Source organism: Acidovorax sp. Leaf73 (assembly GCF_916855635.1).
Taxonomy (GTDB): domain Bacteria; phylum Pseudomonadota; class Gammaproteobacteria; order Burkholderiales; family Burkholderiaceae_C; genus Acidovorax; species Acidovorax facilis.
In genome coordinates this window covers 285,864-401,206 of record NZ_CAKASI010000002.1, presented here as the reverse complement: position 1 = coordinate 401,206, position 115,343 = coordinate 285,864, and the positions used below count along the sequence as shown (strand labels likewise).

At 64.7% G+C, this 115,343-nt stretch carries 100 protein-coding genes and 1 tRNA gene (1 of these 101 only partly in view); 48 read left to right on the top strand and 53 right to left on the bottom strand.

Annotated elements, in window-relative coordinates:
- Window positions 1–59: 59 nt before the first annotated feature.
- Entirely contained in the window at window positions 60–494 is a 435-nt protein-coding gene (locus LPA35_RS08175; RefSeq protein ID WP_010459392.1) for a DUF1841 family protein, read from the top strand.
- Between the two features lie 26 nt (window positions 495–520).
- On the opposite strand, the gene LPA35_RS08170 is transcribed toward LPA35_RS08175, so the two are convergent.
- Complete coding sequence (locus LPA35_RS08170) at window positions 521–1,783, bottom strand: putative Na+/H+ antiporter (RefSeq protein ID WP_228896401.1); 1,263 nt, start codon at window positions 1,781–1,783, stop codon at window positions 521–523.
- 240 nt (window positions 1,784–2,023) lie between these two features.
- Here LPA35_RS08170 and LPA35_RS08165 point away from each other — a divergent pair, with 240 nt between their 5' ends.
- Window positions 2,024–2,479 (top strand): DUF3429 domain-containing protein, encoded by a 456-nt coding sequence (locus LPA35_RS08165; RefSeq protein ID WP_228896399.1) that lies wholly within the window; start codon window positions 2,024–2,026, stop codon window positions 2,477–2,479.
- Between the two features lie 61 nt (window positions 2,480–2,540).
- Here LPA35_RS08165 and LPA35_RS08160 read toward each other — a convergent pair whose 3' ends face one another.
- Window positions 2,541–3,203 carry a cytochrome c gene (locus LPA35_RS08160; protein ID WP_228896398.1) on the bottom strand — a complete coding sequence of 221 codons (663 nt, stop codon included), beginning with the start codon at window positions 3,201–3,203 and terminating at the stop codon, window positions 2,541–2,543.
- 106 nt (window positions 3,204–3,309) lie between these two features.
- Here LPA35_RS08160 and LPA35_RS08155 point away from each other — a divergent pair, with 106 nt between their 5' ends.
- The 21 genes from LPA35_RS08155 (at window position 3,310) to LPA35_RS08055 (ending at window position 26,758) form a co-directional block, all read left to right on the top strand.
- Window positions 3,310–4,164 carry a MoxR family ATPase gene (locus LPA35_RS08155; protein ID WP_055401588.1) on the top strand — a complete coding sequence of 285 codons (855 nt, stop codon included), beginning with the start codon at window positions 3,310–3,312 and terminating at the stop codon, window positions 4,162–4,164.
- A 10-nt stretch (window positions 4,165–4,174) separates the two neighbouring features.
- Window positions 4,175–4,411 carry a hypothetical protein gene (locus LPA35_RS08150; RefSeq protein WP_055401590.1) on the top strand — a complete coding sequence of 79 codons (237 nt, stop codon included), beginning with the start codon at window positions 4,175–4,177 and terminating at the stop codon, window positions 4,409–4,411.
- Between the two features lie 16 nt (window positions 4,412–4,427).
- A complete protein-coding gene (locus LPA35_RS08145; RefSeq protein WP_121420978.1) occupies window positions 4,428–5,030 on the top strand; it encodes a GNAT family N-acetyltransferase in 603 nt (200 codons plus the stop codon).
- Window positions 5,031–5,048: 18 nt separating this feature from the next.
- Entirely contained in the window at window positions 5,049–6,236 is a 1,188-nt protein-coding gene (locus tag LPA35_RS08140; RefSeq protein WP_055401594.1) for a VWA domain-containing protein, read from the top strand.
- A 133-nt stretch (window positions 6,237–6,369) separates the two neighbouring features.
- Window positions 6,370–8,325 carry an autotransporter assembly complex family protein gene (locus LPA35_RS08135; protein ID WP_228896397.1) on the top strand — a complete coding sequence of 652 codons (1,956 nt, stop codon included), beginning with the start codon at window positions 6,370–6,372 and terminating at the stop codon, window positions 8,323–8,325.
- A gap of 14 nt (window positions 8,326–8,339) precedes the next feature.
- Window positions 8,340–12,752, top strand: a complete 4,413-nt coding sequence (locus tag LPA35_RS08130) for a translocation/assembly module TamB domain-containing protein (RefSeq protein ID WP_228896395.1) — start codon at window positions 8,340–8,342, stop codon at window positions 12,750–12,752.
- Between the two features lie 55 nt (window positions 12,753–12,807).
- Window positions 12,808–12,882, top strand: a tRNA-Arg gene (locus LPA35_RS08125).
- Between the two features lie 681 nt (window positions 12,883–13,563).
- Window positions 13,564–13,884 carry an AlpA family phage regulatory protein gene (locus LPA35_RS08120; RefSeq protein ID WP_255669577.1) on the top strand — a complete coding sequence of 107 codons (321 nt, stop codon included), beginning with the start codon at window positions 13,564–13,566 and terminating at the stop codon, window positions 13,882–13,884.
- Complete coding sequence (locus LPA35_RS08115; protein WP_228896392.1) at window positions 13,881–14,219, top strand: ogr/Delta-like zinc finger family protein; 339 nt, start codon at window positions 13,881–13,883, stop codon at window positions 14,217–14,219. Before LPA35_RS08120 ends, LPA35_RS08115 begins: the two co-directional genes overlap by 4 nt.
- 504 nt (window positions 14,220–14,723) lie before the next feature.
- Window positions 14,724–15,077: a hypothetical protein gene (locus LPA35_RS08110; protein ID WP_228896390.1), complete on the top strand. Its 354-nt coding sequence runs from the start codon at window positions 14,724–14,726 to the stop codon at window positions 15,075–15,077.
- Window positions 15,074–15,220, top strand: a complete 147-nt coding sequence (locus LPA35_RS08105; RefSeq protein WP_228896387.1) for a hypothetical protein — start codon at window positions 15,074–15,076, stop codon at window positions 15,218–15,220. Before LPA35_RS08110 ends, LPA35_RS08105 begins: the two co-directional genes overlap by 4 nt.
- Complete coding sequence (locus LPA35_RS08100; RefSeq protein WP_228896385.1) at window positions 15,217–15,912, top strand: hypothetical protein; 696 nt, start codon at window positions 15,217–15,219, stop codon at window positions 15,910–15,912. The genes LPA35_RS08105 and LPA35_RS08100 overlap by 4 nt, the downstream gene beginning before the upstream one ends.
- A gap of 10 nt (window positions 15,913–15,922) precedes the next feature.
- Window positions 15,923–19,003 (top strand): hypothetical protein, encoded by a 3,081-nt coding sequence (locus LPA35_RS08095; protein WP_228896383.1) that lies wholly within the window; start codon window positions 15,923–15,925, stop codon window positions 19,001–19,003.
- On the top strand, window positions 19,003–19,749 hold the full coding sequence (locus LPA35_RS08090; protein ID WP_228896382.1) for a hypothetical protein: 747 nt from the start codon (window positions 19,003–19,005) through the stop codon (window positions 19,747–19,749). Before LPA35_RS08095 ends, LPA35_RS08090 begins: the two co-directional genes overlap by 1 nt.
- Window positions 19,746–20,174 carry a hypothetical protein gene (locus LPA35_RS08085; RefSeq protein WP_228896380.1) on the top strand — a complete coding sequence of 143 codons (429 nt, stop codon included), beginning with the start codon at window positions 19,746–19,748 and terminating at the stop codon, window positions 20,172–20,174. The genes LPA35_RS08090 and LPA35_RS08085 overlap by 4 nt, the downstream gene beginning before the upstream one ends.
- 96 nt (window positions 20,175–20,270) lie before the next feature.
- Entirely contained in the window at window positions 20,271–20,477 is a 207-nt protein-coding gene (locus LPA35_RS08080) for a hypothetical protein (protein WP_228896377.1), read from the top strand.
- Between the two features lie 14 nt (window positions 20,478–20,491).
- Window positions 20,492–21,217 carry a hypothetical protein gene (locus LPA35_RS08075; protein WP_228896376.1) on the top strand — a complete coding sequence of 242 codons (726 nt, stop codon included), beginning with the start codon at window positions 20,492–20,494 and terminating at the stop codon, window positions 21,215–21,217.
- A gap of 271 nt (window positions 21,218–21,488) precedes the next feature.
- The gene (locus LPA35_RS08070) at window positions 21,489–22,310 is read left to right on the top strand and encodes a hypothetical protein (protein ID WP_228896374.1); all 822 of its coding nucleotides are present in this window, start codon (window positions 21,489–21,491) and stop codon (window positions 22,308–22,310) included.
- Window positions 22,311–23,456: 1,146 nt separating this feature from the next.
- Window positions 23,457–24,110, top strand: a complete 654-nt coding sequence (locus LPA35_RS08065) for a hypothetical protein (RefSeq protein ID WP_228896372.1) — start codon at window positions 23,457–23,459, stop codon at window positions 24,108–24,110.
- 632 nt (window positions 24,111–24,742) lie between these two features.
- Window positions 24,743–25,990, top strand: coding sequence for an ATP-binding protein (locus LPA35_RS08060; RefSeq protein ID WP_228896370.1), 1,248 nt, complete (start codon window positions 24,743–24,745; stop codon window positions 25,988–25,990).
- A gap of 111 nt (window positions 25,991–26,101) precedes the next feature.
- Window positions 26,102–26,758, top strand: a complete 657-nt coding sequence (locus tag LPA35_RS08055) for a competence protein CoiA (RefSeq protein WP_228896368.1) — start codon at window positions 26,102–26,104, stop codon at window positions 26,756–26,758.
- Between the two features lie 192 nt (window positions 26,759–26,950).
- On the opposite strand, the gene LPA35_RS08050 is transcribed toward LPA35_RS08055, so the two are convergent.
- Both LPA35_RS08050 and LPA35_RS08045 read right to left on the bottom strand, forming a co-directional pair.
- Window positions 26,951–28,132, bottom strand: a complete 1,182-nt coding sequence (locus tag LPA35_RS08050; protein WP_228896367.1) for an integrase arm-type DNA-binding domain-containing protein — start codon at window positions 28,130–28,132, stop codon at window positions 26,951–26,953.
- A 244-nt stretch (window positions 28,133–28,376) separates the two neighbouring features.
- A complete protein-coding gene (locus LPA35_RS08045) occupies window positions 28,377–28,754 on the bottom strand; it encodes a hypothetical protein (protein WP_121420981.1) in 378 nt (125 codons plus the stop codon).
- Between the two features lie 179 nt (window positions 28,755–28,933).
- Here LPA35_RS08045 and LPA35_RS08040 point away from each other — a divergent pair, with 179 nt between their 5' ends.
- A complete protein-coding gene (locus tag LPA35_RS08040; protein WP_228896365.1) occupies window positions 28,934–29,755 on the top strand; it encodes a hypothetical protein in 822 nt (273 codons plus the stop codon).
- A 38-nt stretch (window positions 29,756–29,793) separates the two neighbouring features.
- On the opposite strand, the gene LPA35_RS08035 is transcribed toward LPA35_RS08040, so the two are convergent.
- Entirely contained in the window at window positions 29,794–30,015 is a 222-nt protein-coding gene (locus LPA35_RS08035) for a hypothetical protein (RefSeq protein WP_228896363.1), read from the bottom strand.
- 130 nt (window positions 30,016–30,145) lie between these two features.
- Window positions 30,146–31,036, bottom strand: coding sequence for an EamA family transporter (locus LPA35_RS08030; RefSeq protein ID WP_121420984.1), 891 nt, complete (start codon window positions 31,034–31,036; stop codon window positions 30,146–30,148).
- Between the two features lie 89 nt (window positions 31,037–31,125).
- On the opposite strand from LPA35_RS08030, the gene LPA35_RS08025 reads away from it, so the two are divergent.
- Complete coding sequence (locus LPA35_RS08025; protein ID WP_228896361.1) at window positions 31,126–31,617, top strand: Lrp/AsnC family transcriptional regulator; 492 nt, start codon at window positions 31,126–31,128, stop codon at window positions 31,615–31,617.
- Here the strand turns inward: LPA35_RS08025 and LPA35_RS08020 are convergent, their stop codons facing one another.
- The 5 genes from LPA35_RS08020 to LPA35_RS08000 form a co-directional block, all read right to left on the bottom strand.
- A complete protein-coding gene (locus LPA35_RS08020) occupies window positions 31,618–32,610 on the bottom strand; it encodes a 2-dehydropantoate 2-reductase (RefSeq protein WP_228896360.1) in 993 nt (330 codons plus the stop codon). It abuts the gene before it with no gap.
- A 241-nt stretch (window positions 32,611–32,851) separates the two neighbouring features.
- Entirely contained in the window at window positions 32,852–34,216 is a 1,365-nt protein-coding gene (locus tag LPA35_RS08015; RefSeq protein WP_228896358.1) for an ATP-binding protein, read from the bottom strand.
- 124 nt (window positions 34,217–34,340) lie between these two features.
- Window positions 34,341–35,000: a response regulator transcription factor gene (locus LPA35_RS08010; protein ID WP_055394326.1), complete on the bottom strand. Its 660-nt coding sequence runs from the start codon at window positions 34,998–35,000 to the stop codon at window positions 34,341–34,343.
- A 344-nt stretch (window positions 35,001–35,344) separates the two neighbouring features.
- Window positions 35,345–36,865, bottom strand: a complete 1,521-nt coding sequence (locus LPA35_RS08005; RefSeq protein ID WP_228896356.1) for a DegQ family serine endoprotease — start codon at window positions 36,863–36,865, stop codon at window positions 35,345–35,347.
- A 285-nt stretch (window positions 36,866–37,150) separates the two neighbouring features.
- Window positions 37,151–37,936, bottom strand: coding sequence for an SDR family NAD(P)-dependent oxidoreductase (locus tag LPA35_RS08000; RefSeq protein ID WP_228896354.1), 786 nt, complete (start codon window positions 37,934–37,936; stop codon window positions 37,151–37,153).
- Window positions 37,937–38,063: 127 nt separating this feature from the next.
- Here LPA35_RS08000 and LPA35_RS07995 point away from each other — a divergent pair, with 127 nt between their 5' ends.
- Window positions 38,064–38,999 carry a LysR family transcriptional regulator gene (locus LPA35_RS07995; protein ID WP_228896351.1) on the top strand — a complete coding sequence of 312 codons (936 nt, stop codon included), beginning with the start codon at window positions 38,064–38,066 and terminating at the stop codon, window positions 38,997–38,999.
- Between the two features lie 176 nt (window positions 39,000–39,175).
- Here LPA35_RS07995 and LPA35_RS07990 read toward each other — a convergent pair whose 3' ends face one another.
- The 8 genes from LPA35_RS07990 to LPA35_RS07955 form a co-directional block, all read right to left on the bottom strand.
- Entirely contained in the window at window positions 39,176–40,303 is a 1,128-nt protein-coding gene (locus tag LPA35_RS07990) for an aldose epimerase family protein (protein WP_228896349.1), read from the bottom strand.
- A gap of 10 nt (window positions 40,304–40,313) precedes the next feature.
- Window positions 40,314–41,249, bottom strand: coding sequence for a DMT family transporter (locus tag LPA35_RS07985; RefSeq protein ID WP_228896347.1), 936 nt, complete (start codon window positions 41,247–41,249; stop codon window positions 40,314–40,316).
- Between the two features lie 286 nt (window positions 41,250–41,535).
- A complete protein-coding gene (garD, locus tag LPA35_RS07980) occupies window positions 41,536–43,110 on the bottom strand; it encodes a galactarate dehydratase (RefSeq protein ID WP_228896345.1) in 1,575 nt (524 codons plus the stop codon).
- Window positions 43,111–43,276: 166 nt separating this feature from the next.
- On the bottom strand, window positions 43,277–44,560 hold the full coding sequence (locus LPA35_RS07975; RefSeq protein ID WP_228896343.1) for a TRAP transporter large permease: 1,284 nt from the start codon (window positions 44,558–44,560) through the stop codon (window positions 43,277–43,279).
- Between the two features lie 216 nt (window positions 44,561–44,776).
- Window positions 44,777–45,265: a TRAP transporter small permease gene (locus LPA35_RS07970; protein WP_121505528.1), complete on the bottom strand. Its 489-nt coding sequence runs from the start codon at window positions 45,263–45,265 to the stop codon at window positions 44,777–44,779.
- A gap of 71 nt (window positions 45,266–45,336) precedes the next feature.
- A complete protein-coding gene (locus LPA35_RS07965; RefSeq protein ID WP_228896341.1) occupies window positions 45,337–46,314 on the bottom strand; it encodes a TRAP transporter substrate-binding protein in 978 nt (325 codons plus the stop codon).
- Between the two features lie 57 nt (window positions 46,315–46,371).
- Window positions 46,372–47,268: an SMP-30/gluconolactonase/LRE family protein gene (locus LPA35_RS07960; RefSeq protein WP_228896339.1), complete on the bottom strand. Its 897-nt coding sequence runs from the start codon at window positions 47,266–47,268 to the stop codon at window positions 46,372–46,374.
- An 8-nt stretch (window positions 47,269–47,276) separates the two neighbouring features.
- Window positions 47,277–48,095, bottom strand: coding sequence for an NAD(P)-dependent oxidoreductase (locus LPA35_RS07955; RefSeq protein ID WP_228896336.1), 819 nt, complete (start codon window positions 48,093–48,095; stop codon window positions 47,277–47,279).
- Between the two features lie 127 nt (window positions 48,096–48,222).
- Between LPA35_RS07955 and LPA35_RS07950 the strand changes: the two genes are divergently transcribed.
- From LPA35_RS07950 to LPA35_RS07880, 15 genes are all read left to right on the top strand, one after another.
- A complete protein-coding gene (locus LPA35_RS07950; protein WP_121505524.1) occupies window positions 48,223–48,951 on the top strand; it encodes a FadR/GntR family transcriptional regulator in 729 nt (242 codons plus the stop codon).
- Between the two features lie 319 nt (window positions 48,952–49,270).
- Window positions 49,271–50,710, top strand: a complete 1,440-nt coding sequence (locus LPA35_RS07945) for an aldehyde dehydrogenase family protein (protein ID WP_228896334.1) — start codon at window positions 49,271–49,273, stop codon at window positions 50,708–50,710.
- A 174-nt stretch (window positions 50,711–50,884) separates the two neighbouring features.
- The gene (locus LPA35_RS07940) at window positions 50,885–51,247 is read left to right on the top strand and encodes a DUF2946 family protein (RefSeq protein ID WP_121422557.1); all 363 of its coding nucleotides are present in this window, start codon (window positions 50,885–50,887) and stop codon (window positions 51,245–51,247) included.
- A gap of 135 nt (window positions 51,248–51,382) precedes the next feature.
- Window positions 51,383–53,593 (top strand): TonB-dependent siderophore receptor, encoded by a 2,211-nt coding sequence (locus LPA35_RS07935; RefSeq protein ID WP_228896333.1) that lies wholly within the window; start codon window positions 51,383–51,385, stop codon window positions 53,591–53,593.
- Between the two features lie 19 nt (window positions 53,594–53,612).
- The gene (locus tag LPA35_RS07930) at window positions 53,613–55,223 is read left to right on the top strand and encodes a PepSY-associated TM helix domain-containing protein (protein WP_228896330.1); all 1,611 of its coding nucleotides are present in this window, start codon (window positions 53,613–53,615) and stop codon (window positions 55,221–55,223) included.
- Between the two features lie 111 nt (window positions 55,224–55,334).
- On the top strand, window positions 55,335–55,652 hold the full coding sequence (locus tag LPA35_RS07925) for a hypothetical protein (protein ID WP_055402051.1): 318 nt from the start codon (window positions 55,335–55,337) through the stop codon (window positions 55,650–55,652).
- Window positions 55,653–56,120: 468 nt separating this feature from the next.
- Window positions 56,121–59,396: a ribonuclease domain-containing protein gene (locus LPA35_RS07920; RefSeq protein ID WP_228896327.1), complete on the top strand. Its 3,276-nt coding sequence runs from the start codon at window positions 56,121–56,123 to the stop codon at window positions 59,394–59,396.
- Window positions 59,397–59,404: 8 nt separating this feature from the next.
- The gene (locus LPA35_RS07915; protein ID WP_218301775.1) at window positions 59,405–59,692 is read left to right on the top strand and encodes a barstar family protein; all 288 of its coding nucleotides are present in this window, start codon (window positions 59,405–59,407) and stop codon (window positions 59,690–59,692) included.
- A 725-nt stretch (window positions 59,693–60,417) separates the two neighbouring features.
- Window positions 60,418–60,909 carry a transposase gene (locus LPA35_RS07910; protein WP_218301774.1) on the top strand — a complete coding sequence of 164 codons (492 nt, stop codon included), beginning with the start codon at window positions 60,418–60,420 and terminating at the stop codon, window positions 60,907–60,909.
- 593 nt (window positions 60,910–61,502) lie between these two features.
- Window positions 61,503–62,522 carry a porin gene (locus LPA35_RS07905; protein WP_218301773.1) on the top strand — a complete coding sequence of 340 codons (1,020 nt, stop codon included), beginning with the start codon at window positions 61,503–61,505 and terminating at the stop codon, window positions 62,520–62,522.
- Between the two features lie 1,164 nt (window positions 62,523–63,686).
- Window positions 63,687–64,838 (top strand): hypothetical protein, encoded by a 1,152-nt coding sequence (locus LPA35_RS07900; RefSeq protein WP_218301772.1) that lies wholly within the window; start codon window positions 63,687–63,689, stop codon window positions 64,836–64,838.
- Complete coding sequence (locus tag LPA35_RS07895) at window positions 64,819–66,123, top strand: sensor histidine kinase (protein WP_218301771.1); 1,305 nt, start codon at window positions 64,819–64,821, stop codon at window positions 66,121–66,123. The genes LPA35_RS07900 and LPA35_RS07895 overlap by 20 nt, the downstream gene beginning before the upstream one ends.
- A gap of 97 nt (window positions 66,124–66,220) precedes the next feature.
- Window positions 66,221–66,886, top strand: a complete 666-nt coding sequence (locus LPA35_RS07890; protein WP_218301770.1) for a response regulator transcription factor — start codon at window positions 66,221–66,223, stop codon at window positions 66,884–66,886.
- 540 nt (window positions 66,887–67,426) lie between these two features.
- Window positions 67,427–68,155, top strand: coding sequence for a hypothetical protein (locus LPA35_RS07885; protein ID WP_218301769.1), 729 nt, complete (start codon window positions 67,427–67,429; stop codon window positions 68,153–68,155).
- Between the two features lie 244 nt (window positions 68,156–68,399).
- Complete coding sequence (locus LPA35_RS07880) at window positions 68,400–69,101, top strand: DUF6683 family protein (RefSeq protein ID WP_228896325.1); 702 nt, start codon at window positions 68,400–68,402, stop codon at window positions 69,099–69,101.
- 112 nt (window positions 69,102–69,213) lie between these two features.
- On the opposite strand, the gene LPA35_RS07875 is transcribed toward LPA35_RS07880, so the two are convergent.
- From LPA35_RS07875 to LPA35_RS07785, 19 genes are all read right to left on the bottom strand, one after another.
- Window positions 69,214–69,900, bottom strand: a complete 687-nt coding sequence (locus LPA35_RS07875) for a GNAT family N-acetyltransferase (RefSeq protein ID WP_228896324.1) — start codon at window positions 69,898–69,900, stop codon at window positions 69,214–69,216.
- Window positions 69,890–71,293: a hypothetical protein gene (locus LPA35_RS07870; protein WP_228896323.1), complete on the bottom strand. Its 1,404-nt coding sequence runs from the start codon at window positions 71,291–71,293 to the stop codon at window positions 69,890–69,892. The genes LPA35_RS07875 and LPA35_RS07870 overlap by 11 nt, the downstream gene beginning before the upstream one ends.
- Before the next feature lie 63 nt (window positions 71,294–71,356).
- Entirely contained in the window at window positions 71,357–72,058 is a 702-nt protein-coding gene (locus LPA35_RS07865; RefSeq protein ID WP_228896322.1) for a hypothetical protein, read from the bottom strand.
- 404 nt (window positions 72,059–72,462) lie between these two features.
- Entirely contained in the window at window positions 72,463–73,263 is an 801-nt protein-coding gene (gene sctT, locus LPA35_RS07860) for a type III secretion system export apparatus subunit SctT (RefSeq protein ID WP_228896321.1), read from the bottom strand.
- A 12-nt stretch (window positions 73,264–73,275) separates the two neighbouring features.
- Window positions 73,276–73,548, bottom strand: coding sequence for a type III secretion system export apparatus subunit SctS (sctS, locus tag LPA35_RS07855; protein ID WP_142143659.1), 273 nt, complete (start codon window positions 73,546–73,548; stop codon window positions 73,276–73,278).
- A 50-nt stretch (window positions 73,549–73,598) separates the two neighbouring features.
- Window positions 73,599–74,252 carry a type III secretion system export apparatus subunit SctR gene (gene sctR, locus LPA35_RS07850; RefSeq protein ID WP_218301763.1) on the bottom strand — a complete coding sequence of 218 codons (654 nt, stop codon included), beginning with the start codon at window positions 74,250–74,252 and terminating at the stop codon, window positions 73,599–73,601.
- Complete coding sequence (locus LPA35_RS07845) at window positions 74,243–75,109, bottom strand: hypothetical protein (RefSeq protein WP_228896320.1); 867 nt, start codon at window positions 75,107–75,109, stop codon at window positions 74,243–74,245. Before LPA35_RS07845 ends, sctR begins: the two co-directional genes overlap by 10 nt.
- Before the next feature lie 274 nt (window positions 75,110–75,383).
- Window positions 75,384–75,983, bottom strand: coding sequence for a hypothetical protein (locus LPA35_RS07840; RefSeq protein WP_228896318.1), 600 nt, complete (start codon window positions 75,981–75,983; stop codon window positions 75,384–75,386).
- A 10-nt stretch (window positions 75,984–75,993) separates the two neighbouring features.
- On the bottom strand, window positions 75,994–76,476 hold the full coding sequence (locus LPA35_RS07835; protein ID WP_228896316.1) for a hypothetical protein: 483 nt from the start codon (window positions 76,474–76,476) through the stop codon (window positions 75,994–75,996).
- Between the two features lie 37 nt (window positions 76,477–76,513).
- Entirely contained in the window at window positions 76,514–77,851 is a 1,338-nt protein-coding gene (locus LPA35_RS07830) for a FliI/YscN family ATPase (RefSeq protein WP_228896314.1), read from the bottom strand.
- Window positions 77,852–77,871: 20 nt separating this feature from the next.
- Window positions 77,872–78,531 (bottom strand): FliH/SctL family protein, encoded by a 660-nt coding sequence (locus LPA35_RS07825; protein WP_228896312.1) that lies wholly within the window; start codon window positions 78,529–78,531, stop codon window positions 77,872–77,874.
- Window positions 78,528–79,124, bottom strand: a complete 597-nt coding sequence (locus LPA35_RS07820) for a hypothetical protein (RefSeq protein WP_142143642.1) — start codon at window positions 79,122–79,124, stop codon at window positions 78,528–78,530. The genes LPA35_RS07825 and LPA35_RS07820 overlap by 4 nt, the downstream gene beginning before the upstream one ends.
- 1 nt (window position 79,125) lies before the next feature.
- On the bottom strand, window positions 79,126–80,046 hold the full coding sequence (gene sctJ, locus LPA35_RS07815) for a type III secretion system inner membrane ring lipoprotein SctJ (RefSeq protein ID WP_218301756.1): 921 nt from the start codon (window positions 80,044–80,046) through the stop codon (window positions 79,126–79,128).
- A gap of 25 nt (window positions 80,047–80,071) precedes the next feature.
- A complete protein-coding gene (locus LPA35_RS07810; protein WP_228896311.1) occupies window positions 80,072–80,491 on the bottom strand; it encodes a hypothetical protein in 420 nt (139 codons plus the stop codon).
- Between the two features lie 15 nt (window positions 80,492–80,506).
- Window positions 80,507–80,809 (bottom strand): hypothetical protein, encoded by a 303-nt coding sequence (locus LPA35_RS07805; protein ID WP_121421082.1) that lies wholly within the window; start codon window positions 80,807–80,809, stop codon window positions 80,507–80,509.
- Window positions 80,810–80,987: 178 nt separating this feature from the next.
- Window positions 80,988–82,193 (bottom strand): hypothetical protein, encoded by a 1,206-nt coding sequence (locus tag LPA35_RS07800; RefSeq protein WP_228896309.1) that lies wholly within the window; start codon window positions 82,191–82,193, stop codon window positions 80,988–80,990.
- A 50-nt stretch (window positions 82,194–82,243) separates the two neighbouring features.
- A complete protein-coding gene (sctC, locus tag LPA35_RS07795; RefSeq protein ID WP_228896306.1) occupies window positions 82,244–84,010 on the bottom strand; it encodes a type III secretion system outer membrane ring subunit SctC in 1,767 nt (588 codons plus the stop codon).
- Between the two features lie 266 nt (window positions 84,011–84,276).
- The gene (locus LPA35_RS07790) at window positions 84,277–86,319 is read right to left on the bottom strand and encodes an FHIPEP family type III secretion protein (protein ID WP_304505253.1); all 2,043 of its coding nucleotides are present in this window, start codon (window positions 86,317–86,319) and stop codon (window positions 84,277–84,279) included.
- Window positions 86,316–86,837, bottom strand: coding sequence for a lytic transglycosylase domain-containing protein (locus LPA35_RS07785; protein WP_228896305.1), 522 nt, complete (start codon window positions 86,835–86,837; stop codon window positions 86,316–86,318). The genes LPA35_RS07790 and LPA35_RS07785 overlap by 4 nt, the downstream gene beginning before the upstream one ends.
- Window positions 86,838–87,522: 685 nt before the next feature.
- Between LPA35_RS07785 and sctU the strand changes: the two genes are divergently transcribed.
- Both sctU and fliO read left to right on the top strand, forming a co-directional pair.
- The gene (gene sctU / locus LPA35_RS07780; RefSeq protein ID WP_228896304.1) at window positions 87,523–88,803 is read left to right on the top strand and encodes a type III secretion system export apparatus subunit SctU; all 1,281 of its coding nucleotides are present in this window, start codon (window positions 87,523–87,525) and stop codon (window positions 88,801–88,803) included.
- Window positions 88,800–89,225: a flagellar biosynthetic protein FliO gene (fliO, locus tag LPA35_RS07775; protein ID WP_228896303.1), complete on the top strand. Its 426-nt coding sequence runs from the start codon at window positions 88,800–88,802 to the stop codon at window positions 89,223–89,225. The genes sctU and fliO overlap by 4 nt, the downstream gene beginning before the upstream one ends.
- Before the next feature lie 213 nt (window positions 89,226–89,438).
- On the opposite strand, the gene LPA35_RS07770 is transcribed toward fliO, so the two are convergent.
- Entirely contained in the window at window positions 89,439–91,067 is a 1,629-nt protein-coding gene (locus LPA35_RS07770; RefSeq protein WP_228896302.1) for an iron ABC transporter permease, read from the bottom strand.
- Window positions 91,068–91,185: 118 nt separating this feature from the next.
- Between LPA35_RS07770 and LPA35_RS07765 the strand changes: the two genes are divergently transcribed.
- The gene (locus tag LPA35_RS07765; protein ID WP_055402047.1) at window positions 91,186–92,265 is read left to right on the top strand and encodes an ABC transporter ATP-binding protein; all 1,080 of its coding nucleotides are present in this window, start codon (window positions 91,186–91,188) and stop codon (window positions 92,263–92,265) included.
- 85 nt (window positions 92,266–92,350) lie between these two features.
- Here LPA35_RS07765 and LPA35_RS07760 read toward each other — a convergent pair whose 3' ends face one another.
- From LPA35_RS07760 to LPA35_RS07730, 7 genes are all read right to left on the bottom strand, one after another.
- A complete protein-coding gene (locus tag LPA35_RS07760) occupies window positions 92,351–93,583 on the bottom strand; it encodes a Yip1 family protein (RefSeq protein WP_228896301.1) in 1,233 nt (410 codons plus the stop codon).
- A 181-nt stretch (window positions 93,584–93,764) separates the two neighbouring features.
- The gene (locus tag LPA35_RS07755; protein WP_121505518.1) at window positions 93,765–94,502 is read right to left on the bottom strand and encodes a 1-acyl-sn-glycerol-3-phosphate acyltransferase; all 738 of its coding nucleotides are present in this window, start codon (window positions 94,500–94,502) and stop codon (window positions 93,765–93,767) included.
- A 27-nt stretch (window positions 94,503–94,529) separates the two neighbouring features.
- Complete coding sequence (locus LPA35_RS07750) at window positions 94,530–95,825, bottom strand: dihydroorotase (protein ID WP_228896300.1); 1,296 nt, start codon at window positions 95,823–95,825, stop codon at window positions 94,530–94,532.
- Window positions 95,826–95,904: 79 nt separating this feature from the next.
- Window positions 95,905–96,867 (bottom strand): aspartate carbamoyltransferase catalytic subunit, encoded by a 963-nt coding sequence (locus LPA35_RS07745; RefSeq protein ID WP_008903259.1) that lies wholly within the window; start codon window positions 96,865–96,867, stop codon window positions 95,905–95,907.
- Between the two features lie 2 nt (window positions 96,868–96,869).
- A complete protein-coding gene (pyrR, locus tag LPA35_RS07740) occupies window positions 96,870–97,391 on the bottom strand; it encodes a bifunctional pyr operon transcriptional regulator/uracil phosphoribosyltransferase PyrR (protein ID WP_228896299.1) in 522 nt (173 codons plus the stop codon).
- The gene (ruvX, locus tag LPA35_RS07735; protein WP_121505516.1) at window positions 97,388–97,807 is read right to left on the bottom strand and encodes a Holliday junction resolvase RuvX; all 420 of its coding nucleotides are present in this window, start codon (window positions 97,805–97,807) and stop codon (window positions 97,388–97,390) included. Before ruvX ends, pyrR begins: the two co-directional genes overlap by 4 nt.
- Window positions 97,804–98,403: a YqgE/AlgH family protein gene (locus LPA35_RS07730; protein WP_055393353.1), complete on the bottom strand. Its 600-nt coding sequence runs from the start codon at window positions 98,401–98,403 to the stop codon at window positions 97,804–97,806. The genes ruvX and LPA35_RS07730 overlap by 4 nt, the downstream gene beginning before the upstream one ends.
- Before the next feature lie 21 nt (window positions 98,404–98,424).
- On the opposite strand from LPA35_RS07730, the gene LPA35_RS07725 reads away from it, so the two are divergent.
- Complete coding sequence (locus LPA35_RS07725; protein ID WP_228896298.1) at window positions 98,425–99,909, top strand: deoxyribodipyrimidine photo-lyase; 1,485 nt, start codon at window positions 98,425–98,427, stop codon at window positions 99,907–99,909.
- Window positions 99,910–99,918: 9 nt separating this feature from the next.
- On the opposite strand, the gene LPA35_RS07720 is transcribed toward LPA35_RS07725, so the two are convergent.
- The 7 genes from LPA35_RS07720 to LPA35_RS07690 form a co-directional block, all read right to left on the bottom strand.
- On the bottom strand, window positions 99,919–101,097 hold the full coding sequence (locus LPA35_RS07720; protein ID WP_255669576.1) for a PilT/PilU family type 4a pilus ATPase: 1,179 nt from the start codon (window positions 101,095–101,097) through the stop codon (window positions 99,919–99,921).
- 112 nt (window positions 101,098–101,209) lie between these two features.
- The gene (locus LPA35_RS07715) at window positions 101,210–107,395 is read right to left on the bottom strand and encodes an Hpt domain-containing protein (RefSeq protein WP_228896296.1); all 6,186 of its coding nucleotides are present in this window, start codon (window positions 107,393–107,395) and stop codon (window positions 101,210–101,212) included.
- 47 nt (window positions 107,396–107,442) lie between these two features.
- Window positions 107,443–109,731 (bottom strand): methyl-accepting chemotaxis protein, encoded by a 2,289-nt coding sequence (locus LPA35_RS07710; protein WP_055393361.1) that lies wholly within the window; start codon window positions 109,729–109,731, stop codon window positions 107,443–107,445.
- A gap of 21 nt (window positions 109,732–109,752) precedes the next feature.
- Window positions 109,753–110,280 (bottom strand): chemotaxis protein CheW, encoded by a 528-nt coding sequence (locus LPA35_RS07705; protein ID WP_055393363.1) that lies wholly within the window; start codon window positions 110,278–110,280, stop codon window positions 109,753–109,755.
- Window positions 110,281–110,295: 15 nt separating this feature from the next.
- Window positions 110,296–110,661: a PleD family two-component system response regulator gene (locus LPA35_RS07700; protein ID WP_010459520.1), complete on the bottom strand. Its 366-nt coding sequence runs from the start codon at window positions 110,659–110,661 to the stop codon at window positions 110,296–110,298.
- Window positions 110,661–111,059, bottom strand: coding sequence for a PleD family two-component system response regulator (locus LPA35_RS07695; RefSeq protein ID WP_034692846.1), 399 nt, complete (start codon window positions 111,057–111,059; stop codon window positions 110,661–110,663). The genes LPA35_RS07700 and LPA35_RS07695 overlap by 1 nt, the downstream gene beginning before the upstream one ends.
- 58 nt (window positions 111,060–111,117) lie before the next feature.
- A complete protein-coding gene (locus tag LPA35_RS07690) occupies window positions 111,118–111,291 on the bottom strand; it encodes a rubredoxin (RefSeq protein ID WP_008903269.1) in 174 nt (57 codons plus the stop codon).
- 94 nt (window positions 111,292–111,385) lie between these two features.
- Here LPA35_RS07690 and LPA35_RS07685 point away from each other — a divergent pair, with 94 nt between their 5' ends.
- The 3 genes from LPA35_RS07685 to LPA35_RS07675 form a co-directional block, all read left to right on the top strand.
- Window positions 111,386–112,345, top strand: a complete 960-nt coding sequence (locus LPA35_RS07685; RefSeq protein WP_218301742.1) for a bifunctional hydroxymethylpyrimidine kinase/phosphomethylpyrimidine kinase — start codon at window positions 111,386–111,388, stop codon at window positions 112,343–112,345.
- Window positions 112,329–113,639 (top strand): glutamate-1-semialdehyde 2,1-aminomutase, encoded by a 1,311-nt coding sequence (gene hemL / locus LPA35_RS07680; RefSeq protein ID WP_228896295.1) that lies wholly within the window; start codon window positions 112,329–112,331, stop codon window positions 113,637–113,639. The genes LPA35_RS07685 and hemL overlap by 17 nt, the downstream gene beginning before the upstream one ends.
- Window positions 113,640–113,781: 142 nt before the next feature.
- On the top strand, window positions 113,782–115,343 hold the 5' portion of the coding sequence (locus LPA35_RS07675; RefSeq protein ID WP_228896294.1) for an alkaline phosphatase. Its footprint extends 193 nt past the window's final position; 1,562 of the gene's 1,755 nt are visible here — the first part of the coding sequence; it begins with the start codon at window positions 113,782–113,784; its stop codon lies beyond the right edge, outside the window.

Genomic DNA, 115,343 nt, shown 5'->3' with positions numbered 1-115,343 from the left:
CCGAACCGCCTTCCCCTGTGCGCTCCGGGCTCTTACCCTGCGTGCTACCCTCACGCCCCATGTTCAGCCCCTCCCAAGCCGATGTGCGCCGCTTTCTGTGCGGTGTGCACGCCAAGACCCAGAGCGGCGCCCCCATGGAAGCCATCGAGACGCTGGCAAGCCTGTGGATCGCCGAGCACCCCGAGTACCACGCCGACCTGTCCGACGCCGATGCGGCCGTGGCACGCAACTACGACGAAACACCAGGGCAAACAAATCCCTTCCTGCACCTCTCGATGCACCTGTCCATCAGCGAGCAGTGCAGCATCGACCAGCCGCGCGGCATCCGCCAGGCAGTGGAGCTGCTGACGGCACGGCTCGACTCCTTGCACGACGCGCACCATGCCGCCATGGACTGCCTGGGCGAGATGCTGTGGGAGAGCCAGCGCGCAGGCCGTCCGCCCGATGGCGACGCCTACATCGCCTGCGTGCAGCGGCGCGCCACACGGGACTGACCACCCACGCTACGTCCGCTGGCCGGTCACAACAACTTGAACGCCAGCACCGCCACCATGGTAGGTGGCAAGGCACCCAGCAGCAGCCCCAAGGGGTGGATGGCGTTGTCAGCGAACTTCTCTTTCAGGATCGCCGCGCCTGCAGGGTTGGGTGCATTGGCAATCACAGTCAGCCCCCCACCCGTTACTGCACCCGCCACCAAGGCGACCTTGAACTCGTCGCTCAGGCCTTCGACCAACGAGCCCAGGTAGGTCAGCGCGGCGTTGTCCGTGAAGGCCGTGAGCGCCGCCGCCCCAAAGAACACGGCATTGGCGTCCATCTTCATGAGCACCGGCTGCAGCCACCACTGCTGCAAACCACCCAGCACCACCAGCCCGGCCAGGAAGAAAGCCACCAGCAAGGCCTCGCGCAGGATCAGCGGGTTTTGGTGGCGCTGGTAGGCCGTGGTGAACCCCATGAAAAACAGGAACAGGCCCATGAAGACTGCTGGGTGGTGCGCAAACAGCACGACAAGCCCCAGGAATACCAGATGCACCAGCATCACGGACACAGGCACGGGCGCCTCGTCCGTCGTGATCTTGCGTCCCATGTGCCCCACCTGTTGGCGAAACAGCAGCGTGGCGATACCGGCGTTGACCACCACCGCGACGGCCGCCTTCCAGCCAAAGTTGGACACCATGAACCACAGGTCCCAGTTCCACTGCGCCGCCACCATGAGCACCGGCGGCGCGGCGAACGGCGTGAGGGTGCCGCCGATCGAGATGTTGACGAACAGCACGCCAATGGTCGAATACTTGAGCTTGTCCGACAAAGGCTGCGAAAACAGGATGTCACGCAGCATCAGTGCCGCCAGCGTCATCGCAGCAGGCTCGGTGATGAAGGAGCCCAGCAGCGGAACGGCCGACAACACCACAAAGTACATCGCCACACCGCGCTGAAAAGGCATGCACCTTGCCAACACCCGCACCGCGGAGCCAGCCATCTGAAGAATCGGCCGCGTAGCCGCAATCACCATGATCGCGAACACAAACAGCGGTTCGGTGAAATTGCGCGAGTCCAGGTAGGCCGTGGCCTCCTGCTTGCCGCTGATGGAGAACATGAACAGCATGAGCACCAGCGCCCAGAAGCCGAATACCACCTCGACCTCGCCCAGCAAATGCCAGATGCCCGCATGCTTGGGCTGCGTATGCGCCAGGCGTTCGAAATACTTGGTGGAGAAGGTGTGGAGGATGGCCAGGCCGAACAGGACGGCACCGATCACCTGGATCAGGGTGGGAGAGGAGTTCATGGGTCGCAGAAAAACCGCGTGGCGGCCCGACCAGCGCATGAACCTGCCAGGCCACCATGGCGCCGACACCCAGCTTCCATTTTACCGTTGCACAACGGCGGCTCCGTGTAGGCGCAGCGCGCTTGGAACGCCTCTCACGGCATACACACAACCATGCACCGCACTCGGGAGTCGCGCTTTCCAGACAATGCGGGCACCGTACCCGGAGGCACCATGCACAGTCACCCATCCGCACAACCCTTGACTTCACCACCCCCTGCGCCGATCCCTGGTCCCGTGGCCTGGCTGGGCTATGGTGGCCTGCTGCCGTTTGTGACACTGGCGGCTGGGGGCCTGTGGGCACCCAGCACGCCCTGGTGGAGCGCGGCGCTACTGGCCTATGGCGCGGTGATTCTGAGCTTTGTGGGAGCGCTGCACTGGGGCTTCGCCATGGCGCTGAGCGGCCTCAGCACCGCCGAGCGCACACGCTGCTTTGTGTGGAGTGTGGTGCCATCGCTGATGGCCTGGCCTGCGACGCTGTTACCCCCAGCGGGAGGGGCAGCGCTGCTGGTGACAGGCTTTGTGGCGCACCTGGTGCAAGACCATCGGCTGGCCGCACGCACATCGCTGCCAGCGTGGTACCTGCCGCTGCGCTGGCGCCTGACAACCACGGCCTGCGTGTGCCTGGCCGTGGGCGCCATGGCTACCAGCCGCTGACGATTCGATAGCCCAGCAAAAAGCCCGCCGAAGCGGGCTTTTATCAACGGTGGTCTGTCGTTTAACGGAAACGCGACTGGGGCACCGTGTGCAGATCGCCGTCGAGGCCGCTGATGTAGTTGGAAAGCGCCTTCAGCTCAGCGTTGGTGAACTGCTTGGCCACACCGCCCATGATGGCGTTGCCACGGCCCACATTGGCGTTCTTCTCGACCTTGTAGGACTTGAGGGCCACGAAGAGGTAGTCGGCATGCTGGCCGGCGATCTTGGGGTACGAGGGATCAATGGGCTTGGCGAAGTTGTCGCCGTGGCAGGACACGCAGGCGCCCTTCTTCAACAGCTCGGCCACCTGCACACTGGGTTCGCGGCCGGGCTTGGCGGGCAGCTCGGTCTCAGTCTTGCCGTGCTGTTCGTAGTAGGCCGACACGTCTGCGATGTCCTTCTCGGACAACGACTCGGCGATGCCGCGCATGGTGGGGTGCTTGCGCTCGCCCTTCTGGTAGGCGACCAGCGCTGCCGCAATGTACTTGGCGCTCTGGCCCGAGATCATGGGTACCTTGTGGATCTCAGGAAAGCTGGCCTGGTAGCCAACAATGCCGTGGCAGCCAATGCACATGGCAATCTTTTGCTTGCCGGCTTCCACGTCGCCTTTGGCTTCCTGGGCATGGGACAAGGCGGTCACGGAAGCGACAGCCAGGGCAAATAGCGTGGTCAGCGTTTTGTTCATTTTGCGCGCACAATCTCGTGGAAGTTCAGCTCTGGGCTCTGATCAGCCGCCGATTATAGCCAGCGCCCTGTCAAGCCCATTCATCAACGATCCGGTGTTTTCCCCCATGAAATTCCAAGGCTCCCAGAACTACGTCGCCACCCAAGACCTGATGCTCGCCGTCAATGCCGCCATCACGCTGCAACGGCCGCTGCTGATCAAGGGCGAGCCCGGCACGGGCAAGACGATGCTGGCCGAGGAAGTGGCCCAGGCGCTGGACATGCCGCTGTTGCAGTGGCACATCAAGTCCACCACCAAGGCCCAGCAGGGCCTGTATGAATATGACGCCGTGAGTCGCTTGCGGGACAGCCAGCTCAACGATGGCGACAGCGCAGAGCGCGTGAAGAACATCCGCAACTACATCATCCAGGGCGTGCTGTGGCAGGCCTTCACGGCCGACCGGCCCGTGGCACTGCTGATCGACGAGATCGACAAGGCCGACATTGAATTCCCGAACGACCTGCTGCGCGAAATCGACCGCATGGAGTTCTACTGCTACGAAACACGCGAACTCATCAAGGCCAAGCACCGCCCGCTGGTGTTCATCACGTCGAACAACGAAAAGGAACTGCCCGACGCCTTCCTGCGCCGCTGCTTCTTCCACTTCATCAAGTTCCCCGAAGCCGACACCATGCGGCAGATCATCAACGTGCACTTCCCCACGCTCAAGAGCGAGCTGCTCAGCGTGGCGATGAAGACGTTTTATGACGTGCGCAACCTGCCCGGCCTCAAGAAGAAGCCATCGACCAGCGAACTGATCGACTGGCTCAAGCTGCTGGTGGCTGAAGACATTCCGCTCACCGCCTTGCAAAGCGCCGATAACAAGGTGGCGGTACCCCCGCTGGTGGGGGCGCTGCTCAAGAATGAACAGGACGTGAGCCTGTTCGAAAAGCTGGTGTTCATGAATCAGCGCAACCGCTGACTCCCCGGCAATGTCCCAACACCCTACCCCTTCGCTGGCAGACGGCATTGCCGACGCCATTGGTTTTGTTGGCGGCGCACTCGCCGGTTTCTGGCTGGGTCAGTGGCTGGGCATGGACATCTTTGCGCCAGGCTACGGCACCCCGGCCCTGGTGGGCATTGCCCTGGTGGGACTGGGCGGCGGCCTGGGCCTGCACGCTGCGCGGCGCTGGCAGACCAGTCGGCGCAACAAGCCCTCCAAGGATTGACGAAGAGAAAAGACCCATGGCTTTTGTAGAACCAGTCACCCTGCGCGACCGAGGCATCCGCCTGGAGCCCCTGGCGCTCTCCCACGAACACGGCTTGGCCGCCGCTGCGGCCGATGGCGAGCTGTGGAAGCTGCGCATCACCTCGGTACCCGAGCCCCAGGACACCCGCGCGTACATCGAAGCCGCCTTGAAGATGCGCGAAGACGGGAACCGCTTTGCCTTTGCCGTGGTGGATGACGCGACGGGCAAGGTGCTCGGCTCCACCAGCTACCACGACATCGTGCCCGCTGTGAAACGCGTGGAGATCGGCTGGACCTGGTACTGCCAAAGTGTGCAGCGCACCCACGTCAACACCACCGCCAAGCTCTTGATGATGGGTCACGCCTTCGACACGCTGGGCTGCCATGTGGTGGGCTGGCGCACCGACAACTACAACTTTGCATCGCAAAAAGCCATAGAACGCCTGGGCGCCAAGAAGGACGGCGTGCTGCGCGGCCACGCGCTGCGCCGCGACGGCACCATTCGCGACACGGTGATGTACAGCATGCGCTCAGGCGAGTGGCCTGAGGCCAAGGCGCAGTTGCTATATCTTTTAGAGCGTCGAACGCTTACCAAATAAGCGCTGGAGGCCAAAATCATGCTGATCGACTTCTTCTACACCCTGCGCTCGGCCAAGTTGCCCGTGTCAGTCAAGGAATACCTCACCCTGCTCGAAGCCCTGCAGGCCGGTGTGGTGGGCCCCAAGTCGGATGACGCATGGAGCCTGGACGACTTCTACAACCTCTCGCGCCTCACGCTGGTCAAGGACGAGAAGCACTACGACAAGTTCGACCGGGCCTTCGGCGCCTACTTCAAGGGCGTGGAGATGGTGGCCGACTTCACCAAGGAGATCCCGGCCGACTGGCTGCGCAAGATCCTGGAGAACGAGCTCACGCCCGAGCAGAAAGCCGCCATCGAGAAGATGGGCTGGGACGAGCTGATGGAGACGCTGAAGAAGCGCCTCGAAGAACAGAAAGAACGCCACGAAGGCGGCAACAAGTGGATCGGCACCGGTGGCACCAGCCCGTTCGGCCACGGCGGCTACAACCCGCAGGGCGTGCGCATTGGCGGCGCGGGCAAGAACAAGAGCGCCGTGAAGGTGTGGGAGCAGCGCGCCTACAAGGACTACGACGACCAGCAGGAGCTGGGCACGCGCAACATCAAGGTGGCCCTGCGCCGCCTGCGCAAGTTTGCGCGCGAAGGGCATGAGCTGGAGCTGGACCTGCCCGACACCATCCGCAGCACGGCCGCCAACGCGGGTTACCTGGACATCAAGATGGTGCCCGAGCGGCACAACAACGTGAAGGTGCTGCTGCTGATGGACGTGGGTGGCACGATGGACGAGCACATCCAGCGGGTGGAAGAGCTGTTCAGTGCGGTCAAGAGCGAGTTCAAGCACCTGGAGTTCTATTACTTCCACAACTGCGTGTACGACTTCATGTGGAAGAACAACCGCCGCCGCTTTGCCGAGAAGTTCCCGACCCTGGACATCATCCGCAAGTACAACAAGGACTACAAGCTGATCTTTGTGGGCGACGCGACCATGAGCCCCTACGAAATTCTGCAGCCCGGCGGCAGTGTGGAATACAACAACGAGGAAGCGGGCGCCGAGTGGATTCAGCGCCTCACGCACGCCTTCCCCAAGTTTGCGTGGATCAACCCCGAGCCCCAGGGCGTATGGCAGTACCGCCAGAGCATCAGCATCATCCAGCAACTGGTGAGCAACCGCATGTACCCGCTGTCGCTCAAGGGGCTGGAAGAGACCATGCGGCTGCTGTCGAAGTAGGCGGGATGGGGCCCCAGCGCTTTGGAGCCCATCGCGCGGAACTGTCTGACACGACGGGGCTGATTTTGGGTGCATAGTGGCGGTGGGCCGGTTTTGCAGCCAGCCCCAACCACCCAAACCACCTTCTCCTGCCGTGCCTTTTCGCGTCCTGCGCCCCACTGCCCTTTTCTCAACGCCGGCCCCATGGTCGGCGTTGCTGCTTTTCAGCGCGCTGTGCCTGCAGGGCTGCAGCCTGCTGCCGCGCGGTGAGGATAGCGAGAGCACAGGCTCGGCGCCCACCCCTGCCATTGCCGAATCGGGCACGCCCTCTTTCGCCGTTCAGGTCAACGCCCCCGCCAACGTGCGCGAGACGCTGGAGCGCCACCTGGAGCTGCAGCGCTTTCGCCACCTGCCCGATCTCCACGCCAACGAGCTGCAGCGCCTGCTGGGCGCAGCCGATGCCAACGCCCGCGAACTGTTGGGCACGATGGGCTACTTTGCACCCACCATCACGGTGGAGCTGACCGAAACGCCCGACAGCAAGGCCGCCCCGCGCACGGTGGTGGTCACGGTGCAGCCCGGCCCGCAGACCCGCATTGCCAGCGCGGACATCGACTTCACTGGCAACACGGGCGGTACGGACAGCTCCAGCGCGGAGCAACCAACAGAAGAAACCGGTACCAGCGCCAGCATCCGCCAGCAGCAGCGCGTGCAGCGCAACTGGTCCCTGCAGCCGGGCCAGCCGTTCACCCAGTCTGCCTGGGACTCGGCCAAGAACGACGGCCTGCGCCAGCTGCAGGCGCGCCGCCACCCCACCGCCCGCATCGCCAGCAGCCGGGCCGAGATCGATGCCGACCAACACGCGGCAAAGCTCAGCGTGACCTACGAGCCCGGCCCGCCCTACCGCTTCGGGCCGCTACGGGTAGAGGGCAGCCAGCGCTACGACCCCGACGGCGCCCGGCGCCTGGCGCGCCTGCCCACAGGTGCGGTGTATGACGAGGCCGAACTGCTCGACGCCCAGCTGCGGCTGGCCAGCAGCGGTTACTACGATTCGGTGTTCCTCACGCTCGACACCGAGGGCACTGACCCGCAGGCCGCGCCCGTAGTGGCCCAGGTGCGTGAGGCACCGATGCAAAAGCTGGTATTCGGCCCCGGCTTCTCGACGGACAGCGGCGCGCGCCTGTCGCTGGAGCACATCCACAACCAGTTGCCCTTCATCGGTTGGCGCGCGGTGAGCAAGCTCTCGCTGGACCGCGAGACCAAACACGCCAGCAGCGAATGGACCGACCTGCCCAACAACAACGGCTGGCGCTGGTTTGCAGGCGCCCAGCTGCAGCGCGAGGCGACGGGCGACTACGACGTCAACAGCGGGCGCGTGCGCTATGGCCGCAGCAAAAGCACCAAGAACATCGACCGCAACTACTTCCTGCAGTACGACTACGCCAACAGCCAGGGGCTTGCCGCCAACGTGCAGTCGCCCTCTGACACCAGCACGGCCCTGAGCGTGAACTACGGCTGGACGGGCCGCTACTTCAACAGCGCCACCGCCCCCACGCGCGGCCATGGCATCGCCGTGGAGCTGGGGCTGGGCACCACGCTGCGGCCTGAGCGCGACCCGTTTGTGCGCACCCTGTTGCGCTGGCAGTCGTTCATCCCCGCAGGCCGCGTGCAGGACGCCGCTGGCGTGGGTCGCAGCGCCCGCGTGGCCTTGCGCGCAGAGGGCGGGGCCGTGCTGGCGCGCGATGGCGCGCAGATCCCTGTCACCCAACTCTTCCTGACCGGGGGCGACACCACCGTGCGTGGCTACGGCTACCGCAGCATCGGCGCCCGCACCGACAACGGCCAGCTCTACGGCGGCCGCTACCTGGCCGTGGGCAGCGTCGAATGGCAGCGCCCCATCGTCTACCAGGGCGCCATGACCGACTGGGAGAGCACGCTGTTCGTGGATGCTGGCGCGGTGGCCGACCGCCTGGGCGACCTGGACCCGCGCGTGGGCATTGGCGCTGGCGTGCGCTGGCGCAGCCCTGTGGGGCCGCTGCAGGCCGACCTGGCCTATGGCGTGAAAACCAAGGAGGTGCGGCTGCACCTGCGGCTGGGGTTCAGCTTCTGATGAGCGCTGCACCCATGCCCCCCCACTCCCCGACACCCCGCGCACGCTCCTCCGATTTCAGCGCAGGCGCATCGCACCACCAGGGTGGCCAGCACCCTTCGCCACGCCGTGGCCGCCCTGCGCTGCGTGCACTGGGCTGGCTGTTGGTCGCAATGATTGCGCTGCTGATCGCCGCTGCAGCCGCCGTGTGGTGGTGGGCAGGCAGCAGCACGTCGCTGGCCCTGGCGCTGGCGCGCGCGGCGCAGTACCTGCCCGCCAACCAACAACTGGAAAGCCGCGAGGTCACCGGATCACTGCGCAACGGCGGGCGCATTGGCTGGCTGCGCTGGCGCAGCCCCAGCCTGTCGGTGGAGGTGACCGACATCCGCCTGGGCTGGCAGCTGGCCCCCCTGCTGCAGCGCCGCCTGGAGCTGGGCGAAGTGCATGCCGCGCGCGTGCAGATCACGCCGCTGGGCAGCCAGCCCAATGCGGAGCCACCCACACCCCTGACCGAACTGGTGCTGCCCTTGCAGATCGGCGTGCCGTTCCGCGTAGACCAGCTGCAATGGGCGGGCGCCCCGGCCGTAGAAGCCCAGGGCCTGGCCGGCGACTACCGCTTTGACGGGAGCGAGCACCGCCTGAACATCGACAGCGTAGCGCTGGCCCAGGGTCAATACACCGCGCGGCTGACGCTGGAGGCCCAGGCCCCCATGGCGCTGAACGCCACTGTGGACGGCACGGTGAGCGCCGCCGTGCCCGGCGGCACCACCGCCCTGCAGGTGGGTGCACACGCTACCCTGCAAGGCACGCTGGCCACAGCGGCAGCGCAGCTACAGCTGCAGGCGCGCATCAGCCCCACCGCCGCCCAGGCCGGGCCCACGGAGCCACCCCCTGCCCCTGCCCCTGCCAAACCACCCACCGCCAAACCAGCAGCACCGCCACCACCCGCCGCAGAACCCATGCAGGCCGACCTGCAGTCCACGCTGGCACCCTGGTCCCCACAGCCCTTGCAATCGGCCCAGGCCACGCTGCGTGCCGTCAACCTGGCAGCTCTGTGGCCCCAGGCCCCGACCACCCGGCTGCATGGCACCGTGCAGGCCGGGCCCACCGGGAGCGGAGCAACGGCCGGCACTGGTTGGTCCCTGCAGGCACAGCTGCGCAACGAACTAGCAGGCCCGTGGGACCAGGCCCGTCTGCCCATCACCTCCCTGCAGGCCGATGCCAGCTACGACGGCACCCGCTGGACGGTGCCCGGCGCCACTGTGAATACAGGCACCGGCGCAGTCACCCTGCAGGGCAACTACACCCCCACCACCGGCGCGCTGGAGGGCCAGGCTGAACTGCGCAACCTGCGCCCAGACGCCCTGCACACCGCCTGGGCAGCCGCCCCGCTGGCGGGCCGCGTGGGCGCGCAGATGCAGGGCGACGTGGTGCGCTTTACGGCAGATATCCGCGCCACCGGCACCGCCGCCTCCGGCAAAACCCCCACCAACCGCCCCGCCTTGCTGCGCATCAACACGCTGACCACCCAAGGTAGCTGGCAACCCCCGTCACCCACCCGGCCCGGCGGCACCTTGCAGCTGGAACGCCTGCTGCTGGACGCCCTGCAGGCCCGCATTGAAGCCACCAACCTGCGTGTGGCCCCCGGCGATCTGTCGGGCCAGGGCCAGATTGCGCTGACCGTGCCCGGCGCCACAGCGCGCGCCCAGGGCAGCATGGCGCCCCAGGCGGGTGCGGGCGACCTGCAGGTCCAATGGACCGACGTGGACCAAACCCAGCGCTGGCTGGCCAGCCTGCCGCTGGTAGGCCCCCGTTTGAATGAATCCCTGCGGGGTGCCACCGCCAAAGGCGCCGTGCAGCTGAACGCGCGATGGAAAGGTGGCTGGCAGACAGCGGCCCGGCAACTGCAAGCCGCCACCGCAACCACCAGCGACAGCACATCCCCCAACGCCAGCCGTGCGGGCAACACGCCGCCATCGGACAAAGCCACCTTCGAGCTGCAAGCCAAGCTCTCCACCCCGCTGCTGGACCTGTCACTGCCTCCCGGTAAAGATGAGGGTGGCGGTTCCACAGCCGTGCAACTGCGCGCTGTGCAGGCCGGCCTCTCGGGCACCCTGGCGCAGGCCACGCTGACGCTGGATGGCGAAGCCCGGCTGAATGCATCCCAGCCCCAGCAGATGCAGCGGCTGGCCCTGCAAACCCGCGCCACGGGCGGGCTGGCCACACCCACGCAAGGGGCGCAGGTGCAGATCAGCGAACTGCGGCTGGTGGCACAAGACACCGCACGCCCCGGCCCCTGGACGCTGCAACTGGCTGAGCCCATATCCATCACCGCACGCGCCACCACCGGCCCACGCTCGCCATCAACGGGCTACACCGTGTTGGCCACTACAGGCCAGGCCCGCCTGACCGGCCCCCAGCCCGGCACCGCCGTGCTGCGGTGGCAGCCCCTGCGCGTGGCCACCGGCGCGAACCCTGTGCAATTGCAAACCCAGGGCACCGTGCAGGGCCTGCCCATGGCCTGGGTCGACGCGCTGGGCCTGGGCAACACCCCGGCCGCCGCAGGCCGCCCTGCCCAGCCGCTGCTGGCCCGCATGGGGCTGGCCACCAGCATCGTGCTGGACGGGCAATGGAAAGTGGACAACACCCAAGGCCCCCTGCGTGCCAGCGCCAGCCTGCGCCGCGCCAGTGGCGACCTGCGCATCCTGGCGGGCGACGCCACCGCCATCACCGCCGTGCAAAGCAGCGGCCAGGGCACTGGCGCAGGCGCCACGGCGGTGATCGCCACCGAGGCCTCGGCAAACCCCTCGGCATCAGCTGCTGCATCCGGTGCAGGGGCAGGCACCGCCGCCGGTGTGCGCCAGGCCGAAGTTACCGTCGAGATCGAAGGCGAGGCCCTGCGCGCCCAACTCGCCTGGGCGAGCGACCGGGCGGGCGAGGTGCAGGCCAACGTCAGCACCCGCCTCACACCCGGAGCGCCCGGCGCCTCCGCCGCTGCGGGCGCCAGCCCCTCCTCGCCCGTCACCTGGGCGCCCGATGCACCCCTGGCCGGCACCCTGCGCGCGCGCCTGCCCGACGTGGGCGTGTGGTCGGCCCTGGCCCCGCCCGGCTGGCGCGTGCGCGGCACGCTGGACGCCAGCGCCACCTTGTCAGGCACCCGCAATGCGCCGCGCTGGGCCGGCACGCTGGGCGCCGACGACATGGCCGTGCGCTCGGTGGTCGATGGTGTAGACCTGCAAGGCGGCCGCCTGCGCGCCACGCTCCAAGGCAACCAGCTCAGCATCACTGAGTTCCGCCTGCAGGGCGGGCGCGGCAGTGGCGCGCGCATTGCGGGCTTCAGCGGCAACCGCACGGCCGCCCCGCAGGACGGCGGCACGCTCACCGCTACTGGCCGCGTGAGCTGGGGCGACAGCGCCACCGCAACCACGGGCCAGTCAGGCATCACCATTTCACTGCAGGCCGAGGCCAAAGCGCTACAGGTGCTGGTGCGGGCCGACCGGCAGATCAGCGTGTCGGGCCAGCTGCAAGCACAGCTTCAGCAAGGCCAGATCAGCCTGCGCGGCAAGCTCACCACCGACCGCGCCACTATCATCCTGCCCGACGAAACCGCGCCCACGCTGGGCTCCGACGTGGTGGTGCGCTCTGCGGCCAAGGACCGCGAAGACCAGGCCAAGGCCCAGGCCGCCGCCAAGGCCAACCAGGTAGCGGCCCAGGCCGAAACCGCCAAGCCCCCCGACATCGCCATCACCCTGAACCTGGGGCGCGACTTTGCCCTGAGCGGCCAGGGCATCACCACGCGGCTGACGGGCGAGGTGGACATCCGCAGCAGCGCCGTGCCCGGCGCCCCACCGCGCGTGACCGGCGAAGTGCGCACCGACGAAGGCCGCTACCGAGCCTGGGGCCAGATGCTGGACGTGGAGACGGGGCTCATCCGCTTCAACGGCCCCTACAACAACCCCTCGCTCGACATCCTGGCGCTGCGGCCCAACATCAGCGTGCGCGCTGGGGTGCAGGTCACCGGCAGCGCCCAGGCGCCGCGCGTCAAGCTGTATTCCGACCCCGAGTTGCCCGATGCCGAAAAACTCTCGTGGGTGGTCCTGGGCCGCAACGCCTCCGCAGGCGGCGCCGAAGCCGCCGTCATGCAGCAGGCCGCCCTGGCCCTGCTGGGCCGCCGTGGCGGCGGCAACACCAGCGCCAACATCGCCAGCCGCATTGGCCTGGACGAAATCGGCTTTCGCAGCGCCACCACAGGCGAAGACGCCAGCGCAGCCGCCCTCACCTTCGGCAAACGCCTGTCCAAGGATTTGTATGTGACCTACGAACGCAGCTTGTCGGGCACGCTGGGCACGCTGTACATCTTTTACGACCTTACCCGCAGCCTCACGCTGCGCGGGCAAACGGGCGAGAAGAGCGCGGTGGACATCATCTACACGGTGAAGTACGACTGAGGCTGAACACGCCAGAGAGTGTGCGTGTGCCCACTACAATGCGCGGCTGTCTTGCCTCCTCGTAGTTCAATGGATAGAACGAGTGCCTCCTAAGCGCTAGATACAGGTTCGATTCCTGTCGAGGGGACCAGTGACCAGTCCGCAAGAGTCCAAACTCTTCCGGACTTTTTTATTTCTCCTTTGAAATCAGCATCTTAGCTGTCCGCACCCATCCAGACCAGTCCACCCCCATCCGAGAAAATTGGGGGCACATTTGGGGGCACATTTTTCAAAAGTGGGGGCACATTTTTTATGCCCCCACCCAGGCGTCAGATGCCCCCATGGCCAAGGGCGGCCCCAGGGCGGTTTTCCGCGCGCCAGCGAGCCAGAACAGCTCCCTGAAACCGACCGAACCCACCACGCGGCGGCCGGATGTGCCCCCAGCTCGGCACGGATATGCCCCCACGCCTGACCAGCCAGGCCACTGCCCCGGAGGCAATTTCGCCGCGCGCGTTTGGCGCGAAACAAACCCACGAAACCCACCAAACCCACCAACCGGCCGCCGGTTGTGCCCCCAGTTCGGCACGGATGTGCCCCCAGCCAGCCCGGTTTCTGCCCCCAGACCTGACCGGCCGCGCGATAACTCTGCGCGCCACCGTCCAGAAATAACCCCCTCAAACCCACCAAACCCACCACGCGGCGGGCTGACCACCTGCCCAAAGTCCGCCTTTCGGCGTCCGCCCCGGCCACTTCGCCCAACTTCAGCATGTGTAGAGCGCGCACACATGCAGCACTCGTTTGTCCACGGCCGTCTGTCCATGACCATAGAGGCATGCACTCATCCACCGACATCCAACACGCAAAAAACACCCCTGCCTCTGAGTTGCGCCCTGTGCGCAATCGCCTGCTACGCCTGGCTGACGTGAAGCACATGACCGGCCTTGGCCGCAGCACGATCTATGCAGCCATCCGGGCCAAGTCCTTCCCGGCCGCCGTGAACCTGACAGCGCACGCCGTCGCGTGGCGAGAGTCAGAGATCGATGCATGGATCGCAGCCAGACCGGCCGCCGCCCTCCCCGTCGAACCACCGCCGCCGCCTGCTCCGAAGCCCAAGGCCCAGCGCGCAACCGTCACGGCACGGAGGGGTGCATGAGAATGCGCTGCCCCCACTGCAAGAGCTGGGCGAACGTGCGCAACAGCGTCGAAGTAACGCCCCTGCTGCGCGAGCTGTTCCTCGTTTGCAAGAACGCCGCCTGTGGCCACACCTTCGCGGCCGCCACCGAGATCAACCGCACCTTGTCCCCATCGGCCACGCCTGATCCGTCCATCCTGCTGCCCCTGAGTCCCCACGTCCGGCGCCGTGACGTGATGGAACAGATGGCACGCCACCCTATCGCCCAGTGCGACCGCCTGCCCCCGGCTGATGCCGACCGCGCAGGCGCAGAGACCGACGAGATAGAGACCGACGCGGCCGCCCTAGCGCCGTAGGTCCACCCCCACCCCACAGCACCGCCTTGCGGAGCCGTTTTGCGGCCCTGCGGCCCGAACTCCGCCCAAACAAACCCGCTTGCCCTTTTGCGCCCTTGATTCCCATGACCACCACCCCCAGCTCCTGCAGTCCTGGCCAGCCTGTTTGCCGTCCGTGCAATACCGCACACGCCGCGAACTTGCCGCGCCAGTTCGCCCCCAAACACCCACCAAAATCAACCAAACCCACCACGCGTCGCTATACTTCGGGCGTTACGTCACAAAAAGGCGTAATCGGGATTGGCGTCCCGTGTAACCCGCTGCGACGCAAGCCGCAGCCTCTCCCGCAGAGCACCTGCGGCTTGTTTGTTCGCGCCTCCAAGTTTTGGCGGCTCGGATGGGGAGCCGCAAGGCTCGCCGGTTCGCGCAAGCGGGTTCCCGGTACGCCAACCTGTTCGAGCCGCCGCCCCCAATTGGCGTTGGGAGTGACGGTTTTTGCAAACCGAACTCGCTTGGAGGCCCCCCATGGCTGACCGTACCCCCTCGGGCGCATCCGCGTCCGGCGCAGCTGCACGCGCGCATTCCTCTCCCTCTTGCTCTTGCCCTCCCCCTCTCGCTGACCGCGCCCCGCGTTTGCTGGCCCTTGATGCCGACGACAACGCAGGCGACCTGCGCACCACGCTGCAGGCCTATGGCGCCATCGAGAAGCTCATGAGCTGCCACGGCGCGCAGGACAGCCAAACCATCGTCGCCCATCGCGACGAGCTGGGCGCCCTGCTGCGGCTGGTGAACGACCGCTTTGCCCAGGACCTGGACGCGCTGGACTCCACGCTGCGGACCCTGCACAGCGCCCTCTGCGCACGGGAGACCCTGCAATGAAGACCTACCTCATCAAGTGCATTGACGGGGCGGGCACATTCCACCGCTACACCCAGCAGGCCGCATCGCATGTGGCCATCGGCTCTAACGCTTTCGAGCGCTTTGGAGACCTGCGTTTGCTGAGCGTGCGGAGGGTGTCATGAACGCGCCCGTTCGCATCAATCTCCAACACGCCTACGAACAGAACCGCCAGCGAATCGCCCAGCTTTGGAGCGAGGCAAAGGCCATTGCGTCCGGCGATGCAGCGAGCCGCTATCTGGTGCGCCAGGGCGTGCACGCTGCGTGGCCCGACACGCTGCGCCTGCATCCCGCGCTCGACTACTGGCACACCGACAGCCAGGGCCGCGCGGCCTGCATCGGCACCTTTCCCGCGCTGCTGGCGGCGCTGGAAATCGACGTGCATCCGCATGGGTTGTTCAAGCCTGCAATCCGTCACACGGTGGCTCTGCAGCGCTTTTATCTGACCACACGCGGCACACCTGCCCCGGTGCCTTCGTTCATCAAGGCCACGGGCACCGATGGGCACATCAAGGGCGCGGCGGTGCGGCTTGCTCCGCCGCGTGCGCAGGCCGATGGCGTGGTGCTGGGTGTCGCCGTGGGCGTGGTGTCCGCGCTGCGCTTCGCCTCTGCACTGCGCATGCCGGTGTGGGCCGTGTCCGATGCGGCGGCGCTCGCGCATTTCCGCTGGCCACGCGAGGTCACGCACCTGCATGTGTTCACCGACACCAGCGAGGCCGCGCACGCCGTGCCCGCCTGCGAGCTGGCGCGCAAGGCCGCGCGCTGCGGGCTGAGCAGCTACGTCCAGACCATCACCAATCCCGCTCCCAACGTTTGAAGGAATCACCATGGCAAAGAAGAAGGCCAACGCCACAAGCACGGGCGCGGCATCGAACGACACCAGCGCACAAGCCGCAGTGCCAGCGACCGCAGCAGCTCGCGCTCCCGCGCTGCAGTTCACCGTGTTCACCTCCACCGAGCCCGAGCGGCTTACCAAGGTGCTGAGTCTGAACCGCGACGGCACGCTGAACAAACAGGCGGCCGCTTCGATGATGGCGGGCACTGCGCAGCGTGTGCGCGTCAGTGGCTTGAATGAACTCGCGCAGGCACTGGACCACCTGAACCCGGCACAGGCCGTGGGCTGGGGCATCTGCGCGCCGGAACAGGCCGCCATCGTGGCGGAGCGGGATGCGCAGGTGAACGATGGAGCGCACGGAGCCATCTCCCGCACGCGCCAACACTTCGCGTTTCCGCGTGGCCCTGGCGTGCTGATGCTCGATCACGATGGGTGCCCGAACGGCGAGCTGAACGCGGACGAGCTGCGCCAGCGTTTAATCGATGCATGCCCCGCGCTGGCCGATGCGCCCATGCTGTGGCGGCCGAGCTGTTCGGCTGGTGTGCAGGCGCCTGATGGGCGCGTGCTGTCGGGCTTGGACCGGCACCGCCTTTACATCCCGGTGCGCGATGCCTCACGCATCCCGGACGCGGGCAAGACGCTGTTCACGCTGCTGTGGGCCTTTGGCCAAGGCTGGTATGAGGTGGGCCGCGCTGGGCAAGCGCTGGAGCGGTCCCTCATTGATGCGACCGTGTGGCAACCCGAGCGGCTGGACTTCTGCGCGCCCCCGGTGCTGCTGGACGGCCTGGACCGCCCTGGCTCTGCAGCGCGCATTTATGGCGATCCTTCGGCCCTGTTCGACCTGGGCTTGATCGAATGCGACGGCGAGACCCGCAAGCAGGTGCAGAGCCTCAAGCGCGCGAAGCGCGAGGCCATCGCCGGGCAGTGTGCGGCGCAGCGTGAACGCTGGGCCAATGCCAAAGCGCCATCGCTCGCCATGCGGCGCGGCATACCGCTGGAGAAGGCGCGGGATGTGCTGGTGCGCGCGAGCGAGAAGCGGGTTCTCATGGGCCACTTCATGCTCACATCCGCCGAAGGCGAGCCGGTCTCTGTCGGGGAGATTCTGGACGCCCCGGACCGCTGGCACAACACGCAGTTCGCGGACCCGCTGGACCCGGACACAGACCGGCGTGTGGCCGTGGTGAACCTCAAGAGCGGGCAGCGGCCGTACCTCTACACGCACCGCCATGGGGGCATGCGCTTTGAGCTGATGCGGCAGTCGGCGCGCGTGCAGATTGGGCGGGGGATGCGTGTCGCAACGACCGACGCTGTTTTGTCCGTCCTCAAGAGCCGGGGCGAGCTGTTCGACTATGGCGAGGGGGCGATTGCCTACGTCAGCGAGGGCAAGGCCCGGCCCGTGTCACCCGACTGGCTCACGGACCACATGGGACGCGTGTGCGACTTCTATTCGGTGCGCAAGCGCAAGGATTCGGCGGGCGATGACCAGACCGAAGAAGGTGCAGAAGACGCGCCGCTGGGCGTGGCGCGCGCCATCCTGGCCAAGCATGGCGAGCGGGGGTTCAAGAAGCTTGTCGCCGTGGTCACAGCCCCCACGCTGCGGCTCGATGGTTCCATTCTGGACCGCCCCGGGCACGACGACGTTTCCGGGCTGCTGTTCTACAGCGAGCACCCGAACCCGCCGAAGGTGCCCAGCAGTCCCACGCCAGCCGATGCGCTGGCGGCCCTGCGCTTCCTGTGGCGCCCCCTGGCCTTGTTCCCGCTGGTGGACGATGTGGCGCGAGGTGTGGTGCTGCATGGCCTGCTGTCGGCCGCGTTGCGGGCGAGTCTGCCCACTGCCCCCGGCATTGGTTTGGATGCGCCTGCGGCGGGGAGTGGCAAGACGCTGCTTGCCCGTTGTATCGGGATTCTGGCGATGGGTGCAGACCCGGCCATCCTGCCGCCCGCAGACACCGACGAAGAAACCCGCAAGCGCCTGTTTGCCGTGCTGCGCGAGGGCCAGCGCGTGGTGCTCTGGGACAACGTGCGCGAGCCCTTAGGGTCCGCGTCGCTCGATGCGTTTCTGACCGCACCCACGTTCGCCGACCGCATCCTGGGCAGTAGTGAGACCGTGACGCTACCGAACCGGGCGCTGTTCATCGCCACGGGCAACAACCTGCGCATGACCTCGGACACCTGCCGCCGGGTGCTGACGGCGCGCATCGACACGCAGAGCGAGAAGCCCTACACGCGAGATTTTTCTTTCGACCCGGCGCAGATGATGACGAACGACCGGCTGCAGTACGTGGTGGCCGCGCTCACCATCGTGCGGGCCTACATCACGGCCGGGCGGCCCAAGGTGGCCAAAGGGCGCACGGCAAGCTTCGAGCATTGGGATGATCTGGTGCGGCAGCCGCTGTGCTGGCTGGCGGGGTTGGTGCGGCAAGCCGGGGACCCGGAACTGCCATCGTTGGGCGACCCGATGGAGGCGGCCGCCAGGGCCTTCGAGCAGGACCCGGAGACCACCAAGCTGGCCGCGATGCTGGAGGCGTGGCACGAGGCTTTCGGGGGGATGCAAACGACCGTGGCCAGTGTCATCCGGCGCGGCGATACCGACGAGCGGCTGGGCGGGGCGATGGACGAGATTGCAGGGCAGGCCGGGAAGGTCAACTCGCGCATGTTGGGCCGCTGGGTGGAACGGATGACCGGGCGCATCGTCGGGGGCAAGCAGTTCGTGCGGCAAGGGTTGAGGGCGGGTGTCCTCCATTGGTCGGTGCATTCCCTGACCTCCGCGAACGCGGTGCGTCCATCGCCGGAAATAAACCCTCCAAAACCCACCAAACCCACCAACGGCGATCTGGAGGGCGCCAATCGCGGGCCGCGAAACGTGGACGCGCCATTGACCGCTACAAACCCACCAAAAGGCACCAAACCCACCAAAACGGGGGGTCCGGACGCCTCCGATGCCCCCGGCGCGGTGGGTTTGGTGGGTTATGGGGGGTTTATTCCAGACGAAACGCGCGCGAGTTTCGGAGGGACGGCGGCGCCTGCCTGGCCAAACAGCGGCGACTCGACCGACGATGTGGAGGTGTTCTGATGACCGCCGCGCGTTCGGGCCAAGCTCCCGCCTTGGTGGGTTTGGTGGGTTTTGGGGGGTTTACTTCGGACGACCGGCGCACCGAGATTTGCGAAACCGTGCCAGAAGGCGAGCCCACCGTGGTGGGTTTGGGGGGTTTTGGTGGGTGTTTGGCGGTCAACGGCGCGCACAAAATTTCCACCGATGCCGAATCCAGCGAGTCCGACGTGGTGGGTTTGGTGCCAATTGGTGGGTTCCTGGCAGCGAATCGACCGAGCACGATTGACCCTCATGTCGATTCCAGTAACGCCGCCGTGGTGGGTTTGGTTGGCTTTGGTGGGTTCCCGCCAGCGGATGGCGCGTCCACGTTTTGCGCTGACACCGGTTTGACCGATGCCGACAAGGCCCTGGCCACGGCCGCGCGGGGCATTCTGCAGACGCTGGAATCCGCTGGGTTGACCCTGGCTGTGACGGATGCCGGAGCGCTGCAGGTCTCGCCCGCAAGTACCTTGCGTCCCGACCAGCGCGTGGCCATCCGCGACCACCGCGCGGGCCTTGTGGCCCTGCTGCGGATGCGTGGCGCGCGGTTCGTTGATGACGAGCGCCACCGCTGCAGCGACTGCGTACACCTGCAGCGCAAAGGCTATTGCGCGATGGCGCAGAAGGGCCTGATGCCGGGCGTCAATCCGTGGTTCATGCCAGCGCCCAACGTGCTGCAGCACTGTCACTTCTTCCACCCGAACGCGGTGGAACTGGGGGCGCCATGAGCAAGGCTACTTTCGCCACCGGCGACACCACACCGGCCAAGGCTCCCATGTCGAACGCAGAGCGCCAGCGCAAGCACCGCGAGAAGCGCAAGGCGGAGTTGCAGGCATTACGCGCCGGTGCTGCGGCCCCGCTGTTGTTGCGGCTGGCTCAGCCTTTGCCATCGGCTTTACCAGTTGCAGCCTCTGCGCTGCCCGATGACTCGCCATCCCTGCGCATGCAGCTCGATGCGGCCCGCAAGCGCTGCGAAGTGCAGGCGGCAGAGCTGGCGGCCCTGCGTGCTGAGCATGAGCCCTTGGTGGCCCGTTTGCTGGCCTTGCGTACGGTGCTGAGGGCCGTCATCGGCAAGTTCTCACCGGCGGCCCGGCATGTGGCGCGCAGCCACTTGCAGGAGACCGGGTTTATCGAGTGGCTGGACGCTGATTGATCGTGGCCAGGGCCTCGCCCTGCCCGGCCGCTGTGCCTGGCTTTTGTTCTTCTTTTTCTCCGTGTTCCCTTCCATTTTTTCCTCTGAAAGTTCACCATGTTTGCCAATGAAACCCAGGCCCGCGCGGCCTATGTCTCCGCCAATCGCAAGCTCGAATCCGCCCTGGCGGAATACACGCAAGCGCGCACCGAGCTGCACAAGATCACCGGCGAGTTCTCTGCCGTCGATCAGAAGCTGTCTCTTCAATTCAACACGCGCACGGGCCACGCCCAGTCCGCAGAAATCACGCTCACCGACTGCTGAAAGAAATCACAACCATGACCACCGCATCCAACACCACCACCCCGATTCAAGATGAGTTGACCCAGGCCCAGGCGGCCTACGACACCGCGCTGCAGACGTTGCTCAAGGCCTGCGCGGATTTCAACGAGGGCTCGGGCAAGCAGTACGCGGAGCTGATGCAGCGCCATGCGGACCTGCGCGGCAAGATCGCCGCCCATGAGGCTGCGGCAGAGACCGCCACGCTGGAGTTCAAGCAGTTGCTGGCGGCCGCGAATTTTGAGAAGACGAAGGCCGTGAAAGAGGCGCTGTTCAAGAAGAACGACGCCCTGGCCATTGCCGAAGAACTGCGCGAGGTGCTGGCCGATTCGGAGCGTACGACTTTGCCCCTGCGCGCCAGTGCTTCGCGCGCTGCGGAGCACTACGCCAACGCACACGAGGCGGCCTATGGGGCCTATGCGCGGCTGGAAGCCTACAAGGCCCTGGCGGAGTCCGAAGAGGCGCTCACGCGGGCCATGGCGCTGATGACGCATGCATCGGAGCCCACGGGCATCGACCGGCAAGCCGACGATCCACGGGCCTACCGGATGAAGTTCATCTGGCAGCGCCTGTCGGCCGTGGCGATGGAGCGGCCGGAGGCACAGCAGCGGCCCGAAGTGGAGGCACTGGGGCCGCTGGAGCTGGGGGCGTTTGCGGGGCGTGCGTTCCTTACGCCGGTGAAGGTGATGCAGTTGCAGCGGGCGGAGGCGGAGGCGACGGCCTGAGCGTCAACATGAACCGAGCCGGGCGCATGCCCTGGCCCTGAAACACGAAAGGCCCCGGCAGCAATGTCGGGGCCTTTTTTTGCAGGTCGGCATTCGGCGAATCGCGGTCGTTCATGACGAAGTACTGTGCCCAGACAGTTCGGCTGAAAAAATCCACCTCAGCCAGGGATGGTCGATGTCAACAAGAAAGACGAACAGTTTCATAACAATAAGCTTCGGCTAGGATTCAGCCCAACCATTGAACAGGACTTTGCTTCGTATGGAACATCACATGCTGCTTGTCGACATCGCGGGCCAGTTCCACCGCAATGGCGCCAATCTCGCTGTCACTACGGGTGGTGTTGCAATCGCGGCCGACCGTGCCGACTATGTCCGGAGTCTCCTGCCTCCCGGCCTTCCCAAGTGGGGGCAGTGCACTTTTGCACAGGCGAAGGAAGTGGGGCGGATCGTGGCACGCGAGTGCCTTGCGGTCGGCGCAGTAACCCGAGATCTCGCGACGCTAGCGTGGCAGAAATTCTGGGAAGACAGCGCGGCCCACGAACACATGTTGAACCGCCTCCAAGGCGGAAAGGCAGGCCTGCTGAAGGCCGCTAACATCGCCAGGACCATGGCCCTCCTTGATGGTGCGGTAATCGCAAGCGGCCATGCTGCATATCTGTCGAAAGCAATCGAACGTGCGCAAGCGCATGGCCCCATAACCATTAGTCAAACGCTGATTTTTGATGATGAGCTTGGCGGCGAAAGCCGAGAGTCATTCATGGAGTTATGGAATGGAGCGCGACCTCAATTCAGAACCCAGACGGTTGGCGTCACATTCAAGACTTGTGATGTCCGAATGACAACGGAAGAAGATGAGCCATTGCTCATGCTTCCCGACTATGTGGCAGGCTTGCACCATTGCGTACAGTTAGCGGATGCGGGGCCGAACACGTTTCCATTGACAGCCTCCCAAGCCAGTGAGTGCTTAGCCTCGATGAGAAGCAGAAAACTCAAGATCGTCAAGAACTCTTTCGATCTTGACTATCGCTCAATGTTTGGTGACGCCATCGCGGCCGCCGAATCTGAGATGCGCAGACGATATCCGAACGGTTGACTACTTCTACCCGACAGGAAGAAGCCCGGCGACACCCGCAACTTCGGTGCATTTCGATAAAGCCTTGTGTTTCGACCAGAAAAGCTAGGCTCCGCTTATGTGCGCCGATGTCGGCTTCGACTGTTTGAGCGGGCCACGCGAATTCGCCCGATTGGTGTCACCAGCTCCGTAGGCTGCAAAGCGTTCATTCCGATTGCCTGCGCGAAAGTAAGCATCGATCCCGAAGCCAACGGTGCATACGCCCTAAAGCTGGCAATGACTCACAGTCGGCTTGCTCGCAGTCCGAAAGTGCCATTGGAAAACTCTAGCCCTGCCCGCTGACACGCTATAGTTTGCAGAGTTGAAAATTGCCTGGTTTAGCGGAAACTTGTATTTGGACGTTTGAACAGCCCTGTGCCTCAAGACCCAGGTTGCAAGCTATTTCCAGGACAAACCAGTGTCAAAAATATCCCGCACGATCCAGTTTTATCTCGCTGGTTTTGCGACCTAAATTGCGTTAGAGCTTGCCATGCCGAATCCGCGCAGTCTGACAAAGCAAAAGCATGAACGCTACCAAGTAGGGCTGCTTGTTGGCGAGCTGAATCGGCGACATCGATCAACGTACCAAGTGGTAGCCGAACCGGATCCACCAGAGGCAATCATTCGTTCCGGACGCACCACGCGATGGGCGGAGGTCGTCACCGCCTTTTGGAATGAGGCGTACGCGAGAGATCTCAATTCCTACGCAACGCCGGGTGAAACTCACGCGTCTGTGGGGAATGGGCCGTTCATGGACATGGATCTTGAGTTCGCCTCCAAGTTCGTCACGGCACTGAAGTCGAAGATGGAGAAGAAGGGGTACGTACCGTTCCGCGAGCAGTATGGCCCTGGATATCTAGTTGCCTCCATACAGTACCCATTTCTGGACGCACACACCTTTGAGTGCATTCGAGAGGAGTGGCAACGGAGCCAAGTCAATGACCTCGGCTGCTTTCGCTCTGTCTACGTGACATTTCGCGTAAACCCGGGATATCGAGTAGTTCGATGGAGGCCGGAGTGATGATCGCTAACAGGTCGTTCGACACGGACGCCCAACGGCGGCCTCTCGCTTCGCTCCGGTCCTCTCTTTCGGTCGCCGATGAACCCCGACGATAGACAACACAACACATGGAAAGCGCACTCTCAGCCCTTGAAGCATTGATAGAACGGCATGCTGAGGTAGGCAAAGGTTTGTATGACCGATGCGAAGGTAGCCTCTACCCTGCTGATACGGTGGCCCTCGCGGTGCTAGATAGATCAATGAGCTTGATCCGAGGGTTCGTACTTCTCGCACGAAATGGCGGCTACATACCGGCTGCGGGTTTGCTGAGGATGCAGCTAGACAACGTGCTCCGGTTCTACGGCATCAAGCTATCTGGCGATCCACACGGAGTTGCCAACAAGGTAATTCAAGGCGTAGCGCTAAGAAAGATTGCCGATACCTCTGGCAAGAAGATGACAGACGCACGCCTGAAAGAACTTTTGGCGATAACCAACCCTTGGGTCAATCACGTCTATGCCTTGTCGTCTGGGTACATCCATCTGTCTGAGCAGCACGTGATGCACCTATTGCAAAGATCCGCGCGAGACGAGGACGGGGTCCGACAGCTGGCAATCGGAGATGAGGACGAATACCTCAGTGAAGAGCAACGGCTTGACCTCGCAAACACATTCCTTGTGATATCGAAGGGAGTGTCAGAGCTTGTCAAAAGTTGGTCCTCTGATCGGGAGTCTTACGGCACAAAGGCTGAAGTAGCCGCAAGATTCAAAAGTGCCGTTTAACCCTTCAATCGCGAGACCAGTCTTTAGCCGCCACGGCTGCTTTTTGGCCGAATATTGACGCGCCGTCTTTCTAGCCCGTAACGTAACCGGGCACTTGCCCTCATTCGATAGTGGCAAACAAAGTCCGTCAAATCCCGTCATCCGAAACAACTCGGAAATCGACCCCAAGGCCGCACCACGCCTTACGCAGCCCACGGTCGGCAAGGTCGGCAAAAGCGGGCTGTTTAGAGGGCAGGTGAGGCGGGGTCTCCACTGCGCGCTGGGGCCCACGTAGGACCTTGTCAAGAACCAGGCCTGTCCATAGTCCTGCAGGGAATACCATAGTGCGCTCAATTGGGTTCTGGCATTGACGGAGGGCGAATTGACAGGTTCGGTAGAAACAGCCTGGCAAGGAGGCGAGCGAGGCTGGATCCTCCCTACTCCCCATCACGCTTCGACCTGTTTTGCGCTGAGGGAGCCAGATGGATTCCGTCGGTTGATCTCTGGTGTAGTCATGTTGGAAAACGTCACCCCAAACGTTGTAACCGCTGGCCGAATATCGAGTACCTACCCCCTATGCAAGTACAAGCCCCGACAAAGCTACACGCTCACAACTGATATTCTCACTCTCGGTTACATCCGCAGAGGAAAAAATGAAACGCAGCGAAGTTTTTACGCCGACTACCCAGCCAACCGTCACATACATCGGCGAACACCTGACTGAGAAGAGACGCACCCTCAGACGTGCCCTCGAAATGGGAGGTGCGGTGGTTACGTTAGCGGGACCTTCCAAATCCGGCAAGACCGTGTTTGTTGAAACTGTGGTGGGGAAAGATAACCTTATTCAAGTCACAGGGGCCAGCGTTTCCAGTGCCGATATTCTGTGGAAGCGAGTCTTTGACAAAGTGGGAACTCCAATCCCGAGCACACAGGCGGTGGCCAACTCACAGGAGCAATCTCAAGGTGGATCAATTGAACTCGGCGCCCCCGGCTGCAAGGTGGCAGGTTCGCTTGGAGGAAAAGCACAAGCAGGCAGTACGGTCACGAGCAGCATTGCGCCCGACTATCTGAACCTCATCGTCCGAGAGTTCTCTGGAACCGACTTCATCATCTTCATAGATGATTTTCACTACATCCCCAAACCAATCCAGGACGAAATTGCGACTCTGGTAAAGGAAGCTGTGCGACAAGGGGTCATGTTCGTGTGCGCGTCCGTGCCGTACCACGCAGATGACGTCATTTTGGCTAACCCTGACCTGCGGGGGCGAATGGTAAAAATTGACTTCGACTACTGGAATCCCCTAACACTTAAAAAGATTGCAGAGAAGGGGTTCGAGGCATTAAACATTAGCGTGCCAGACGCAATCGTTGAAGCGTTTTCTCGTGAGGCAGCTGGGTCCCCTCAGCTGATGCAGTCGCTATGTCTAAACCTCTGCCACGAGTTGGAGATAAAGCAACGCAGCGAGACAAAAAAGCAAGTTCCATGCGACTTGGCGATCATCAAAAAGGTGTGTGTCATGACATCTTTGATGACGGACTACACATCGGTGATAGATAGCATGAAGGATGGTCCCAAGACTCGCGGGGAACGCAGGAAAACGTACAACCTGCGTGCTGGGGGAGAGCAACTCGATGTGTATCCACTACTCCTTCGCGCGATAGCCGCCGATCCGCCAGAGCTAACTATTCGCTATGCCAATCTCAACGGTCGGATTGAGCGACTTTGCAAGCATGGAGAAAGTCCAAGTGGGTCAAGCGTCACAGGTGCGTGTGCACATATGGCAGAAATCGCGAATGCTTCAGGCAGTGCATCAATTCTGGAATGGGACGGCGAAAGTGATGTGCTCGACATCCGCGATCCATATCTACTTTTTGCGCTGAGGTGGTCCGAGGTTGCTTGACGAACGGGCCGCGACAATTGACGCAGTACCTCCCGGTCGTACTGCTTCCCAGCTGATCGCGTGTTGCGACACATTCCGGCAAAAAATGAGATCCACACAACGAGAGGTCATATGCGATTTGCGCTGGTCAATGGTCAGAGGACTGATGCGCAGCCAAAAACACGGGGACTGTGCCCAGGTTGCAGCAAGGAAGTTACAGCGAAGTGTGGTCCTCACAAAGTCTGGCACTGGGCTCATCTGAGATGTTCCCACTGTGACCCATGGTGGGAGTCAGAGACGCAATGGCATCGCGATTGGAAAAACCGCTTTCCAGTCGAATGGCAAGAGATTCCTTTGCAAAATCCAGTCACTCGCGAACTTCATATTGCCGACGTTCGCACACCGAACGGCTTGGTGATTGAATTCCAGCGGTCAACCATTTCCCCAGAAGAAGTGAACGCGCGTGAACAGTTCTATCAAACGATCGTTTGGGTCGTCGATGGTACGAAAGGACAGTTCGATGCAACTTACTTCAACTTGAGTCGCGGGCGCGTTGTGGATGGCATGGCTTACTTCAAGTTCGTTGGTCGTAGCAAGCTGTTCCATCGCTGGCACAGACACAAGCCCGTCTTCATCGATTTCGGAGACGCAGGCTTCTGGCGTATCGCTAGCTTCGATCCCACAACCAAAGAGGGTTCAGCGCTCCTCGTATCTCGCGATAGCTTTGCTGCACATGCATCTTCAGGATTGACGGATTTCAGTGCAAACGGCGGACCAGCATCGATCTAGCATGTCCTGCGGTTCTCGCCATCCTTTGGTTGTGTCTTGCTTCGATGCCGTTCCTACTTGGTCGCTACCAATGCGCGCACAACAGTCTATGTTCGACGAACACTTGGTGCTCGGTGCCAATCCACCAACTCCCATCGCATCAAAGGTGGCGGCCCTTGCAAGAATGATTCGCCCATCAGTAGATCGCGGGTCTCACTTGTGCCTCTTTCTCATTCCTCCCAAATAGTCCGCCCACCACTGCATCAAATTGGTCCGGTCCGCCATGTACGTGGTTCGGTGGTACGCCGCCCTGATCTCGTTTTTCTCGCGGTGCGCGAGCTGCCGCTCGATCACATCCGGGTTCCAGCCGTGTTCGTTGGCCACCGTCGAAAACAACGCCCGGAATCCGTGGGCCGTGGCAATGCTCTTGTAGCCCATGCGCGCGAGTGCTGAGTTGAAGGTGTTCTCACTCAGTGGCTTGCTGGGGTAGTAGGGACTGGGGAACACCAGTTCGCGGCCTCCGCTGATGGCTTCGATCTTGTCCAGCACTTCGAGGGCCTGCTTGGACAGAGGCACGCGGTGTTCTTCCCTCATCTTCATGCGCTCTGCGGGGATGGTCCACAGGGCCGCCTTGCGGTCGAATTCCGCCCAGCGCGCGCCGCGCACTTCCCCGGGCCTGCAGGCCGTCAGCATGAGCATGCGCAGGCCCAGCACGATGCTGGGTGCGCCGTCATAGGCCGCGAGTTTGCGCGTGAACTCGGGCAGCTCTTTTTCTGCCAAGGCGGCTCGGTGCTGGACGGAGCGAGGTTTGAGGATCTCGGAGGGCACGAGATCGAGCATGGGGTTGGTGTCGATGCGCTGGTGCGTTACGGCCCAGCGGTAGATGGCTTTCACGCGCTGCAGCACGCGGCCGGCCTGATCGCTGGCGCCACGCGCCTCCACCGCCTTGACCGCTTCCATGACCTCCCTGGCCTTCAGGCTGGCCATCGGCCGTGAACCGAGGGTCGGGAACACATCCGACTCAAGAGAAGCCCGGATGCGGCCCATGGTGACGGGCTCCCACCGGGTGGACTGGTGTTCGAGCCAGTCGCGGGCCACGGCTTCGAGGGTGTTGCGGTTTTCGTGGATGACCCGAGCTTTGTGTTCCTTGCGGGCTTCTCCGGGGTCCTGGTTGTCTTGCAGCAGCTTGCGGGCCTTGCTGGCGGACTCCCGGGCGGCCTTGAGGCTGATATCGGGGTAGACGCCGAAGGCCAGGCGCTTTTCTTTTCCGGCAAAGCGGTACTTCATGCGCCAGTAGCGCCCGCCTGCCTTGGTGATTTCGAGATAAAGGCCTAAGCCGTCGGCGTGTTTGCCAGGTTCAGAGAGGGTGCGGAGCTTCGTGTCTGTGAGTTTCAAGGGGCACCAAAAAGGGCTGGGGGCACAAATGGGGGCACATTCTGCCAGCGGCTTTCTAGAAGTGAGTATTCATGCGGCCTAGCGGGCAGAATGTGAGAGCTGTCGAGGGGACCAAATTCATGGCGAAATGGCTTCTATCGCTTGATAGATAAGCGCTGAAAGCTATCAAAATAGAAGCATTTTCACGGCAGGCTCCTCGCAGTGTGTGCGGTGGAGTCTGTAGCCACACGAAGGCCCGCCGCCCTCAGCTTCTTGAACCGTCTCCGCGCACGCCGCTGTCGGAAGTAGCCTTGGTTGCCTCACCAGCTTCTTCGGTATTGACCGCCGTACCCGCTGCCGCGCCGCCCAGCGCACCCGCAATGCCGCCCAAGGTGCCTCCGACGACCACGCCGACCGGACCAGCGACTGCAACGCCCACGGCCGCACCGGCAGCCGCGCCCGCCATCATGCCGCCGCCCACCAGCACGGAATGGGCCTCGCGCTCTGCGTCTTCGGGCTCCAGGGCGGTCTGGGCGCCAGGTCGCGGGTCTTGCGACGGGATGCCGTAGCCGGGGCGGGCTTGGTCGGCCAGGTCTTCATCCACCGGTGGGGTGGCCGGATGAGGGAGTGTGGATGGATGCATGTGCGTCTCCTGGAAGGGGGTGACAAAACAAAACGGTTTCATCTCCCTCTCTTTTAGGGTCCACTCAGCGCCGTGTGCGCCATCCTGCAGACCGTGAGGCTGTCGGACAATGCCCAGTGCCCCCGGCAGATGCGCACTTTCTCAAGTCAATACGCTAGTTCCCCACCTAAGATCAGCCTATGTCGGCATCCCCTTCCATCCTTCCCTTTGCCCCACAGCCCTCCGCCAGCGCACTGGCGCAGGCGCTGGGGATTCCCGTTTTTTCCCCGCACTGGCACATGCCGCAGTACCCCGACGGGGCCGTGGGGCCGTGGCAGATGAAGCGCACTGGGGTGGGGCTGGACCGTGGTTACCACAGCGGCCCGTGTGTCACCTCGGGCTCGACAGTGCTGATGCGCCAGAGCGCTGCGGGCGGGTGGGAAACCTGGATGTCGCTGTCGCCGATGGAAGTGGAAAGCCAGGAACTGGCCTGCCGCCATGCGCGGGGCCACACGGTCGTGATGGGCCTGGGCATGGGCTGGGTGGCGGCCAACATCGCGCTGCAGCCCACGGTGGAGCGCGTGACCGTGGTGGAGCGGGATGGGGATGTGCTGGAGCTGTTTGGCCGTTGCCGCGTGCTGGAGGGGCTGCCGGAGTCTGCAGCGCGCAAGGTAGAGCTGGTGCAGGCCGACGCGCTGCAGTGGCAACCCCAGGGCGCGCCCGTTGACTTTCTGTACGCAGACATCTGGCTGTACCTGGCGGAGCCACAAACCCTGGCGGAGGTGCAGCGCATGCAGGCCAACGTGCACGCTGACCAGGTGTACTTCTGGGGGCAAGAACTGGTGTTGGGTGCCATGGCCAGCGCACAGGCGGCGCCCGGTACGCCCGCATGGACCGACGCGGTGGACCGTGCCGTGCGCGAGACAGGTTTGCCGCTGCTGGCGCAGGCCGAGGAAGGGTATGCCAACCTCATTGCGCGGGTGTTGCAGCTGCGCCAAGGTGGCCGACCCACCGCCGGTTGACCGGCTGGCAGCCCAGCCAAGGGCCTCGGGCTTTTGCGTTATTTGGTGAGCCACTTGCGCTGCGCGCGCGGCTGTACGGTGATGTCGACGCTCTGGTGCACGGCTGGCTGGCCGCTAGCGGCGTCGGTTTCCACCACGTCTTCCAAAGCGATGTCCTTGACCTCTGAATGGGTCGCTGCTTCCAGGTCGGCCAGGATGGCGCTGACCTTGCGTTCAGCCTCAGCGACCTTGGCTTGTGGCAACGGCGAAGTGCGCATCATGGGCGGCTCCTATGAGATAGACCCATTCTGACCACGGAGCGCGCTCTGTGCGTGTCATCCTTTGCCGACGGCCGGGTGTCAGCGGGACGGCCATCCCGGAAGTCTGGACATGCCCAGGCGGTGCGCGATTTCAGGCCGCCTGAGGCGCTGCGCGGTCGGCGCCAGAGGGCCGACCAGCAGTCATCGCACTGCCCATGGAAGCCGCCACGATGCAGCCAATGGCCAGCCACTGAATGGCGCTCAGGTGCTCGCCCAGCAGTAGCAAGGCGAGCACAGCAGCCACCGCAGGCTCCATGCTGATCATGATGCCGAAGGCCTCCTTGGGCAGGCGCTTCAAGGCCATCATTTCGAGCGAGATCGGAATGGCGCTGGACACCGCCGCCACCGCCAAGCCGATGAGCAGCACGGTGGGCGACAGCAGCGCAGCGCCCGCATGTACCACGCCCACCGGCACCACCACCAGCGCCGCCACCAAGAGGCCCAGCGACACCGTGTGCCCGGCGTGCAGGTGCCCGGCGCGCTTGCCGAACACGATGTACAGCGCCCAGAACACCGCCGCGCCCAAGGCATACAAAACTCCCACCGGGTCCAGCGTGCTGCCGTTCAAACCCAGCGGCAGCAGCATGCCCAACCCGGCCATGGCCAGCGCCACCCACACAAAATCCACGGCGCGCCGCGAAGACCAGATCGCCACCGCCAGCGGCCCTGAGAACTCGATGGCCACCGCCAGCCCAAACGGCAGGGTGCGCAGCGACATGTAGAACATAAGGTTCATGCCCCCCAGCGCCGCGCCGTACAACATGACGGCACGCGCATCGGCCCGCGACAGATGCCAGCGCCACGGCCGCCACAGCAACAGCACCAGCAACGCCGAAAAGCCCACGCGCACGGCAGTGGTGCCCTGCGCCCCCACCACCGGAAACAGCCAGTGCTTGGCCCAGGAGGTACCAATGCCCAACGCGGTGACGGAGCCCAGAACGGCCAGAAAGGGGAAAAAACGGTGCAGAAGGGAAGCGCTCATGGGTTGAAAATATAGTGTGACCCCTGCGTGCTTTTTGCTCGATTTTCAGGGTCCGCGCGCAACTTTCGCTCACCACCACGAGGCGCCCCATGCCCGCCACCCCAGCAATCGACCGCTTTGATATCGCCATCCTGGACATCCTGCAGGCCGACAACACCACACCCCAGCGCGTGATTGCGCAGGCGGTCAACCTGTCGGCACCCGCTGTGCAGCGACGCATCCAGCGGCTGAAAGACAGCGGCGTGATCCGCGCCAACGTGGCCGTGCTGGACCCGGTGAAAGTGGGCAAACCGCTGACCATCGTGCTGGAGGTGCACCTCGAAAACGAGCGTCCCGACCGCACCGCCCCGCTGCGCGCGCGCATTGCCGCCGAAGACGCGGTGCAGCAGTGTTACAGCGTGACGGGCGAGGCGGACTATCTGTTGGTGGTGAACGTGGCGTCGATGGCCGACTACGAGGCGCTGACGCAGCGGCTGTTTGAGGGGGATGACAACATCAAGCGGTTCAGAACGTCGGTCGCACTGGCCAGCCTGAAGACCGGGCTGCGTGTGCCGCTGGACCACGCGCTTCCAACTGCCTGACTACAGCCCCAACGCCCTGCGCATCTGCGCGCCCGTGAGGCGCTGGCGCGGGCCGCCCAGCAGCTCGCACATGCGCGCATTCAGCGGCGCCTCCATGCCCTGCTGAGCCGCCAGCCTCACCACAGCACCGCTGAGTGCATCAATCTCGGTCACACGCCCGGCTTCCAGGTCGTCCCACATCGACGAGCGCGCCTTGGCGTCGATCTGCAGCATGCGTTTTGCCAGCCGGGTGAAGAGCCAGTTGGGCAGGCGCAGCACATGGGGCAGCAGCGTGGGCGACACGGCGGTGACCTGGGCGGGTGCGATGCCTGCGCGCGCCATCACACGCAGCGCCTCAGTTTGCAGGGCAGCAAAGACGCGGCGGCAGTCGCGGTCGAGCAGCTCTTGCCGCAGAGGCAGGTCGGATAGCGCATTGACCGGGTTGTTGAGGTTGAGCAGCAGCTTGCCCCACTGCACCGCACGGATGTCGGCGGGCAACACGGTGGCTAGGCCTGCAGCGTTGAAGACCGGCGCGATGCGTTCGGTGACGGCATCACGCTGCAGTTGCAAATGGCCCGCGGTGGCACGGTGCACCTGGGCGCCGCGCAGCACCACGTTGTAAGGCACCATGCCCGCCAGAACACTCAGGCCTGGCGCCCGGGCTGTGACGCGGGCCACGTTGTCAACGCCGTTTTGCAGCGAGATGACGGGCGTTCCTGGCGCACAGGCGTCGGCCAGTTCGCGCGCAGCGGATTCGGTGGCGCCGCTTTTGACGCACAGCAGGATGATGCTGTCCGGGCCCGGCGCAGCATCGGCCAGCGTGTGGGCCAGTTGCAGTGCAGATACCGGCACGGTGCGGTCAAAGCCGTCCAGGTCGCTCACCTTCAGGCCGTGCAACGCGATGGGCTCCAGCGCATGCGGACGGCCCACCAGGCAGACCGGCTGGCCGTGCGCGGCCAGGCGCCCACCCACATAACAACCAATGGCGCCTGCGCCGAGAACGATGAAGTGCATGCGGATGCTTTCTGGATCAACGGAAGACAGTGCACCACGATGGATGCGGCGCCTGCGCATTGTGCGGCGACACGCCTACCGGGCCTGGCGCAGAGGCGACGGTATCTGCAGGCACCTGCAGCCTGCATATTTTGAGCTTTTTTGGCCCCTGGCGCTTATTCATCAAGCGCCAATAGCTATCAAAATAGAAGCATCATCAACAGACAGCACGTGCGCCCAACGGGCCTTCCAGCAGCAGACCTCAGCCAAACCGCACCGTCACCAGCAGCCCCCCCAGACGCGGCGAAGCGCTGAGTTGCACGGTGGCGCCATGGCCCTGCGCAATGGCCTGCACGATGGCCAGGCCCAGGCCGCTGCCCGGAGCGCCTTCCGAGGTTTCGCGCACAAAACGCTGCATCACGCGCTCGCGGTGCTCGGGGGCGATGCCGGGGCCGCTGTCTTCCACCGTGAGCACGGCGGCATCACCCTCGCGGCGCACCTGCAGGTCCACCTGGCCGCCGGGCGGGGTGTACTTGATGGCGTTGTCGAGCAGATTGCGCGCCAGCATGCGCAGGGCTTCGGCATCACCACGCACGGTCACGGGCACGGTGGCGGCGTCGGAGTGAAGCAGGCCTACATCCATGCTGCGCGCCTGCGCGGCTGGGGCCACGTCGGCCAGGGCCAGCTGCGCCGCGGCGTGCAGGTCCACGGGTTCGGTGGTGGCGGTGCTGGCCTCTTGCCGGGCCAGGGTGAGCAGTTGCTCCACCAGGCGCGTGGCGCGGTCGATGCCGGCCGACAGGCGTTCGATGGCGACGGCACGCGCGGCATCATCGCCCGCGCGCTGCAGGCCCTGCAGCTGCAGGCGCAGCGCGGCCAGGGGCGAGCGCAGTTCGTGCGCGGCATCGGCCACAAAATGCTCCTGCGCGTCAAAGGCGCGCTGCACGCGCTCGAACAGCAGGTTGAGTTCACTGACCAGCGGCTGCACTTCGTCGGGCAGTTGCGCATCGCTCACGGGCGAGAGGTCATCCGCCTGGCGTTGCGCCAGCTGGCGGCGCACGCGCTCCACCGGGGCCAGCGACCGGCTCACACCCCACCACACGGCCAGCACCAGCAGCGGAGCCATGATGGCCAGCGGCGCCAGCGTTCGCAACGCCAGGCTGCGGGCCATGTCGCGCCGCGCGGCCATGTTCTGCGCCACCTGGATCACCTGCGAACGCGTTTGCATCGAGAACACCCGGTAGGTACCGCCGCGCGCCTGCACGTTGGCAAAGCCCAGCACGGCGATCTGCGGCAGGGCCGCGCCCACGGCGGATTCAAAAATGCGCAGGCCTTCGTTGGTCCACACCTGCACGATGAATTCGTGGTTTTCGTCCTCGGGGTCCAGGCCCGGTCCCAGCCCTTGCGCATCCACCGGCAGGCCCGAACGCAAGGCCAGCGCGGTTTGCTGCATGTGGTAGTCGAACAGCGCATCCGCCTCGTCCAGCGCACCCCGGTAGGCCAGTGCGCCCTGCACTGCGCCGGCCAGCACGATGGCGGCCAGCAGGAACACCAGCAGACGCATGCGCAGAGAGCGCGGGAGCATGGACTGCAGCGCGCTGCGCCAGGAGGTGGTTGGCACGTTCTTCATCTCTATCCATCCATCCCCGCCGCATGCCCAGGGCGGGAGATTGCGCGGGGGCAGCCAGCAAGGGCCGCCCCGCAGCAAAGGCTGTCGTCCCCTTGGGGGGAAGCGGCGAAGCCGCTCAGGGGGGTCATGCCTTCGGCACGAGGTAGCCCACCCCGCGCACGTTCAGCACCAGCTCGGGCCCCAGCTTCTTGCGCAGGCCGTGGATATAGACCTCCACCGCGTTGCTGCTCACCTCGTCGCCCCAGCCGTAGAGTTTGTCTTCCAGCTGCTGGCGCGACAGCACCATGCCGGGCCGTGCGATCAGCGGCTCCAGCACCGCCCATTCGCGCGCCGACAGCACAACAGGAACTCCATTCACCGTGGCCTCGCGCGTGGCGGGGTTGATGCACACGCCCTTGTGCTCATACACCGGCTCGGCCCGCCCTGCAGCGCGGCGCAACAGGGCGCGGATGCGGGCGAGCAATTCATCAAGGTCGTAAGGCTTGAGCACGTAGTCGTCCGCCCCCGCGTCGAGCCCCTCGATGCGCTGGGCCACGGCATCACGTGCGGTGGCCACCAGCACGGGGGTGCGGTTCTTGCGCGCCCGCAGGTCGCGCAGCACGGCCAGGCCGTCGCGCTTGGGCAGACCCAGGTCCAGCAGCACGAGGTCATAGGGCTGGGTGCGCAATGCAGTGTCGGCGGCGTCGCCGTCACGCGCCCAGTCCACGGCGTAGTGTTCGGCGCGCAGCAGGTCTTGCACGGCTTCGCCGATCATGGGGTCGTCTTCAACTAGCAAGAGGCGCATGGTGGGCAAGCATAGCCAATGAAATCAATCGGGCCACCGAAGTGGCCCGTGCAGGCATCGCATCACAGCGGACCACAAAGCTCAGCGCAGCGGTTCTGGCCAGGAGGCTGTCGGACTTGGAGCGTCGAAGCGAAAATTGGCCCCAGCGAGGACAGTTTTTGCCGGATTTGCAGCCCCATAGCCGGGCTATGGGGCAAAAAGACGGTAAAAAATGGACCGCTGCGGCCAATTTGCAGCCGACGATTTCCAAGTCCGACAGCCTCCTCTCCTACGCGTTTCGTCGCAGACAGTACCGAAAGTACGGCAAGACGGAACAACGACGCCAAGAGAGCTTTTTGGGTCGCTTACCCCAGGCGCACCGGCACAAAGATCTTGTTGCCATCACGCTCGATCAGCAGCGCCACCGACTTGCCCGTGGTGGCCTTGGCCATCGCCGCGCGCACCTGTTCGATGTTTCTGGCGGGCGCACCGTTGATGGCCAGCAGCACATCGCCCGGCTGCACACCGGCCGCCGCTGCGGGGCCACGCGCCTGTTCGATCACCAGGCCCTCGCTCACTCCCACCTCGCGGCGCTCCTGCGGGTCCAGCGGGCGCAGGGACAGGCCCAGCTGGCCCTTGCCCACGGCATCGTCGTTGCGCGCCTGCTTGGTCGCCTTGTCGCTGGCGTCGCCCAGCGTGGCGGTCAGCTCCAGGGGCTTGCCCTGGCGCCACACCGACAGCTTGGCCTGCTGCCCCGGCTGCGCCTGGCCCACCCAGGCGGGCAGGTCGCCCGAGGCCACGATGGGCTGGCCGTTCACCTGGCGAATCACGTCGCCCGCCTGCAGGCCTGCCTTCTCGGCCGGGCTGCCCTTGCTGACGCTGGCGACCAAGGCGCCCTCGGGCTTGTCCAGCTGGAAGGATTCAGCAAACGCCTGGTTCACCTCCTGCACGGCCACGCCCAACTGGGCGTGGCGCACCTTGCCGGTGGCCACAATCTGGTCCTTGATCTTGGCGGCCAGCTCGATGGGGATGGAGAACGACACGCCCTGGTAGCCGCCCGAGCGGCTGTAGATCTGCGAGTTGATGCCCACCACCTCGCCGCGCGCATTGAACAGCGGCCCGCCAGAGTTGCCGGGGTTCACCGCCACGTCGGTCTGGATAAAGGGCACCAGGCTGTCGTCGGGCAGCGAGCGGCCCTTGGCGCTGACCACGCCCGCCGTCACGCTGTTTTCAAAGCCAAAGGGCGAGCCGATGGCCAGCACCCATTCGCCCACCTGCAGGTCGCGCGTGCTGCCCAGGCGCACGGTGGGCAGATCCTTGGCGTCGATCTTGAGCACGGCCACGTCGGTCTTGGGGTCGGCGCCCAGCACCTTGGCGCGGAACTCGCGCCGGTCAGTGAGCTTGACGACCACTTCGCTCGCGCCCTTGACCACGTGGGCATTGGTCAGCACCAGGCCATCAGGGCTGACGATAAAGCCCGAGCCCTGGCCATGGGTGGGTACGTTGGGCTGGCCTTGTGGGCCCGCGCCGGGGAAGCCGAACTGGCGAAAGAATTCGTAAAACGGATCGTTCGGGTCGATCTGCGGGCCACGGCCCTGGCGGGCAGCGGGCTGCTCGTCATCGTCCTCATCGTTGGCCATCGCCGTCTTGGTGCTGCCCGTGACGCTGATGTTGACCACGGCCGGGCCGTTCTGCGCGGTGATCTGCGCAAAGCTGGGCAGCGCACCGCCCAGGGCCATGGCCGTCTGCGCCACGATGGGCGTGGAGGGTGTGACCGCGCTGGCCTGGTGCCCGCTGATGAGGCCGGCGCCGGTGGCGCCCACAGCGCCCGCGGCCACCAGGGCCAGGATCAGGCGGCGGGGAGTGGATGCAAGCGTGTTGTTCATGGTGTCTGCCTTTTCAATCAGGGTTGCGATGGAAGGCAGTGTGGGCACGGACACTTAGACGAAACTTAGGCGGAGTCGGTAAGCCATGAACCCGCGGGTATCGGTGCCGCATCCTGGTTTACTACGCCCCGGCAACTACCTCAGTCTTTGATATCGCACGGCCCCACGCCAGTGCCACCGTGCAAGGGCCGCCCCGCCGCACGGGTGGCGTCCCCCTGCCCGCATCGCGCAGCGATGCGAGAGCGGGGGGAAGGCGCGAAGCGACTCAGGGGGGTGTTCTCTTGTTCACAGGAACATGCCGCCCGACGCCTCGATACGCTGGGCGTTCACCCAGCGTGTGGCCGGTTGCAGCAGCGAAGCGACCAGCGGGCCGATATCGTCCGACACGCCCACACGGCCCAGTGCCGTCTGCGCGGCCACAAAGGCGTTGAGTTGGGCGTTGTCGCGCACCGCGCCGCCGCCAAAGTCAGTCTCGATGGCGCCCGGGGCCACCACGTTCACGGTGATGCCACGCGGGCCGAGTTCTTTGGCCAGGTAGCGGCTCAGCACCTCGATGGCGCCCTTCATGGCCGCGTAGGCGGCGTAGCCCGGCAAGGCGAAGCGGGCCAGGCCCGACGACAGGTTCAGGATGCGGCCGCCATCGTTCATCAGCGGCAGCAGGCGCTGCGTGAGGAAAAACACGCCCTTCAGGTGCACGTTGACCAGCGCATCGAACTGCGCTTCGGTGGTTTCGGTGATGGGCGCATGCACGCCCATGCCCGCGTTGTTGACCAGAAAGTCAAACCGCTCGCACTGCCAGTGGCTGCGCAGGGTTTGCTGCAGCTGCGCAGCAAAGGCTTCGAAGCTGGCTACATCGCCCACATCCAGCGGCAAAGCCACAGCACGGCGGCCCAGCTTTTCGATGTCGGCCACCACAGCCTGGGCTTCGGCGGCCTGCTGGCGGTAGGTCAGCACCACGTCGATGCCGCTGTGTGCAGCGGCCAGCGCTGCGCTGCGGCCCAGGCCGCGGCTGCCGCCGGTGATCAAAACGACAGGGGTGGGGGCTGAAGAAAGGGATGAAGCGCTTGTCATGGCAGGTCCTTTGCAGTGTCTGAAGCCCGGTCACACCGCGTGACCGGGGCTGGGGATGAACTTTATTGGGGTGCCAATCAAAGATAAACCATGCAAAATATGATTCATTGTCCATATACCAATAACAATGAACCCTTTAGACCGCATGCAGATCTTTGCCCGTGTGGCCGAGCTGAGCAGCTTTACCCAGGCTGCGCAGGTGCTGGGCCTGCCCAAAGCCAGCGCCTCTCTGGCCGTGCAGCAGCTGGAGGCCCACCTGGGCACGCGCCTGCTGCACCGCACCACGCGGCGCGTGCAGCTGACACAAGACGGGCAGGCCTTTTACGAGCGCTGCAAGGATCTGCTGGATGACGTGGACGAGTTGCAGGCCATGTTTCAGCAGCCCGATGGCGCGGCGCTGCGCGGGCGCGTGCGCATTGACATGTCCACCGGCATTGCCCGCCAGCTGGTGCTGCCTGCGCTGCCCGATCTGCTGGCCCGCCACCCGCTGCTGGAGGTGGAGCTGAGCAGCACCGACCGCCGCGTGGACCTGGTGCGCGAGGGTTTTGACTGCGTGATCCGCGTGGGCCCGGTGGCAGAACCCGGGCTGGTGGCCCGCCCTCTGGGCCTGGTGCGCGTGGCCAGCTGCGCCAGCCCGGGCTACCTGGCGCGCAAGGGCACACCCCAATCACTGGCCGACCTGGCGCAGCATGACCTGGTGCACTACGTGAGCACGCTGGGCACCAAGTCCGCCGGATTTGAAACGATGGGCGACGACGGCAGCCCGCAGTTTCACCCCATGGCTGGGCGTGTCACCGTCAACAGCGCCGAGGCCTACCTGGGCGCCTGCGCAGCAGGGCTGGGCCTGATCCAGGCGCCTTTGCTGGGCGTGCGCGAGCTGATCGACCGGGGGCTGATGGTGGAGGTGCTGCCGCACCACCCTGCCCCGCCCATGCCGGTGACGCTGATCTACCCCCACCGGCGCCACCTGCCCCAGCGCGTGCGGGTGGTGATGGACTGGCTGGCCGCAGTGGTGCAGGCGCATCTGCAGAGCGAGGCCCATGGCGCACCTGCCGCCGCATGAAGGGTTCACGCGGCGCTTCGACTACGCGCAGTCAATGGTTTCCAGTGGATTGAGACCGAATCGACAGCTATTAATTAAATAGCTACTAGCGCTTACTGGATAAGCGCTAGAGGCCAAAATCACTTAAAAATCACATGAACAGTGTCATCGCAACCCTCACCAAGTCCCGCCCAGCCTCACCCGGTGAAGCGGTACACGATGGCCCCCTGCACCACGTCGCCCGGCGCCAGCCAACGCACCGGAAACCCGGGCTGGTTGGGCGCATCGGGATACTCCATGGGCTCCAGGCAGATGCCGTCGCCCGGCTGCCATAGCCAGACGCCCTGCTCTGCGCCCCGCCCCAGGTCGCGCACCGGATCAGCCTTGAGGCCGTGGCCTGCGTAAACCTGCACCCCGGGCGCGGTACTCCATACCTCCATGGTGCGACCAGTGAGGGGCTCGCTCAGCAGCGCCGCAAGACGCAGGCCTTGCGAGGGCGTGACGGGTGACACCGGTGGCGTCCGCACCGCGCCCTCTTCGTCCCACACATGGTCATCCAGCACCAGGTAGTGGTCCAGCCCACCCGCCCGCGCCAGCTGTTCGCTGGGCTCCGCCACGGCGGCACCCACGCTGCGGGCTTGGCGAAGGTCGAAAGGCGTGGCATCTACAGGCTGCACCAACCCGCTAGGACACACATCGGCCGCCAGCGGTACATAGCGGCTGGCGGGCACTTGCAGGGTGTGGCCGTGGGTGCTGCCAGCGCCCGCCAGGTTGAAGAACGCGTGCCCGGTGATGTTGAGCAGCGTGGGGGCGTCCAGCGCCTCGCCCGTCCACGCCATATGCAGCGCGTTGTCGGCCGTGATGTGCAGGCGCAGTTGCAGGCGGAGCGTGCCCGGCACGCCGTCGTCCTCGGTGCGAAAGGTGTGGATCAGGGTGAGCGCATCGGCCTGCACGTCATCCACCGCAAACACCTGAAAGCGGCTGCCCTTGGGCCCGCCATGGTGGTGGTGGGGGCCGCTGTTGGTGGGCAGTTGCCGCTGTGCGCCATCGGGCAGAGTCAACAAACCACTGCGCAACCGCCCAGCCCAGCGGCCGATGAGGGCGCCCATGGAGAGTTGCCCGTCCAGGTAGCCCTGCAGGCTGTCGTAGCCCAGCGCCACATCAACGAGGCCGCCCTGCCCGTCGGGCACCGCCACCTGTACCAGCCGTGCGCCGTAGTTGCTGACGGCCACCTGCAGGCCACCAGCACCGCGCAGGGTGAAGAGGTCAGTCGGTTGGCCGTGAAGCTCTTGCTGAAACGCTTTGCGTGAAAGGGAATAGGCCATGGCTGCGAGTCTATTTGGTGGCGGACGCAGCGGGCGCGTCGCGCGTGACCAGCCAGATGCCCCCGCACACCAGCACCAGGGCCAGCAGGTTCTTCCACTCCAGCAGCGCCTCGCCCAGGAACAGTGCTGACAGCGCCGCGCCGAAGATCGGCACCGTGAAGTTGAACACCGTGACCTGGCTCACGCGGTTGTGCTTGAGCAAGATGCTCCACAGCGAAAACGCGGCCGACGACAGCAGCGCCAGGTACACCAGCAGCACGGTGGTGCCCCAGGTAAAGCCCGTGAGCGAGCCGCCCAGGCCCCAGCCAATGGCCAGCAACGCCACGCCGCCAAGCCCCAGTTGCCAGCCCGTCATCACCACCGAGTCCATGCGCTGCGACACCTGCTTGCCGTAGATGCTCGCAGCGGCCAGCACGAAGGCGGCGATCACCACAAAACCTTCGCCCAGCAGCGTGAAGTCCATGTCCAGCGTGCCGCGCCCCAGGTTGACCACCATCACCCCCGCAAACCCCACCACGCAGCCCCACAGCTTGGCGTGGCTCAGGCGGTCGTTGTGATAGACCCAGTGCGCAAGCAACACGCTGAAGAACGTGCCGGTGGCATTCATGATGGAGCCCTTGACCCCCGTGGTGTGCGCGAGGCCCACGTAGAAGAACACGTATTGCAGCGTGGTCTGCGCCAGGCCCAGCACCACCAGCTGGCGCCCGGCCACAAAGCCCAGCCCCCAGATGGCCTTGCGCGTGGCCACGGCCCAGGCCAGCAGGATCAGCCCCGCGCCCAGAAAGCGCCAGCCTGCAAACACCAGCTGCGTGGGAATGTCATTGCGGGCGATGCCGAACCAGGCGTAGCCGGTCTTGATAGCGGGGTAGGAGCTGCCCCAGAGCAGGCAACACAGCAGCGCCAGCGCGATGACGACCCTGGGGTCGGAAAAACGGGGATGTCCCATGTGAGTTCTTGGTTTCTCTAGTGAAACAGCCCGTGCAAAGACGGGCCGTGAGGGGGAGGCTTGCAGCCCCAGGACGCAGCCTGCAAGGCCACCGTTTCAGTGATCCGTTGCGCTACGCGCCACCACCAACGCATGCGAAGGGCGCAGCCCCGGCACGGGCAGCCGCGCAAGGGCCGCCCCGCCGCGGATGCGGCGCTTTGCTTGTGTGCGCTGGCTGCATCCCCTCCCGTAGCGCGCAGCGCGTAGAGAAAGGGGGAAGGCGCGAAGCGACTCAGGGGGTGTCACTTCAAGTCACCGGTGCGGGGTTGAACAGCACCAGCGCGTTGTGCAGCTTCCACTGCTCGGCCCAGGTCTTCTTGCGGCCGCTGGCCACGTCAAGCAGCAGGTGGAACATCTCCCAGCCCAGGTCTTCGATGGTGGCCTCGCCGTCGGCGATCTTGCCGGCGTTGATGTCCATCAGGTCGTGCCAGCGGCGCGCCAGATCGCTGCGCGTGGCCACCTTGACCACGGGGCATTCGGCCAGGCCATAGGGCGTGCCCCGGCCGGTGGTGAAGACATGCAGGTTCATGCCCGCAGCCAGCTGCAGCGTGCCGCAGATGAAGTCGCTGGCGGGCGTGGCGGCGTACACCAGGCCGCGCTGGTCGCGGCGCAGTTTTTCGCCCGGAGCCAGCACGTGCGCAATGGGCGCGGTGCCGCTCTTGATGATGGAGCCCATGGCCTTCTCGGCGATGTTGGACAGGCCGCCCGCCTTGTTGCCCGGCGTGGTGTTGGCCGCGCGGTCCACGCGGCCGCGGTCCAGGTAGCGGTCGTACCAGCCCAGTTCGCGCACGATGGCTTCGGCCACTTCGGGCGTGGCGGCGCGGCTGGTGAGCTGCTCCACGGCGTCGCGCACCTCGGTGTTCTCGCTAAACATCACCGTGGCACCCGCGCGCACCAGCAGATCGGCGCAAAAGCCCACGGCCGGGTTGGCGGTGACGCCCGAGAACGCATCGCTGCCACCGCACTGCACGCCCAGCACCAACTCGGTGGCCGGGATGGTCTCGCGGCGGCGGGCGTTGAGGCGTTCGAGGTGCGGGCGCGCGCTTTGCACGATGTGGTCGAGCATAGACATGAAGCCCACATGCTCGTCGGCCTGCAGGCACACCGTCTCCGGGCCCAGGGCTGCATCGCGCTCGTCGGTGATGGGGAAGCTGCCCGGGGGCAGCAGGCGGTCGGGCTGCAGCTTTTCGCAACCGAGACTCACCACCATGACCTCGCCCCCAAAGTTGGGGTTGAGACTGATGTTGCGCAGGGTGCGGATGGGGATGATGGCGTCGGGCGCATCAATGGCCACGCCGCAGCCGTAGGTGTGCTCCAGGCCGATCACGTCGTCAACCTGCGGATACAACGGCAGCAGTTCGTCCTTGATGCGGCGCACCGCCAGGGCCACCACGCCCGCCACGCACTGCACGGTGGTGGTGATGGCCAGGATGTTGCGCGTGCCCACGGAGCCATCGGCATTGCGGTAGCCCTCGAAGGTGTAGCCCGTGAGGGGTTCGAGCACCGGCGGCTTCACCGTGGCCATGGGCAGGCCTTCGAGCGCGCGGGCCGAGGGCATCTGCAGCAGGCGCTCGTGCACCCAGCTTCCCGCCGGGATGGCCTTGAGCGCATAGCCGATGGGCACGTTGTAGCGGCGCACCACATCTCCCTCGGCCATGTCCTGCAGGGCCACCTTGTGGCCCTGCGGCACCTTGTCACGCAATGTGATGCCTGCGCCTGGCACGCCCTCAGGCAACAGCGTGCCCACGGGCAGGCCGCCGTCGTTGGCGACGATGGCGACGTTGTCGTCCGCATGCATGCGGATGGTCAAGGGGTTGTTCATATCGGTTTTCCGTAGCCTCGTGCATGACCCGCTGCCAATGCAACTGGCGCGGCGAGAGCCAGCGCACCCGTGGAACCGGCTTCGCCGGGCCACCGGGTGCGTCCCCCTCCCGCATCGCGCAGCGAAGCGAGAGAGGGGGAAGACGCGAAGCGGCTCAGGGGGTGTCTCATTTCAACACCAGGTCCGGCAGCCACATCGAGAACTGGGGCACATAGGTCACGAGCATCAGCGCGACGATGAGCGCGCTGTAGAACGGCCAGATGGTCTTCATCACTTCACCCACGCTGATACCCCCGATGGTGCAGCCAATGAACTGCGTGGTGCCCACCGGCGGTGTGTTCAGCCCGAGCGCGCAGTTGATCAAAATCACGATGCCGAACTGCTCCGTGCTCATGCCGAACTGCTGGCAGATGGGCAGGAAGATCGGCGTGCAAATGAGGATGGTGGCCGCCATGTCCAGGAACGTGCCCAGAATGAAGAGGATGATGTTCACGCACAGGAAGATCACCCACGGCGAGGTGCTCATGGACTTGAGGGCGTCGCCCGTGAGTTCGGCCACGCCGTACAGGCCGATGAGGTAGCCGAACATCGACGAGATGCCGATCAGCAGCAGCACGGTGCCCGTGGTCTTGACCGCCTTGGAGGCAGCCTTGAGAAACTGCTCGCGGGTAAGTTTCTTGTAGACGAAGACCGAGAGCAGCAACGCCCAGATCACCGCCACCGAGGCGGACTCCGTGGCCGTGAACGCCCCCGACAAGATGCCCGCAATGATGATGGCCACCACCGCCAGCCCGGGAACCGATGCCCGGAACGAGATCCACACGATCTCCCAGCCGGGGAACGTGCCCGCAGGGTAGCCGCGCTTGACGGCCACGAGGTAGGCAGCCAACAGGTTGCAGACGGTCAGCAGCAACGCAGGCACGATGCCGGCCAGGATCAGCGCCGCAATGCTCACCTTGCCGCCAGCGGCCAGCGTGAAGATGATCAGATTGTGCGACGTGGGCATGAGCGCGCCCACCAGCGAGGCGTGCGTGGTCACGTTCACCGCATAGTCGGCGTGATAGCCCTCTTTCTTCATCTGCGGGATAAGCACGGCGCCCATGGCAGACACATCGGCCACGGGCGAGCCCGAGACGCCGCCGAACAGCGTGCAGGCAAGCACGTTGCTCATGCCCAGCCCGCCGCGCACATGGCCGGCCACGCTCTTGGCAAACACCACGATGCGGTCGGCAATGCCCCCGTACATCATGATTTCGCCCGCGAAGATGAAGAACGGAATCGCCAGGAACGAGAACGGGTTCATCCCCGAAATCATCTGCTGGAAGCCCACTGCCAGCGGCAGGCCTTCATACAGGATGGTGGCCAGCGACGACAGGCCGATGGAAAACGCCACGGGCACGCCCAGCAGCAGCAGGAGCGTGAAGGTCACGCACAGAATGGTCAACGCCATGATGGTGGAATCTTTACTGGAACATTTGGGTGCGGAGGGACGCATGCAGGGACCGCTTGGGTCATCTCAGCACGGCGCATGAAGCGGGCGTGACCCCTGCCAGGGCAGCCGAGCAAGGGCCGCCCCGCCGCGAGGGCTGCGTTCCCCTGCCCGCATGGCGCAGCCATGCGAGAGCGGGGGGAAGCGCCGCAGGCGCTCAGGGGGGTGTCGTTCATCTCAATGCCAGGCGGGCTCGACCTCTGTGCCGCGGACCAGGGCGATGATGTGCTCCAGGGAGAACATCGCCACCAGCACGCCGGCGAGCGCGGGAGGAACGTACTTGAACGCTTCGGAGATACCGAGCGTGGGAATCTTGTAGGGCGCCACGGACTCGGCGAGCACGCCGCAGTTCCAGGCCATGACCACGCCGAAGATCAGCACCAATACGTGGATCACGATTTCCAGCTTGTGGCGCAGCCAGTCGGGCGCGAGCACCAGGAACGATTCGAGGCCGATATGGCCCGCGTCACGCACACCCACCGCCATGCCCAGCATGGTGACGTACAACACCAGCAGCACCGCGCCGCTTTCGGCCCAGGTCGGCGTGTTGTTGAAGATGTAGCGGCCGATGACCTGGTAAAGCACGGCGCAGACCAGCAGCACCAGCCCCGCCACCCCCAGTTGCAGACAAGAGCGCGCGATGAAGGCGCAAAGACGCGTGTACATAGAGAACATTCAGAAGACGGAAGGAGGGACCCGCCACAGGACGCACGGCCCTGCGGCATGGAACGCCAGGATTACTGCACCGCGTCGATGCGCTTGACCATGTCCTGGAGCTTGGGGTCCTTCAGGAACTTGTCGTACACCGGCTTCATCGCCGTCTTGAAGGCCGCCTTGTCGATCTCCACGATCTGCGCGCCGCCGGCCTTGACGGTGGCCAGGGACTTTTCTTCACGCTCGTCCCAGATCTTGCGCATGAAGCCCACCGATTCCTTGGCGGCGGCGCGGATGGCCTTCTGGTCGTCGGCGCTCAGCGTGTCCCACACGCGCTTGCTGAACAACAGAATCTCAGGCGCCATCGAGTGCTCGGTCTTGTTGAAGTACTTGGCCACTTCGAAGTGGCGCGAGCTTTCGTAGCTGGGGTAGTTGTTTTCGGCGGCATCCACCAGGCCGGTCTTGAGCGCGGTGTAGACCTCGCCAAAGGGCATGGGGGTGGCGTTGGCGCCCATGGCCTCGAGCAGGGACACCCACAGGTCGCTCTGCTGCACGCGCACCTTCAGGCCCTTGACGTCGGCCAGCGTCTTGACCGGTTTCTTGACGGTGTAGATCGAGCGGGCGCCGGAGTCATAGAACGCCAGGCCGACGAAGCCTTGCGACTCGCAGTCCTTCAGGATCTCGTCGCCAATCGCGCCATCAAGCACCTTGCGCATGTGTTCCTTGTCGCGGAACAGAAAGGGCATGGTGGGCACCATGGTGGCGGGACAGATGTTGTTCATGGGGGCGACGTTCACGCGCGTCATGGCGATGGCGCCCAGTTTGGTCTGCTCGATGGTGTCCTTCTCGATGCCGAGCGATCCCTTGGCGTAGACCTTGATGCTGTGCTTGCCGCCCGTGGCTTTGGACAGCGTCTCGCCCATGTGGCGCACGGCCAGCACGGTGGGGTAGTCCTCGGGGTGGATGTCCGACGAACGGAACTCCGTGGCCTGCGCGGCCAGGCTGCCGAGCAGCATGCTGGCGGCCAATGCGACGCGGCCAAACAGATGGGGTATTTTCATGGTTGTCTCCTGGGTTGAATGTGTTGCGAATAGGGAGCGTCCCGGGGCCTGTTGTCCTCAGGCGCTCCGATAGGGTGTTTCCGGCAACCCCGCCACACCAGGCCGGGTGGCAAAAATGGCGCCGCCCAGCGCCACGTCGTCACCCTTGGGCTGACCGGGACGGATGGAGGTGATGAACATCACGTCCAGCCCCGGGCCGCCGAAGCTGCACATCGAGGGTTTGCTGGTGGGCACGTCGATGGACCGGTCCAGGCGGCCGTCGGGGGTGAAGCGATGCACCACGCCAGCATCGTTGCCGCAGATCCAGTAGCAACCGTCGGCATCCACCGCGCTGCCGTCGGGCCGGCCGGGCAGATCGCGCATGTCCACGAACAGCGAGCGCTGGCCCACCGATCCATCGTCGTGCAGAGGCAACTGCCAGATCTGCTGCACGCTGGGGTGACTGTCGCTCAGGTACATAGTTGTGCCGTCTGGACTGAAGCCCAGCCCGTTCTGCGTGACCAGGCCCTGCACTTGTGGTGCAGACAGGCCGTGCTGCGCATCCATGCGGTACAGACTGCCAGCAGCCTGTGCCAGCGACATGTCGCGCACCATGGTGCCCGCCCAGAAGCGACCCTGCCGGTCGCAGCGGCCGTCGTTGAAGCGCATGCCGGGCTGTGGGTGATCCACACCTGCAAGCAGCGTGGCAGACAGCAGGCCGCCCGCCTGGGGCTGCAGGTGGAACACGCCGGTGTCCATGCCCGCGATGAGGCCGCCCGCCGTATGCAGGGCGATGCAGGCAGGGCGCTCTGCGGTGTCCCAGCTTTGTACGCGCTGGTCCGCATAGGTCCAGCGGTGCAGCTTGCGGCCTTCGATGTCCACCCAGTAGAGCGCCTGCTCGGCAGGACTCCACACCGGGCTTTCGCCCACTTGGTCGCGGTGATCAGGCAGCAACAGGTCCATCTGAAGCTTCATCGGCGCGCTCATTCGAAAGGGCCGGTGCGCACGAACGGACCGCCCTGGTAGATGACGGCGGGGTCGCTCAAGTCGGGGTGCGGGTCGGCCGCCTCCACCTTGGCGCGGAAGGGCTCGGAGCTGTCCTGCGGGCGGTAGCCGATGTGGCGCGCCAGGGTGTTGTCCCACCAAGTGGTGGTGTTGTCGCCCATGCCGTAGATGATGGTGTGGCCTACCACTGGCGCCGTGAGGCTGGCAACAACCAGGCGCTCCAGGTCGTCGTAGCTCATCCAGGTGGCCAGCATGCGGCGGTTGCGCGGCTCGGGGAACGATGAGCCAATGCGCAGGCACACGGTTTCAATGCCATAGCGGTCAAAGTAGAAGCGCGACAAATCTTCGCCAAAGGCTTTGGACACGCCGTACAGGCCGTCAGGCCGGGCCGGGTCGTTGGGGCCCACCACTTCGTCCTGGCGATAAAACCCGGTGACGTGGTTGGAGCTGGCAAACACCACCCGCTTGACGCCTTGCTTGCGCGCCGCTTCATACAGGTTGTAGACCCCCACGATATTGGCCTGCAGGATGGGCTCCCAGGGCTGCTCGGTGGAGACGCCCCCGAGGTGCACCACGGCATCAACGCCCTCCAGCAAGCTGAGCACGGCGCCGGTGTCTTCGAGGCGTGCGGGGCGCAGCTCCTCCCCTGCGCCTTCGTCGCCCAGGTTCGCGATATCAGACAACCGCAAGGTGGTGCAGTAGGCTTTCAGGCGCGCACGCAATTCCTGGCCCAGGCCTCCGGCAGCTCCGGTCAATAACAGGCGTTGGAAACGAATAGGCGTCGGATGGCAAGGCATGGCGGTTACAAAGGCAGAGGTTCTTGGTACAGTGGCAACAGATTCCGTTGAACGTCATCAGTTGTCGTACAACGAAAAGCAATGTACCGCTTCTGCCCCCGGCGCCCCATAGGGATAACACCAAGAAATGACCACCGATACCCCGCTTCGCCGCAAGCCCCGCACACTGGCCCTGGAGCTTGTCGAATCCCTGGGAGACCGCATCCGCGACGGCCGCCTGGCCCTGGGCGACAAGCTACCCACCGAGGCCGCCATCATGGCCGAGTTCAGCGTGAGCCGCACCGTGGTGCGCGAGGCGATTTCCAAGCTGCAAGCCTCTGGCCTGGTGGAAACGCGGCACGGCATCGGCACCTTTGTGCTGGGGCTGGGGCAGGCGCCCGGCTTCAAGATCACCCCCGACCAGTTCAGCACCCTGCGTGACGTGATTGCCGTACTGGAGCTGCGCATTGGGGTAGAAACTGAAGCCGCCGCGCTGGCCGCGCAACGCCGCACCGAGGCCAACCTGAAAGCCATGCGCGAGGCGCTGGACGCCGTGGCAGCCGCCGTGGATGCGGGCCGCGACGCGGTGGCGGCGGACTTCCAGTTCCACCTGGAAATCGCACGTGCCACGCAGAACAGCCACTTCGCCGAACTGATGGGCACGCTGGGCAGCATGATCATCCCGCGCGCCCGCCTGGCCGCCATGGATTCGGCCAATGACGAGCGGCGCCAGTACCTGCGCCGTGTCAACGGCGAACACGAAAGCATCTACGACGCCATCGTGGGCCAGGACCCCGACGGTGCACGGGCCGCCATGCGCACCCACCTGGCCAACAGCCGCGAACGTCGGCGGCGCGCGCAGGCCGAAGCGGGCTGAATCACCCCAGCCGAGTCACTCCTTCATGAACCCTGGGGAATCATGGCCAAGGTGAGGTACCCGGTTGTCCCATAAGTAGTTACCCGACACCCGAGAGGACTTCATATGTTGTACGATGACATACAACGAAATGTTGCAATGCTTTCGCGCGGTCGGGACTGCGGCGCCGTTCAAACCACCAGGAGTTGTCTGTCGTAAAGCCCTCAGCGCACATTGAAAGACATCCTTCCTGGGTGCAGCGCCAGTTTGCGCTGCGCACTCGGCATGCAACCGCCCCTTATTTTCTCAACACCCTCTTCTTCACCACACCACCACCACCATGCATGCAAACCTGATTGGCGGCGCCTGGACTGACGGCGTTCGCACCTACCAGAACACCAACCCGTCCGACACGCGCGATGTGATAGGCGACTACGCCGTGGCGAGCCGCGAGCAGGCACTCGAGGCCGTCGCCGCAGCGCACGCGGCCTTCCCGGCATGGAGCCTGTCCACGCCCCAACAGCGCTTTGACATTCTGGACGCCGTGGGCAACGAAATCATCGCGCGCAAGGCCGAGCTGGGCGACCTGCTGGCCCGCGAAGAAGGCAAGACCCTGCCCGAAGCGATTGGCGAAGTGGGCCGCGCCGCGGCCATCTTCAAGTTCTTTGCTGGCGAGGCGCTGCGCCCCGGCGGTGAGCTGATCCCCTCCGTGCGCCCCGGCGTGGGCATCGAGATCACGCGCGAACCCCTGGGCACCATCGGCATCATCACGCCGTGGAACTTCCCCATCGCCATTCCGGCCTGGAAGATCGCCCCGGCCCTGGCCTACGGCAACTGCGTGGTGTTCAAGCCCGCCGAAGTGGTGCCCGGCTCCGCCTGGGCGCTGGCCGACATCCTGCACCGCGCGGGCCTGCCGGCCGGCGTGTTCAACCTGGTGATGGGCCGCGGCTCGGACGTGGGCCAGGTGCTGCTGGAAGACGAGCGCATCGCGGGCGTGAGCTTCACCGGATCGGTGGGCACGGGACAGCGCGTGGCCGCCGCCTGCGTGCCGCGCGGCGCCAAGGTGCAGCTGGAGATGGGCGGCAAGAACCCCTTCGTGGTGCTGGACGACGCCGACCTGGCCGTGGCCGTGGGCGCTGCCGTGAACAGCGGCTTCTTCTCCACCGGCCAGCGCTGCACCGCCAGCAGCCGCGTGATCGTGACCGAAGGCATCCATGACCGCTTCGTGGCCGCCATGATCGAGAAAATGAAGACCTTGAAGGTGGACGACGCCCGCAAGGCTGGCACCGACATCGGCCCCGTGGTGGACGACCGCCAGCTCGCGCAAGACCTGGAATACATCGGCATCGGCCAGCAGGAGGGCGCCAAGCTCGCCTACGGCGGCGAAGCTCTGGAGAAGAACGCCGACGGCGCGCCCGGCTACTACCTGCGCCCGGCCCTGTTCACCGAGACCACGCCCGGCATGCGCATCAACCGCGAAGAAATCTTCGGCCCCGTAGTGAGCGTGCTGCGCGCGAAGAACTATGAAGAAGCGCTGGCCCTGGCCAACGACACGCCCTTCGGCCTGGCCAGCGGCATCGCCACCACCAGCCTCAAGCACGCCACGCACTTCAAGCGCCACGCGCAGGCCGGCATGGTGATGGTGAACCTGCCCACGGCGGGCGTGGACTACCACGTGCCGTTTGGCGGCCGCAAGAGCAGCAGCTACGGCCCGCGCGAGCAAGGCCGGTATGCGGCCGAGTTCTACACCACGGTCAAGACGGCCTACACCCAGGCCTGAACCTGGCGCCGCCGCCGACGCGGCGGTGGCGGGGGCGCCAGCAGCCACGGTGCTTGCCCTGCGTCAAATTGCCACAAAATCCGGCCCTGGCGCCGATGCAGAAAGCGAGTAACGCTATAACATTTATAGCAAACTACCCCGCACCACTGTGTGGCCGCAGTATCATCGCGCCCCATGACCGCCCTCCCACGAACAACCTTTGCCGCGCTGCGCCTGTGGGTGCTGGCATGGTTCGTGGCGTCGATGGGGGTGGCGATTGCATCGCCGCTGGTGAACCCGCAATCCTTCGAAGTGATCTGCTCGGGCACCGGCGCCATCAAGCTGCTGGTGCAGACCGACGATGGCACGGTGGAGATGGGCGCCATGGGCATGGACTGCCCCTTGTGCGCCACTCCCAGCGCGCCGCCCCCCACCCCGGTAGCCGCCGTGCTGCCACCCCACCCCCTGGCCCATGCGCTGCAGCCCGTCGAGGCCGCCCGCATCGCAGCGGCCACTGCAGCGCCACTGCCCGCACGCGGGCCCCCATCGCGCTCTTGATCTGAAGCCTGTTGGCAGTACCCCGTACCTGGTGGTCGGGCGCTGCCTTGTTCCCGCTGGTTTCCAGACCGCGCAGCCCTGCGTGCACTCCACGCGGGTCTGGCTGCGCTGTCGCCTCAAGACAAGAGCGTTTTCATGTCCCGTTCGTACTCCTCCTCCCGCCATGCTGCGGGCTCTCCGCGCCTGCCTCTTTCTCCTTCGTGCTGGGGCGTGTTCGCCACCTGCGCACTGGCCTCCCTCTCCGTCCCTGCCCAGACCACCACGCCCACGCTCAAGGCCGTGGACGTGGTGGACACCGCCGCATCCCCCAACGGCAAGCTGAACCTGGACACACCCGTGGACACCGGTAGTCGCCTGGGCCTGACGGCGCGTGAGAACCCGGCCTCCGTCACTGTGGTGGATCGCGCCACCATCGACGCACGCGGCGCACAGGACACGCAGGAAATCCTGCGCGCCGTGCCGGGCGTGGTGGCGCACAACGCGCCGGGCTCCATGTCCGCGCACTACCGGGGCTTCACCAGCAACTCGGTCGCGCAGCTGTACAACGGCATCAACCCGCAGTACGGCAGCGCCACACGCGCGGTCGATAGCTGGATCTACGACCGGGTCGAGGCCATCGGCGGCGCGTCGAGTTTTCTGTACGGATCGGGCGGCGTGGGCGGCTCCATCAACTACATCACCAAGACGGCCGAGCGCAGCGACTTCACCGAGGGCCAGCTGCGCCTGGGCTCCTACGACCTGAAGGAAGTGTCGGTAGGCCTGAACCGCCGCATTGCAGGCGGCGATGGCAGTGCAGGCCCTGCCCATTACGCGCGCATCGACCTCAACCACCGCAACGCAGGCAGCTGGATCGAAGGCACCAGAACACAGTCCACCCAACTGGCGACCTCGCTGCTGTCCGACCTGGGCGGCGGCTTCACGCACACACTGGCCTACGAATACCAGAGGGACCACGTGGACCGCCCGTACTGGGGCACACCGGTGCTCAACCCCGCCGTGGGCGCGCTGGCCATCGACCCGGCCACGCGCTTCAAGAACTACAACAGCGCCGACGGGATGTACGAGCAGCGCGTGCAATGGCTGCGCTCGGTGGCGCAATGGCGTGTGTCGGATGCGCTGCAGCTCAAGAACACGTTCTACGTGTACGACGCCCTGCGCGACTACCGCAACGTGGAGACCTACACCTTCAATGCCACCAACACGGCGGTCACGCGCACGTCCCCGCTGTTGCAACGCCACGACCAGCAGCTCGTGGGCGACCTGCTGGAGGGCACGTACCAAGGCCAGCTCGCAAGCCGAAAGAGCGACTGGGCCTTTGGCCTGGACGTGAGCGTGAACAAGCAGACGCGCTTCCCGTTCGGCCCCTCGGTCACCGTGAGCACGGTCAACCCCTACCACTTCTCCACCGAGAACTTCTTCGACATTCCCGGCATGTCACCCGTCCTGAACCCTGACAAGGACAACAAGATCACCAACACGGCGCTGTACCTGGAAAACCGCACGGCCGTGGTGCCTGGCGTGAATCTGATCACCGCACTGCGGCACGAGCGCATCGAGCTCGACCTGGTGAATCGCCGCGCCGTCACAGCCACCGCGCCCGCCACTTTCAGCCGCAGCTACAGCCCCACCACCGGCCGTCTGGGTGTGGTGTGGGACATTGCGCCCGGCGCCAACCTGTATGCGCAGGCCTCCAACGCGGCGGCCCCACCCTCGGGCTCGCTGGCCTCGGCCTCGTTTGCCGACGTGCGCAACAACAGCGAACTGACCACGGGCCGCCAGATCGAGGTGGGCAGTAAGTTCGACTTCTGGGACGGCAAGGGCAGCGCCACGGTAGCAGCCTTTGACATCCGCCGCAAGAACATCGCATCGCAAGACCCGTCCAACCCCAACATCACGGTGCTGGTGGGCGAGCAGTCGTCCAAGGGCGTCGAACTGTCGGCTGGCATTCGGCCCAGGCCGCAATGGCAGTTGCAGGGCAACCTGGCGCTGACCCGCGCGCGGTACGAGAACTTTGTGCAGGGCGGTGTCTCGCGCGCGGGCAATGTGCCCCAACTGGTTCCGCAGCAGGTGGCCAACCTGTGGACCTCGTACGCGATCACGCCCACCGTCACGGCCAGCGTGGGCGTGCGCCATGTGGGCAAGGTGTACGGCAACGCAGCCAACACCAAGTTCTGGCCGTCGTACACGCTGCTGGACCTGGGCCTGGCCTGGAAGGTCAACAAGACCACAACGCTCACCACCCGCGTGCGCAACGCCACCGACCGCATCTACGCAGCAGAGACGCGCGACCAGGTCTACCTGGGCGCACCGCGCACGCTGGACGTGACGCTGCACACCGCGTTCTGACGCAGGCAAGGAACCGGACATGCCACACGCCAAACGCTGGCTGTACCTCGTCCACCGTTGGCTGGGCGTGCTGCTGTGCGCCTTCTTCGCCATGTGGTTCCTCTCGGGCGTGGTGATGATGTACGTGGGCTACCCCAAGCTCACGCAGGCCGAGAGGCTGGCCCACCTGCCGCCGCTGCGCAGCGCAACGCTGGGCACGGAGCCTATGCTGGAGCCCGCTGACGCCTTGGCGCGCGCAGGCCTGGCAGGGCCGCTGCAGGACCTGAGGCTCGCCGTGGCCAGCGGCGGGCGGGCGGTGTACCTGGTGGTTCCCGCCGCCCCTGCCGGAGACGCCGTACCACGCCCGCGCAGGGCGCCAGCGCCTGCGGTCATCGACGCCCTCACAGGTGAACGGTTGCAGCGCGTAGACGCCGAGCACGCCCTCGCTTCGGCTCGCGCCTTCGCGCAGGAGCCCGGCGCACGGATCGCACACCTGGGCACGATCGACGAAGACGCCTTCACCCACTCGCGTGCGCTCGACGTGCACCGCCCCCTGCACCGCCTGCACCTGGGCGACAGCGCGGGCACCGTGGTCTATGTGTCGGGCACCACGGGCGAGGTGGTGCGCGATGCGCCGCTGCAAGAGCGCGCCTGGAACTACGCAGGCGCCTGGATCCACTGGCTCTACCCTTTCCGGGGCAATATCTTCAACGGCTACTGGACAGACATCGTCAACTGGCTTTCCATTGCGGGCATCGTGCTCACGCTGACGGGCACCGTGGTGGGCGTGCTGCGCTGGCGCTTCCGGGGCCGGTACAAGACCGGTTCGCGCACGCCCTACCGGGGCTTCATGATGCGCTGGCACCATGTGTTCGGGCTAGTGTTCGCCGTCATCACATTCACCTGGATCTTCAGCGGCCTCATGTCGATGAACCCGTGGAAGATTTTTGACAGCGGCGCCGCGCCACTGCGCCAGCTGGCCATGAACGGCGGCCCGCTGGTGTTGCCCCCGCAAGCCGCCACCGTGCAGGCTTTGCTATCAGGCGTTTCGCCGAACACGCGGGAGCTGCGCTGGGTGCAAAGCGCGGGCCACCCGCTGGTACTTGCGTACAGCCCGACCGGCGCCCCCGCGCTGCTCGACGCGACCACTGCCGCACCCCACCAGTGGCCCCCAGGCGCGGTCGCCGAGGCCGCAGCGCGCCTGCTGCCCCACGCCGTGGTGCGCACCGAAACGCTGACCACCTACGACCTGCAATACTACGACCGCGCCACCCACACCATGACGGGTGGGGGCGACAAGCCCCTGCCCGCGCTGCGCCTGGTGTTTGACGACCCCCATGCCACCTGGGTCCACATCGACCCCCACACCGGCGCCGTACTCGGCCGCACCGACAGTTATCGCCGTACCAGCCGCTGGCTGTTCTCCATGCTGCACAGCTGGGACTGGCTGCCCCTGCTGGAGCGGCGCCCGCTGTGGGACATCGTTCTCATTGTGCTGAGCCTGGGCGGTACGTTGCTGAGCGCAACGGGGGTGGTCATTGGATTGCGGCGGCTGGGCGCCAAGTTCGCATTCGCAGCGGGCCCAGCGTCGCAGCTTGCCGGACAAGGCCGGCGCAGGCGCGCCCGTGTCTTGCCTACGACAGGTGGCTGAGCCGTCATTTTTTGTTTGATACTTTTTGTTTCAAACAACTACACTGGGCTTCACCCACCGCACGTCCATCCCGGGCGTGCGGGGGCTCCATCCCTCGCAGAGATTTTTCCCATGCAACTGATCCGCACCATCACTGGCGCCGCCCTCCTGTTGGCCGCTGGCACTTCGGCCTGGGCCGCCACCGACTACAACCGCCCACCTGCAGGCGACGCGCAATACCGGCAGTGCCTGAGCTACTCTGCCACCGTCTACGAGGGCGGCAACGAGCCCAGCCCGATCAAGGGCCAAACCAAGGCCCAGGCCTGGTGCACCTGCATGTGGAACGAAACGCCCGAAGATTTCAAGGGCAACCTCGTGAAGTTCGCCGAAACCCGCAAGGGCAAGGAAACCAACAAGCTGTGCGAGAAGCATTCGGACTGGAGCGAATAAGCGCCACGGTGCAATAGACCGGTTGGCGGTTTCCCACGACAGCTGAAGTGCCCCCATGTTCGCCCAAGCTGTTGGGTTTCAATCAGTCTGCCAACCTGCAGGCCATCAAGGCACAAGACGAAATGATGGGTTCGCTGCTCGAAGTGAAGGCCTGAGCCAGCAGTGTGCAGTCAGGCGGAATTCCTTCGGCGCTGACCCGGCACCCGCAGTTCGCGCCCTTGCGTCCTACCTGCCCGTCGTAAAAGTCTGTAACCCCCTCCGCCTCATCTCCTGCGTTCCCCGCGCGCAGACCGCTCCTGATTCCATAGCTGCTTGCGCATTCCCCACGGCCCCTGCAGCCCGATTCCTGGCATTCACCGCCGCCCACACCGGCCCGTCCCATGTAGGGGTCATTCCTAGCTAGGAACACTCCTAGCTAGGAGCCTTCCCAGTTTCGCGCACTGATGCCTGTAGGCACAGTCGCGCGCCATGCAAGTCGCACCCTCAGCCTCCACCTACGCCCCCGCCCCTGGCGACCTGGCCAGCCCGCCCGCTCCTGGCAGTGCATTCAACAGCTATACAGACCAGCCCCAGGACAACGCTGGCGCCTTCACCGACAACAGCCCAGGCGGCTATGGCCAGCCCGACCCCTACGCTGACACGGCCTTGGCCAGCACCTCCCTCTTCGCCCCCAGCGACCACACCCCCAGCACCACACTGGCCCTGATGGTGCAGGCACAGACCAAACCTCTGCTGGTCACCCCGGAGAACGCAGCAGGCCTGGGCATCGACTTTGCACACACCAAGCCCCTGACCGTCACCCCGGAGAACGCAGCAGGTCTCGGTATCGACCTGGTGCAGACCAAACCCCTGCAGATCACTCCCGAGAACCCAGCCATTGGCACTGCCAGCGCCCAGGCAGCAGCCCCCAACGCCAGCCCCACCGAGGTCGCCGCCCTGGAACTGCTGCTGGCCGAGCCCGCCAACCAGGAGATGGTGGCCCAGTTCGGCCCGCCCCTGCGCCCCTTGAACACCGACACCGACGTCGGCCAAGGCATCCTCGCGCGCTTTGGCCCCGACCTGGGCGCACGCCTGACCCAGTTGCAAGAGGCGCACAACGCCGTACGCGACCAATTCCTGCAGGCCCTGGACCACGCCCAGCAAAACCCCGGCCCCGAAGTGGCAGGCAGCGAACTGATCGCACGGCACTCCAGCGGAGGCGATGCCGAGCACATCACCGAGCAGACACTGCACAGCGTCACCCACCCGCCAAGCGCCAATCAGGCCAGCGACCTCCAGGCCATCGAAGCCCAGGCGCTCGCCGCTGGCGGGCAACACCAGAACCTCTGGCGCCTGAGCGACCCCGCCGAATTCGCCAAGGCCTACGCCAGCGGCGACAGCCCCGCACAAAAAGCCTTTGCCCAACTGCACGGCAAAGAGCCCCTGCAGTTCCATTCCGCCGTGCAGCACGGCGAAACCGATGCGGGCCCCCAGATCACCCCTGCCTACTACGGCCTGGGCGAGAGCCAGCTGGTACTCGGCGGCCCCACCGTCACAGAAAACGGCAACCCCGGGCCCTGGGCTGCCAGCACCTGGCAAGCCACCCAGCTCACCCCCGAACAAAACCGGGATCTGATCAACAACGAATACCTGTGGTTTGACCCCGTCAACGGCTGGAGCACGGACCTGGCCAACAACATCCGGCAAAGCACCAGCTTCCTGGACAAAGCGCTGCCCATGGTGTTTGCAGGCGTCATGACCTTCGCCACCGCAGGCGCCTTTGGCATCACCGCCGCCAGCGCCAGCACCAGCCTGGGCCAAAGCATGGCGCTGGGCGCCATCAGCAGCGCCACCATGCAGCTGACCACCGGGGGCAAGATCGACCTGGGCGACCTGCTGCGCTCGGCACTGACCGCCGGAGTGAGCTTTGGGATGATGAACGCCACAGGCATGAACGAGCTGCTGCAAGGCGGCGATCTGGCCACGCGCAGCCTGGGCCACCTGGGCAAGGCGGGCCTGCAGGGTGTGCTGCAAGAAGCCACGGGGGGCAAGTTCAAGGACGGCCTCACAAACAGCCTGCTGGCCAGCGTGGCGGGAGAAGTGGGCAAGAGCCTGGAAGTGCAGATCGCCGAGCTCAGCAAGAACGAAGGCCTGAGCGTGCAAGAAGCCAGCATGCTGCGCCTGCTTGGCCGGGCTGCCAGCAGCGCAGTGAAGGTTGCGGGCAGCAATGACCCGGCGGCAGGGTTTGCGAGTGACTTCCTGGGCGAAGTGCTGGGTGAAGAGCTGCGGGGCGCACAAGGAAAGGGGCAAAGCCAAAGCCAGAACCCAAGCCAGGCAGGGAATGAGGGACAACCAGGAGACAGGCCCTCCAGCGACTGGGTGAGGAACCTGGGGGCCAGTGAGGTGGATGCGCAGGGGCTGGGCCTGCGGCCAGGGCTCGGAGGACAGGGGCTGCAAATCTCGGGCGAAACGCTATCGAACTGGAGCGACGAAATCGACGGCGGCATCGCCCTAAACGGCAGCATGGCCCCCGAAACGCAAGCCATCACCGAAGCAGTGGTGGGCAAGGGCCAAGGTCCGCTGGCGGCATTGGCAACGGCCGGACTGGACAAGCAGCAGCAGATAGCGGCCTACGGTCAGTTGCTGGCTAGCGGTCAGATACAGCTCAACGCGCAGGGCGTGCCCATCGTGCAGCCGGGGCAGGTGCTGCAGTTTGATCTGTCGGATACAGGCGCAGCGCAGCTGGGCGGGCGGGCCATTGCGCACGAGAGTGCGGGGCGGGCCCAGCGTGAGGCGCTGGCGGCGCAGCAGGCGGCAGAGACCTATACGGGAGCAGGCGGCGGACGGGGGTTTGTGAATCCTGCACTAGCGTCAGAGCATGGCCGCTATCCCTTTGCGGGGCGCTCCACGATTACCGACCCCAATGCTTACATTGACCCGCGCCAACGCACCATGGCACTGGCGGACATGTCGAACATGCCCGCTGAGAAATACAGCGCAGAAGAGTGGAGAGCCGCAGCCCAGGAGTACAAGCAAATCCAGGGCAAAGACTTCTCTCGTGACAGCATCTATAACGGTCTGTGGACCAAGGCGGCGCAACTGGACGCTGAAGCAGGCAAAGGGTTCAGCCGGGATGTGATCAATGACATCACAGGCTTTGCCACGTCAGAAGGGCTGCACGCGCAGGCCGGTGTGGCGATAGGCGGGGCGCTGGGTCGGGGTATTGGCAACAGGCTTGGTGGCAGCGTTGACAATGCGCTGGGGGCTGTAGGCAAGAAGCCGGATGGGGCTGTGCCTGCGGCTGGGCCGGGTGTGGGTGGTGTTTCGACCAATGGGGCCAATGGAGGGACAGCGACAGCGGGAGGTACCGCAAATGTTGCGACCTATGCTGGCTTGAAGTTGGATCTAAAGACGACCCAGGCTGCAAACGAGGTAGTCGAAAGCCTCCAGACTACTGGGAAATTGCCTCCAAACTACGTCGATAAAGCGCAAGCAGCTCAACAAGGATGGCAACCGGGCAAGGCGTTAAACAACTTTGTTCCGGGTGGACAATTGGGTGGTGATGTCTTCAATAACGTTCCACCTATCAACGGGCTACCGCAAGCTGCAAGCAGGACCTGGCAGGAAGTGGATATTGGATTGAGTAATACCATGTCCAGAAGTAATCAACCTGGCACACGGTTGCTTTATTCCAATGATGGTCTTCTGTACATAACAACTGACCACTACAAAACGGTTACGCCAATCGGTATTTGGAAAAAATAGGGAAAAGCATGGAAATACTCATTGATGGTGACACGCTTGAAACGGCGAGTGATTTTCACCGAGCATTTGCGTTTGCGCTTGGAATTGAAAGTTTTTATGGTGAAAATCTTCACGCGTTGTGGGATGTTTTGAGCGCTAGTATTGAAAGGCCCGTGACGCTGACTTGGAAGCGGTCTGATAAGTCAAAACAGGCGTTAGGGGCGGACTTTGATGCAATTGTTGATGTGCTTCGACGAGTTGAGTTGCAGGATGAGAAATTTGGTTGGGCAGATAGGTTTTCTTTTGCCCTTGAATAGGTGTTGCGAATGGCTTTGTTGGGCTTTGTTGCACAAACCGCCCCCCTTGCGCGGGCAGCTCAGCGCATGAGTGAACCCCAAGGGCCAAAGGCCCGCTACAAGACCACCCACTGGACGAAGTACAACGCGGCGCTTAAGGCCCGAGCAGGCGGCTGAGATCTACATGCGATACGGAAGACGCTCTGCCAGCTATGCAGGTTTGACACCCACCTGGAGCGGCCGCATGGTCGACGTGCCAGGGGGTGGAGTGGGCGCCCTGGGCAACCCTACGGGCAGCCGTCAACTGCCCTTGCCACAACACCTTGTAGGGGCCTTGGTCAACCAGCGCAGCTCCTCACAGCAGGTCATGCTCGACGGCTTCTTTGCAAACCTGGGCACTGATGATGGGACTGGTCTCGGACATGTGCGTATGTATCTCTGACCGCGCCTTTGCCAAGACCCGCAGTCACCTCGATTGGAATGCCCTGCCCGAGCTCAATGCGCGCTTGCTCGCGACTGCTCATGCCTTTGCACCCCGCTGTCACGGGCGGCGTGTGGTGACCGCAGATGCCAGTCTGCTCATGCCCGCCCTTCGTGTCGGCCATCAGGCGCGGTTGGTCAAGGTGGAGCAGCGTCTGTTTGCCCGGAGCCTGCCCAGCGCTGAGCTTTGCTTGAATGCGCGGGTGTACGGTGGTGCGAGAGCGGCAGATGTTGTTTGAATCCTTGGAGCAACCGGGGCTTCGGATTTGCTGGTACTGGACCGGGGCTACCCCGCCAGCTGGCTGGTCGCGCATTTGGTGGAGCAGGGCATCGGCTTTTGCATGCGCTGCGACAAGGCCAATGGCAGGGTGGCGATGCAGGAGTTCTTGCAAAGCCAGCACGATGAGCCCATCGTGCAACTGAGGGCGCCCAGTACGCAGGATGCCAAGGACTACGAGTGCTCGGGGGCTGCGCCCTGGGTACGTTTGGTGCACTGCATCTCCAGCACCGGGCAGGTGCGGGTGATGGCGACGAACCTGCCAGCGCAGGACTTCCCGGCATCGGTGTTTGCAGAGTTGTATCACCAATGCTGGCGCATCGAAGATGCGTTCAAGCGGCGTTCAAGATCGAATGTATTTCAGGTGCTGACGCAGCAGGCGCTGCTGGTGGATGTGGCGGCTAAGGTGTTGGCGGACAGCCTAGCAGCACTGGTGTGCGCGGCGGCGCAGACTGAAAACAATCTGCAGCCCGAGGATTGAGTGTGCAATCGCGCGCATGCGGAGGCCGTGATGCAGCGCTGGTTGCCGCTTGCGCTGCTGCTCCTACGGGGCGACCTGCAGGGCCGCAGGAGCCGATTTCCCATGCCGTTGGCCTGCTGGGCAAGAACTTGGTGCGCCGCAGTTCCGGGCCGATCTCAGCCCAGACCTGCGCGGCATGTGAAGCCGCATCCGCATATGGCTTACAAGGGATGGTGGGGGCTTAAGTTCGGTGGATTGAGGGCATTGCGGGGATGGCGCGGCCGGGGCGTGCATTTGCATGTACCCAGCCCAGCTCACACCTCTATCCATAGCAGGTCTCTGTCCTTTTAGGTTCACTCAGGTTCATGCATTGGGGCTAGCAGCGCAATGGGCCCGACTTGTGCAACAAAGCCCCCATGAATTGCAATCAAAAGAAACATTCTTTTCACGCCTCCCCAGTGTGCAGTAACACCTGCTGTTGCGTGCGCGCGAAACCATGGCGCAGGGGCGCCGGGGGCTTGCTGTAATACCGCGCTGCGGCTGCCCTGCCAGGCTGGACTGGTGGGCATCAGGGAGGGGCAGCCTTTCAATAACTTCTGGATCAAGCACTGTTCATGAATAAATACCAAGTAACCCCTTTGGCTCTGGCAACCCTGCTGGCGTGCGCGCCTGCGTGGGCGCAGTCGAGTGTGACGATTTATGGCGCTGTGGATGTGGCTGTAGGTAAAACATATCAAGTAGACAGTACCCAAGTGAAGCCGGGCAGGATCGGCCTACAAAGTTCTTCCATGGTGAATCTCCAAGACAGCTTTGTAGGTTTCAGAGGGGTGGAAGACTTAGGTGGCGGGCTGCAAGCGGGCTTTCAGCTGGAGCAAGGCTTAGATGCGTCCAGTGGCGCAACCGACCCTGCAGGCGCGTTTGCTCGCAACTCCAGCGTTTGGGTGGGTGATAGCTGGGGCCGCATAAAACTAGGTCGAGCCACTACGCCCAGCTATAACGCTATGGCATCCTGGGATTTGATGGGCGCAGGAAATAATTCCATTGCAGTTCGAGTTTTCGGCGCTGTGGGCGCTGGCCTGCGCCAATCCAATCAGATCAGCTACCGTACGCCGCAATTGGGTGGTCTTATGCTGGAGGCCGCCTATGTGCCGAAGGACAACGATCTGCTCAATGGTGCCAACCGCAGTAAGGTGGACCTCGGCGCTACTTACAGAACAGGCCCCCTGACTATGGGCGCCGCCTATAACAAGGCAAGCGACCAGAAAGCCAATTTTGCCTTTGGTGCCAAATACCAATACCAAAACCTTGCATTTTCAGGCGGCTACTTTCAATCGCGCAATGGACGATATTACGACCCTTCCACCCTACTTAGCGTGGCCAATGCTATTTTTTCATCCAGTGGCATTACTCTGGGCGCCAAGGCCACCTGGAATCAATTTTCAGCAGGTATTGATATAGCCCGCGAAACCAAGGCTGAGTACACCATTGGCAATGCACGGTTTGAACGCAAAAAATACACCAACGCGACTATCAACGGTACATACGCCTTATCTAAGCGAACACAAACCTACATCAACTACATGCGGGAAGGCACTCTTAATAATTACGGTATTGGAGTTACCCATAGCTTCTAAAAAATACAAATATCCGGTGCAAAAATATACTTGAAATAACCTTTTTCACTAATGTTCACCGGCCATAGTGATGCACTGACCCCACCGGTCACTCCTACTCCCACCGAAGTACCCGCGCAGCCCCCCGCTACGCCCGAGGCTCCGGTGTCGGCACCCAGTGGGCCTCCCGCACCGGTGGATCCTCCGCTACCGCCGGCCTCCAACCAGCCGCCCCCTGCTCCGGCAGAGGGCCCCAGCGCGGCCCCTACACACAACCCCACTCCAGCCCAACAGCCCGGTGAAGCCAGCCCCACGGACGGACCCAACGGCTCAACCAACACCGGCAGCAGCCCACCCGGCGCACGCCCTGGGCTGGGCAGCAGTGGGGAATCCAGTCCGGGGGGCTCCGGAGCTGGCGGTACCGGCAGTGTTGGCCCTGGTGGCGGGGGACTGCAGCCTGTGGGCGGGCTGAGCACTAACGTCGGCGGTAGCGGCGGTGGGAGCCCGGGAAACTGGGCAACCCACAGCGGTGCAGGACAGTTGCAGGGCGGCGGCCAGGCGTACTCGGCCGCGGGTACGCCACAGGGTGGTGGAGCATCTCAGCCCACAGCCAGTGGCACGAGTGTGCCGCCTGGCGGCTATGGTTTTGGAGGAGGGAGTTCTCAGCAGGGCAGTGCGCAGGGGGGCCAGCCCCCTGTTGGAGCGCCGCCGGGGGCGCTGGCACCGGCCACCACGCTGGCTGGCACGGCTGTGACGATTTCAGGCGCTGGCACCAGCTGGGGTGCTGGTTCTGCGGTACACAACGGCAGCGCCATGGGAGGCCAAAACTACGGCGCTGCGCCATGGCAGGGTACTGCGACCGGCGGCGGGCAGCGCATAGAAGGGATGAGTACGGGCGGGGGTTTACCGCGCCCGCTAGGCACCAGCCCGGCAGCAACGCAAGTGGGCATTGCCAACCCAAGGGCTGATGCGGCTGCGCAGTCTTTGGCACAAGGCAATGGGTTCGCTGCTGCCAAAAGCACGCCTGCCAGCGCAGGGCAAACGCCTGCGGCGGTGCAGGCCGCGCAGGCAGCACAGAGCGCACAGGCTGCAACTGTGGGAGCGGCACCGCAGACGGAAGGCCGCAAACAGACGCCCCCCCAGCCACGCACAGAGACCCGAGATGGTGCGGCGCCGTCTGGGAGCATGGCGGGGCGCGCTGGTGCGCAGCCCGCAGTGGCGCAGGCGCAAGCTGCCCTGGCCCAGGCATTGGGGCGCACTCTGGCAGGACAAATGACGGCGGGGGCAGCTGCGGTGGCGCTGGCGCAGGCACAGTGGGCGCTGCGGGCTGCGCGCTTGGGCGAGAGCCCTGCGGGGGGCATTGCGGGAATGGCGCGGCCGGGCGCAGGAGCCGCCGCAACAGGGGCTACGGCGCGCGGGCCTGAATTCGCCCCGCGCGGTGTGCGGCCCGATGGGCTGGCGCTGGGGCCACGCGGCCGCGCTGAGGGGCCGCTGGCAGCTGCCACAGGCGCAGACGCCAAAGGTTCGGTAGCAACGGGGGCCGCAGGCGTGCGTGAGGAGCGGGGGCCTGGCAAGCCACTGCTCGCGGGCGAACCGACGGAGATGCCGCACGCCCTGGCAATGGCTTTGGCGCTGGCACCGAAGGTTCGGCAGCGGGTGTCGCAGGACCGGGTGGAGCGGGTGGAACGCGACATGCCACGCAATGCTGCGCCGGAGCTGGAGGACGAAGATTTCTGGGATGCCTGGAGCGATGCCGATGAGGACGCGCAGGAGGAGCCCGGTGAGGCGCCAGGGCTGGAGGATATGAGTCGAGAAGCCGCTGCACAGCACTACCGAGCGCTGCGGGTGTGGCTGGAGGCCAATGCGCAGCAGGCATTGTTGCGGGAGCTGGAGGCGGGTCGCTGTGTGTTGGTGCTGGCGCCGCCCGATGTGTCGCACATGCGCCTGTGGGGGCATGTACTGCGCCCGGATGCGGTGCGTGCGGGGTGGGCAGCCGGCACAGCAGGACAAGCTTGGCCGCTGGTGGCACGCTGGACGGCCACGATGCCTGCCGATACGCAGTGGCGGGTGTGGCGCTTGCGCCAGGACGTGGATGCCGCAGGCCGGTGGCGGCTGGGAGCTTCTCGGCCAGATCGCCACACGCCGCAGCTGGTGGTGCATAGCGCGGCTGACGAGCCTGCGGCGGCGGGCCCGGGAGCGCCCGAGCGCATTGTGCTGCAGGAGCCGCGCCGCCTGCGCCGCTTGCTGGGCACGCAGTGGACACTGATGGCACTGCGGTTGCCTGTACCGCTGGATGGCGCGGGCCTGGGTGCGCTGCATGCCGTGCATGCAGGGTGATGGCTTGAACAGCGTGGGCTTGGCGCAGGGGCTGCCTGCCGACTGGCAGGCCTGTGCGCTGACTGCTCTGGGCGATGCGATGGCGGTGCTGGATGTGTCTGGCACAGGTCGGGTGCTTTGGCGCAATGCAGCGCTGTGCGCGGCAGTGGCCCCTCCCACGGAGAGGGTAGAGCAGGACACCTGGCCGCCCGTGGGTGCCCCCCTGGCACTGCTGTGCGAGCGGCTGGAAGGGTTGACGGCCGGGATGTGCGCGGTAGCCCAATGGCCGGGCTGTGATCACGGATGGGCAGGCACGGTGGAGTTGTGTGGCGAGCAAGTGGATGGGCACGACGAGGCACACGATGGCCGCATGCATGCCGCGCCTAGGGGCGCACGCACGCGCCCTGCCCGGCTGGCCCCGGTGGCACCGCAGCAGGGGCTGTGGGTGCTGTGGCTTGGGCCTGATGGAGGGGCGCTGAACCCTACGCGACGCCACCTGGAAGACCGTGAGCGACTGCTTTTTACGTCGCACAGCTTGGCGGTGGGCGAGATGGCGACCACGTTGGCACATGAGCTCAACCAGCCGCTGGGGGCGGTGGGCAATGTGCTGCGGGGCCTGAAAGCGCGGCTGGCGTCGGCTGGTGAAAGTTTGCAGCCGCAGATGTTGCCGCCGCTGGTGCAGGGGGTGCAGTTGGCGTTGGAGCAGGTGCAGTACGCGGCACGGGTGATTGGCCGGGTGCGGGACTACACGCGCAATCACCAACCGCAACGGGAGCCTCTGGATACGCTGACCTTGTTACGCAGTAGCTTGGCGCTGCTGGATTGGGACCTGGAGCGCCACGGGGTGCAGTGGTGCGTGCAGGAGGACGGCATTGAGCAGGCGCTGCAGCAGCGCGGCTGGGCGGTGGTGGCCGATGGTGTGATGGTGCAGCAGGTGCTGGTGAATTTGCTGCGCAATGCAATCGATGCCATGGCGCAGTCGCCTGCGCACGAGCGGCGTCTGGAGGTCGTGTGCCGGATCGATGAGGTGGACCAGATGCTGGAGATGGCGATCCGGGATTCAGGGTGTGGCATGGAGGATGAGACGGCGGCGCAATTGTTCATGCCGTTTTTTTCGACGAAACCCACGGGAATGGGTGTGGGGCTGAACATCTGCCGCAGCCTGATTGAACTGCACCAGGGCCGCCTGTGGTTCACGCCCAATACGGACCGGGGTTGCACGTTCTTCGTCGCGCTGCCGCTGGTTGCAGCGCCTGCGCCTGCCGCCCAGGCCGAGCCGCAGGGGCTACCCGGCGATCAGGCCTGAGCCTGGCGGCGACTGCGGCGCAAAGACAGGCGCAAGATCTGCCTACCCAACGGGGCGCCCCTGAGAGTTTTGAATGCTATGAGGGAGAGATGGACACATGACAGTCACGCACGCTGGACCGACGACACGAACGCTGTACCTGCTGGACGACAACGCAGATTTCCGCACCACGGCCCGCTGGTGGCTGGAGGGTGCGGGCTACCGGGTTCTGGATTTCGCGGATGCCAACGCCGCCATTGCCACCCTGGAGCACCAGATGCAAGCGGGCACGCTGGCCGACAGCTGCTTGTTGCTGGATGTGCGGATGCCCGGGATGTCAGGGTTGCAGGTGCATGACGTGCTGATTGCGCGGGGTATTGCAGGGCCAAGTGCGCAGTGGCCACTGCCGGTGGTGTACATGACCGGGCACGGCGACGTGCCGCTGGCGGTGCAGGCCATGGAAAAGGGCGCCATCACGTTCCTGGAAAAACCGTTTGAAGACAGTGCGCTGGAGCAGGCGCTGGCCAAGGCGTTTGAGGCACCGGCCGCGCCGCATCGGCCACCAGCGTGCGCAGAGTTCCAGCGCAGGCTGGCCACGCTGACGGATCGGGAGTCCGAGGTGATGCGCGGGGTGGTGGACGGCAAGATGAGCAAAGAAATCGCCCGGGACCTGAACATCAGCGCCAAGACGGTGGAACTGCACCGCGGCCGGGTGCTTGGCAAGATGCAGGCCGACTCTGCGGTGCACCTGACCCGCATGACCATGGCACAGAGGGTGCTGTAAGCACCTTTGCGCGATCTGTTCACGGCGTGCTGTGCACAACGCGCACGGACGGGCTGGGCAGCGCGTTGCAAAGGTCTTCAGTTGCAACGAGTCGCACGCAGGCGAAGCGCGCGACAAGGGCTTCGACAGGTATCTGGCATTGGGAGCTGAGCTACTCCGGGGCAGGATGACAGAGTGTTGGGCAACGGCTGATATCCAAAGCAAATATGCCGCCAGCGCTTTTCTACAAAGCGCAATTAGCTACTATTTTTATAGCAAAAATAGATACTGAAATTGTGATCCGCGCATGCTTTGCGGGCGGGCGGATCCTGGGCCAGAGAGGTGCGCGGGTAGGTGTCCTCCCTAGCTAGGGGCATTCCTAGCTGGGAATCGCACATATAGCGCGGCAGACCCAAAGCCGGTTCAATCACGGCTGTCCCGACGGAGCCAGTGCCACAAAGCCGCAGCCCGATGGGGTCCTTGCCAGGGCGACCTGTGCAGGCAAAGGAGTCGTTCCAACCAATCACGGCCCGAAGATGGGCCAGTTTCAAGGAGTTTGTTATGGGTGCAGCAGTTGGCGTCGTGGGTTCCGCATTGATCGGCGGCGGCGGAATGGGCATGGGCGGCCTGCTCGGTGGCATCGGTTCGCAGTTTCTGAGTGGCATGGTCAGCGGCCTGCTGGGTGGCAATGACATGAGCAAGACGCTGGAAGGCTTCTCGCCAGTCAACATCCTGAATGCAACGACCAACTTGGTCAGCACCATCATGGGCGGCGGCGCACAACAAGCGGCGCAAACACTGCAACGCGAAGATGGCATGCCGAAGTTCCTGCAAGACGCGATCAGCCAGGCGATCGACGAGGTGATGCAGGAATACTGCAAGCCCACCGATGGTGCTGGTGAGGCAATTTCCGACGTGGCATCTTGCGACATCCAAAAGTCGGTTGACGACATTGCGCAGCAGATCGTCGACAGCGTGCGCAACCAGATGGCCGAGAGCACGGGCGAAGGCGGCAGGGGCTGTGGCAAAGCCGGTGCCAAGAGCTGGCTGCAGGCCATTGCCCAGGCCATGGGCGAGGCCATGGGCGACAAGGCCGCCAAGATGGTGGAGCTGTCGGGCAAGCTCAAGGAGGCCGCTGGTGGTGACGGCGAGGATGCTGCCAAGGAAATGCAGGCTGTCAACGCAGAGTTCCAGGCTGTAAGCCAGGAGTTCAAGCTGCTGACCGATGCGTTCAATACCGCGCTGAAGTCGCTGGGCGAAGGCATGAGCAGCATGGCTCGCAAGCAATAAGCCCTGTCCGCCCGACGGGCGGATATCGCGATTTGCAACAAACGAAACGGACCGTTCCTCGGTCCGTTTTTTTCTTCCTCGACCGATACGATGTGGCCGCCTTGTGCGCCTGGTGGGCACCGCTGGAAGTCCAAGGCCGTTCTGCATGCACAGGTATCACCTGGGATGTTTGGACTTTTCTTTGTGCCCCGGACAGGGCTGGCTGGGTTGCGGAACTGTCCGCGTTTTTGACTGAACACTGATCATGAAATCCCTGAAAGATCTTTGCGCTGCTGTAGCGATCACCTTCGCAACCATGACTCCTGCCAGTGCCTGGTGGATGAGTTCGGACACGGGCATGAGCCTGTCCGTGGGCGCTGGCAGCTACTTGCTGAACAACGAAATCCAACGCGCTGCGCGCGCCAGCCGCAAGGGGGTGGCGGGCGGCGTATCCACAGCGCAGTTGGCGCGCACCGGCTTTCAGCGCAATGGCAGAACGGCAGCACTGGATATGTTGGTGGGCTACTACCCGCCGGCGCAGCGTCCACAAATGCGCCAGGGGTTTCTGGAACTGCACCAGCAGTACCCGCAGGTGGCGCGACAGCTGGGTGTGCCGACCAACGATGTGGCCACGGGGCTGGCATCTTTTCTCGCGGGAGCCTATATGGCCTACAACAACCAGAATGTGAGCAACAGCCATGTGAAGCCGCTGGCCAATCAGTTGCGCAGAGCGCTTGCGGCAGAGCGAGATTTCGCCCAGGTGACCGACGCGGAGAAGCAGCGCATGTATGACGCCACGGTGATGCTGGGCATGCTGATGGCAACGACGCAGGTGCAGTTGCAGCGGCAGCCTGATCCGATGCTGGAGGCGCAGATGCGGCAGCTTGGCAAGGAGATGATCGAGGGCTTCTTGAAGGTGGACGCCAGCCGCCTGCGCATCACGTCATCGGGCATGCGCATCGTTTGAGATAGGTGCATCGTTCATCATTTGGGGCGAGCCTCTAGGGGCCAACACGCCCCGTGCCATCCCTCTTCCCATCCCCCTCACCTCCCCTCACCTCCCCTCACCCGCTGCAGGTTTATGTCGGAGAAACGCTGAGCACCGCACGCTGGCGCTGGCGGCGGGACTGGGTGTGCCACGCCTGCCACTGGGCCTGGTCCAGGCGGTAGCGCCGGGCCTGCGTGCCATTGTAAGTAGCCATACCTTGGCAGCCGAAGCCCAGCACTTGCAGACAGTGCGCGGCAGAGCGGTTGGTGGGTGCGCAGTGGCCCAGCACATGCGTTTGCCGCAAGGCGCCAAAGGCGTACTGCAGCAGCCACTCCCCGCCATCCAGTGCGAGCGTACCGCCCCAGGCCTGTGCCGCCAGTCGCGCGCCGATCTCCAGGATTTGCGGATCCTCCTCCAAATGCACCAGGCTGAACCAGCCACAAAAAACCCATCGGGGTTGCACAAGCTTGGCTAGCAGCACAGCGTCGATATCGCCTTCGGCGTGCGCACGCAGTGCGTCGGCAATGGTGTCCGAGTCAGGCGGCTGGGCCCGCTCTGCACACCAGATGCCAGTGCCAGGGTATTGCAGATAGAACTGTTGCATGTGCGCGATGAAGCGGTGTGCGACACGGGGCTCATCCAGCGGTGCATCGTCGGCCAGGTGCGCGCGTACGCGAGGGTCGCGGTGCATGGTGACCAGGGCCTGGGCGTCGCGGCTATGGAACTGGCGAATGCGCAAGCGTGGACCTTGATAGAGGATGACGGGTTCAGGGGACATAGGGTGTGCCGATGACGGGCGCTGTGCCGCAGTGGGTGGGTGCGGAGGCTGCCAGGAGGAGTGGCGATAGCCCACCGCAATGGGCTTGCAACACGCGCTGATAAGCCGCCCAAAAGGCGGTTTGCGGACCGCTCTGTTGCCAGACAGGCTCCGCAAGGAACTTGCTCGCCTCTGCACTCTGGGCAGGCCCGAGGGCGGCATATGCGGTGCCTGCCAGCCAGAGGTCTCCTTGGTGAGCGGCTTGCGGTGCGCGTCCGATGGTCTGGGTATGGGGAGAGAGCTGCACTGGCGCAGTTGCGCCTGCGGGAGGGCCGCCTGGGGTATTGCCGGTGACCATGGCCCAAGCCCCCAGGTAGTGCCCCAGAGCCATGGCATGGGGATATGCCCCGCGCCGATCGCAGTAATGCAGGTACTCCGCAGGGGGGTGCATGCCGTCGTGACCCTGGCATAGCTGGTGGTGAATGAGCCGGATTTCGTGGGTGCGCTGCTGGGCACAGAGGGTGTGCAGGTAGCAAGCCAGCGCCTGGCCGTCAGGGTGCTGCTGGGCCAGGACATTGACAATGGCACAGGTCTGGCTGGTAAGCAGCCGCGTAAGGGCAGGGGCGAGCACCGGCAGGGCCGCCCCTTGGGCAGCGACAGGTATGGCCAGGGCCCACAGGGTGGCTTTGGCGGGTGCATCGCTGGCGGTGGCGCAGGCCTCCAGCGCCTGCCGCAGGGCTCCGGGATCGGCCCGCGTGCGCACCGGGGTGCGGGGTGGTGACAGGGTGGTGAGTATGGCCCTGACCATTGCCACGGCCTGTGCCGGAGCCAGGGGGAGCGGCAGCATGGCTTGCAAGGCAGTGTCGAGGGCATGGGTACGGCCGTGCAGACTACTCAGCAAACGGCCGATCAAAGGAGCGCGCAGTCCGTCTGGCTGGGGGTGGCTGGGCAGGACGGGCCCCACGGCGGTACCGTGGCCAACCAGAGCGATCAGCAGGCCGAGCCTGTCGCGATCGCTGGCGCTGCGCGCCAGGTGTTCACCCCAGCGCGCCAGATCTTGCTCCTGAACGGCAACCCGGGTGAAGCCTGCCAGGTGCGCTGCATCGAGGCGCGTTGCGAGGTGCTGCAACAGTGTGTCTGTGTCGGCGTAGTCGAGCTGGTGGTACCAGGGTCGGACCCGGCGACTGGGGGACTGCGCCAAGCTGTGTACCCAGGCCCGCAGGTCGGCGTGCTCCAGCCGCAGCAGAGCATCCAGCAAGTGGGCAGGCGACTGGGAGGCTGCGGGGTCTTCATCGGGCCATAGCCCGTCACCGCCGAAGCCCTGGCCGCCGCCCGAGTACCCCCCCAAGGCTACAACGCGGCCACCAGGAGCAATGGCCCGAATGGGGGCCAGCGCGGCCCATGGCTCAGACATGCCAGATGGTGAAGGTGGGATAGCAGGGTGCAACGGGCCGCACGGGAGCGGCGTATCGGTGCCTCAACGCCAGGAGGCCGGAGGAATCCAGCCCTGCGCCAGCGCGCCAACCGTTGCAGCCGGCGCGGATTGTTCACCGTGGCGGGACGCAGCCATGAAGGCTTCTACCGCCTGGGTGGCCGCACGGTAGGGTTCGGGGTCCGCCTGAGACCAGCTCAGGGCCATGGCTTGCAGTGCGTGGCGGCTGCTGCGGGTCCAAGCCCCGTCGAGGGGGTCGTCGGCCACGCTGTAGAGCTTGGCGCAATAGAGGCGCCGGGCCGCTTCACTGTGCGATACCAAGCCCACCAGTGCGCGTGCGGCCTGGTCAAAAGCCACGGCCCCGAGGGTGCCGCGCCCGTCGGGCTGCGCGAACCAGGCGCACAGGTACTCAATTGGGCCCATGGTGCGGGTGGCGCGCACGGACGCGTCCCACTGCGCCCCCCATGCGGCGTGCCGCCCCGAGGGCAAGCGGCCGCTTTGCAGAGCAAGCACCAGGGTATCGGCGACCGCAGCCTGGGCCTGGGGGTTGCCATGCTCGCCAATGCGGCAAAGCACCTGCAGGAAGGCGGGGTACAGCGCATCGCCGAGCGAGAGGCACAGGCGCTCCATCCAGCGCACGCGGTCTTCACGTGAGGGCAGATGGGCGCAGCCTTCGATGAGGACCTCTGCTGCACCGGCCCAGTCGGGCTGATCGCGCAGGGTCAGATCGGGGATGGGTTGGGCCATGGGTGCTGTCGCAAAGGAGCGGCGCGCGGGGGGCGGAGATCAACCCCGGGTAAAGAGGCAGTCAATGAACCGGGATTGCAGCTGGGACGGGGTGTCGCCGCTGAAGGGGGGGACGGACAAGGTGCGGGCGACGGCGTCGCTGCCGGTATAGCCAAACAGGCGCGCGGTGTCGCCGTTGTCCAAGGTTGGCCGGAGCGCGTCAGTCCGGGGCGCTAGGCCAGCGAGGCCTGTCAGCGACGAGAGAGAGGACGAGGTCACCATGTGTGGACGCGGATGAAAGATGGGATGTCTCCATCGTAAAAACTTGCGCCCGCTTGCGCTATTGGGAAGCCTCCTAGTGGAGGGGGTGCATTTGCAACAAAACGCTTCAAACCCCAAGCCCGAGGCCGGCGCTCGCTGGGTGTTCAGGTGGGCAGCACGGTCTGCATCTTGTGCAGCAGTGTCGGGAAAAGGGCAGCCAGGTAGTTCAGCAGTGTCTTGGCCAAGGTGGTGAGCATGACCAACCACAGCAGGATGGCAGCCACGCTTTTGAGGGAGCTGGACAACGAGTACAAATTGAGCTGGGGCGCGAAACGATTCATGAGGCCCAGCGCCAGGTCAATGGCGTACATGACTACCAGGGTGGGCGCAGCGAGCAGGAAGCTCAGGCCCGCAAACTGCGCGAAGGCACTCTCAAACAAGGTGACACCGGCTGGGCGCGGAGCAAGGCCAGGCTGGGCCAGGGGCCACAGCACAAAACTTTCCATGAGGACGCCGATCCAGAGCATGAGGCCACCCGAGGCCATAAACAGGTACACAGCCAAGCGACCCAGGAAGGCCCCTGAAAGCGAGGTCTGACGCCCGGAGAGAGGGTCTGTGACCTGCGCCTGCGACAGTCCGATCGCGCCGTCAATGATCTCGCCGGCGGCATCGAACGCCCAGAGTAGAGCGGCCAGCAGCATGCCCAGAGCCAGGCCGATGAAGGCTTCTTTGGAGAACAACCCGATCCATTGGGAAACGCTCCAGCCGGTGACGTTGACCGCAGGCTGCAGGGCCAGTGTGATGACTCCGAACGCAAGAAAAATGGCGCCTCGCACGAGCTGGGGCACGGTTTCCTGGGCCAGCAGGGGCAACAGCACGAAGGCGGTAGCAAAGCGCACGCTGGCAAGCGCGGCCAGAAGCGCCAGTTCGCTGACGTTATTCACCGCGGCAAAGGTATCTCCCATGGGTGGGTGGCCTCAGCGTTTGACGAGGGCGGGGAAGTCGGTCATGACCCGGTCGGTGTAGCGGTACAGCGTGCCGCCCAGCAGCGATGCGGTGATGAAGATGGTGAGCACGATGGCGAAGAACTTGAGCGCGTACTGGAGGGTCTGCTCCTGAATCTGGGTGGCAGCCTGCACCAGGGCAACCAGTAGCCCGACCAGCGCGGCCACGATGACCGGTGGCGCGGACAGGAGCAACACCAGCCACAGGGCTTGGTACAGCAGTTGGATGGTCTGGCTTTCAAACATGGCGTACAAAGGGCATGGTCAGAGTGGGAAGGCGATGCACGGCGGCGAGGTCAGTGGCCGTAGGAAAGCACCAGGCCGTGGGTGAGCTTGACCCACCCATCGACGAGCACGAAAAGCAGCAGCTTGAACGGCAGCGAGATGGTGGTGGGCGAGAGCATCATCATGCCCATGGCAGTGAGGATGTTGGCGATGACCAGGTCGATGATGAGAAAGGGCAGGAAGATAAGGAACCCGATCTGGAACGCTGCAGACAGCTCGCTGACGGTGAAGGCGGGCACAACCACCACAAAGTCGCGTTCGCTGATCTGGGAAGCACGTTCGGGACTGAGGGTTTTCTGGGCGGTCTTGAGGAAGAAAGCGCGCTCGTGGGCGGATGAGTGGCGAACCAGAAAGTCGCGCAGGGGCTCTTTAGCCGCATCGGCCACCGCCAGCATGCCAGAGGTGCTGCCGATGTTGGAGACGCTGCGGGCACGTTCGGCCATGTCCAACCCCACGGGCAGCATGACGTAGATGGTGAGTACCAGGGCCATGCCGTTGAGCACCACGTTGGGTGGCACCTGCTGCAGGCCCAGGGCGTTGCGCAGCAGGCTGAGCACCACAATGATCTTGGTGAAGGAAGTGACCATGACGCCCACAAACGGCGCCAGGGAGACAACGATCACGGTGACCAGTGCCGAGGAAGGGGTAAATTGATTCAGGTCCATGGTGTCTGCGAATGGGCTGCGCCGCACGCGCGCCCGGTGGATGGTTCAGCGGAAAACAAGGGGGCTTCAGGCCCAACGGCTGGTGTGGCACCGAGGGCGCCGCGGATTCGAATGGCGTAGCCACCGGCCAGAGGAACCAGATCACCGTGGGCGCGCAACGCACCACCCTGCTGCAAGTGCAGCTCCCCCGGCAGCATGGGTGGTAGCCGAAGGCGAACCGGTGCTGTCGATGCGAGAGGTGCGGCCGGCACCGATAGCATCGCTGGGCGAGCCTGCCAGCACAGCCATTGCTCCAGCCCCATGGCAGGTATGCCGTGCCAGACGATCTCGGCATCGGCATCCGTGTTGGCATGGGTGTCTGTGGCGAGCGGCTCGGTGGCCGTGGGCTGCGGCGCGTGCAGGTCCAGCCCCAGGGGCTCGGCCATGGGCGGGGCACCAGTGCGAACAGCAGGGCTGCGTACCAGCACACCCGCGCGCACCGGAAGGTGGCCGCCGATGGGCCGCACGGTGACGGGCCACTCGCCCCCCAGAGAGGGCGTGAGCCAGACCAGGGAGCCTTCAGCGAGGTCTGCGACTGCGGCGGCAGGCGCTGTATCCAGGCACAGTTCCGTGCGCACGCTGGGCCAGGCGACATGCGGGGATTGCAGCCAGTCGGCCGGCGGACCCGACAATGCCGCCCAAGGCAGGCGCAGGCGCGTGCCCACAGGGGCCAGTGCAGCGGTCTGCACCACGGCTTCGCACGTGCCGGATTCCAGGGCGACTGCTGGCGCAGCTTCACCGGGCTGCAACAGCCAGGGGTGGCGCAGCCATTGCTCGACAGCACTGATGAGCGGTTCTGCCTTCGCCAGCTGCAGCATCAGGCGCGGTCCGGTCCACTCCTTTACGGTGTCCCCAGAGGTGCGCGCAGGCTGGGTGGCATCCCGACCAGTGTTGCCTGAGGAGGCTGTTGGTGCATCCGGGTTTGGGGCTGGGGGCTGAGATTCACACAGGCAAGAGTCTGGCTCTGGCAGCAGCGGCAGCCAGAGCTCGGCCCGGTGTGCGCCCACCGGGCCACAAAAAACGAGCCACGCCGGCGCGGGCACTGGTGGGGCGTGCGGGGGAGGTGCCGCCACTGCGGCTGGGCTGGCGGTATCAGGCCACGGTGTCATCGTCAAATCCGAGGTCGTCCATGCGACCGTGGCTGTGTTCGCGCAGGCGGTCGCGCAGTCGCTCCAGGTGCGGGGTCAGTTGCTGGCGGGTGGTGGCATCGGTGCCCATGCGCAGCTGCCACTGGCCGTTGCCGCTTTGGGCAAGGCGCAGGGCCAGGGTGGCGGCCTCGGCACCGCCCAGCGGCACTTGCAGGCGCAACGGAGTACCCACCCCGGGCGCGGCCGCATGTGGGGCCATGGGCAGAGAATCTGGCAGGAGGCCGGTGGGTGGGGCGGGTGCGGTGAGGGCTGCACTGCCCCCCATAAGGGCACTGCCCTCCCCTGCCGACCCGGTGTGCCCGGTCAGTGGCGGCAGCTGCCCCCAAAGGCCTGGGGGCGGAGCCTCGGTGTGAGGGAGGTCGTTGGGTTCGGGGTCGTCCTGGTCCTTGAGCCGGCTGTCGCTGCGTTCGCCGGCCCGCCGGATGGCAGCATCAAAGTCCCGCCGCGCCTGCGGGGGCACCCAGCCGCTGGCCTGTGAGGCCCGGGCGGTAGTGTCGGAGGTATGGGTTTTTCGTTCAGGGGTCGATGGACGGAGGTCACTCACAGGGCATTCCTCAGGAGGCTGACCGCAGCGGGGGGTCTTCCCGCTCCAGCGTGGTTTCACGTTCGCGCCGCAGGCTTTGGCGGGCGTCATCGCGTAGCGTGGTGCTAGCCTGGTGCTGGACCACGGCCTGGAGCCACGCGGTGCGGGCTGAGGCGGCACGGGTGCGCGCGTTGATCAGCTCTTCTTCCTCATCGATCAATGCGTATTCAGCGCGTTCGAGCTGGTCGTCCAGCGCCTCCTGTGCGGCACTGGCGTAGCCGGCCACCACCCCCATGCGGGCGGCGTAGGGGCCAATCAGGCTGTGCTGCAACTCCAGCCTGCGGGCCTGCAGCTGGCGAATCTGGGCTTCGCGGTCGCGCACCACTTGCTGGGCAGCTTGCAACTCGCGCTCGGCCTGCTGGCTGGCTTGCAAGGCTTTGCGCTCGCGCAACGCACGCAGTCGCTGCAGCTGACTGGCAGCAGCCAGTTGCTGGGCCATGGCGGAGGCGGTCATGGGCGAGCCCCCCAAGGTGTAAGCAGGCTGGTCACAGTCACCGCTGGAACTGCTGCAGCGCAGCGAGGGTTTGTTCGAAAGGTGTCCCCTCGTCGGGCCGCTGTCGCAACAGGGCCTGCAACGCAGGTTGGGCGGCGATGGCGTCGTCGGCCAGGGCGTCGCTGCCTGGCGCATATTCACCAACCTGAAGCAGGAAGCGGATTTCGTCGTGTTTGGCCATCAGGGCGCGCACGCGCAGGGCTGCGTCTTGGTGGGCACGATCGGTGACGCGGTTGAACACACGGCTGGCACTGGCCAGTACGTCAATGGCCGGGTAGTGCCCCGCTTGCCCAAGCTGGCGCGAAAGCACGATGTGGCCGTCCAGGATGGAGCGGGTCTCCTCGGCCACAGGATCGGAGCCGTCTTCATCTTCAGCCAGAACCGTGTAGAAAGCGGTGATGGAACCGGACGCATCGTTACCCGCCCGCTCGAACAGGCGCGGCAGCTCTGCAAACACACTGGGGGGGAAGCCACGGCGCACGGCCGGCTCCCCCACCGACAGGCCGATCTCGCGCAACGCACGGGCGTATCGGGTCACGGAGTCCATCATCAGCAGCACGCGCCGCCCTTGCGCGCGGAAGTGTTCGGCAATGGCGGTGGCGGTCTGGGCGGCACGCAGCCGCTCCATGGCGGGCCGGTCGGAGGTGGAGACAACGATCACCGAGCGGGCCAGGCCCTGGGGGCCAAGGCTGTCCTCCAGAAACTCGCTGACCTCACGCCCCCGTTCGCCAATCAGGGCAATGACATTGACATCGCTGTGTGCGAGCTTGGCAAGCATGCCCAACAAGGTGGACTTGCCACCCCCGGCCATGGCGAACACGCCCAGTCGCTGACCTTCACCGATGGTGAGCAATCCGTCGAGCGCACGCACCCCGGTGATGAATGGGGTATCAATGGGCCGCCGGGTCAGCGGGTTGGGTGGCTCGGCGTGGAAGGCGCGGAGCGGCAAGTGGGCCGGGAGGGCGTGACCATCCAGGGGTGTGCCGAAGGCATCGAGCACGCGGCCCAGCAGGGCGTCGCCCACGGGAATGAGCTCTCCGCCATCCAGAGGCTCCACCTCGGCACCCATCGAGACGCCGTGCAGGTGCCCCAGTGGCACAAGAATGGCGTCATGCTCGCGAAGCCCGACGACTTCTGCGCGCAGCACGTTGCCGTGCGGTTGCGCGGGGTCACGAATCAGGCATTGCTGGCCGATGACGGCACGCAATCCACTCACGCGCAATGTGGTGCCAAAGGCTTGCACAACCCGCCCCCGGGCAGCCACCGGCTGCATGGAGCGCAGCGAGGCCAGGATGGCAGGATCGAGTAGAGGGCGAGGGGAAGCGTCGGCGTGCATGTCGCAAATCGGTGGCGCGCTCAGGCGGCCCTGGCTTCGGGGGCCGCCATCTGGCGCTGGGAGGTTTCAATCCGCTGCGCAGCACTTGCCAGGACGGTGTCGAGCCCGGCCAGCAACGCACCAGCCTGGGACTCCACCACACAGTCCAGCCCATGGATTTCTGTGTCGGCCAGACATTGCACGGGCATGGGCAATTCACGCGTGGCAAGTTGTGCGCGCACGGGCTCGACCAGCTCTGCGGGCAGGCGCAGGCGCACGGGCTGAGGAGGTACCACCTGCTCAAAAGCCTGCAGCGCCAGGGCGGTCACCACTTGATCGGGCGCCAGGGCCGAAGCCATGCAACGCACCATGGCAGTGGCCAGCGTGACGAGGGCGCTGCGCAGTTCTTCGCGCTGGTGCTGGTGCTGTTGCGCCAGCGATTGCAGCGCTGCTGCAATCTGTCCCGCCGCTTCCTGGTGGGCCTGTGCCAGCCCAGCGGCAAAACCGTCGCGGTGACCTTGCTCGCAGGCCGCCTGCTGCGCCTGCGCAGCCGCGTCACGAGCACTGCTGGTAAGCGTTTGCAGCGCAGCGGCCAGGTCCAGAGCGCTCTCCAGCGCCTGAACGTGCTGCGCCGGCACGGTACGTTCCGTGGTGGCCAGGGTCAGGGTGGCGTCTTGGTGCAGGGTGAGCAGGTAACTCATGACGGTGTGGACAACGGGGTTACGGGCTCGGTCTGCGGGGTAACACTGGCGGGTGCTGCCAGCGCTGGTGCGGCCGCATGTGCCTGCTCTAACGCGGACTGGGCCCAGGCCGGGTTAGAGCCCACCGTGGGCAGCAAAGCCAGCGAGGCGCTCCAGCCAAGGTGGTGGGCAAGGCGCGCCTGGAGTTCGTGCACGCAACCCCACAGCAGCATCGCCTGACCCCAGGCACGAACGTACGACACGATCGTGTGGGCAGGCGGCAGCAGGGGCCGAGGTGCCCGCGCCAGCAGTTCCGGGGTGTCCGGAGCGTCAAGGGCAGCACGGAAGGGCCCGACCCCAACGCTGCGCGACAGGGGTGCGAGTTGCCGCCCGTCGATGCAGGCACGCAGCGACGCCTTGAGCCAGTAGATGCCAGACAAGGCGCTGAGTGCATCGCGGGCCGGCGCGGGATCGGCCACCCACAGAGGACACAACATGAGCTGCTGCCAGCTCAATGGCTCGGCCTGCAACTGCCGCGCAAGCGCTGCCCGCGCGCGCCGCTGCGCGGCCACATGGGTCAACGCCGAGTCTTCACCCAGGTCCACGGGCTGCATCTCAGGACTCGCTGCCGACACGGGGCTGCGCGGGGGATGCGACCGCAACGGCGGCGCCCCGGCGCAGCGGTGCCACTGCGGCGCCGACCATGGATGCCAGCCCGGTCTCGGCCAAGGCTGCCGCGGCTGCAGGGCGGCGCTGCCACCAGGCCATGGCCGCCACGGCGGCCGCTATGAGGCTAAGCAGCCCCGCCACCAGCATGACCATGCCGCCATACTGCGCCCACAAACCGCCCAGGAATGACGGCGGGGCCGCCGGTGGAATAGGTTCGGCGGGGAACATGGCAACAGTGACGTTGTCGTAGGGCAGCCCCTCCATGGCGTTGACTACGAGGGCTTTGATCTTGCCCGTCTGCTGGCTCAGGTCGACCCCGGGGCGGTGTTTGATGAACACCGAGGCCGTCGAGTGCTGGGGCTTGTCGGACAGGGGATTCTTCTCGGGCACAGAGACATGCACCCGTGCCTGCACCACGCCGTCAATGCTGGAAAGCGTGGCCGAGAGCTCTTGCGACAGGGCATGGGTGAAGCGGGCCCGCTCTTCGAGTGCCGATGACACGAAGCCCTCTTTCTTGAATACCTGGCCCAGGGTGTCGAAGGAGTCCCGTGGGAACCCTCCGGCGTGCAAGATCTCTACAGCGCGAGAAAAGTCGTCAGGCCGGGTGCTGACGACAAAGGCCTTGCCGTCGCGCGAGGCCGCTTTTTCTGCATGCAGGCCCGCATTGCGCAACACGGCCACCATCTCGTTGGCTTGGCGCTCGGTCAACTGGCCATACAGCTCCTGCTGGGAGCATCCGGCCAGGAGTGCCAGCGTGACCGTGACGAGGACACGCGCGGGCCAGGAGGGTGTCCTAGCCTTGCGGGCGTTGGCCCCGGGAATGGGGCAAGTGCGCAGGTGCGTTCTGGCAGAAAGTAGCGGTCTCATGCGATATAGCGGTCAAGGCGGGCGGTCAGGCCTGCTGGCGGAACAGTTGTTGCAGCCCGTCAGAGGTGCGGTTGGCGATATTGGCGGTGAGCTGGCTGTGGAACAGAAACTCGTGCGCCCGGACGGTCAGCATGACCATCTCACCCGGTGTCATGTCGTTGCCCGCTGCCATGGCCGCTTGCGCATGCTCCTCCAGCGAGACCGCCTCGGCGTTGATGTGTTCGAGCGGCTTGAAGAGAGCCTGCATCCCCTCGCCCATTGCCTGCACAGGCTGGGCCTGCAGCGTGCTGCCCGCGCCCGCTTCTGCACGCGCAATAGCCTCGTGAAAGCCGGACATGTCGGTCAATGAGATGCCATAGCCGGCCTGGACGGAGCTCTGCCCCGCCGAGACGCCGACACTGTCTGCGCCCGAAAGCGAAAGGCTCATGGTGGTAGTGGCGTTCATGGTGTCAGCGCCACATCACTGTTTGCGGGCCATGGTTTCCAGTGCCGTGCCCACCGATTGCAAGGAGGTGTGAGCACTGTTGGACATGAAGCCCATTTGTTGGGCCAGCATGGTCATGTGGGTGATGTGGGCAGGCTTGTCGTTGCCGTCGGCCAGGGCATCCCCTGCGGCCTCGATTTCACTCGCTTTGGCGTCCAGGGTCTTGCCCCAGGCATCGGCCATGACCTCGAACCAGCTAGCGCCTTTGCCGCTGCGGCTTTGGGAGCTGCTCAGTCCAGTGGTGGCGACCATGGCCAGCGGATTGATGGAATTGCTCATGCTCTGACTCCTACTTTGCAGGTGGTGCTGGCGGTGATTGCCAGCGGGGTGGTTGAACAAGGGATCGATCCGAGGACCGATGTGGCACGGTGACGTTTCAAGGTTTGAGGTAAACGTGGTGCGGTGGGCTCACCTGGGTGCCCAGATGCGCTGGTGGTGAAGCGGTTCATGCGGGGCTTCAGAACGACAGGACGCTGGCCACGCCCTCGCGTTCCATCTGCACCTTGTCGGACAGGATGGCCACAATGCGGTGCCCACTGGGCAACATGGCCCCCTCGAAGTAACGGGTGCCGTCCACGGTGACGAGGTAGGCAGGCTCTCCGGGCACGATAGCAGCGACACGCTTGCCAGGATCGTGGATGGCCGATGCAGCTGGAGGCGGCGTAGGGGGAGCCTCGTTGACAGCGGCCAGCTGCTGCAAGCCCGGCACATCACGGCGAGCCAACGCCTGAACATGCTCAAGCTGCCGCGTATCAGACACCGCCGTGCGCACCCGCACCACCCCCGCACCAGCAGCTTCCACTTGCGCAGCGATGCCGTTGAGTCGATAGACCTCGGCCACACTGGCTGCCACCTGCTCATTGACCCATACCGAGAGCCGGGCGGGCGAACGGTCTGCAAGCGCCTTTTCCAGTCTGGCCTTTTCAGCCTGGGACTCCAGGTGCCCGGTCACGTACAGCTGCCCGCTGCGGGACTCGACATTCAGTGTGGGCATGCCCAGGTGCGACAGGGTCTGGCGGATGTTCGCGGCGTGCTCTTGCGGACTCAGGGTGGAAGGCCCCATGGCCCAGGCCAGGGTGAGGGTGCACACAGAAACGCCCACCAACGCGGTGCCGCCCAGCATCAGGCGCGAGCGCCAGCGCTGCAAAGGGGACGTCTGGCCTGCCGCCATGGCTGCAGGGTCCTTTGCTGGCGTAGCTGCGGCAGAGGAGGCCTGCGAAGCAGACGCACCCATACCAGCATGCGAACGCGCCTCCGAGGCTGCTTCTGAGGCAGGAGCAGACTCTTGCGCATGCGGTGTAGCCGACGTGGCACCTCCGTCTGGTGCCGCGTCGGTGAACAGCGGCGCCCATTGCTGCGCACCGAGCTGACCCACGGCAAGCCGGATCCCTCCGACAGTGAACGGCTCGTACAAGCCCAGCTCTGCGCGCGCGCCTGCCTCCAGCGTCCTGTGGGCTACGGCACCGCCGCCCTGTTGCACCTGCAAAACCAAGATGCCTGTGGGCGAAAACGACAACACAGCAACGCCTTCAGCCTTCTGAAGCACGACTTCATTGATCCAGTCCTGTCCGATGCGCAGCGTCTGCCCAGGCTGAATGACAGAAGATGCGCCACGCTGCTCGCCGCTGAGAACGCGCAGTTCGTACAAAGTTTCTGTGCTCATTCCACGGTACTCCTCGGCCCGGACATGCGGGCCTCGTTCGCTCGATTCGTTCACGGCGCCTGCTCACCCAACCCCTGGGCTACGCCAGGTCTGGGATCGCCCGTCGCGGGGTTGCGGGTAGACGTTGTGGTCTCTTCCAGTACAGGCATGGGTGGGGCAGCCACGGCGCCACCGGGCCGCAGTGGCCCCGTGGGTGCTGATGCATTGGTCGCGCGCCGTGCAGGGATGAGGCGGGGCGAAATGAGGAAGAGGCGCTCCACCCGCTCTTGCTGGTCGTTGTTCGAGCGGAACAGCGCGCCCGCCAGGGGGATATCGCCCAGGAATGGAACCTTGGAAACCCCTTCGCTGCTGGACTCCTTGACCATGCCGCCAATCAGCAGGCTCTCGCCCGCGCCGATCAGCGCCTGGGTATTGATGGAGGAACGCTCGACGATGGGGATCGAATCAACCTGGCTGGCTCCATTGATGCCGCCGTCTTCGATCTGGACGAGCAGCTTGATGCGCACGTCTGAGCCTTCCTGGAACACATGGGGCGTGACACGCAAGGAGGTCCCTGCCGACACCTTGTAAAGATCGACTTGCTCTCGACCTGCCACGCGCACGTAGAAACTCTTGTTGGTGTCAAAGAGCGCCTCGACGTTGGACAGCGTCATGACCTGGGGGCTCGAAACAATGCGGGCTACGCCCTTGTTCTGCAATGCATTGATTCGCGCCACAAAGTTGTTGCGCCCGCCCAGCACCAGGGACATGAATCCGCCCTCGCCTGCCGGCGTAATGCTCTGAACCGGCGTGCTGCCCAGCAGACTGGTGTCGCTGGCGGCGCCATTGCCAAACAGGAAGGAATAGCGGTCGCCACTCAGGCGCCAGTTGATACCCATCTCACGCAACTTGTCGGTGCTCAGGTCGATGATGGTGGCTTCGATCTCCAGGGCCTGGGGCTCAATGTCCAGCGACTTGATGAGCTCGTCGTAGTAAGGCAGACGCTCCGGGAGGTCTCGCACGATCACTGCATTGAGACGGGTATCGGCCTCCACACGGGCCTGGTTCGCGACCGAAGCCGCGCCCAGGCCTTCCAGCAACGCCGCGTCCACGGTGGCCACCTGCACACCTCCTACGGCTCCAGGTCGGCCGCCCCAGGCTTGCTGCACGGTTTCGGCAGAGGCCTGCATGGGGTTGGCACCAGCGGCTCCCAGCGTGCCTTGTCGAGCCAGGCCCTGGCCGCGCAGACCCGGCTCAGAGGCGCCCCGATACTGCGTCAGTGCCGGTGACGGGTTACCTCGCTGGGCTGTCAGCAAAGAACGCAGGATGCTTGCCACACCAGGGATGACCGTGACGGTGCCGCCGTACTGGGCACTCACATCCTGGGCCCATGCGTATTTCAGGTAGTACACCTTGAAACCCACGGGAGCCAGCGTGGTGGACTGGCTTTGCTGACCTGAAGCCAGTTCGCCGACCAAGTCTACAAACCGTCGGTTTCCGCTGGCGATGAGCCCACCACTCTGGCTCACACGCAGGGTGTTGCGCGAGTCCATGATGTTCATGTCACGCGCGGTATTGATGACCTGGCGAGCATCTCCCTGGCGCATGGCGAAGGTGCGTGTCGTGACCTCTGCCGGTGTGTACACGTGCACGACGGCGCCGTCGTAGTAGGCCATGAGCCCAAATGAGCGCTGGATGCTGGAAAACACTTTTTCGGCCGTACCTCGGAACACGCCGTTGACCGCGCCCTTGACACCAGAACTTACCGACACGGGTACATCCATGGTCCCGAAGAAGTCCTGCAAGAACGCCGCAATCGGCTGCTCTCGCACGGTCATATCGACCTGTCTCTCCCCGAAAGGAATGGGCGAGGCCTGCACCGCCGTGGCGCACAACGCCCAACCCAACGCACAGCTTGCCGCCCAGGCGCGCCACGCGCCCGCCTTTGGCCCCGACAGCAACGGACTCCAATTCCCCTTAGCTACTACTCCCATTCTCACTCCCTTATTTGAACTCATTGTTGGTATCAGCGCATACGCTCATCGGCGAGGCTGTTGAAGAACAGACTCCGCCTGAAAACAGTCGGCGACTGCCGACCGACTTACTACGACGCCCCCTGCAACATGGGGGCGTCGTCTTTTCCGACATGGGCCAGTACACCCAGGTGCAGCGTCGGAACCAATTCGTGGTAACTGAGCACTGGAGTGTCAAAGCACTCGATCTCGATCAACTTGCGTACGTGGCGGCGAATGTCCACCGCCGTCACGATGGCGGCTGGCCGGTGATGTGCGATGGCCTGCGTGAATTTCTGAATCAACTGCGTGGTTTGCGCAGGATCGAGCGCCAGCTGCTGCACCCCGCCGTTGACCCGCACAGCGGATCGCAGCAGCTCCTCGACGGAGGGATCGATAAGCAGCGCGCCCAGGCGGCCGGTCGGCGCGTAGCGATAGCACAGCTGGCGCTTGAGTCCGATCCGGACCAGTTCCGTCAGAGCGAACACATCTTTCTCCCGCTGGGCCGCATCGGCGAGGGTCTCCAGGATGTCGCGGAGGTTGCGGATGGCCACCTCTTCTTCCACAAGGCGACGCAGGATTTCAGCCACCCGTGCCAGAGGCAGAGCACGAAGGGTTTCCTTGACCACATCGGGCAGGTCGGCGCTGGCACGGGTCAGCAAGAGGTTGGTTTCCTGCGTGCCCAAGAACAGCGCGGCGTTGCGACGGAGAGCTTCCCGCACGGCCGTGGCCAGTGCCGCCGCAACACCGTCGGCCACCATGTCGCCCTGGGCAACCGGCACCTCGTGCACCATCAGGCGCCAAGCAGGCGCTGGCGCGGCTGGTTCGAGGGCCAGTGCGCTGGACCCCGGCACCGCTGGCGCCGGCGTCTGAGCAGGTGGCGCGGGCACCATGTGCACATCGATGCGCGGCAAACGCAGGCCCAGGTGCAACTGAAAATGGTCGAGCACGCCTTCAAGGCCGTGCAGCAGGTCACGGCTGTCTTCGCCGCGCAGGTGCCCGGCAGGCAACTCAAGTAGGAGGGGCACGTTGGGACGCACCGGGATGGCATCGGTGAACATCAACTCGGGGGCGTGCGCAGGCTTGCGGCGCACAGCCACCAGCTTCGGCCCGATCCAGCGTTCCCAGCGCTCCCGCCACGCGGGCGTCAGCATGGCCCCAGCCCCAAAGAACACAAGACCCAGCAGACCAAAGACCACAGCGGGAAAGCCAGGCACGGCCGCGAAAAGAAAACTCAGACCACCGGCCACCAGCAACACGCGGGGCTTGGCCGTCAGTTGTCTACCAATGGCGTCGCCCAGATGTTTGTCATGCTCATCGTCTGTAGTGCGCGTCACCAGCAGACCTGCGGACATGGCCCCCAGCAATGCGGGGATCTGCGTCACCATGCCATCACCAATGGCAAGGATGCAGTACTTGATGGCCGCTGCGGACATGGGCATTCCCTGCTGGAGCACCCCCACGGCCAGCCCTCCCAGCAGATTAATGATGATGATGATGATGCCCGCGATGGCATCGCCTTTGACAAACTTCATGGCGCCGTCAAGGCTGCCGTTGAGCTTGCTTTCGCTTTCCAGTTGGCGACGGCGACGCCGGGCCTCGTCCTTGTCGATCAGGCCCGAGCGAAGGTCCGAGTCGATGGACATCTGTTTGCCAGGCATGGCATCCAGCGAGAAACGCGCGGCGACTTCAGCCACGCGCTCCGAGCCTTTGGCAATGACGATGAACTGCACCACGGTAATGATGAGAAACACCACCAGGCCCACCACGAGATTGCCGCCCGCCACCATGTTCCCAAACGTGTCAATGATGTGGCCAGCTTCGCCGTGCAAAAGAATCATGCGGGTTGTCGCGATCGACAGCGCCAGCCGAAAAAGCGTGCTGATCAGCAGCACGCTGGGGAACACGGAAAATTCGAGCGGATTGGCCACATAGATGGCCAGCAGCAGCAGCAAAACCCCGCCCGAGATGTTGACGGCCACGAGGGTGTCAAGGGCCCAGGTCGGCAGCGGCACGATCATGAGCGCGATGATGGCCACGATGCCAGCCACCAAGGCGATGTCGGTGTACCGCGCGAGCCCGCCACCACTGCGGTCGGCACGCGCGGCCGACCGGAAATAGCTAGCCAAATTCACAGCGAGTCTTTCGCTGTGAAGGCATAGCCCGCTTGCCTGGCGCTGACCCCGCGCAGCAGCACGTATTCGGCAAGCACTTTGCGGACGTAGTCCTGAGTCTCGCGGTAGGGTGGGATTTTGCGTCCGTGTTTTTCTACGGCGCCCTCACCGGCGTTGTAGGCGGCAAGCACCAACTCCAGGTCATTGCCAAATCGCTGCTGCAAGGTTTTGAGGTACCGGGCACTCACCCGCAGGTTCGTCTGCGGGTCGTGCAGTTGCTCTGCGCCCTCCACGCCAAAACGGCGCGCGGTCGGGGGGATCACCTGCATCAAGCCTCGGGCTCCTGCATGCGAGATGGCATCGGGCTGGTGACGGGACTCCACGCGAGCGATGGAGTGCAGCAGCAACGGGTCGATGTCGTGCTCCTGCGCGGTGCGGTCTACCAAAGGTGCCAGCCCGACGGGGCTGCTGGTTCGCAAGGGCTGGGCGTCGGGGCTGCGCGATGGCATGGCTGTGCGGGGCGGGAGCTTGCCGGTCATGGCAGGCTGCGCTGCGCGCGCGCCTGCACCGACAGGCAACAGACGCGACGAGGTGTGGCGATACAACCCCATCTGCGCAGCCAGAACTGGTTTGCTGGATTTGGCGGCAGACACTTGGCAACCGCGAACAAGCGCTTCGGCGTCCCGTTGCGCGGGTGTCAACAACTGATCCCACCCGACGGCACATGCGGCTGTCGGCGCTGGCGCCAAGACCGCAGGTCCAGGTGCAGCGTGGGTCAGGCCCCCAAGGCCCAGTCCGCAAGTCCCCATGAGGAACCACATCCCAGGGAGCCTCGCCAAGGGCCGAACCAACAAACGCCGGGCAAGCAGATGAACACGATGAGACGATGGGGAACGCACAAACAGACTTTCGCTTTTAGAAGCAGACTCAGACACGAACGCAACAAGGTAGAGCTAGTGTTTCCGCTCAGCCTTTCGAATTTGTGGCAAAAAGTGCTGCGTCACGTATCCATTTGTCAGCAACGAAACACAGATGCAACGCACGCCCATTGCGGGCACGTGCTTTCACTTGCATCCTGTTTCAACATTCATGTGACCGTTGGCACACTGCCCGACACTTCAGTTTCCGCACCGTTGCCAAGCCTCCCCGTGATGCTGCAGCGCCTTGAGCCCTGGGCCAGCACGGCCTGCGGCCCCACCCGATTTCCAACAGGACTCTCCGCCCATGGCCGGTCAAGACGACAGTGGCGACAAGACAGAAAAGCCGACACCCAAGAAGCTTCAGGACGCCCGGAAAAAGGGCGAGATTTCCAAGAGCAAGGACCTGACAGCGACAGCAACATTGCTGACCGTGCTGCTGCTAGCCACTGTGGCCTTGCCGATGGTGGGGCAGCAGATGACGTCACTGATTGAACTGAGCCTGTGGGGATTGCAGATCCCTTTTTCTGAGGCACTCGCCCAATTGGGGTGGCAAGCGCTGCGCACGTTGCTGTTGCTGGTGGGGCTGGTGGTGGTACCCGTTGCGGTGGTCGGCGTCCTGGTGGAGTTTCTGCAGACCGGCCCTGTGCTGACGATGGAGAAAATCTGGCCCAAGGCAGAACACCTGAACCCCGCCAGCGGCCTCAAACGCATGTTCTCGCTGGACAACCTGGTCGAGCTGCTCAAGTCACTGCTCAAGACCGTGCTCGTGGCCGTCATTGCCTGGATTGCGCTGAAGGACTTGCTGCCCGATCTGCCACTGCTTGCGCGCGCGAAGCCAGAGGCCGTGGGATCGGCTCTCTGGCACGCCAGCTGGACGCTGCTGGCATGGGTCACGGGCGCGTTTCTCCTGGTGTCGGCGCTGGACCTGGCATGGCAACGCTACAGCTTCATGAAGAAGATGCGCATGAGCATGCGCGACATACGCCAGGAAATGAAGGACGCCGAAGGCGACCCGCATCTCAAGGGCCATCGCAAGCAGCTGCAGCAGGAGTGGGCTCAGCAAGGCGCCAACAAGGCGGCAGCCAGTGCCCATGTGCTGGTGGTCAATCCCACCCATGTCGCGATTGCCATCGACTACCATCGCGACCGATGCCCGGTGCCCACGGTCATTGCCAAGGCACAGGACGATGATGCTCTGGCCATGAGAACCGCCGCACAGGAGGCCGGTGTTCCCGTACTGCGCAACATCGAAATCGCCCGTCAATTGCTGGCCGACACAGAGCCCGGCGACGTCGTTCCTGCGGAGCTGTTCGACATCATCGCGACCGTGATCCTGTGGGCGCAAGATGTGCGCTATGAACTCGAACGTGCCTCGCGGACCTCGCATGCGAAGTCTTCCACAGAGTCAGAACCGCGCCGTCCTCGGCGCCCCGCTCCTGGTGAAGACCTGACCCGGTACCCGATATCTACGGCCCATGACGCAGCGGGCGCAGCCGCCACCCCCGGGGGCTGGAGAACCAACCGCTTTGCTCGCTATGTTCCCAGGCGGTGGCGATCCAGAGCGGCCACTGACACTGCATCATGAACAAGCATTCACATACAGACACCGCACAGCCTTATGAAGGCACTGCCCCTGCCCAATTGGTCGAGGTGACGAGCCCCCAGACCACTGCCAGCGTGGTGCTCCCGAATACTGCGCCATATGGCGTAGCTGACGCGCCCGCAGCCCCACTGGCCGGAGTGCTGGGTACCGTATTGGCACTGGCATTCGTGCTGGCCCTGGCCTGGATACTTCTGAAGGTGCTGCAGCGCACCGGCATCGCGCGGAATCGAAGTGGTAAAGCCGTGCTGCAGGTCGTGCAGCAAATATCTCTTGGCGGGCGAGAGAGAGTGGCCCTGGTCCGGCACGGGGACCGAGAATATCTGCTGGGGGTGACACCGCACCAGGTACATCTGCTGGCTGAATCCGCTCCTGAAGGTAGAGAGAAATCGCCGACTGTTCCTTGACGCGTTAATACAGGCATTGCGGCAACTGCGTGCGCTCCCATGGTGGCTGTACAGAAGACTGCGGGGCACCCTCGGTAGGGTGCAAGAGGTGCCTGCCGCTGCGCCTTCTCCTTGGGCTGTCAGCAAGCTGCCACATGGCAGCTTGTTTTCTACGCTGGAGGACCATGCCCTTGGGCGGGCGCGCCCACCCATTCAGTACCGCATGTCAGCCGCTCACCCTTTGCTGCGCAGCGTGCGGCTCAGCAAGATCACCGGCACCAGCCCCACGGCCACCAGCGCCAGGGACGGCAATGCCGCCTCACCCAGCCGCTCATCGCGCGCCAGCTGGTAGGCCACGACAGCCAAGGTGTCGCTGTTGAAGGGGCGCAGCACCATGGTGGCGGGCAGCTCCTTCATCACGTCCACAAACACCAGCAGCGCGGCAGCAGCGGTAGACCGCTTGAGCAGCGGCCCATGCACGCGCGCCATCAGGCCCACACTGCCCATGCCCAGCATGCGGGCAGAGTCATCCAGGCTGGGGGGAATTCGCGCGTATCCGCTCTGAATGGACTGCAGCGCCACCGCGCAGAACCGCACCAGGTACGCCCATACGATGCCCAACGCCGTGGCCGTGACCAGCGCGCCCACGCCCCACTGCGGCATGGCCGCCTGCAGCCAGCCCACGGGCAGCAGCAGGCCCACCACAATGACGGCACCTGGCACGGCGTAGCCCACGCTGGCCAGTTGCACCACGCCGCGCGTGATCGCATCAGGCTGGCGGCGCACGGCAAACGCCAGGGCCAGAGCAATCATCACGGCCAGCGCAGCGGTGATGCATCCCAAGCGCACGCTGTGCCAGGCCCATTCCATGAATCGCTCCCACGGCAGCACCGACCAGTCGGCCGCCAGCGGGCGCAGCATGAAGAGAACTGGCGCCACAAAACCCATCACCACCGGTACCGCGCACACCACCCAGGCGGCCCAGCGGCGTGCGCCGCGCAGCGGCAGGGGCTGTGCCTCGGCCGAGCCTGCGCGCCCGCCGCCCGTGGCGAAACGCATGCGCTTTTGCGCGCGATGTTCCAGGTGCAGCAGCGCCATCACCACCACCAGCAGCATGGTGGCCAGCTGCGCGGCGGCCAGGCGGTTGTCCATCGACAGCCAGGCCTTGTAGATACCGGTGGTGAAGGTCTGGATGCCGAAGTAGCTGGCCACGCCAAAGTCAGCCAGCGTTTCCATCAGCACCAGCGCAACGCCTGCAGCGACTGCCGGGCGTGCCAGAGGCAGCGCCACGGCGCGGATGCGGCGCGACAGCGGAGCGCCCAGCAGGCGCGCGGCCTCCATGAGGTGCGCGGCACGCTCGCCCAGCGCCGTGCGCGCCAGCAGGTACACATACGGGTACAGCGAAAAGATGAACACCCACACCGCGCCGCCCAGGCTGCGCACCTCGGGCAGCAGGCGGCCTTCCAGGCCAAAGGTGTTGCGCAGGCCCACCTGCAGCGGGCCGCTGAACTGCAGAAAGTCGGTGTAGGCATACGCAGTGACATACGCAGGCATGGCCAGGGGCAGCAGCAGCAGCCACTCGAAGGTGCGGCGGCCCGGAAAGTCGAATAGCGTCACCGCTGCTGCCGTGCCTGTGCCCACAATGGCCGCGCCCAGGGCCACCAGCACGCTCAGCCACAAGGTGGTCCACACATAGCCAGGCAACACGGTGGCCGCCATCTCGCGCAGGATGGCGCCCGCCTGCGCATCGCCCTGCCCCACGGGCAACCACGATGCGAGCACGGCCAGCACGGGCAGCGCCAGAAACCCCGCGAACAGGATCAAAGGGATGGTGCGAAGGGCAGAAAATGGCGTGCGGCGCAAGGCGAGTGGCTCGGCAAAGTAAGAAAGCGCACACCCGCTGGCAGGCTCAGGCCGGGCAACGATCAGGAATGCAAATGCGAATTTTAAGCATTCGTCCCTGCCCGCCTAGAATCAAGCGATGTTTCTAGAGGTCTCCCAACTCGAAGTGCGCTACGCAGGCCGCCCCAACGCGGCGGTGGAAGGCGTCACGCTGGGCCTGCATGCAGGCGATATCGGTGTGCTGATCGGCCCCTCGGGCTGCGGCAAAACGACGCTGCTGCGCGCTGTGGCAGGGCTGGAGCCCGTGACGGGCGGCGAGATCCGCCTGACCAAAAGTGTGGTCAGCAGCGCCACGCTCAGCGTGCCGCCTGAGCTGCGGCGCATTGGCATGGTGTTCCAGGACTACGCGCTGTTCCCGCACCTGTCGGTAGGCCGCAACGTGGCGTTTGGCATCCACCAGTTGCCCCGTGCCGAGCAGGCCGCGCGCGTGGCCGAGGTGCTGCAGCTGGTGGGGCTGGAGGGCAGCGAGAACCGCTTTCCGCACGAGCTTTCTGGCGGGCAGCAGCAGCGCGTGGCCCTGGCGCGAGCCCTGGCACCGCGCCCTCAGCTCATGCTGCTGGACGAGCCTTTTTCGAACCTCGACGTGGACCTGCGCGAGCGCCTAGCCCACGAGGTGCGCGGCATTCTGAAAGCCGCTGGCGCCACGGCCCTGTTTGTGACGCACGACCAGTTCGAGGCCTTTGCCATTGGCGACGTGATCGGCGTGATGCACGAAGGCCATCTGCACCAGTGGGACGATGCGTACACGCTGTACCACCGCCCCGCCACACGGTTTGTGGCCGACTTCATTGGCCACGGCGTGTTCGCCCCTGCCACGCTGCTGCAGCGCGGCAACAACGTGGTGGCGCAGACGCCGCTGGGCGAGCTGACCGACCTGGAAGAATGCCCCCTGCCCAGCAGCTACCCCGGTGGCGAATGTGATGTGCTGCTGCGCGCGGATGACATCGTGCACGACGACCATGCCCCCGTGCAGGCGCAGATCGTGCGCAAGTCGTTCCGGGGTTCGGAGTTTCTGTACACGCTGCGCCTGGCCAGCGGCCACACGGTGCTGGCGCATGTGCCCAGCCACCATGACCACGCCTTGGGCGAATGGATAGGCATCCGCGCCCAGGTGGACCATGTGGTGACGTTCCCCCGCGAACAGGGAACCACCATCTAAGCCAAAATAGGCTCTAGCGCTTATCCATAAAGCGCAGGCCGCTATTATTTTTGATGCCACATTGCGCCACGGCGCACTGCAGCCTTCAGGATTTTCCCTTGCGCTGCAGGCTTTCCAGGGCATTGAGATCCACCTGCGACATGAAGCCCCGCAGATCCTTCACGCCCATGTTGTCGCCCTCAATGCTGACCACCAGGCCGTTTTTCAGGATGGTCTTGAACTCGGCATGGCTGCCGTCCTTTTCATAGCGCTGGTGCAGGGTGCGGCCACCCTCCTGCCAAGTCTTCTCGGCGCTCGTTGGGTCTTCTTTTTCGCCCTGGGCCATGCCCATGGCCATGACCGCCATCTGCCCCAGGCCGCCGATATCCACGATCTCCAGGCGCACCTGCTTGTCATCGCTGCCGTACTGCGCACTGGCCTGGCTGGTGGGCAGGCCCAGGGCGGCACCGTCCTGCACATCAAAGCCCGTGCGCGGCAGGCCGGCGAGCTTCTCGGGCAGTGCCGCCTTGAGCGACTGCGCCGCAATGGCCTGGCCACCCCCCAGCGCACCTGCGGCGGCCTTGGCGGCATCACCAGCAGCCGCGGCAATGGCGGCGGGGTCCTGGCTCTTTTGCGCTTCTTCCATCTTGCGGGCAGCCTCTTCCATCTTCTTGCCTGCGGCCTCCAGGCCGGCGGTGTCGATGGACACCTTGCCGCCCGGCGTGTTCATCGTGATGGCGGGCGCATCGGCCCCGCCAAACATCGCTCCGCCACGGGGCAACAAGAGCGCACTGACGGCGCCGATGACCACCCCCATCACAATGGCCGCGATGATGACCACCACGGTGTAGACCACCGACTTGTCGGGGGCGTTTTTCATGAGCACCGGCAGGCCGGTGTAGAGCAGGTAGATGGAGTACAAAGCCGCCAGCAGGCCCAGCATGGATAGTGCAGGCAGCAGGCTGAACACCCCGCCCAGCATGGCCGCCGTGCTGGCATACACCGCCACCTTCAGGGCCTGGATGGAGTTTTTCTGGCCGCCAAAGGTGGAGGCCAGCGCATCGATGATGAGCCCGAGCACGAAGATGCCCACGAGGCTGAGCACATACGACACCACCATGTTCACCAGCCCCGAGACAAAGGGCACGCGGATGGTGACGCCAAAGCCCCCAAAACCGATCAGCGACATGCCAATGAAACCGCAGACTGCCGGAATGGCGGCCAAAATCATGGCGTAGCGGGTGTACAGGGTGGCGGCGTCGGTGCTCTCGGCCTCAATGGTGACCCAGGTGTCCTTGGGTTGCAGAAGAATGCTCTTGGCGCGCTCAATCAGGTTCATGGTGCCCTCCCGGCAGTGTGGATGAGCCTGCCCACGCATTTGCAAGCGCTTGCAGGCGAAAGACGCGGACGATACGGGAAATTGCGTGCAATAGAGATCGGATGTGCAGACCGCGCGGCTGCAAACGTGGAATATGCACGCTTTTGCCCACGGAAACCACCCCTGTCCCCAGAGCGCCAGCTCAGGCTTTGCGCAACTGATCGACCGTATCGTGCAGGTGCTGCGTCCAGGTACGTCGGTCGCGCTCGCCCGCCAGCTCGGGGGGGCCGTAATGCACCACAGCCTCGATGGGCGGGGCGCACAGCGTGCGCCAGATGGAGCCCACCAGGGTTTCGTCGCCGATGTAGCTGGGCGCAAAACTGGTGGCACCCGTGGCCTTGTCGGCAAAACGCAGGCCCACGGGCTGCACCGGCGCCTGCGCCACCACAGCGGCTTGCAGCAAATTGGCGTGAAAAGGCAGCATCTCGCGCCCATCGCCCGTGGTTCCCTCAGGGAACACGGCCAGCACCTCGCCCCGCTCCAGCGCCTCCTGCATCGACCGGACCATGCGCAGCGCATCACGGCGCGAGCTGCGCTCGATGTAGAGCGTGCCTGCGGCAGTTGCCAGGGTACCGATCAGCGGCCAGCCCTGTACGTCGGACTTGGAGACAAAGCGGCAATGCCGCGCCGCGTGCATCACCGGGATATCAAGCCACGAGATGTGGTTGGCCACCAGCATCACCGGGCCGGTGAGCGGGGGCTGACCCAATATGCGCAGGCTGATGCCAAGGTGCGCCAGCAGCTGCAGCGACCACACCTGCACCCGGGCATGCTGCTGGTCCGGCGAGAGCGCTGGAAAACGCAACGCCACGATGGCGAGCCCTTTGACAATGTGGCCCAGCAGGCGCAGCAGGCGCCAGCAGGCACGCAAAGACTTCACCGCAGGGCCTCGCAGCGTCGCACTACCTCAACCCCGGTCAAAAGCCACCTGGCCACCGACGAGGGTCATGTGCACACAGCCAGGCAGTTCGTAGCCCGAGAACGGGGTGTGTTTGCCCTGGCTGCGCAATGCGTCGTCCTGCACCGTCCACGCCGCCTGCGGGTCAAAGATGCACAGGTCGCCCACGCCGCCTTCCACGATCTGGCCGACGCTGGCCTGCAGTGTGCCCAGGGCGCTGCCGAGCACGCGCGCGGGTTCAGACGTGACGGTGGCGAGCGCACGCTGCAGGGGCACACCGCTGTCCTGCGACCACTTGAGCGCGAGCGACAGCAGCAGCTCCAGCCCCGTGGCGCCGGGCTCGGCTTCGGCGAATGGCAAGGTCTTGGCGTCTTCATCGACCGGCGTGTGGTCAGACACCAGGGCGTCGATGGTGCCGTCGGCCAGCGCGGCGTTCAGCGCATCGCGGTCGCGCTGCTGGCGCAGCGGGGGCGACAGGCGGGCGCGGCTGTCGAAGAAGCCGATGTCCACGTCGGTGAGGTGCAGCGAGTTGATGCTGACATCGGCCGTCACCTTCAGGCCCTCGGCCTTGGCGCGGCGCAGCAACTCAACACCGGCAGCGCTGCTGATGCGGCACAGGTGCACACGGGCGCCGGTGGTCTTGAGCAGTTCAAAAATGGTGTGCAGCGCAATGGTCTCGGCCGCCACGGGCACGCCCGACAGGCCCAGGCGCGTGGCCAGCGGGCCGCTGGCAGCCACGCCCTTGCCCAGGTGCATCTCTTGCGGGCGCAGCCACACGGTGTAGCCAAAGGTGGCGGCGTATTGCAGCGCGCGCTGCAGCACCTGGGTGCTGGCCAGCGGCACCTCGGCCTGGCCAAAGCCCACGCAGCCGGATTCGGTCAGCTCGGCCATCTCGGTCAGCACCTCGCCTGCAAGGTTGCGCGTGAGGGCCCCCAGAGGGAACAGGCGCGCCTGGTGCAACTTCTCGGCGCGGAACTTGAGCATCTCGACCAGGCCGGGCTCGTCGAGCACGGGGTCGGTGTCAGGCGGGCAGACCAGGCTGGTCACGCCACCGGCCACGGCGGCGGCCATTTCGGATTCGAGCATGCCTTCGTGTTCGTGGCCGGGCTCGCGAAGGCGCGCCGCCAGGTCCACCAGGCCGGGCAACACGATGCAGCCAGCAGCATTGATGGTGCGGTTGGGCGCAAAGTCGGGGGGCACGCGGTTGACGCTCACGATGCGGCCTGCCGCCAGCGCGATGTCGCAGGTCTGGTCAAGCCCCGAAGCGGGATCGATCACACGGCCGTTCTGGATCAGTATCTTCATGATTTCAAGCCAAATTGGCTGCTAGCGCTTATTGGACAAGCGCTAGCAGCTATGAAAACAGGAGTATTCATTCCAAGCGTCATGCTTCGTTACCAGCAACGATCGACATGACAGCCATACGGACCGCAATACCGAAAGTCACCTGAGGCAGGATCACGCTCTGCTTGCCATCGACCACGGCGGAGTCGATTTCCACACCGCGGTTGATGGGGCCGGGGTGCATGACGATGGCGTCGGGCTTGGCCAGTTGCAGCTTCTCCTGCGTGAGGCCGAAGCTCTTGAAATACTCCTGGCTCGACGGCAGCAGGGCGCCGCTCATGCGCTCGTTCTGCAGCCGCAGCATGATGACCACGTCGGCATCCTTGATGCCCTCTTCGAGCGTGTGGCACACGCGCACGCCCATCTGCGCCATGTCCGACGGCACCAGGGTGCGCGGGCCCACCACGCGCACCTCGGCGCAGCCCAGCGTGGTGAGGCCGTGGATGTCCGAGCGCGCCACACGCGAGTGCAGCACGTCGCCCACGATGGCCACGGTGAGGTTGCTGAAGTCCTTCTTGTAGTGGCGGATGGTGTACATGTCCAGCAGCCCCTGCGTGGGGTGGGCATGCCGGCCATCGCCCGCATTGATCACATGCACATGGGGCGCCACATGCTGCGCAATCAGGTAGGGCGCACCGGATTCGCTGTGCCGCACCACAAACAAGTCCGCCGCCATGGCCGACAGGTTGGCGATGGTGTCGAGCAGCGACTCGCCCTTGCTGGCCGAGCTGCGCGCGATGTCGAGGTTGAGCACGTCGGCCGACAGGCGCTTGGCCGCGATCTCGAACGTGGTGCGGGTGCGCGTGCTGTTCTCGAAGAACAGGTTGAACACGCTCTTGCCACGCAAGAGGGGCACCTTCTTCACTTCGCGGTCGTTCACGCTCACGAAGTTGGCCGCCGTGTCGAGGATGTGCGTGACGATGTCGCGCGGCAGCCCTTCGATGGACAGCAGGTGGATGAGTTCGCCGTTGCCGTTGAGTTGGGGATTGCGCTTGTGCAGCACGGTCAGGCCTCTTTGACTTGGAATTGGAAGATGCCGCTGTCGTCGCGCGCCAGGGCCAGCGACTGGGCGGCAGGCAGGGCCACGCGGGCAGCGGCAAAGTCGGCCTGCACGGGCAGCTCGCGCCCACCCCGGTCCACCAGCACGGCCAGGCGCACGCTGGCGGGGCGGCCGTAGTCGAACAGCTCGTTGAGCACGGCGCGAATGGTGCGGCCGGTGTAGAGCACGTCGTCGAGCACCAGCACATCGGCACCGTTCACATCGAACGGCAGCGCCGTCTGCGCGCTGGCCGACAGGCCGCGCTGGGCGAAGTCGTCGCGGTGCATCACCGACGAGAGCACACCGGCGGGGCCTTCGAGGCCCAGGTCTTTTTGCAGGCGCTCAGCCAGCCAGGCACCGCCCGAGGCAATGCCCGCCAGGCGCGTGGTGGGGGTCAGCATGCTGCGCACGCCGCGCAGCAGTTCGCGGTACAGCGCCTCGGCGTCAAGCACCAGGCTGCCGGACATTCCGGGGGATGGGGTGGTCATGGGAGATTCCTCAAAAACTGTTCCAGGATGATGCAGGCCGAAGCGGCGTCGGCATCCTTGGCGCCACCTGCGATGGCTTCGGTGGTGCTGTAACGCTCGTCCACCTCGAACACCTGCAAACCAAAGCGGCCGCGCAGCTGGCGGCCGAACTTGAGCGCGCGCTCGGTGTTTTCGTGGCTTGCGCCATCAGGGTGGTAGGGCACGCCGATCACGAGGGCGTCGGGCTGCCACTCCTTGATGCGCTGCGCCACCTGCACAAAACGGGCGTCACCCTCGGCCTTGATGGTGGCCTGCGGCGTGGCGCTGCGCAACATGCGGTTGCCCGTGGCGACCCCCGTCCGCTTGAGGCCAAAATCGAAAGCAAGAAAGGTCTGGAAATGCGCAGGAACGGCGGGCTGAACGGGCAGGCCGGTCATGCGTGCCCCGCCTCGGGCGACAACATCCAGGCCTTGAGGCCCAGCAGCGAAAGGGCCCGGTCGTAGCGCTCGGGCACAGGGGTGTCGAAGATCACGGACAGATCGGCCGCCACCGTCAGCCAGGCGTTCTCGGCCAGCTCCGATTCAAGCTGGCCCTCACCCCAGGACGAATACCCCAGCGTGATGAGCACGCGGCGCGGGCCTGCGCCCGTGGACAGCGCTTCGAGCACGTCCTTGGAGGTGGTCATCTCCAGCCCGCCGGGGATGGTCATGGTGGAGGCATATGCCGATTCATCGGTTTCTGCCTTGTCCATGAGCATGGGCTCATGCAACACAAAACCGCGCTCGGTCTGCACCGGGCCGCCTTGGAAAACAGGTTCCTGGGTGAGATCTTCGCGCCGCAGCGACAGGTCCACCTTGTCAAAAAGGCCTTTGAGGGTGATGTCAGAAGGCTTGTTGATGATGAGGCCGAGTGCACCGCGTTCGCTGTGCTCACACAGGTAAACGACGCTGCGCGAGAAAGACTCATCTTCCAGACCGGGCATCGCAATCAGGAAGTGATGCGTCAGGTTGATGGGCGCAGAATCGAAAGACATTCGGCAATTTTAACGGTGAACATGGCCCCCTCCTCCGAGCCCTCGTACCCCAGCGGTCTGGTCTGGTTCCGCCGCGACCTGCGCGCGAACGATCAGGCCGCTCTTTACCGCGCACTGACTCAATGCCAGGAGGTGCACTGCGCCTTTGTTTTTGACCGCGAGATCATCGACGCCCTGCCCCGGGCTGACCGGCGGGTGGAGTTCATCCGCGAGTCGCTCGTGGAGCTGGATGAAACGCTGCGAACGCTTTCCGGGCATGAACAGGGTGGCCTCATCGTGCTGCATGCAGTGGCCAGTGATGCCATTCCAGAACTGGCCAACGGCCTGGGCGTGCAGGCCGTGTTTGCCAACCACGATGACGAGCCCCAGGCCCTGGAACGCGACCGCCTGGTGCGCACACGGTTGGCCGCTGCCGGAAGGGCATTTCACACCTTCAAGGACCACACCATTCTGGAACGCAGCGAGGTGCTGACGCAGACCGGCAATCCGTACAGCGTGTTCACACCGTACAAGAACGCCTGGCTCAAGAAGGTGGATGCGTTTCAACTCACCGGCTACCCCGTGGAGCGCCATGCACACCGGTTGGCACCGCGCCCGCAGGCGCACTGCCAGGCGGTGCCCACCCTGGCACGCCTGGGTTTTGAGGCCACGGCCCTATCGCAGCTCAATCTGCCCACGGGCGCCAGCGGCGCGCAGCGGCTGTTCAACGACTTCCTGGGCCGCATCGAGCGGTACGAGGACACGCGCAACTTTCCAGCTGTCAAAGGGCCCAGTTACCTCAGCGTGCACCTGCGTTTTGGCACCATCTCGCCGCGCCTGCTGGCACGCACCGCGCACGGGCTGATGCTGCAAGGCAACCCAGGCGCCGCCACCTGGCTCAGCGAGCTGATCTGGCGGGACTTCTACTTTCAGATCCTGCACCACCATCCCCATGTGGTGGGCCACAGTTTCAAGCCCGCGTATGACGCGATCCAGTGGGAATCAGGCCCCGAGGCCAACACCCTGTTTGCCGCCTGGTGTGAGGGGCGCACGGGCTACCCGCTGGTGGATGCGGCCATGGCGCAGATCAACCAGACGGGCTACATGCACAACCGCTTGCGCATGGTGGTGGCGAGCTTCCTGGTCAAGGATCTGGGCATCGACTGGCGCTGGGGCGAAGCCTACTTCGCCACGCACCTCAATGACTTCGATCTGGCCGCCAACAACGGTGGCTGGCAGTGGGCCAGCTCCAGCGGGTGCGATGCCCAGCCCTATTTCCGCATCTTCAACCCCGTGAGCCAGAGTGAAAAGTTCGACCCCGAGGGTAAGTTCATCCGCCGCTATCTGCCGCAGCTAGCGAGTTTGCCTACCAAGGCGTTGCACGCGCCCTGGCTGGCGCGCCCGCTGGAGTTGCAGGATGCGGGAGTGCGGCTGGGGGATACCTACCCGCTGCCGGTGGTGGAGCACGACGCAGCGCGGCACCGCACCCTGGAGCGGTATGCGGTCGTAAAGTCTGCTGCGGTCTGATCCCCGCACTCACCGGCGGGTGGCAGGCGGTGGAACGCTGTCGGGCCCAGCGGGCTCATCCGGGCTCATCTGCATGCCCTCGCCCCCCAGCGGCGCCCCCGCCGCCAGCCGAAGGCGCAGCCGCACATCGGTGCGGTTATCGGCATTGGCAATCGCTTCTTCGGGCGATATGGCACCGGACTCGACCATGGCCAGCAAGGATTGGTCGAAGCTCCACATGCCTTGCTCTGCGCTGCGGGTAATGGCGGTCTTGAGTTCGTCGATCTGCCCCTTCTGGATCAGTTCGGCCACATAGGGCGTGAGCAGCATGATTTCGGTGGCAGGCACCAGGCCACCCGCCAGCCCCGCCACCAGGCGCTGCGCTACGACAGCGCGCAGGTTGAGGGACAGGTCCATGAGCAATTGGCGGTGGGCGTCTTCGGGGAAGAAATTCACAATGCGCTGCACCGCCTGGTTCGCATTGTTGGCATGCAGTGTGGAAACACACAGGTGGCCGGACTCGGCATAGTGCAGCGCGTGCTGCATGGTGGCCCGGTCGCGGATTTCACCAATCATGATCACGTTCGGCGCTTCCCGCATCGCGCGACGCAGGGCCTCGTCATAGGACAGCGTATCGAGCCCCACCTCGCGCTGTGTCACGAGTGACTTCTTGTGGGTATGAAGGTATTCGATGGGGTCTTCCACCGTCAGGATATGCCCGCCCGTGTGGGCATTGCGGTGGTCCAGCAGCGCGGCCAATGTGGTGGTCTTGCCAGAACCCGCCGACCCTACCGTGAGTACCAGCCCCCCTTTGAGAAACGCCAGTTGCTGGAGCACTGGCGGAAGGCCGAGCGCTGCCAGGCTGGGGATCTGGGCAATAACATGGCGGATCACCATGCCTACCTGCCCACGCTGCCGGTGCACATTCACACGAAACCGCTCGCCCTCCGGGGTCTGCAAGGACAGGTCGCACTCCATGGTGGCATCGAACTCCCGCCGCTGCGTTTCGCGGAGGATGGAATACGCCATCTGCTTGACATCGTCGGCGGACAGCTGCTGCTGCCCCATGGCCACAAACACGCCCTGCCGCTTGAGCGTGGGTGGTGCACCCGCCATGATGAATAGATCAGACGCCCTTTCCCGCACCACCACAGCCAGACAAGCCAGGAGGCGAGGGTCCGGAGAAGGAACAGTTGCCGTCGGCTCCATCAGAACAGCCTCCGAAGGGAAGCTGCCGTGGTCAAGGCCCGCACCAACAGGAATATTGGCAGGCCACAGGCCCGCCGGTTCAAGGCAGACCTGTGGTGCACATGCATGCTGGCTAGGCCTCTGCGGTTGCCGCGATGCGGGCGTAGTGCTGAATGAGGCTCAGCAGCTCTTCGTCGGAGTAAGGCTTGCCCAGGTAATGGTTAACGCCCAGCTCCATCGCATGCTCGCGGTGCTTTTCAGCGATGCGCGACGTGATCATGATGATGGGCAGGTCACGCAGCGCACCGTCTGCACGGATGTTCCGCGCCAGGTCGAACCCGTCCATGCGAGGCATTTCGATGTCGGACAGCACAACGGTGGGGCGCTCTTCCTGCAGACGCTCCAGCGCTTGCAAGCCATCGGCCGCGAGCGCCACACGATAGCCTTCGCGCTGCAGCAAACGCTGCGTGACCCGGCGCACCGTGATCGAATCGTCCACCACCAGAACCAGGGGCACCTGGCTGGGGCCCGCCAATTGGGGCGAGACGACCGACTTGCCCGCACCCGAAGAGCCATCGGCCTCCAGCACTGAAGGCAGACCGGCGCTGGCGGCACGCACCTGGTCGCCATACACCGTCGCCAGCGCCACGGGGTTGTAGATCAGCACCACAGCACCCGATGCCAGCACCGACATGCCGGCCAAGCCGGGCAAACGGGACAGCTGCGGACCCAGGTTCTTCACCACGACTTCCTGGTTCCCCAGAACTTCGTCCACGTGCATGGCGATGCGCTGTGACGCGCTGCGGAAGATCACCACAGGGCGCGTCTTTCCAGCAGGCTCGTTGCTGCGGGAAGAAGCCTGCAGGAGCGCTCCAGCCCAGAAGAAAGGCAGTTGCTCCATGCCGTCATCAAAATGGCCCGTGCGGTATGCGACCTCCAGGTCTGCCGCAGACGTGCGCCGAACGATCTCGACCACGTTGGCCGGCACGCCGATCGCGAGGTCACCCGCGCGCAGCATCACCACCTGCGTCACCGCCGTGGTCAAGGGAAGGACCATGCGGAAGGCCGCGCCCTTGCCAGCTTCTGTCGAGGTCTCGATCCGACCGCCCAGCGCATTGATCTCGGCACGCACCACGTCCATGCCAATACCACGCCCTGCCAAGCCGGTCACCTCGGAAGCCGTGGAGAACCCGGGCATGAAAATCAGGTTGGCAGCTTCGGCATCGCTCAACTCGGTATCGGGCGCCACAATGCCCTGCGCCAACGCCTTTTCACGAATACGGGGCAGGTTCAGTCCGGCACCGTCATCCCGGAACTCCACCGACACGTCGTTGCCTTCGTGGTGCAACTCCACGGTGATCGTGCCCGATGCAGGCTTGCCTGCGGCCGTGCGCACCTGCGGATCTTCAATGCCATGGGCCACGCAGTTGCGCAACAGATGCTCGAACGCGGGGGTCATGCGGTCCAGCACACCACGGTCCATCTCGATGGAGCCGCCGGTGATGTCGAGCTTGATCTGTTTGCTGGTTTCCTTGGAGGCCTGGCGCACCACGGCATACAGACGTTCAGCAATGCCTTCGAACTCCACCATGCGGGTGCGCAGCAAGTCGCGCTGCAGCTCCCGTGCCTGGCGGCCTTGGGCAATCAGGTCGTCTTCGGCACCTTCCATGGCACGCTGCAGGTTGCGCTGCACGGTGGCCACGTCGTTCACCGACTCGGCCATCATGCGTGTGAGCTCCTGCACACGGGTAAAGCGGTCAAACTCCAGCGGATCAAAGCCCGCCGCCGAGTCCTTCGACAGGGCCAGGCGCGACTGCATCTGCGACTCAGCTTGCAGCTCGATGTCCCGCAATTGCTGGCGCAGACGGTCCAAATTGCCCGACAGGTCAGTCAGCGAGCTGCGGAACTGACCCAGCCGCACATCCAGGCGCGAGCGGCTGATCATCACCTCACCCGCCTGATTGACCAACCGGTCCAGCAACTGGGCACGCACCCGCACCGACTGGTTAGCAGCAACACGCAAAGGCGCGAGCTGCGAAGGACCAGGCAGGCGCACCGCCGGAGCAGAGGACACGGCAGACGCGGGTGCTGCTGCTGGCACTGGAGCTGATGGGGCCTCGGAGGCTTCAGGCTGGCTGCGCGGTGTTTCCACGGGCAGAGAAACCACCGTATCGGCGGGTCCCTGGCCAATCGCACGCAGCGCATCAAAGTTCGCCTGGATGCCGTCAAAACTACCCTGCAAAGGCTCGATTTGATCGGATGTCACCGTCTCAGCGTCAAGCTGCTCGATGGCGGATTCCAGCCGGTGGGCCATCTCACCCAGGCGCATGGCACCTGCCAGGCGCGAACTTCCCTTGAGGGTGTGCAACGCACGCAGCACTTCACTGCGGGCACCAAGGTTGTCGGGACGCGAGGCCCATTGGCGCAGCGCACCACCAAGCTGTGGCAACAGCTCGGCAGCCTCTTCCTCAAAGATCGGGAACAGATCCGGGTCGATAACGTCAATCGCATCGATATCGTCGTCCACATCCGAGCCAAGCGCCACAGCATGGGCGATCGCATCATCAATACGCTGATCGTGGTCGTGGATGACGGCCGACAAAGCAGGGGCCACATGCCCTTTGGGGCCCACAACAGCCGCAGGCTCCGGCATGGCTTGAAGGTCCGGCTCGGGTTCGACAAGCGGCAGTGGCTGCGCCACTTCTGCTTCCACCGGAGCAGTCTGGTCCTGCACCGACAACAACTCGTCTGCAGCCTCCTCTTCAGGCGGTGACAAGGTGTTGTCCACCTCGGTTTGCAGGATCTGGCGCAGCTGCTCCAGCACCTCCTGACTTGGTTCCTTGAGGAAACCTGCCGCAAACTGGTGCAGCAAACGACGGATGTCTTCCGCCGCCGCCATGAAGGCCTGGGCCTGCTCCTGTGTGCCGCCAGACTGCAGCGTCACGTGTTGAAGCGCGTGTTCGAGCACCCTGGCCATCTCTGACAGGGCATTGAAACCCACCGTGGCCGAGCTGCCCGCCAACGAGTGCGCCAATGCCACGGCCATATCGGGCAGAGGTTCGTGCAGCTCCAGCGACCATTCCTGCAGGCAGGTCACCAATCGGCGCGACCACTCGTCGGCCTCGTTCAGATAAACGTTATAGAGCGGGATGCCAATGCGCAGGGTGTCAATGACCTTCACCGCTTCATCGCTGGCGCTGTCTTCCGGCTCCTGCGGCACGGCCTCGATGGCCTGCGGCACTTCAGAGGCAGCCTCAAAGGCCACAGCCTCTGCGGCTTCTACGAATTCGGCGGGTACATCCTGACCCACAGATTCCGACCCATCGGCACCCAACAGCTGATGCTCGGGCTCTGTCTCGCTCGGCACTTCATGGGATTCGATGTCATCGAGCGACTCGACAGGCAGAACAAAGGCCCCATCCACTGCAGGTTCGTCGGGCACCACGGGTGCCTGCGAAAGAGCCTCCACCTCGGGAGCGGTCGCGACAGGTTCCAGGTCTGGGAGTTCGAGATCCAGAACAAAGTCGACACTGGAGGGGGCGATAGCTTCAGGAGCAGCAGGCGCCTCATTGAGCGCAGCGGCGAACACGGAGAAATCGATCTCCTCGGCCACCTCGGGGGCTGGAGCGGTCGTCTCTGCCGGCAGTTCGGGCACATGGTCGAAAATTTCGGTGGCTTCGAAGTCCGGCATCGCCAGCTCTTCTTCCACGACCTTCGGAACTTCTGCAACCGTTGGCGCGGGCGCCTCAGGAGGCAGGTCATCCAGCACAGCCACCTCAGGCTCAAGTGCCACTTCAGCCAGGACCGGGGCTTCTCCGTCGGCAGACGGCACCACCAGCGGCAACAGGGTTCCATCCAGGCGCATGGCATCCGCAGATTGCCGGAACGCGTCCGGTTGCCAGCCAGAGGCTTGGCCCGCCGCAATGTCGTCCGCCCAGCGGCTGAAGGCCCGCAACGCGTCGGAAGAAAGCTGCAGCAAACCAGGGTGCATGGGCTTTTGCTCAGCCAGCCAGGCATTGAGCAACTGCTCCATCGACCAGGCGGCCTCACCAAAATCGTTCAGCCCCACCATCCGCGAACTGCCCTTGAGCGTGTGAAAGGCACGCCGCAGCGTGGTCTGCTCACTCAGGTTGCCCGGATCGTCCTTCAGCACCTCGATCGCAGCCAGACCATTGACTACCACCTCGCGCGCCTCTTCCAGGAAGACCTCCAGCAATTCGTCCTCGACCTCAGGCACATGCGCAGGGGCTGGTGCGGGCGCTGCCGCAGCCAGGGGCAAGGGCGCCGGCTCGGTGCCCGCCACAGCGGGCAGATCGAACGAAATATCAGGGGCCAGCGAATCCGCCTCTACGGGAGCCAATGGCTCAGCGGCGGCCGCTGCGGGCATGTCCGGCAACGAAGGCAGCGAAGGCAGCGAACCGAAATCGGTCGGCTCGCTGAGCGGCTCCTGCACAGGAAAACGCGGCACCACGTCAGGCAGGGGAACGGCCGACCGCTCCTCCAGCTTGGCAGGAGTCTCTTCCAAAGCATCCGAGGCACGCGGCCGACTCTTGCCCGTGAGAATGCGCAACTCGCCCAGTTCCTCGTCATACACAAACAGCTTGCGCGCCATGGTGCGCTGGTAGCTGAGCATGTCGATCAGGAAGCCCAGGGCGCCCAAGCTGTTGCCCAGTTTCTCGAACACGCCCTGGCGGTCCGACTCGGGGACTTCATTGATGAGCAAACGCTCCACCATGTCGCGCATGCGAACCACGGCGAGCGATGCCTGGTCCAGCCCCAGCACCGACAGCACGCCGCGCATTTGGGCAAGATGCCCCGGTACGGTTGCCAGGACTGCAGTGTCCTGCGGGCTGCGGAAGAACTGGTCCAGCGCCTTTTCCGCCTCGCCGAGCGTGGAGCGCAATTCGTCCACCACACTGCCCATGGTCTGGTTGTCGCTGACCCTGCGGTACAGCTCTTCCATCCATTGCTCGAGAGGTTCTGGCTCAGCGCCCGCCCCCACCGCATCCAGGCGCTCTGCCAGTCGGCCCGCGCGGATTTCCATCTGATTGCCGTCCGCATCCAGCTCTTCAAAGGCTGCTTGCAGATACAAGACCGAGGTAGCTACTTCCATGGCCAGCGCGGCCGAAGGAGGTTCACCCGAGCGGGTGGTGGATTCCAGCGCGCGGGTCAGCGCCTGAGCGAGGCTTTCGCTACCGGGGTGCAGCTTGCGCAGCGAGTCGCAGACCAGACTGAATTGGTCCGCCGCTGGCTTGAGCTTGTTGCGGTCGCCGCCCGCCAGGGCAGACCAGGTTTCCGTGGCAGCAGCTATTCGCTTGCGTGCCTGCGCCAGCATGGCAGGATCAAACCTGCCAAAACGGGCTGCTTCATAGTCCACCGGCTTGAACCGATCAAGGGCAAAAGCCTGCCGGACCGCCTGCAAAGACGGAGCAGCACTGTCATTGGATTCGGCTGGCTTGGCCTGCGAACAGAAGAACAGCAGATCCTGAACCAAGCGGTCTGCAATCGTCGTGTCACCCTTGGCAAGGGTGGAGTACTGCATCAGCACGCGGGATGCCACACGCTTGACGTAGACGTCCGCAGGCAAAAGGCCGGAGCCGAAAGCCTCAAAAAAGCCCGCGCATATCTTCCAGAAAGCGCGGGACTGGCGGTCTTGCTGGGATGCCACAAATCCCAGGCAGGTATCCCGCAAACTCAACGAAGCCCTGAGATCGCCGGATTTGACGATTCTTAGAACTGCCGCATCCAGGCGAGCACGCGCCTCAGGCCCGTAGGGCAGCGGCGTGGCTGCAACAGCCCCCTCGGGCTCGCGAAACCGGCGTTCCACGGGCCACAGATCGGCCGGATGGACACGGTCTGCACCTGCCAGGGCCTGGGCATCGCGGTACTGGGGAAACAACGCGACAGGCGACGCTGCCTTGCCAGCCAGAACGGTTTCCAGGTATTCGATGAGCGCAAAGCTCGCACGCTCAATCACTGCGGCAGCATCGTCGCTGCAGGTCTCAGGCCGTTGAACGAACTTCTGGACTGCCGACTCCATGGCGCGCAGGACCAAAGCTGGAGGGCCCATGCCCACCATTTCCAGCGCACCACACGCTTGGTGCAACTGCTGGCGAGCGATGCGCAGTGGGCCTGCGTCCAGCGCTGCAAGATCCGACTCGCGTGCGGCTTCTGCATCTCGCACAAAACGGCGCATGGCCTTGACAGCGCCATCCAGAGATTTGCGCAGTTCGTCAAGCACCCACGCCAAAGGACCCAGGTCCTGATCCCCCTGGGTCCCATCCGCGGCCGGTGCATTGTTGACATCAATAGATGACATGGATTCGTCCCCGGCTGCTATGAGCCAGCTGGTTGATGACTACAGCGTCAGGCAATCTTGAACCGTGCCACCGATTGGCGCAGTTCCTCAGCCATGTGCGACAGCTCGCGCACCTGCTGCGCTGTGGTACGGGTACCTTCACCCGTCTGCTCGGTCACCGCAAAAATGTGCTGGATGTTGTCGGCCACTTCGTTGGCCAAAACGGCTTCCCGCGAAGTTGAAGACGAAATCTGCTCAATCAGTTCGGCGAGGCGACGCGACACGCGGTCAATCTCGGTCAGCGCGGTACCGGCGCTGTCAGACAGGCGGGCCCCTTCCACCACACCCTGCGTGGAACGCTCCATAGCGGCCACGGCATCCTGGGTGTCGGTCTGAATCGCCTTCACCAGCGCAGAAATCTGGCGCGTCGCATCAGCGGAACGTTCGGCCAGTCGTTGCACTTCTTCCGCCACCACCGAGAAGCCACGACCGGCTTCACCAGCGGATGCGGCCTGAATGGCTGCGTTTAGAGCCAGCACGTTCGTCTGTTCGGTAATGTCAGAGATCAGCTCCGTGATTTCACCGATCTCCTGCGACGATTCGCCCAGTCGCTTGATGCGCTTGGAGGTGTCCTGGATCTGGTCACGGATGGAGTTCATACCGCCGATGGCGTTTTGCACGGCCTGCAGACCGGAGTCAGCCGCTTGCAGCGACTGGCGGGCCACCGTGGCGGATTCTTGCGCCTGTGTAGACACCTCGTTAATGCGGGTCGCCATGTCAAGCACCGAGCGGCCGGTTTCGCGAATTTCGCGCAGTTGCTCGGTCGATGCTGCCAGCAGTTCGGTGGAGGTGTTGTCCACCTGAGCCGTCGTTTGTGCCACGCGGGTCGCCGTGTTCTGCACGCTGCCTACCAGTTGGCGCAACTCTTCCACCGTGTAGTTCACCGAGTCGGCAATGGCGCCCGTGATGTCTTCCGTCACCGTGGCTTCTTGCGTCAAGTCACCCTCAGCGACCGATTGCAGTTCGTTCATCAAACGCAAAATGGCAGCCTGGTTGGCGTCGTTGACGCGCTTGGCTTCTTGCTCCTGGCGCTTGGCGTCCTTCTGCTGCATTTCAGCAGCCGCCTGGCGGCCACGGCTGTCGAGCAGCTGAACACGAGAGATGCCCACACCGCAAAAGATCACAAACAAACCAGCAAGCGCAAGAGCTGCCAGTTGGCCGCCACCCACACCCGTCTGGGCCGACAGTTTGGTTTGCAGTCCTTCGAGCTGACGGCGCAGAGGCTCACTGTCAGCAATGATGGCGGACTGCGCTTCACGGGCCGACACCAGACCTTGCAGGTTGCCCAGAATGGCGCTGGCCTGGGTGCGGGTCTGCTCATAGAGCTTCACCAGAGCTTCCAGCTGTTCGCGGGTCTGGGCATCCTTGGTGGCAGCCAGACGCAGTTCAGGACTGCCATCCAGCAGGCCTTGGGCGATTTCCTTGAACGAATTCAAGTCCTTGCCCAGCAGGAACACAGCCTCAGGACTCACGCCTTCCATGGTCTGGAATTCGTTGGCGGACTTGCCGATACGCTGGGTCAACATCACCAGCTGGCCAGCCGCAGAAATCTCGGCAGCGGGGGCGTTTTGCTGCAGCTTCAGGGACGACACAGTTTCTGCGATTTCGAGCAGGTCCGAGGACTGGCGGTTGATGGTGCGCAGAGCGTCGCCCACCTGGGTCAGGATCTTCTGCTGTCCCATCACCACGCTGGCATTGCGCTCGGCACGTTCCATGAGCGGGTTCACGGCGTCCAGATCGGGCTTGTAGGGCTCGCCCAGGGATTCCACGCCAAGTTCGCCATCACCCGCGTTGAGGGCACGCACATTGCGCGCCAGCACGCCGGAGCTTTCCACCACGTCCGGGAAGGCCTGGGGACTACCCACCAGGGCCTGAGATACGGACTTGGCGAGACGCTGTGATTGCATCAGGGATTGGCCGGTAGCCGCAAGCTGCTGAGCTGATCGGTCTGCCTGCTGCAGCACCCAGAAGGCAATCAACGCGAGAACCGCCACACCGATACCAAGCAGCGCGAGCAATCGACGCTGGTGAGCGGCGGCCGTGGCACGCCCCAGCACCGGCAGTGCGATCAGGTCTTCCTCTGCGTCCGATGCGGCCAGTTCCGGCGAATAACCATCTGGATCGCCCTGCACGCTGTTCATCGCTTCAGCCTGGTAGGTGTCGCGCAGCTGCGCACCATCCAGCGAACCCGTGGCAAGAAGATCCTGCCCGTCGTCGGCGGCGCCGGCAGTCGCGCCGGTTTCCGGCGTGGCAGGTTTCCGGTTGAACAGTTTTCCAAATTGATTGACGACGGACATGGTGCAGCCTTACAGAAAAACTCAAGCACTGATGCTCAGGAAAGCGGGATGTTGGGACAGGATCTGCAAGTTCAGCTCCTGCCAGCGTGTGCCGCTGGAATCGATATAGGTGGTGCCAAAGAACGCGGGCGAATCCTCGGCGGGCGGCTCAGAAGACACAAATGCATCGGTCCCACGCAGGCCCGCAAGGCGATCCACCAGCAACGCTGCATTGACCTCCAGGGCGGCATTGAAGGCCAGCAGGCTGGCTTCCGACAAGGCCTGCTCCGTGCGCGGAGCGGCTGAGCCCAGAAGGCCTGCCAGATCCACCACGCCGACCAGTCCGCCGCGCAGGTTGGCCACACCCAGAAACCACCGCTGGGTGTAGGGCACCGCCTGGATCGAGACCCAGGGAAAGATCTCCCCCGACTGACCCAGTGGCAGCAAGTAAAAACTCCCGGCCGACTCGACAGCCAGCCAGGATGAAACAGAGGACCCTTCGGTTCTTGCAGCCTGAAGGCGGCTGGCAAGTCGGGTCTGGAGCTCTCGCAGGGCTTCGCGGTTGGCCATGAACGCGCCGCAGCCTTAGTTCAGAGCGTCAATTTTGGCCTGCAGTTCAGCGGGATCCACGGGCTTGGTGATATAGCCGCGCGCACCCTGCCGCATCCCCCAGACGCGATCCGTTTCCTGGTTCTTGCTGGTGCACATGATGATGGGCACATCGGCGTACAGCGGGTCGCGGGTGATGGCACGTGTGAGCTGGAAGCCGTTTTGGCCGGGCATGACAACGTCCATGAGGATCAGGTCGGGCTTTTCCTCCGCCAGACGGCGGAAAGCCTCATCGGCATTTTCTGCGGTGCGTACCTGCATGCCTTTTTTCTGAAGCAGGTCGGTCAAAAACATCAACTCGGTCTTCGAGTCGTCGACGACCAATACTTTCTGGATGGGCATTACATCGCTCCTTGTTGGGCATTGCCAAATTGCTGCACGGCTTGCAGCAATTGGTCTTTGGTAAACGGTTTGGTGAGATATTCCTGGCAGCCGACCATGCGCCCGCGCGCTTTGTCGAATACGCCATCCTTGGAGGACAGCATCACCACCGGAGTATCTGCAAAACGGGCATTGCGCTTGATGATGGCGCAGGTCTGGTACCCGTCTAGCTTGGGCATGAGGATGTCGCAGAAAATCAGCTGAGGCTGGTAATCATTGACTTTGGCCAAAGCATCAAAGCCGTCGTCGGCCAACAAGACTTCGTGCCCCCCCTGCTTGAGAAAAATCTCGGCGCTTCGACGGATGGTGTTGCTGTCATCCACCACGAGCACTTTGAAAGATGCGCCTGTTGTAGTCAATTGTTACTGCTCCTGATGGAGAAAAAAACAACGCAGCAGCACATGATGCTGGTGCGCCTCAAATCTGAACCATCTCGAAGTCTTCCTTGCGGGCCCCACACTCGGGGCAGGTCCAGTTCATCGGAACCTGATCCCATGGTGTATTGGGTGCAATGCCGTGCTCAGGTGAACCCTCTGCTTCGTCATAAATCCAACCGCAAATCAAACACATCCAAGTTTTAGAGTCGATCACAGCTTAAAGGGCCTTCACATAGAATGCAACGATTGTATCTAGTCATCTCCGTGGGCTGCGGCTTCGGTGCCACCCCTCAAGCAGGATCTGGTCCATGACCATCAAAGCATCCCCTCCCCCCCCCGAAAGCATAGATATTGAAGATGACGGCTTGGAGGACGCAAGCCCTGCATGCGTGCTCGTCTTCAATGCCAGCGACCCCAGCGGCGCTGGCGGACTGACAGCCGACATCACCACCATTGCCTCCGTGGGCGGGCATCCGATTGCCGTGGTCACAGGCGCCTATGCCCGCGACACGGCGCAGATTTTCGACCACTTCAGCTTTGACGACGAGGCGGTGGCCGAGCAGGCCCGGGCCGTGCTGGAAGACCTGCCGGTCCAGGCCATCAAGGTCGGTTTCGTGGGCAGTCCGGAGAACATCAGCACCATCGCCGAGATAACCACTGACTATGATGAAGTCCCGGTGATAGCGTACATGCCCAACCTGTCCTGGTGGCGCGATGAGCTGATCGACGAGTACCTGGATGCCTTCCGCGAATTGTTGTTACCGCAGACCTCGGTGTTGGTTGGAAACCACAGCACCCTGTGGCGCTGGCTGTTGCCCGACTGGACCAGCGACCGCAGCCCCACAGCCCGCGACATTGCCCGGGCCGCCTCCGAAATGGGCGTGCCCTATACCCTGGTCACCGGCATTCCCCTGCCCGAGCAGTTTGTCGAGAACGTGCTGGCCTCCCCCCAGACCGTGCTGGGCAGTGGCAAGTTCGAACTGTTCGACGCCACCTTCTCCGGCGCCGGCGATACCTTGTCGGCCGCCCTCACAGCCCTGGTGGCCAGCGGCAACGACCTGGGCGAAGCCACCAGCGAAGCTCTGGGCTACCTCGACCGCTGCCTGGATGCCGGCTTTCGCCCCGGCATGGGGCATATCGTGCCCGACCGCATGTTCTGGGCCCAGCCCGACGATGACGAGGCCGATGGTGACGAAGAAGAACTCCCGATTGACGAAGCACAGGCCCTCGAAGGCTTTGTGATGCCCCCCCATGACACCAAGCACTGATCTCAACATCCCCCTGTTCGAACGCGCCAAGGCGCTGATCCCCGGCGGCGTGAATTCGCCCGTGCGGGCCTTCAAGGCCGTGGGCGGCACGCCGCGTTTTGTGAAGCGTGCCAAAGGCGCCTACTTCTGGGACGCCAACGACCAGCGTTTCATCGACTACATCGGCTCTTGGGGCCCGATGATCCTGGGCCACGGCCACCCGGCCGTGCTCGAAGCCGTGCAGAGCGCAGCGCTCGAAGGCTTCAGCTTTGGCGCACCGACCGAACGCGAGGTGGAGCTGGCCGAGGAAATCCTGAGCCTCGTGCCGTCGATGGAAATGATCCGCCTCGTCAGCTCGGGTACCGAAGCGGGCATGAGCGCGATCCGCCTGGCCCGTGGCGCCACAGGCCGCAGCAAGTTCATCAAGTTCGAAGGCTGCTACCACGGCCATGCCGATTCGCTGCTGGTCAAGGCCGGATCGGGCCTGGCCACCTTCGGCAATGCCACCAGCGCGGGCGTGCCGCCCGAGGTGGTGCAGCACACCCTGGTGCTCGAGTACAACAACGTCGCTCAGCTCGAAGAGGCCTTTGCCCTGCACGGCAAGGAACTGGCCTGCGTGATGATCGAGCCCATCGCGGGCAACATGAACCTGGTGCGCGCCAGTGTGCCCTTCATGCGCCGCTGCCGCGAGCTGTGCACCGAATACGGCGCGCTGCTGGTGCTGGATGAGGTGATGACGGGCTTCCGTGTGGCCCTGGGCAGCGCGCAAAGCGTCTATGCCAAGAGCATCCCCGGCTTCAAACCCGACATCACGGTGCTGGGCAAGGTCATTGGCGGTGGTATGCCGCTGGCAGCCTTTGGTGGCCCGCGCGCCATCATGGAAAACCTCGCACCGTTGGGCGCCGTGTACCAGGCAGGCACGCTGTCGGGCAACCCTGTGGCCACGGCCTGCGGGCTGGCCACGCTGCGCGAGATCAAGAAGCCGGGCTTCTTCGACGCACTGTCGGCCACCACACGCTCCCTGGTTGATGGCCTCGCCGCTGCGGCGGCGGCTGAAGGCGTGCCCTTCAGCACCGACAGCGAAGGCGGCATGTTCGGCTTCTTCCTGATGCCCGAGCTACCCCAGAACTACGCCCAGGTGCTCAAGACCGACAGCGCGCGTTTCAACCAGCTGTTCCACGGCCTGCTTGATCGCGGTATCTATATTGCACCTGCGCTGTACGAGGCCGGTTTTGTCAGCGCCGCCCACACACCCGAAGACATTGCCGCCACCGTGGCTGCCGCACGCGAAGTGTTCAAAGAACTATCAAAATGATAGCTTCTAGCGCTTTGCTACCAAGCGCTAGAGGCTTTTTTTATTGATATTTTTTTGTAGCAGAGGGCGCAGCGCCCTCGCTTCACGCGGCCGTCATGCAATGCGGGCAGGCTCGGGTGTTTTACCCCACACCACCCGCGCCATGGCACACAAACCCCTCGTCTCTACCTCCCACCCTTTCCGCGACGCTGCGCAGGCCGATGCCGGGCGGCGGCGCTTCGTGCGCCAGCTCGGCATCGCTGCAGCCGCGCTGGGCACCCTGCCGCTGGCGGCCTGCGGCGGCGGCGGCGATGACGATGCGCCTGCCGTGCAGTTTGCACACGGCATCGCCAGCGGCGACCCGCTGGCCGACCGCGTGATGCTGTGGACACGGGTGACCCCACCCGCTGGCCACACCAGCGATATCCCTGTCGAATGGGAACTTGCCACAGACAGCAACTTCACCTCCATCGCTGCCCAAGGCAAGACCACGGCGCTGGCCAGCAAGGACTTCACCGTCAAGGTCGATGCCACCGGGCTCAAGGCGGCCACTGCGTACTACTACCGCTTTCGTGCGTACGCTGCCCACACCGCCACCGGCCGCACGCGCACCCTGCCCACCGGCAGCGTGGCGCAGGTCAAGCTGGCCGTGTTTTCGTGCGCCAACTACCCCGCCGGCTACTTCAATGTGTATGCCGACGCGGCCCGCCGCAATGACCTGGATGCCACCGTCCACCTGGGCGACTACGTCTATGAATATGCCCGGGGTGGATATGCGTCAGCCAACGCAGGCGCGTTGGGGCGCCTGTCGCAGCCTGCCCACGAGATCCTGAGCCTTGCCGACTACCGCCAGCGCCACGCCCAATACAAAACCGACTCCGACCTGCAGGACCTGCACGCAGCCGCCCCCATGATCGCCGTGTGGGACGACCACGAGATCACCAACGACACCTGGAGCAACGGCGCAGAAAACCACCAGAGCGCCACCGAAGGCAGTTTCAGCGCGCGCAAAGCCGCGGCCATGCAGGCGTACCACGAGTGGATGCCCACCCGCAACGCGCAGCCCGAGCTGATCTACCGCAGCTTTGCTTTTGGCAACCTGGTGGCGCTGCACATGCTCGACACCCGCGTGGTGGCACGTGATGAGCAGCTCGACTACGGCCAGTTTTTCACTGCCACGGGCTTTGACGCCGCCGCATTCACCGCCGCCGTGGGCAGCACCAGTCGCCAGCTGCTGGGCACCACGCAGACACAGTGGCTTCAGCAGCAGATGGCCACATCCAGCGCTACCTGGCAGGTGCTGGGGCAGCAGGTGCTGATGGGTCGCATGAACATTCCCGCGCCCATCCTGATGGAAACGCTGCAACCCGGCGCAGGCGTCACCGTCAGCCAGTACGCGGCCCTGGTGGGACGCGCGCAGACAGACCCCGCCAGCCTCACACCGGCCGAGCAGGCCATCCTGGCGCAGCCCTCCATTCCCTACAACCTGGACGCCTGGGACGGCTACCAGGTGGCACGCGAGACGGTGCTGGCCACCTCGCGCAGCCTGGGCAAGAACCTGGTGGTGCTGTCGGGCGACACCCACAACGCCTGGGCCAACGAGCTGCGGGACATGAGCGGCAATGCCGTGGGTGTGGAATTTGCCACCTCGTCCGTCACCTCGCCGGGGTTTGAGGAATACCTGCCGAACGAAAACCCCGCCACACTGGCCGGTGCGCTGCAGCA

Bases quoted from the DNA above. Each gene is read 5' to 3' on its own strand.
- LPA35_RS08175 (WP_010459392.1), top strand. From the start codon at position 60: ATGTTCAGCCCCTCCCAAGCCGATGTGCGCCGCTTTCTGTGCGGTGTG.
- LPA35_RS08170 (WP_228896401.1), bottom strand. From the start codon at position 1,783: ATGAACTCCTCTCCCACCCTGATCCAGGTGATCGGTGCCGTCCTGTTC.
- LPA35_RS08160 (WP_228896398.1), bottom strand. From the start codon at position 3,203: ATGAACAAAACGCTGACCACGCTATTTGCCCTGGCTGTCGCTTCCGTG.
- LPA35_RS08155 (WP_055401588.1), top strand. From the start codon at position 3,310: ATGAAATTCCAAGGCTCCCAGAACTACGTCGCCACCCAAGACCTGATG.
- LPA35_RS08150 (WP_055401590.1), top strand. From the start codon at position 4,175: ATGTCCCAACACCCTACCCCTTCGCTGGCAGACGGCATTGCCGACGCC.
- LPA35_RS08145 (WP_121420978.1), top strand. From the start codon at position 4,428: ATGGCTTTTGTAGAACCAGTCACCCTGCGCGACCGAGGCATCCGCCTG.
- LPA35_RS08140 (WP_055401594.1), top strand. From the start codon at position 5,049: ATGCTGATCGACTTCTTCTACACCCTGCGCTCGGCCAAGTTGCCCGTG.
- LPA35_RS08130 (WP_228896395.1), top strand. From the start codon at position 8,340: ATGCCCCCCCACTCCCCGACACCCCGCGCACGCTCCTCCGATTTCAGC.
- LPA35_RS08120 (WP_255669577.1), top strand. From the start codon at position 13,564: ATGCACTCATCCACCGACATCCAACACGCAAAAAACACCCCTGCCTCT.
- LPA35_RS08115 (WP_228896392.1), top strand. From the start codon at position 13,881: ATGAGAATGCGCTGCCCCCACTGCAAGAGCTGGGCGAACGTGCGCAAC.
- LPA35_RS08110 (WP_228896390.1), top strand. From the start codon at position 14,724: ATGGCTGACCGTACCCCCTCGGGCGCATCCGCGTCCGGCGCAGCTGCA.
- LPA35_RS08105 (WP_228896387.1), top strand. From the start codon at position 15,074: ATGAAGACCTACCTCATCAAGTGCATTGACGGGGCGGGCACATTCCAC.
- LPA35_RS08100 (WP_228896385.1), top strand. From the start codon at position 15,217: ATGAACGCGCCCGTTCGCATCAATCTCCAACACGCCTACGAACAGAAC.
- LPA35_RS08095 (WP_228896383.1), top strand. From the start codon at position 15,923: ATGGCAAAGAAGAAGGCCAACGCCACAAGCACGGGCGCGGCATCGAAC.
- LPA35_RS08090 (WP_228896382.1), top strand. From the start codon at position 19,003: ATGACCGCCGCGCGTTCGGGCCAAGCTCCCGCCTTGGTGGGTTTGGTG.
- LPA35_RS08085 (WP_228896380.1), top strand. From the start codon at position 19,746: ATGAGCAAGGCTACTTTCGCCACCGGCGACACCACACCGGCCAAGGCT.
- LPA35_RS08080 (WP_228896377.1), top strand. From the start codon at position 20,271: ATGTTTGCCAATGAAACCCAGGCCCGCGCGGCCTATGTCTCCGCCAAT.
- LPA35_RS08075 (WP_228896376.1), top strand. From the start codon at position 20,492: ATGACCACCGCATCCAACACCACCACCCCGATTCAAGATGAGTTGACC.
- LPA35_RS08070 (WP_228896374.1), top strand. From the start codon at position 21,489: ATGCTGCTTGTCGACATCGCGGGCCAGTTCCACCGCAATGGCGCCAAT.
- LPA35_RS08065 (WP_228896372.1), top strand. From the start codon at position 23,457: ATGGAAAGCGCACTCTCAGCCCTTGAAGCATTGATAGAACGGCATGCT.
- LPA35_RS08060 (WP_228896370.1), top strand. From the start codon at position 24,743: ATGAAACGCAGCGAAGTTTTTACGCCGACTACCCAGCCAACCGTCACA.
- LPA35_RS08055 (WP_228896368.1), top strand. From the start codon at position 26,102: ATGCGATTTGCGCTGGTCAATGGTCAGAGGACTGATGCGCAGCCAAAA.
- LPA35_RS08045 (WP_121420981.1), bottom strand. From the start codon at position 28,754: ATGCATCCATCCACACTCCCTCATCCGGCCACCCCACCGGTGGATGAA.
- LPA35_RS08040 (WP_228896365.1), top strand. From the start codon at position 28,934: ATGTCGGCATCCCCTTCCATCCTTCCCTTTGCCCCACAGCCCTCCGCC.
- LPA35_RS08035 (WP_228896363.1), bottom strand. From the start codon at position 30,015: ATGATGCGCACTTCGCCGTTGCCACAAGCCAAGGTCGCTGAGGCTGAA.
- LPA35_RS08030 (WP_121420984.1), bottom strand. From the start codon at position 31,036: ATGAGCGCTTCCCTTCTGCACCGTTTTTTCCCCTTTCTGGCCGTTCTG.
- LPA35_RS08025 (WP_228896361.1), top strand. From the start codon at position 31,126: ATGCCCGCCACCCCAGCAATCGACCGCTTTGATATCGCCATCCTGGAC.
- LPA35_RS08020 (WP_228896360.1), bottom strand. From the start codon at position 32,610: ATGCACTTCATCGTTCTCGGCGCAGGCGCCATTGGTTGTTATGTGGGT.
- LPA35_RS08015 (WP_228896358.1), bottom strand. From the start codon at position 34,216: ATGAAGAACGTGCCAACCACCTCCTGGCGCAGCGCGCTGCAGTCCATG.
- LPA35_RS08010 (WP_055394326.1), bottom strand. From the start codon at position 35,000: ATGCGCCTCTTGCTAGTTGAAGACGACCCCATGATCGGCGAAGCCGTG.
- LPA35_RS08005 (WP_228896356.1), bottom strand. From the start codon at position 36,865: ATGAACAACACGCTTGCATCCACTCCCCGCCGCCTGATCCTGGCCCTG.
- LPA35_RS08000 (WP_228896354.1), bottom strand. From the start codon at position 37,936: ATGACAAGCGCTTCATCCCTTTCTTCAGCCCCCACCCCTGTCGTTTTG.
- LPA35_RS07995 (WP_228896351.1), top strand. From the start codon at position 38,064: ATGAACCCTTTAGACCGCATGCAGATCTTTGCCCGTGTGGCCGAGCTG.
- LPA35_RS07990 (WP_228896349.1), bottom strand. From the start codon at position 40,303: ATGGCCTATTCCCTTTCACGCAAAGCGTTTCAGCAAGAGCTTCACGGC.
- LPA35_RS07985 (WP_228896347.1), bottom strand. From the start codon at position 41,249: ATGGGACATCCCCGTTTTTCCGACCCCAGGGTCGTCATCGCGCTGGCG.
- garD (WP_228896345.1), bottom strand. From the start codon at position 43,110: ATGAACAACCCCTTGACCATCCGCATGCATGCGGACGACAACGTCGCC.
- LPA35_RS07975 (WP_228896343.1), bottom strand. From the start codon at position 44,560: ATGGCGTTGACCATTCTGTGCGTGACCTTCACGCTCCTGCTGCTGCTG.
- LPA35_RS07970 (WP_121505528.1), bottom strand. From the start codon at position 45,265: ATGTACACGCGTCTTTGCGCCTTCATCGCGCGCTCTTGTCTGCAACTG.
- LPA35_RS07965 (WP_228896341.1), bottom strand. From the start codon at position 46,314: ATGAAAATACCCCATCTGTTTGGCCGCGTCGCATTGGCCGCCAGCATG.
- LPA35_RS07960 (WP_228896339.1), bottom strand. From the start codon at position 47,268: ATGAAGCTTCAGATGGACCTGTTGCTGCCTGATCACCGCGACCAAGTG.
- LPA35_RS07955 (WP_228896336.1), bottom strand. From the start codon at position 48,095: ATGCCTTGCCATCCGACGCCTATTCGTTTCCAACGCCTGTTATTGACC.
- LPA35_RS07950 (WP_121505524.1), top strand. From the start codon at position 48,223: ATGACCACCGATACCCCGCTTCGCCGCAAGCCCCGCACACTGGCCCTG.
- LPA35_RS07945 (WP_228896334.1), top strand. From the start codon at position 49,271: ATGCATGCAAACCTGATTGGCGGCGCCTGGACTGACGGCGTTCGCACC.
- LPA35_RS07940 (WP_121422557.1), top strand. From the start codon at position 50,885: ATGACCGCCCTCCCACGAACAACCTTTGCCGCGCTGCGCCTGTGGGTG.
- LPA35_RS07935 (WP_228896333.1), top strand. From the start codon at position 51,383: ATGTCCCGTTCGTACTCCTCCTCCCGCCATGCTGCGGGCTCTCCGCGC.
- LPA35_RS07930 (WP_228896330.1), top strand. From the start codon at position 53,613: ATGCCACACGCCAAACGCTGGCTGTACCTCGTCCACCGTTGGCTGGGC.
- LPA35_RS07925 (WP_055402051.1), top strand. From the start codon at position 55,335: ATGCAACTGATCCGCACCATCACTGGCGCCGCCCTCCTGTTGGCCGCT.
- LPA35_RS07920 (WP_228896327.1), top strand. From the start codon at position 56,121: ATGCAAGTCGCACCCTCAGCCTCCACCTACGCCCCCGCCCCTGGCGAC.
- LPA35_RS07915 (WP_218301775.1), top strand. From the start codon at position 59,405: ATGGAAATACTCATTGATGGTGACACGCTTGAAACGGCGAGTGATTTT.
- LPA35_RS07905 (WP_218301773.1), top strand. From the start codon at position 61,503: ATGAATAAATACCAAGTAACCCCTTTGGCTCTGGCAACCCTGCTGGCG.
- LPA35_RS07900 (WP_218301772.1), top strand. From the start codon at position 63,687: ATGGCGGGGCGCGCTGGTGCGCAGCCCGCAGTGGCGCAGGCGCAAGCT.
- LPA35_RS07895 (WP_218301771.1), top strand. From the start codon at position 64,819: ATGCCGTGCATGCAGGGTGATGGCTTGAACAGCGTGGGCTTGGCGCAG.
- LPA35_RS07890 (WP_218301770.1), top strand. From the start codon at position 66,221: ATGACAGTCACGCACGCTGGACCGACGACACGAACGCTGTACCTGCTG.
- LPA35_RS07885 (WP_218301769.1), top strand. From the start codon at position 67,427: ATGGGTGCAGCAGTTGGCGTCGTGGGTTCCGCATTGATCGGCGGCGGC.
- LPA35_RS07880 (WP_228896325.1), top strand. From the start codon at position 68,400: ATGAAATCCCTGAAAGATCTTTGCGCTGCTGTAGCGATCACCTTCGCA.
- LPA35_RS07875 (WP_228896324.1), bottom strand. From the start codon at position 69,900: ATGTCCCCTGAACCCGTCATCCTCTATCAAGGTCCACGCTTGCGCATT.
- LPA35_RS07870 (WP_228896323.1), bottom strand. From the start codon at position 71,293: ATGTCTGAGCCATGGGCCGCGCTGGCCCCCATTCGGGCCATTGCTCCT.
- LPA35_RS07865 (WP_228896322.1), bottom strand. From the start codon at position 72,058: ATGGCCCAACCCATCCCCGATCTGACCCTGCGCGATCAGCCCGACTGG.
- sctT (WP_228896321.1), bottom strand. From the start codon at position 73,263: ATGGGAGATACCTTTGCCGCGGTGAATAACGTCAGCGAACTGGCGCTT.
- sctS (WP_142143659.1), bottom strand. From the start codon at position 73,548: ATGTTTGAAAGCCAGACCATCCAACTGCTGTACCAAGCCCTGTGGCTG.
- sctR (WP_218301763.1), bottom strand. From the start codon at position 74,252: ATGGACCTGAATCAATTTACCCCTTCCTCGGCACTGGTCACCGTGATC.
- LPA35_RS07845 (WP_228896320.1), bottom strand. From the start codon at position 75,109: ATGCTGCAGCTGGCGAAGGCAGAACCGCTCATCAGTGCTGTCGAGCAA.
- LPA35_RS07835 (WP_228896316.1), bottom strand. From the start codon at position 76,476: ATGACCGCCTCCGCCATGGCCCAGCAACTGGCTGCTGCCAGTCAGCTG.
- LPA35_RS07830 (WP_228896314.1), bottom strand. From the start codon at position 77,851: ATGCACGCCGACGCTTCCCCTCGCCCTCTACTCGATCCTGCCATCCTG.
- LPA35_RS07825 (WP_228896312.1), bottom strand. From the start codon at position 78,531: ATGAGTTACCTGCTCACCCTGCACCAAGACGCCACCCTGACCCTGGCC.
- LPA35_RS07820 (WP_142143642.1), bottom strand. From the start codon at position 79,124: ATGCAGCCCGTGGACCTGGGTGAAGACTCGGCGTTGACCCATGTGGCC.
- sctJ (WP_218301756.1), bottom strand. From the start codon at position 80,046: ATGAGACCGCTACTTTCTGCCAGAACGCACCTGCGCACTTGCCCCATT.
- LPA35_RS07810 (WP_228896311.1), bottom strand. From the start codon at position 80,491: ATGAACGCCACTACCACCATGAGCCTTTCGCTTTCGGGCGCAGACAGT.
- LPA35_RS07805 (WP_121421082.1), bottom strand. From the start codon at position 80,809: ATGAGCAATTCCATCAATCCGCTGGCCATGGTCGCCACCACTGGACTG.
- LPA35_RS07800 (WP_228896309.1), bottom strand. From the start codon at position 82,193: ATGAGCACAGAAACTTTGTACGAACTGCGCGTTCTCAGCGGCGAGCAG.
- sctC (WP_228896306.1), bottom strand. From the start codon at position 84,010: ATGACCGTGCGAGAGCAGCCGATTGCGGCGTTCTTGCAGGACTTCTTC.
- LPA35_RS07785 (WP_228896305.1), bottom strand. From the start codon at position 86,837: ATGACCGGCAAGCTCCCGCCCCGCACAGCCATGCCATCGCGCAGCCCC.
- sctU (WP_228896304.1), top strand. From the start codon at position 87,523: ATGGCCGGTCAAGACGACAGTGGCGACAAGACAGAAAAGCCGACACCC.
- fliO (WP_228896303.1), top strand. From the start codon at position 88,800: ATGAACAAGCATTCACATACAGACACCGCACAGCCTTATGAAGGCACT.
- LPA35_RS07765 (WP_055402047.1), top strand. From the start codon at position 91,186: ATGTTTCTAGAGGTCTCCCAACTCGAAGTGCGCTACGCAGGCCGCCCC.
- LPA35_RS07760 (WP_228896301.1), bottom strand. From the start codon at position 93,583: ATGAACCTGATTGAGCGCGCCAAGAGCATTCTTCTGCAACCCAAGGAC.
- LPA35_RS07750 (WP_228896300.1), bottom strand. From the start codon at position 95,825: ATGAAGATACTGATCCAGAACGGCCGTGTGATCGATCCCGCTTCGGGG.
- pyrR (WP_228896299.1), bottom strand. From the start codon at position 97,391: ATGACCACCCCATCCCCCGGAATGTCCGGCAGCCTGGTGCTTGACGCC.
- ruvX (WP_121505516.1), bottom strand. From the start codon at position 97,807: ATGACCGGCCTGCCCGTTCAGCCCGCCGTTCCTGCGCATTTCCAGACC.
- LPA35_RS07730 (WP_055393353.1), bottom strand. From the start codon at position 98,403: ATGTCTTTCGATTCTGCGCCCATCAACCTGACGCATCACTTCCTGATT.
- LPA35_RS07725 (WP_228896298.1), top strand. From the start codon at position 98,425: ATGGCCCCCTCCTCCGAGCCCTCGTACCCCAGCGGTCTGGTCTGGTTC.
- LPA35_RS07720 (WP_255669576.1), bottom strand. From the start codon at position 101,097: ATGGAGCCGACGGCAACTGTTCCTTCTCCGGACCCTCGCCTCCTGGCT.
- LPA35_RS07715 (WP_228896296.1), bottom strand. From the start codon at position 107,395: ATGTCATCTATTGATGTCAACAATGCACCGGCCGCGGATGGGACCCAG.
- LPA35_RS07710 (WP_055393361.1), bottom strand. From the start codon at position 109,731: ATGTCCGTCGTCAATCAATTTGGAAAACTGTTCAACCGGAAACCTGCC.
- LPA35_RS07705 (WP_055393363.1), bottom strand. From the start codon at position 110,280: ATGGCCAACCGCGAAGCCCTGCGAGAGCTCCAGACCCGACTTGCCAGC.
- LPA35_RS07700 (WP_010459520.1), bottom strand. From the start codon at position 110,661: ATGCCCATCCAGAAAGTATTGGTCGTCGACGACTCGAAGACCGAGTTG.
- LPA35_RS07685 (WP_218301742.1), top strand. From the start codon at position 111,386: ATGACCATCAAAGCATCCCCTCCCCCCCCCGAAAGCATAGATATTGAA.
- hemL (WP_228896295.1), top strand. From the start codon at position 112,329: ATGACACCAAGCACTGATCTCAACATCCCCCTGTTCGAACGCGCCAAG.